Below are 85,139 nucleotides of genomic sequence, written 5' to 3'. Positions count from 1 at the left end.
AATCAGTCAAGTCGGAGGGGTACATCTTTGGTCGGATTAACCCTCAAGATAGGCTGATTTCCGCTTTTTCTAACCCCAGCGCTCCATTTTTAAACACGTTCTAAAACATAGAGTTCTAAGCCAGTAAAGATAAGGTAAATTGGAATAACCTATATAAGCGACTTGGTTTTCTCCCGCACCAATTCAAACCCAAGTTCCTCAAGTTTAATTGAATACTCAGTGCTTTTGTTAAAATTGGCTGTGATTATAAATAATCTGTCAGCCAATATAGTGTACTCGTTTTTCGACCCAAATGACTTTGCACTAACTTCATTTTTATTCAACATTAAAAAGATAATAAGGTCATCAACCTGAATCTAGGTACAGAAGCAAAAATCTGCCTAATAATGTGAGTCCTGTCGCCTGGAAACTGCCCCACGCGAAGCGGACAACAACGTGTAGGTCGCTAAACTACTTCTTTTCTGGTGGTAAGAAAAGTATACGAAGGTTATACAACATAGCAACAGACTTGTTACCTTTTTGAGCGGGTTGCCATCGAGGCATAGCTTTTACTAACCGAACAGCTTCTTCATCACAACCATTACCGATGCCTTTAATCGGTTTAACCTGGGTTATATTCCCAGTTTTGTCAATAGTTAATTCAACGAAAACGGAACCTTTGACATTATTTTGGATAGCTTCATTAGGATAGCGAAGGCTGTCTTGCAAAAAGGTGTACAAAGCCATTTCGCCACCTGGAAAACTGGCCGATTTGTCAACATCGTATTCTTTGTAAACCTGCCCACTTGCAGAGAAAGCGAGCGTTGTAGAAGCAAATATTAATAAAAGTTTTTTCATAGAATATGTCTGTAGTGACTCACTTTGTATTGAAATGTAAACTTATTGTAATGTTCCTCTTGTTGGACACAACCCGGAAATAGAGACTCAATAGCTCGCCTTGCGGGGCCTCTGGCTTGTCAGCCGGAATCTGCCCCGTACGCCCAAAGCCGCCATACTGGGGCGTTTGCTCTGTCGCACGGAGCCGGAAAAGCAAGCGACTTTTGGAATCGCACCCAACGCCCGCAGGTGCTGATGGCTGGCTCACAAACCAGACTAAACTGCTATACTTTCAGCCTTTACACACCTGTCGGGTTGGGCTGTCCGCTGTCCTGCGGGGGCGTGCTGCCTGTCGACTGGTAAGCTGCACAGGTGGAGCTAATCCAATACAAATGCAGTCGATTTCAACCCACTGCCCAGCCGGTCAGGCTCACCAGGACGTTTGACTTGTCGCAGGCGAGTTAAACGTGGAAGCTCAAGAGTTTCCCTCTTGAGACGTACAACTTCCCCGTGACTCTGGGAAACCCGTTGTTTTTCTCTGGTGTTTAACCCAACCACTATGAAGCTCTTTGAATTAATAATGGTGGGTTCTGAACTATGTTAAACACTTTTATATATTCATCGATTTGACTTTTATGTTCCTCATAAACTTTCCAATACTCTAACTTCACCTGCTTAATCTTTTCATCTTTGTGCTCAATTGAACTTAAAGCATATTCATTAGAATATCTCATATTAAAATCCCAAAAATCTTTTGGGATAAGAGTATTTACGGTATCTTTAGGTGAGGTAAAAATCGTCTGAATCGAACTCAGGCTATTGTTGAGTTCTTCTAATAGACGTTCTTTGAAATAATAGCGGTTATCAGGTCTTCTTGTTGACCATAATCTTGAAGTAATTAAAGTCCTGAATATTTCAGCTTCTTTTAAATTCTCAAAACACATTTCTTCCATTAGAAAGCTTCTCTCAAAAGTATCAATTGAATCATTAGCAAAATCTATATCTCTAGATTTAAACCAAAAATTATAATTATATATTAGATAGTAATTATGATGTAATTCATTGCCTATTTGTAAGGCGGATGCAAATCTTAACTTTAATTTATCTCTAAGTGCAATGAACAACTTATTGTCTAGTTTATTTGGCCAATACTTATAAAATTCTCGATAATTCTCAAGCGGAATATTTATCAAATCACCAATTAAACTAATCTGCTCAAAAGATAAAGAGAAATGCCTTGGCAAATTCTCATAGTACAACTTATCGTAAAAATCAAGTCTCTCTCTAAGCTCTGATTCACTATTTATAAAGTCTAAAACCAAAGAATAGTCTTCCACAAGACTAGAGGGTTCATTCCAGTCTCCTTGTGCTACTTTAGCCAAAATCAAGTATTTTTTTTTGTTCCATAAATCTTTCTACCTACCGATACTTTTCCGTTGTCGCTAAAATATGAGGAAAATAATCACTTTTTACCATCCACCCAACATGATATTGTACGCAACTTCGTATAACCATAAGATACTGTTAGTAAGCTGGTTATAGATTCTAAAACACAAAATTTAGACTTCAATGCGTTTCCATTCTTCAACATTAAGATAGCGATGGCCAGCGTCTTACGAAATACCAATAGAATTCAAATGTAAATAGAAAAAGCTCCGATCGATAAGCAGCGGAGCTTTTTCATGAAAATTTATTGATATATACGTAACCACGTATCCTCTATGCCTGTAAACCGCTAGAAGATACCAAAACCCGGCTTGTGCTGCGGTGGCTGATACTTTCGTCATGCGCGTCACAGACGCGAACCTCGCCCGTCTCGCGTTATAAACGCGGACGAGCAGCGAGCCGCGTGTCTCCTATGGGTTTGCACTAGCGCGTATACCGCCCAAAACAAAAAAGCCCCGGCGGGTGCCGGGGCCTGGTGACCCATAGGGGAATCGAACCCCTGTTTCATCCGTGAAAGGGACGTGTCCTAACCGCTAGACGAATGGGCCCTTTTTTGGAGTGTGCAGTAGGCAGAAAACTTTGCTACAAATAGTTGGCTGCCTACTGCACACCGCCAACTATTTTGGTGACCCATAGGGGAATCGAACCCCTGTTTCATCCGTGAAAGGGACGTGTCCTAACCGCTAGACGAATGGGCCCTTTAATTCCGGTTATGACCGTTTTTTCAAACGTGGTGCAAAGGTACAGTGATTTTCCTCAAATGCAAATACCTCCCTAAAAAAACTGCGTTAATGAGCCTTAAAAACTGCTTTTGTACTATTTTTGACGAACTAAAACTGATTGACTGTTAACAGGTTCATATTAACCCCCTGCATGAAAAAAAACGCCTTGTTTTTTCTTTTTTCCTTCATCACCTGCTCTGCCTGGGCGCAGTCTGGACTGCCTTCACCGGCTCAGTTTTTAGGCTACCCCGTCGGCAGTAAATTCACTCCCCACTACCGGGTTATTGCCTATGCCGAGCACATAGCCCGGCAGGCTCCCAACCAGGTTAAGTTCCTCCCCTACGGCACCACGTTCGAAGGCCGGCCGCTGGTGGCGGTGGTCGTGGCTTCCGAAGCGAACCTGAGCCGCGTGGAGGAAATCCGGACCAACAACCTGAAACGCATCGGCCTCCTGGACGGGCAACCGACTACGACTCCGCAGCCGCCTATTGCCTGGTTGAGCTACAATGTTCACGGTAACGAGGCTGTCAGTTCCGAAGCGTTCATGGAGGTGCTGTACGGCCTCCTGCAAAGCAGCGATCCGGTAGCGCAGAAGATTCTCAAGAACACCGTGGTGATTCTGGATCCTGGCCTTAACCCCGACGGTCACGACCGCTACGTGAACTGGTACAACCAGATGGTGGGCCGCAATCCTAACCCTACGCCGTTTGCCCGTGAGCATCAGGAGCCCTGGCCGGGAGGGCGCTTCACCCATTACATCTTCGACCCGAACCGCGACTGGGCCTGGCAAACGCAGGAGGTTACCCAGCAGCGCATGGCGCTGTACCACCAGTGGATGCCCCAGTTGCACGGCGATTTTCACGAAATGGGCCCGGAGAGTCCGTACTATTTTGCGCCATCGGCCAAGCCCTTCCACGAAGACATAACGCCCTGGCAGCGTCAGTTTCAGGACATCATCGGCCAGTACAACACCCGGTATTTCGACCGCAACAACTGGCTCTATTACACGCGGGAACGCTTCGACCTGTTCTACCCCAGCTACGGCGATACCTGGCCCACCTACAACGGAGCTATAGGCATGACGTTTGAGCAGGGCGGTGGTGGCCGGGCCGGTCTGGCTCTCGAAAAAAACGATGGTGACACCCTGACGCTTCGTGAACGTATCGACCACCATGTAGCTGCCAGTATGGCTACCCTGGAATCCGTAGCCGACCGGCCCGATCAGGTCGTGAAAGAGTTTGTAAGCTACTTTGAAAAATCCCGCTCCAATCCAATCGGGGCGTATAAATCGTACGTAATCAAAGCCAACGGCGACGAGGGACGCATGAAGGCCCTGCGCCAGTTGCTCGACCGGAACCAGATCCGGTACGGCTACGCCGGCAAATCGGTAACGGCACCGGGCTTCAACTATGCCAGCCAGAAAAACGAGAAGAACATTTCGGTAGCGCCGGCAGACCTGGTCATCAGCGCCTACCAGCCCAAGTCTACCCTGCTCAAGATCCTGTTTGAGCCTACTTCCAAACTGGAGGATTCGGTGACGTACGACATTACCGCCTGGTCGATTCCCTATGCCTTTGGGGTAGGCACCTATGGTCTTACTTCCCGGATTGATCCGGTCGCTAACCCGCCCAAAGCGGCAGTTACCGTTACGCCTTCGGTGAGTAAGCCGTACGCCTACGTGGCCCGGTGGCAGTCATTGCCCTCGGTTCAGTTACTGGCGGGTTTACTAAAGCAGAAGGTGCGGGTACGGGCAGCCGAAAAAGAGTTTGAGGTAAACGGCCAAACCTACCCGTCCGGTTCGCTGATCATTACCCGATCCGGCAACGAACGGCTGGGCGACCGTCTGGATGCTATTGTACAACAGGCAGCAACGGAGGCCGGTATTAGGGCAACTCCTATTGCGTCCGGTTTTGTTACCAAAGGTTCCGATCTGGGCTCGGGCTCGGTCCTGTCGCTAAAGAGTCCCCGCGTGGGCGTGGTCGTGGGTGATGGCACCTCACCAACCGATGCCGGTGAAGTCTGGTATTACTTCGACCAGGAGCTGAATTACCCCGTAACGCTGATCGACGGCCAGACGCTGGCCAATGTCGACTGGCGCAAACTGGATGTCCTGATTCTGCCGTCGGGCAGCTACTCCCGCATTCTCACGGATCGCACGCTGACTTCCATTAAGGATTGGGTGCGTTCCGGCGGCAAGCTGATTGCCCTGGAGCGGGCGGCCGCATTCCTGGCCGGCAAGCCCGATTTTGCCCTGAAAGAAAAGGAAGATGCCGACGATAAGAGCAAAGGAAGACTGGCGGGTACGACCGGTCGAAAAACTAACCCAGCCGATAGCCTTAAACTCTACGGCGATCGGGAACGTAGCGCCATTTCCGACGAAACGCCAGGCAGCATCTACCGCTTAAACCTGGATACCACCCACCCACTCGCGTTTGGCCTGACCAACGGCTACTACGCCTTAATACAGGATGCCTACAATTTCGACTTCCTGAAGTCGGGCTGGAACGTGGGCTACCTGAAAGACGACAACTATGTAGCGGGATTTGCCGGCCGGAACGCGAAGGAAAAGCTGAAGAACACCCTGATTATGGGTGAACAGACACTAGGTCGGGGTTCCATTATCTACCTGGCTAATGATCCGCTCTTCCGGGGATTCTGGTACAATGGCAAGCTGCTGTTCGGTAATGCTGTATTTATGACGGGTAACCAATAGCCATTGGGCGCAGTAAACCTATCTTTTGCGCAATAAGCTAAGTCTGTTTGTATAGGGGAAAAGTGGGGCGGTTACTACCGCTCCGCTTTTTTTGTAAACCACCGTTAACCAACATACCCGTTGGCTCCATCCAGGGTGCATTGCTGCTCTATGGCATCAATGCCAGTTACTCAGCCGGCAGCAGCACCCGGAAACAGGCACCTTCCCCTTCCTTACCTTCCGCCCAGATTGTTCCCCCGTGATTTAGAACTACCTTTCTGGCCAGGGACAGACCGATGCCCGTACCCGAATACACTTTGCGGGTATGCAGCCGCTGGAACATGACAAAGATCTTTTCGGCATTTTCCTCTGAGAAGCCAATGCCATTGTCGGCTACCGTAATCTGCCAATACCGCCGGCGGCTATCCAGCCCATCCCGTCGGTTTATCTGCTCCCAGGAAAGGTCCTGACTGGAGATGGTTACCACCGGTGGCAGGTCGGGCTTAGCAAATTTCAGCGCGTTGTTGAGCAGGTTGTAAAATAACTGGTGCATCTGTTGAGGGGCAGCCTCAATCGTGGGCAACCACCCGATGGATAGCGTGGCCCCTTTTTCGGCTATCAGCAACTCCAGATCCTGCTCAACGGCTTTCAGGACATCGTTGAGGTTTACCCTCGTGAACGATTCGGCTTTGGCCAGGCTGGCATAGTCCAGAATATCCTTCAGGGCCGTGCTCATCCGCTGAGACGCATCAATAACCCGGTCCAGCCGGTGGCGGGATGCTTCAGTCAGTTGCTCAAAGCTATCGTCCTTTATCATCTCAGTAAACAGCATGATTTTACGGATAGGCTCCTTTAGATCATGGTGCGATACATAGGCAAACTGTTCGAGTTCTTTGTTTTTTTGTTCCAGCGCCCGCGTGCGCTCATCCACTTTTTGCTCCAGCAGAAGCATAGCCTGCTTTTCCTTGCTTCGCAGGGCTTCCTCCATTCGTTTTTCTTCGGTCGTGTCCCTGACTTCGATCACCGTGCCAATTGGCACTCCATTTTCCACAATGGGGCTGGCCGTGAAGGCTACGGGGTAGAAATGACCGTCTTTGTGAACGAAAACCTCCTCCCCTTTGGTTTGGGCTTTTGTCGGCAGGGCCCGGTCTATCAGGCAGTCTTCAATCGGAAAGTGGCTTCCATCCGGGTGGGTGTGATGAATGTAATAATGGAGCGGCTTGTCCCGTACTTCTTCCATCCTGAAACCAGTCATCTGTTCGGCCGCCGGGTTCATGTAGGTGCAAACCTGCTTTTCATTCATCAGCAATAAAGCCTGCTGCGTATTGTTGGTAATGGTATTGATCAGCGTATTCTGGCTGGCCAGCTTCTGTTCAGCTGCTTTTCGTTCGGTGGTATCCGAAATTGACCCGGCATAGCCCCCAAATTTACCACCCTCATTATAATAGGGACTGCCGTTGGATAAACACCAGCGGATTTCACCATTCTTTCGCCGGATGCGGAACTCCATTGCAAACAGCCGGCGGTTCTGAAAGTCCTGTTCAAACGTCTGCTGCGTCCGTTCTTTGTCTTCAGGCAGTACCGCGCTCAACCAACCCTCTCCCAGGTGTGATTTCATACTCCCACCTACCCAGTCTACCCAGGTTTGATTGATGTAGATGATTTGCCCATCGCGGTCGGTCATCCAAAGGGTTACCGGTGAAACACTGGTGATGATGTGGGCCAGCGATTCAGCGTTTTGCATAGCTTCTTTGGTACGATCTTGCCGCAGTGCTTCTCTGGAAACGGAAAGTACATGAGGTTTGTCTTTGTAAATAAATCGTATCCCTTTGAACTCCACCCAAATCAGACTGCCATCCTGCCTTATCCGCTCATGCACCCCGGCATATTCTCGCCCTGATAGAGCAATCTCCTTTAAAGCCTGAAAATCGGTTGGTGTTTTGAAAAACAGGCTGGCATTCAGTCCGATCAACTCCTCGTACTGGTAGCCGTATAGCTGACTGGCCGTTGGGTTGGCCTCCACAATGGTGCCATCTTCGTCGTAGATAATAGCCGAATCAGTGATGGCATTGAAGATGCTTTTGTACTGCTCCCGCTGTTCTTTCAGTTTTGCTTCACTAAATCGTTGTTGCTCAAACAACCGGGCGTTCGTAATCGCAATGGCAGCCTGCACGGCAATACCCTCCACCAATTTTTCCGATTCTTCCGTAAACTGACCGGGTTGTGGATGCCCAAAAAACAGGCCCCCAATGGCTTCTTTGGTAAACGGCGATACAACCGGCACGGCCAGATAGCTCCTTACGGGTAAATGGCCCCTGGGCATACCATGATGCGGGGGATTTTTTCCGTAGTGGGGCTGTTGGGTTACATCATCGTACCGCACCGTACCGGTGGCTGTAAACGTAGGCTCAAAAATCTTAGTATTGCGAGGCATGGGAAACTTGGAAAAAGCTTCCTTAGCTACGCCTGAAATGGTATAAAGTACAAAGGACTCACCATTTTGGTTGGTAACATTATAGAAGAAAGCCCCAAACTGAGCACCAGTCAGTTCGGTAGCAATATCGGTGACTTTTTGAACAACGTTTTGCAGCTCAATTTCGGAGGTAATTACTTTACTGGCTTCGTAAAGCAATTCAAATACGGTTTTCGTGCGCAAAGCAAACTATTTTTTTTAACGGCAAATATGGCTTTCGTATTGATGACAGCATTAAAACTTGAGACTAATCAGTATGAAACCGATTTTTCTGCAACCTTACTGAGTCAGGTCGCTGTACACCCAACAATCCCAATAAACCGAGAGGAAAGTCTTATACGTTATCGTTCGCGATACGCACCAGGTTTCCGTCTCCGGTCTTCGAACGTACGTTGTCTACTGGGCAAAGAAACGTTGTTTTGGAATCCATTCAGAAACGAAACGTATATTCTTATACAGCGGTCTGCGCAGATCAGTCTTATGAAAAGGGCGACTACCATAGCCCCGGCTTATAATTTTTGCCTGTATACCGTAAAAACTCCCTTACCTTTGCTTTCCTAATAAAACCTAACCACATTACCCTGGTGAAATTTTTTCGCGTTCTGCTCGCTCTTCAACTGATTAGCGTGTCGCTGCTTGCCCAAAAGAAAAACGAATCCTTTCAATATCACATCCGTAAAGCCACCTCGCCCATTAAAATCGACGGCGTGCTGGATGAACAGGCCTGGCAGGATGCGGAGTCGGCGTCTGACTTCCACATGGTGCTGCCTATGGACACCAGTGCGGCTAAGGTACGCACCGATGTCCGGATGACTTACGATAACCAGAACGTGTACATCACCGCCATTTGTTACCATGCGCTGCCCGGCCCCTACATGGTCGAGTCGCTCCGGCGCGACTGGAACTTCGGCAAGAACGACAACTTTATCTTCTTTATTGATCCGTTCGATGACCAGACGAACGGCTTTACCTTCGGGACCAACGCGGCCGGGGCGCAGTGGGACGGCCTGCTGTACGAAGGCGGAGCAGCCAACCTGAACTGGGATAACAAGTGGACATCGGTGGTAAAGAACTACGAAGACAAATACATTTTTGAAGCAGCCATTCCATTCAAGACCATCCGGTACAAAAAAGGCATTACCCGCTGGGGCATCAACTTCAGCCGGCTCGATCTGAAAACCACGGAGAAGTCGAGCTGGGCACCGGTTCCCCGGCAGTTCCCCACAGCTTCACTGGCGTACACGGGTATTCTGGTCTGGGATCAGCCCCCGCCAAGCGCCGGCCCAAACGTCTCCATTATTCCATACGCCCTGGCCGGCGTATCGCGGGAGTACCGAACAGAGCGCCCTAATGAATTCCGCCGGGATGTGGGTGTCGATGCCAAGGTAGCCATTACCTCCTCGCTGAACCTGGATCTGACGGTAAATCCCGATTTTTCCCAGGTAGACGTTGACCGGCAGGTAACCAACCTCGACCGCTTTGAGCTGTTCTTCCCCGAACGGCGGCAGTTCTTTCTGGAAAACGGGGATATGTTCACCAACTTCGGCTACGCGTCAATCCGCCCGTTCTTCTCCCGGCGGATCGGTCTGGGGGTGCCCATTCACTTCGGTGCCAGGCTCAGCGGAAAGCTCAACAAAGATTGGCGCATTGGGCTGATGGACATGCAAACAGGCAGTGTGGCCGAAACCGGTCTGCCCGCTCAGAACTTCGCCGTGTTCTCGTTGCAACGGCGCATCTTCTCCCGGTCCAATATCGGCATCATCGCCATCAACAAAGAATCGCTGGATTACATCCCACAACCCGATAAGCCCCGTTATTCGCAATACAATCGCAATTTCGGGTTTGAATATAACCTGGCTTCGTCCAACAACCACTGGACCGGCAAAGCCCTGCTGCTGCGGTCGTTTAGCCCTGGCCGGTCAGGTAACGATTATGTTCACGCGGGCAATCTGCTGTATACAAGCCGGAAAATCATTCTGGGCTGGCAGCACGAGTATGTAGGCAGCAATTACACGGCTGAGGTAGGTTATGTCCCACGCCGGGGATACGTGAAGGTAAATCCGACGGCGGGTTATCTGATGTTTCCGAAAGGAGGCATTGTGCTCAGCCACGGCCCCCGGATCAGCTCTACGTACTTCTTTAACGAATCGATGCAGCAGACGGACAATGAAAGCTTTATCTCCTACAATGTTGGCTTCCGGAATCGCAGTTCGTTTACGGCGTGGGCGGCCCATGACTACGTTAAACTGCTGCAACCTTTTGACCCGACCAACATTGGCCTAGATACCCTGGCGCGTGGTACTGAACACCGCTGGAACGCCTGGGGCACCGAGTTTATCTCTAAACCCCAAAGCGTATTTACGTACGCGTTCTCTACCCGCTACGGCGGCTATTATGCCGGAGGCACCCGACTGAACCTGACAACGGAGGTTGGCTACCGGTTTCAGCCCTTTGTCAGTGTGGCGGTCAGTTCGAGCTACAACGACATCCGGTTGCCGCAGCCCTGGGGCAACCGGACCTTCTGGCTGGTGGGTCCACGGGTAGATGTTACCATGACCAACACCCTGTACTTTACGGCCTTTATGCAGTACAATGAGCAGGCCCGAAATGTAAACCTGAACACCCGGCTCCAGTGGCGCTACAAACCAGCTTCAGACCTGTTTATCGTTTATACCGACAACTACCTGCCCGGCACATTTGCCGTAAAGAACCGGGCGCTCGTGCTAAAATTCACGTATTGGTGGAATGTATAACCCCAATTGGGTAACGCCTTTCCCAATGTGTAACCTAACTAACCGGCAATCAGCCCGTTCTGAGTAAGGCTAAACCCTTCGTTTGAGTATTTTTTGAGTTTGGCACAGGCTTTGCTTATTAGTTAGCAGATGCCCGCCGATGCGCTAACCCTCTGGTTACTAATCCGGGCAGCGAAACAGGAACCAAACTTACCGGCCAATGCGTAAAATCAAGAGACCGGTAGAGAGTAATACAACAAATACTCAACGTTATGAAAAATTTTGCAAAATGCCTTATCCCCTATTTACTGTCGCTCATTCTCTTCTTTCTGATGAGCAGTTGTGAGGTTGTCGGCGGAATCTTCAAAGCAGGCGCATATACAGGAATCATTGTTGTTCTTCTGGTTGTATTTCTGGTCATCTGGGCGGGCTCCCGTCTGTTCGGTGGCCGCCGAAGACTTTAAGCAAACCCCTATAACAAGGAAGCCCCGCTCGACTGAGCGGGGCTTCCTTGTTATAGGGGTTATAGAGCGCAACGGGCGTTACGCCACCAGTTCAACCAGTTTGTCCTGCTGAATCACGGCTTTGATTCGTTCGCCCAAGTCGTCGGATGCCTTCATCAGCGGCAACCGAACGTCGGAACTGGCAATGCCCATAATCTCCAGAATCTTCTTGATGCCGACCGGATTACCTTCTTCGTACAGCAGCGGATCAATGCGGAGGAAATGCCCCAGTTCCTGGCGGGCAAAGGCAAAATCACCGCGCAGGGCAGCCTCAATCATTCCCGAGAACTTCGCCGGGAACGCATTGGCGATAACCGACATCACGCCTACTCCACCAATACTAATGATGGGTACGGCCTGCACATCGTCGCCCGAGATGAGCAGAAAATCGTCCGGTTTATCGCGGCCAATCTCCATGCACTGTTCAATGATGCAGGAAGCCTCTTTCACCCCCATAATGTTCGGATGCTCGGCCAGTGTGCAGATGGTCTCCGCCGACATGTTAATACCCGTCCGGGGCGGAATATTGTACAGGATCACCGGCACCGGGCTGGCATCGGCTACGCGGGTAAAGTGCTCGATCACCCCCCGCTTACCTGGTTTGTTGTAATAGGGACATACCGACAGAATAGCGTCGATACCGTCGAAGTTCGTATCCTTGATGGTGGCTACCACATCCGACGTAACGTTCCCGCCGATGCCGTACACGATAGGCAACCGTTTATAATTCTTTTCTTTGAGGAAATCCAGCAGCTGTTTCTTCTCCGACTTGGTCACCGTTGGAGATTCACCGGTTGTGCCCTGCAGCACAATGTATTTGACTCCGCCATCTGAGATGTGCTGCACCAGCCGGCCGAAACCGTCGAAGTCAATGGAATGGTCGGCATTGAACGGAGTAACAATAGCCACCCCGACGCCGTGGAAACGAGTATCCATGTAAATTGGATGAAAAATGAAAATTGGGTTATGTAAAGACAAAGTTACGAAATCATTGCTATAAACTCCTGCTCCCCAATCATATTCACCCCCAACTTCCGGGCTTTATCAACTTTCGACGGGCCAGCGTTTTCACCAACGATTAGGTAACTGAGTTTTTTGGATATGCCACTGAGCAACTTGCCGCCATTGGCCTGAATCCGGTCTTCGAGTTCGTCCCGGCTGAAGTTGGCGAACGTGCCGGTATATAAGAAGGTCTTACCGTCCAGCTTACTGCTCTCGGATGCTACAATTCGTCGCTCCGAAGCAAATTGCAGGCCGGCCTGCCGCAGCCGCTCCACAAAGCGCTGGTTGTCCGGATCGGCAAACCAGGCGGCAATGCTCTGTGCAATGCGGGGGCCCACCTCCGGCACATTCACCAGCGTTTCATAGGAGGCTGCCATCAACTCATCCATGTTGCCGAAGTAGTCAGCAATCTTTTCAGCGGTAGTATTACCCACATACCGGATACCCAGCCCAAACAGCACATTCGGAAATGGCTGCTGTTTGGAGCGATCAATGGCGGTCAGGATATTCTCCACCGTTTTCTCCCGGAAACTGACCACACGGATTTTGCCGGTCTCCTCATCTACATAGGCTTTCTCCAACCCCAAAAGCTTTTCGGTGGTGAGGTCGTATAAATCGGCGGGGTTCCCGATCAGCCCTTTGTCGATGAGCAATTCAATTTTACCCTCGCCCAGGCTTTCAATATTCATGGCCCGGCGCTGAATGAAGTGTTCCAACCGGGCCTGGCGCTGCGGAGGACAACCCTTTTCGTTGGGGCAGTAGAAGTGCGCTTCGCCTTCCTTCCTGGCCAGCGGAGTGCCACAGGCCGGGCACTGCGTCGGATACACAATGGGAACACTCGCTGGGGTACGTTTGGTAAGATCGACACCGGTTACCTTCGGGATAATTTCCCCGCCCTTCTCAATAAATACGGTATCGTGCATCATTACGCCCAGCCGCTGAATTTCGTTGGCGTTATGCAGCGATGCCCGCTTGACGACCGTTCCGGCCAGCAATACCGGCGTCAGATGAGCCACCGGCGTAACCGCGCCCGTACGGCCTACCTGGTACGAGATGGAATTGAGGGTGGTGCTGGCCGCCTGCGCCTTGTATTTATAAGCGATGGCCCAGCGGGGACTTTTGGCCGTAAAACCCAGTTCGCGCTGCTGGTCGTAGCGGTTTATCTTGATGACGATGCCGTCGGTAGCCAGCGGCAGCGAATACCGTTTGGTATCCCATTCCGCAATGTACGCCATCACCTCCTGTAGGGTGCTGCACTTACGCCAGGTTTGCGAGACGTTGAACCCCCATTGTTTCATCGCCATCAGGCTTTCCTCATGGGTTTGGAATACTTCCGGCTCCGACAGGAAGCTGTACAGGTAGCAATCGAGCCGGCGTTTGGCCACAATGGCCGAATCCTGTTGCTTAAAAGTACCCGAAGCCGCGTTGCGCGGGTTAGCCAGCAGGGGCTCGCCAATGTCTTCACGCTCTTTATTGATCCGCTCAAACTCGACCAGCGGCAGAAATCCCTCGCCACGCACCTCAAACAGCGGGGGGATAGTGTCGCCGTGAATACGTAAAGGCAATGTCCGGATGGTGCGGATGTTATGCGTAATATCGTCGCCCCGGACGCCGTCGCCCCGCGTGGCCCCCTGTACCAGCATGCCGTTTTCGTAGGTCATGCTCAAGGCCACGCCATCGAATTTAAGTTCGCAGATATATTCATACGGCTGGTCATTGAGCCCCCGTCTTATCCGATTATCAAACTCCACCAGTTCGGCTTCCGAGTAGGTGTTGCCCAGCGACAGCATTGGAAAGCGGTGGTAGACCGTCGGAAATTCCTTGCTGATGGTCCCTCCTACCCGTAGCGTCGGCGTGTCGGGCCGTCGGAACTCCGGATACTTGCGCTCCAGGCTGAGTAATTCTTCCAGCAGTTTATCGAAGGTATAGTCATCTACTTCCGACATACTGTTCTGATAGTATTGATAATTATAGTAGTTGATTTTGTCGGTTAACTCGTGAATGCGTTCCTGGGGAGACATAGAATCGGGTACTAAAATGTTATGCAAAACAGGGTGTAAAACGGTTTTATTTCAACTATCGGGCAAAAAAACTTAGTTTTACAGGATAGTATTAGTATAATGACCTGACCGCATCATGAGTAAACCCTTTATTGCTCCCTCCATTCTGGCCGCCGATTTTGCGAATCTTCAGCGGGATATTGAGATGATTAACCGGAGTGATGCCGGGTGGATTCACGTCGACATCATGGATGGGGTCTTTGTACCGAATATATCGTTTGGTCTGCCGGTGGTGGAAGCCGTCCGCCGGCACGCCCAAAAACCCCTCGACGTTCACCTGATGATTGTGCAGCCCGAGCGGTATCTGGAAGCATTTGCCAAAGCCGGGGCTGATACCATCACGGTGCATTACGAAGCCTGCACGCACCTGCACCGGACCCTGGCGCAGATCCGGGAACTGGGCTGCCGGGCCGGGGTTGCGCTGAACCCGCATACCCCGGTGCCGCTGCTGGAAGATGTCTTGGAGCAGATTGATCTGGTGCTGCTGATGTCGGTTAACCCCGGCTTCGGTGGCCAGGCGTTCATTGAGCATACTTACCGGAAAATTGCCCGGATGAAGCACCTGCTGGCGACGCACCGCCTGCCGGCCCTGATCGAAATAGACGGGGGCGTGGGGCCGGACAATGCCGGCCTGTTGCTGGATGCCGGGGCCGATGTACTGGTGGCCGGCACATCGGTTTTTAAAGCGGATGACCCAATTCAGGCCATTCGCGAACTGGGCGAGCATCCGAAACCGGCGCTGGCCTGAGCTGTTATTGACTTTTTAGCCCGTTGGGCTACCTGACTTTATGAAAACAATATATCTGGCCGTAGTGGCCGGGCTGAGCCTGGCACTATCGGCCTGCCGTAACGACCAAAACACCCAAACCGATGCCCTGGCGTCGACCTTACCCGGTCAGCAGGCACCCGCTGCTCCGCCGGCACCGGACTGGGCAAAAAATGCTACCATCTACGAAGTTAATGTCCGTCAGTTTTCGCCCAGAGGTACGTTTAAAGCTGTGGAAGAGCACCTGCCCCGGCTTAAAGAACTAGGCGTCGATATTGTGTGGCTGATGCCGATTCATCCCATCAGTCAGGAGAAACGGCAGGGAACCCTCGGCAACCCTTACGCCGTGGCCGATTACCTCACGGTCAACCCCGACTACGGCACTCCTGCCGATTTTAAAGCCCTGGTTCAGCGGGCGCACGATGTCGGTCTGCGCGTGATTATCGACTGGGTCCCTAACCATACCGGCTGGGACCATCCGTGGGTCAAAGCCCATCCTGACTGGTATACCTCGGTGAACGGCAAGATCATATCGCCCGTCACCAAAGAAGGCAAGCCGACCGGATGGACCGACGTGGCACAATTAAATTACGATAACCCCGATATGCGACAGGCCATGATTCAGGCCATGCAGTTCTGGATAAAAGAGTATGACATCGACGGCTTCCGCATTGAGGTGGCGGGCATGGTTCCCAACAATTTCTGGCAGGAAGTCCGTCCGGCGCTGGATAAGATAAAACCGGTGTTTCTGCTCTCCGAGTGGGAAGATGATCCCGAGCATTTCAAATGGTTCAACGCCAACTACGGCTGGAGCCTGTACCGGCTGCTGCAGGATATTGTGGCCGGTAACCGCCCGGCTTCGGCCATTGATACCCTGCTGGACTATAACCAGACTAATTTTCCGGGCTGGTACTACCAGATGCATTTCACCCACAACCATGACGAAAATGCCTACCGGGGCACCCTGCAGGAAACCTTCGGGCCAGCCGCCGACGTCTTCACCGTGCTGACGTGTACGATTGACGGGATGCCGCTGATCTACAACGGCATGGAGTCTAATCTGAACAAGCAGTTATCGTTCTACGACAAAGACACCATTCCCTGGGATACTTACTCTAAAAGCCGCTTCTTTAAAACCTTATTTACCCTGAAGCACCGCAACCAGGCCCTGTGGAATGGCCCGGCCGGCGGCCCCACCGTAAAAATCCCGACGAACCACGACGATAAGGTATACGCCTTTTACCGGCGCAGAGACAACGACTGGATAACTGTAATCCTGAACCTCAGCGAACAGCCCCTGACCGTCCGCCTGAACGGCGAAGGCTACGAGGGCCGCTACATGGAAATCTTTACCCGCCAGCCCGCCGAGTTAAAACCCCAAATGACGGTTTCGCTGAAGCCATGGGGGTATCAGGTGTATACGAATTAGTTTGAGGTTTGAAGTTTGAAGTTAAGCCTGCCATCAGACCTGAATAGGCGAAGCAACTTCAAACCTCAAACTCACTGTACGGGACGGGTTTTTCGTTTAGTTTATATATTTCTGCACCGTCATTTGAGAATGTCATTGCGTCATGCGGATGTTTTTGCTTTTACTGGGAGCGTGGTTGGTTAAGGCCGATCTCATCGGCCAGGCCCAGCCGGTTCACTGGGCCAGCCAGGTGGTGGGGTTTTCGTCGGAAGGCAAAGGGGAACCCTTCAGCCAGCAGTACCGCGCCACGCAGGTCCTGGGGCGACCCAACAAACTGCCAAACCTGGGCGAAAGCCCATGCGCCTGGTCGCCGGCCAACCCGGAGAACCTGAGCGACGAGTGGGTACGGGTACGGTTTGCCAAAGCGGTGCCCATCCGGCAGGTGGTGGTCGCCGAAAATGTCAACCCCGGCAGCATCACGCAGGTGGTGGTCTATGACCGTAACGGCCGCGAACATACCATTTACCAGAACGCCAATCCGGCACCGCGCAGTGAGCCTCTGCTGCGGATCATCCTGCCCGACTCGTCGCTGATTGGTCAGGAAATCAGGGTAACGATCAATCCCGGCCGGATAAAAGGCCCCAACCAGATCGACGGTATCGGCGTAACCAGTGCCGCCCAGCCGGTGGAAGTGGCAATCCCCCTGACCAAGAACCTGCCCAAAGACCTGAAGAAAGAAAACCTGGGCAAGACCGTCAACTCCGCCGGCGAAGAAGTGGCCCCGGTGATTACGCCCGACGGACGCACGCTGTACTTTACCCGGCGCTACCACCCAAAGAACATCGGCAGCGCCGAATTTCAGGACATCTGGTCGTCGAGACTGGTCTCCAAAGAAGAATGGGGAGAAGCCGTGAACATTGGGCCGCCCATCAATACACCCGATCACAACGCCATCAGCGGTATTTCACCCGACGGCCGGTCCATGTACCTGACCAACATCTACAAGCCCGACGGCTCGCTGGCGTTTGGCATCTCCCGGTCCATAAAAACCCGGAACGGCTGGTCGACGCCCCTGGAGTGCAAGATCAAGAACCACTATAACATCCATAAACGGGGCAATATGGAGTTCACCGTGGCCCCCAACGGCCGGGTCATGGTCATTGCCGTACAGCGGAAAGATTCGTACGGCGACAAAGATCTGTACGTCACCTTTCTGCTGCCTGACCAGACCTGGAGCGAACCCAAACACATGGGCCCGGTCCTGAACACGGCCGATTACGAAGGTACCCCGTTTATTGCGTCTGATGCCAAAACGCTGTACTTCTCCTCTTCGGGGCACCCCGAATACGGCGACGGCGACATCTTTGTCAGCCGCCGGCTCGACAGCACCTGGACGGACTGGTCATCGCCCGAAAACCTGGGCCCGCTGATCAACACCACCGAGTGGGACGGCTATTTTACCATTCCGGCTTCCGGCGATTTTGCCTACCTGAGTTCCAAACAAAACTCACTCGGCAACAATGACCTGTTCCGCCTGAAACTGTACCCGGAAATCATGCCCGAACCAGTAGCCATTGTATCGGGGCAGGTGCTGGATGCGCAAACCCAAAAGCCGGTATCGGCGGAGGTGATTGCCACCCTGGTGGGTAACAACACCGAAATAGCCAGGGTCGATTTCGACGCTGAAACCGGCGAGTATAAGATGATCCTGCCTGTTCAGAAGGCATATCAGCTGAATGCGCAGGCAGAAGGCTATTTTCCAACCCGGGAGGCCATTGACCTCAGCCGGGAAAAGCGCTTCCGCGACATCCGCCGGAATCTGTATGTCTCCAGGGTGAAGTCCGGGCAGAAGATGATCCTTAAAGAGGTGTTGTTTGAACAAAGCAAGTATGAGTTGCTGACCTCCTCCTATGCCGAGCTCGACCGGCTGGTCGAACTAATGAAAGAAAACCCCGATATGGAAGTTTTAGTGGAAGGGCATACCGATAACCAGGGGGAGTGGGATCTGAACATGAAACTGGCCGAAGACCGCGTTCGCGTTGTAAAAGCGTACCTGACCGATAAGGGGATAGCCGAAAAACGGGTACAGACCAAAGCCTGGGGACCCAGTAAACCCATTGCCAGCAACCAGAACGAAGAAAAGCGCAAACTGAACCGGAGAGTAGAATTTACGATCTTAAAAATGTGATAAAACAGAAATGCCAGTAACTTTGCCCGTCAGGTACTATAGCAGTATTCCATCCTTACCCTCGACAGCTTACAAACTAATCCGGGCCTGATCTGCTCATACGCCCCGGATTTTCGTATTAACGAGACGTAACGAATGCTTACACAATCTACACCATTGCAAGCCGAATTAAACAAGCCAATGGCGATTTCCAACCGGTCGGGCTTACTCATCCTCTTGATCCTGCTTCTGGCCTTTGGCCTGCGGCTGTATAAATCCGGAGCGTATGGGCTTTATCTGGACGAAAAATACACGATGGTCATTTCGCAGGGTATCGTCATGGAAGGCTCCAATCAGCACGATGTCTTTTTTACCCCCGGAAAGACCTACTTTACCCCCCGGGAGTTCTGGAAACCTAAAATGTTTTCGGACTTTATTGAAGCTAACATCCGGAATGACATCGGCAACAGCCCCGCCTATTATGCCGTGCTGTGGACCTGGATCAAGCTTTTTGGCATTACCGATTTCTCGGTCCGGTTCCCATCTGTGCTGTTCAGCACGCTGATCGCCGGCCTGGTGTACCTGTTTGTCCGCCACCATCTGCGGTCGGAAACGCTGGCCCTGATGAGCGCCTTTCTGGCGGCTGTGGAGCCCTTTTTTATTGCGTATAGCCACATGGCCCGTAATTACTCCATGAGCTTCTTTCTGACGCTGCTGGCTACACACCTGTTTCTGCTGATTCTGGAGAAAGACAAAAACCGGAAAAGTCCCACCCGGCTGCTGATCGCCTATGGGATCACCTTTGTGCTTTGCCTGCTGTCGCACTACCTGACGCTGACCGTCTTTTTAAGCCACGGCCTGTATTTTCTGCTTTACGTCCGGAAACCGAAACTGTGGCTTGCGTTTGCGCTGACGGCTCTGGCCGGCCTGGGGCTGGTTTCGTTATGGTTTATTTTCGGGGGCGGCTCGTATACGTTCCAGACGCTGGCGTATCAGGCGAAGTTTTACCGGAATATTGCGCTGACCAACCCGTATAACAGCGGCTTTGGCCTTGTGCTGCCGGCAACCCTGTTCAACGTTGCGGAACGATCGATGCCCATCTGGAGCGACCTGTTTATCCTGACCAACAGTCTCTTTCACAAAGCGGTCGGGTACAGAAATATCCTGGTGTCGCTGGTGCTGGGGCTGGGTGCCCTGGGGCTGTTCAGCCGGTACTATACCCGTCGTCATCTCCCCTGGTGGGTTCTGGGGGCGTTCACGGCCCTGATGGTAGCGGGCTTACCCTTTTATATTGCCCCCCGGCCGAATCATGTGGTCATTGTGGCCATCCCTACGTTTTGCTACCTGCTAGTGGTGTACATCCGGCAGTCGGTCAGGCCAGAGCAGCGCTCGTTGCTGGTGTTCCTGCTTCTGCTGGCTGTGGTGCCTACGCTTTTTCTCCTGCTGATGTCGTTCCGGAACGGGCACACCTACGGCATTACCCAACGCTACTCCGGCTTTTCGTTTCCGTATACGGTCATTCTGGTATCCATGATTCTGTATCAGGTATACCGATTACCAAACGCCTTTAAAGTTGTGCTGAGCCTTGTACTGCTGGTTCAGGCTTACCTGATCGGGAGCCTGCTGCATACTATTTACAGCGACCGTGATCCGAAATACACTTATTTTGCAAAGCCGAGAACGCCTAATCCGCACTATTTGTCGGCCCAGCGCATCCGCGAGGCCTATGCTCCGGGCGATACAGTGCTGTATCCATCCATCCGGTTATACGCCAGAGATGAGATTGAGAAGACCTTCTGGCCGTTTTCGATTCAGGACGCTCAGCTGACGAACCTGTACCTGCCGAAAGAAGCCGACTATATCCAGCGGATGGACACAACACAGTCTGACCGGATCATTCTGGTCAAAGGCCGCACCGGGCAGAAGATCACCATTTTTGATTTTGAAGGAACAACTTATCGCTATTAAGGCAGTGACTGATATAAGCAAAGCAGATAACGCCAGGGCGCTTAGCGGCCAACTGCGTCTGAAGGTTCTCGGCCTGTACAACCAGGCAAACGCCGGTCATATCGGCTGCTCACTGAGTTGCATCGACCTGATGATCGCCACGCTGATTGGCCGGAAGCGGGACCAGGATACATTCATTCTCTCTAAGGGCCACGCGGCTGCCGCTCTGTACGTCTGTCTGAATCATACCGGAGAAATTCCCGATGAGGAGCTGGAGACCTACTACAAAAACGGTACGACGCTCCCCGCTCACCCGGCTCCCAATCACCACGCGGGCATTCCCTTTGCTACCGGTTCACTGGGGCACGGCTTGCCGATTGCCGCCGGTATTGCCCACGCCAGCCGGTTACTCGGCCAGGATAGCCGCGTTTTTGTGTTATTATCCGACGGCGAAACCAACGAAGGCACTACCTGGGAGGCCGCTCATTTTGCCCTGCAGCGTAAACTGGACAACCTGATTATGCTGATCGACAGAAACGGGCTGCAAGGCTTCGGGCACACCGGCGACGTTTTGGGCGATACGGCTGCGGCCGAAAAATGGCAGGCCATCGGCTTCGACACCATCGAGGTGGACGGGCATAACGTAGACGCCCTTCTTCAGGCCATTGACCTGCTGACGGCCAATCCCGATGGCCGCCCCAAAGCTATTATTGCCCATACGATCAAGGGCAAAGGCGTGTCGTACATGGAAGATAAACTGGAATGGCATTATCTGCCCATGACACCGGCGCAGTACCAGCAAGCCTGCGCCGAAGTAGCCGACCGCTATCTAACCACCACCCGTTCGAATGCAACTGAAAACTCACCCGTATAACGATAAAATCCGCCGGCTTAACGGTCCTGTGTTTGTTTTTGGTGCCAGTGGTTTCATCGGTGCCAACCTGTTCAATGATCTCTTCCAGGCCCGTCCGGGTAAAGACGTCTATGCGGTAACGCACGACGCCACCAAAGCCTGGCGGTTGAAATTACTGAATGTTCCGCCCGAAAACATTGTTCATTGCGACATTCTGTCTGATAACTCGGTGCGGGAGGTGTTCGACAAATACAAGCCCCGTACGATCTTCAATCTGGCGGCCTATGGCGCGTACAGCAAGCAGAAGAATGTTAATCTGATCTACGAAACCAACGTTCTGGGCACCGTTAACATCCTCGAAAACTGCACCCCAGACATGGTCTATATCCATGCCGGCAGCAGTTCGGAGTACGGCTTTAACTGTACCGCCCCCAAAGAAACCGACCGGGTTGAACCCAACAGCCATTATTCCGTCTCCAAAGTGTCGGCCGCTTATGTGCTGGAGTACTACGCCCGGCTCCAGCACCTGAACACCCTGAACCTTCGGCTGTATTCCATCTATGGCGGCTGGGAAGAGCCCGACCGGCTTATACCCCGCCTGGTTGAAGAAGCCCGGAAAGGGGACTTCCCCCCGCTGGTGTCGCCCGATATTAGCCGCGACTTTGTGTATATCGACGACTGCGTAGAAGCCTTTGTGGATGCTGCCCTGAACGTAGGTCCTGCCAACCGGGGCCGGTCCTACAACATCGCCACAGGTCAGAAAACCACCATGCGGGAACTGGTCGACCTCACCGTGGCCGGATTCCAGATTCCAAAGACGCCCCAGTGGGGCAGCATGACCAATCGCAACTGGGACCTCAGCGACTGGTACGGCGACCCCTCGGCCGCCGAAGCCGATCTGGGCTGGAAGGCCCGCACCCCACTACAGGAAGGCCTGCGCCTGACCGCCGACTGGCAGGCCCGACACGATTACGAAAGCAAAGTCATTCCGGCCTTCAAAAACCCATCGCTCAACGCCGTTATATCGCCCATCATCGCCTGTTACAAAGATGCCCAGGCAATTCCGTACATGTATGAGCGGCTGGTGAAGACCTTCAATGAAATGAAGGTCCGGTACGAGATCATCTTCGTTAACGACAACTCACCCGACAATACCGACGAGGTACTGGAAGGTATCTGCGCCAAAGACCCCAATGTGATTGCTATCAAGCACTCCCGCAACTTTGGGTCACAATCGGCCTTTCTGAGCGGGATGGAAATTGCCACCGGCGACGCCGTGGTGCTTATGGATGGTGATCTGCAGGACCCGCCGGAGGTCATTCCGGACTTTTATAAGAAATGGATGGAGGGGTACGAGGTCGTATACGGAGTACGGGTACAACGGGAAATGGCCCCTCACGTCCACTTCTTCTACAAGACATTTTACCGGCTCTTCCGGCGCATGTCGTACGTCAACATTCCGGTCGATGCCGGCGATTTCTCGATGATCGACCGCAAAGTGGTCAAAGAGCTGGTCAGTCTGCCCGAAACCGAGCAGTTTCTGCGGGGGTTGCGGGCCTGGGTTGGTTTTCGACAAACCGGGGTCAACTACGTCAGACCGGAGCGGATGTTCGGGGTATCGACCAACAACTGGACCAAAAACATCTGGTGGGCGAAAAAAGCGATTTTCTCGTTCAGCTTCGCTCCGCTCGAAGCCATGTCATACGCCGGCTTTATCCTGACCTGCTTGTCGGTCCTGGGCATCATCTGGCAGATAGTAGCCAGGCTGATCAATTTTGACCCGAACACCCCGTACGGAACATCCACCATTATTGTCCTGATCATGTTCTTTGGAGGAATCAATCTGCTGGGCATCTCCTTTCTGGGCGAGTACGTCAGTAAGATTTTTGAAGAAACGAAGAAGCGGCCGAAGTATATTCGAACAATGGTACGGATCGGAGACCGCATTTATAATACATCAGATAAGATTTCCGCCCTGCTGTCGCAGCGGAAGCGTTAATCAAGTTAACACCCAATCGAACAGATATGGAATCAAAGGCAGAAGTCAAACAAAATGTGTCGGTGTTTAACCAGAACGTCCGGGAAAACGGCGGCTTTCTGTACACCACCAATGCATCTTTTTCCTCGTACGTAGCCAACAAACGTATTTCGGACGCTATTTACAAGCACATCAAACCGGAATACAAAACGCTGCTGGACATCGGCTGTGGCGATGGTGCCTACACCAATGAGATCAAACAGAACTTCCCTCACCTGAGCGTCGAAGGCTTCGATCCGGCAGCCAAGGCGGTTCAGGCGGCTTCGGAGAAATACCCCGACGTCAAATTTACCGTCAGTAACATTCTGGACGACACCCTGGCGGTTCCGGCCAAAAAATACGATGTGGCCGTGATTCGGGGGGTGCTCCACCACCTGACCGATCAGGAGAAAGCCATTCGTAACGCGTTTAAGCTGAGCGATAACATCATCATCATGGAGCCGAACGGCAATAACCCCATTCTGAAGGTGATCGAAAAAACATCTAAATACCATATCGAGCACGAAGAGCAGTCGTTTCTGTCGACCACGCTGAAGAAGTGGATCCGGAACGCCGGTGGCGAGGTGGTTGAGTTCAGCTATGTCGGTTACGTGCCCTTCTTCTTCCCGACCACGCCGGCAAAGATCATTTATTTCTTCCAGCCGTTCCTGGAAAAGGTACCGGTCGTGAAGCATATCTTTTCGGCCCAGTTTATTATCAGTTGTCGTAAACGGAAATGAGAAAGGAATTTTCGGCGGGTATCGAGCGGCTGGCGCGGGAAGACGACCGGATTGTGTTTATCACCGGCGACCTGGGCTATAATGCCCTGGAAAACCTGGTCGACACCATGGGACCGCGGTTCATCAACGCGGGCGTAGCCGAGCAGAACATGGTCGGGGTAGCCGCCGGTATGGCCTACAAGGGATTTAAAGTATTTGTTTATAGCATTGCCCCCTTTGCCGTGTACCGGTGTCTGGAGCAGTTCCGCAACGATGTCTGCCTGCACCGGATGCCGGTATTTCTGGTGGGCAACGGCGGGGGCTACGGCTACGGTATCATGGGCTCCACCCACCACGCCATCGAGGATCTGGCCTGCCTGAGCAGTCTTCAGAACGTAAAAACATACATCCCCGCCTTCGCCGATGAGATCGATCCGATGCTCGACGCGATTGTGACCGAAGCCCGTCCAACGTATCTGCGTCTGGGTGCCGGTCCTAAAACCCCCGAGGGTACCGAAGCCATCGGCTCTTTCCGGCACGTGGTCCGCAGCGACAAGGCCGAAGGAACCATTGTGGCGCTGGGACCGGTGGCCGCCAACGTATTGAAAGCACTCGAAGCCGAAAACCTCACCGAGCGGTTCGATGTGTACACAGCTACCAATCTCCCGCTGGAGTTACCTGCCGGGCTGGCCCGGCGCTGGAACGGCCGGCCTATGCTGGTGGTCGAAGAGCACGTATCCATTGGTGGTCTGGCGCAGCAACTGTCGGTGCAACTGCTGCAAAACGGTATTGTCCCCACGCAGTTTGTGAGTCTGTCGGCCCAGGGGTATCCCAACGGCCTCTACGGCGACCAGAAGTACCACCAGCAACTCTCGGGCCTTGATCCGGACAATATTGCCCGGCAGTTAGCCACGCTCGTCACGGCATAATGAAGCAGGCGCTCCATACCCAATCCCCCAGCGTTGGCAGACGCGCACCCGCTGACACACCGGCGACGGTACCGCTCCTGTCGCGGCCGTGGATGGGCTGGCTGCTGATGGCCCTGCCGGTGGTAGCGTTCGCCGGGCTGTGGAGCCGCTACGTAGTAAACGTTCCGAAATGGGACGACCATGCCCTGCGGGCCTTTCTGATAAAACTGGCGGAAGAAGATACGCTGACGGGAAAAACGTACCAGTTTTTTAAACAGCATAACGAGCACCGCATTGTATACGACCGGGTCATTAGCTGGCTGGACTACCAGTTATGGGGTGAACTGAACTTCACGCACCTGATGGCGGTGGGCAACCTAAGCCTGCTGGGGCTGCTGCTGGTCTTTGCGCTGGTGCTGCGCCGGGAACTGCCTGACCGACGGGGCAATACGTTGTGGTATGCAGCGCCGGTAGCGTTTATCCTGTTAAACCTGTCGCACTGGGAGAACATGTTCTGGGGCATGGCTGCGCTGCAGAACATGACCATCATGGCCTGGGTGGTTGGCTGCCTATACCTGCTGGCGTACACGCCCCATCGGCTGGCGGCTTTCGGGCTGGCGGTAGCGGCCACGCTGACCAGCGGCAACGGCTTGCTGATTTGGCCGGTGGGGCTGCTGGTGCTGGCCGTTCAGGCCGTTGAACACCGGAAAAACCGCCCGGCGCTGGCTGGCTGGCTGGCCGGTGCGGCCCTTTGCATCGGCTTGTACTTCTACGGCTACGAGAAATCAGTCAGCAACCCGCCTACCCGGTTTGATCCGGTACAGTTGCTGAAGGGGTGGTTGGCGTTTACCGGAGCCGCTGCGGAAGCGTTTCCCATGGGCCCACCATACGTAATGAGTATCCTGCTTGGCGGCCTGCTGACGCTGCTCGTTGTGGGTCTGGTTGCGGCAGCGCTGCGCCGGGGACTGATCCGCCGTTCTCTCCTTCCCCTCGATTATTTTTTTGGTGGTGGCGCGGCCTTTCTGCTCGGTACGGGTGCAATTGTTGCCTGGTCGCGGGTAGCCTTTGGGGCCGAACTGCTCATAACCAGCCGGTACAAAATCTATTCGCTGACGCTCCTGGGCCTCCTGTATGTCTACCTTGCCGGGCGGCTCCGGGGACGGTGGCGGCCCACAGTGGGTATCGCGGGCCTGGTCGTTGGCGTTGTCCTGGCTTGGGCGGCTTACCTGAGCTATCTCGACGAAACTATTTTCTGGCGACGTCATTTTCTGGCGAGTCAGTTCAACTGGTCATACGAGACCAACACCCCGCCGGCAGCACGTCCGGCCGGCATTTACCAGCCTGCCTTCTATGAACAGTGCCTGGATCAGATCCTGCAACCAGCTACGGCTTCGGTGGTACCTATCGACAGCGTCTTCCGCACCGGCAACTCGTATGTCGTGCAAAACAGAACGCTGCCCGCCAGCCGGAACCCGCACGATGAGCAATACATCCGGTTACGGTCGGCGCAGCGTACGTACCTGATGGCGGCCAGTCCGGTACAAAATCCAACATGGCGGGTTCTGTCTGGCCTGGCACCCGCCTTCTTACCCGGCTTTCAGGCTGTTTTTTCGGATACGGAGCCCATGCCAGGCTTGTATCAGCTGGACGTGGTGACTAGCCATTCAGACGGGACCTGTCAGGTATATGCGACCGGCCGCACCCTGGAGATTACCCCGCCGACGACCAAACCAATCGAAACTAATTGGTAATCCGCCATGGCAGCTGTCCGACGCATACCGGTTATTCTGCTGATCATGCTGCCCGTGGTACTGGTCGGTGCGGCCGTAGTGTATTATGCTGTAGACATCCCCTACCGTGCTGACTATTCCCTGCAGAACGACCTGCTGCAGCTCCGGCAGCAGAACTCGGCTGTGCACACAGCCCGGCAACTGTTTACCTCGCACGAGGGACAACCGATCTTCTGGACCCGGCTGGTGTTTCTGGTCTGTCTGGCCTTAAACGGCACGCTAAGCTATTACGCCCTGACCCTTACGGGCTTCGCTTTTCTGATTGTTCTGCTGGCGCTCCTATACGCGGCCTTCCGACGGGCGGGCTTAGCACTGGCCTACTTTATACCGGTGCCTTTCTGGCTATTTTCGCTGCAGAGTTACGAAACGCTGCTGTGGTCGACGGCTGCTCTGCAGGCCTATTCGCAGATGGCATTTGTGCTGGCTACGTTTTACCTGCTGGCCCGCAACCGGCATCGGGAGCGTTTTATCGCGCTCGTGCCGGCCGTTCTGGCCTTGTTTTCCGGCAACAGCGGCCTGCCGGCTCTCATTGCCGGATTGCTGATTCTGTTTCGGCAGCAACACTGGCGATCCATCATGATCTGGTCGGTAGTGCTCATTGGCTGTCTGAGTTTTTACGGCTATTCCGATCAACCGGCTACACCCCTTTCGCCGGTGCCGCTTATTCCCCTGCCGGAGCGGATAGAAAGCTTTTTCCATTCGGCAGGGCTTTTCGCCGATCTGACCGGAGCGATACCGGGGCGGGAAACGCCATCCGGCCTGCTGGTCGGGTTAGGCATCGTGCTGGTGCTGGGTACTGTTTATTTTCTGGTCCGGCTGGCGATCAAAGCCTTTAATCGCCAGACTTTTCCCTTCTGGGATGACTTTTTCCTGGCGTCGGGGCTCTTTCTGCTCATGCTGTTTTTGTCCGGCATACCCGCAGGAACAGAGCTGCCGGGTACCGGTCTGCCGGGCGCCGGGCTGCCGGACCAGAGCCGGTTGTACTCGGCCGTTCTGGTGAGTATCCTTTATCTGTACAGTGTGTTCCGCTGGCGCTTTTTTTCACTCCGCCGGTGGGAAGCCATTGTGGTGACGCTGAGTACGGTGGTACTCAGCCTGCTGTCCAGTTACTGGAGTATGGACGGTATCGTGTACCAGCACCGGCAAACCATTGTAGCGTATCTTAACTGGCTCCAGTTGACGCCGGCCGGGCACCAGCGGGCGATCCGGACCGTTTATGTCCCTACAGCCACCCCGTTTGTTAAGCGGATTGCCCGGCTAACGGGCCCGGCTTCGCTGACGATCGATGCCAGCACCCAGCTCGACAGCCTGCGCGAAGAACCGGATCAGTATGTGTTTGTGCAGGAAGGCCATGTTAATCCCACGCCGGCGAATCCCGACAACGGAGCTTACATCCTTTTGACCAGCCTGGAGCATCGGTACCTGTTTGCCGCGTGGCCGGCCAAACCGAACCGCGTTGCCCCGACAGCCAGCCATCCGCGGTATACCCCCAGGCAGTTCTACGCTCAGATTCCGAAAGAAGATCTCCGGCAGGGACGTTACCGGATCGGAATCCTCACCAGTGAGCCCGACAGGGCCAGCCTGGCGATGACCAACCAGTACTTGATTTTCACACCGTCAGACCAACAACCGGAAAAGGATTCAGCGCAGCCAATGGCGATAAAATAAATTGGTTTCCCTGATTCGTAATACTTTTGTGTATGCAACCAGCCTCCACCATCGTCGGTATAGATACCGTCAAAAAAGAGAATAATTACCTTGTCCAGCTCGATGGCCTGCGCTTCATTGCCGTTACCCTGGTGATGATCGACCATTGGCTGGGCGAAGCGGTGCCGCTGCCTTTCGGGTATTTTGGCGTCAATCTTTTTTTTGTGCTGAGTGGCTTTTTGATTACCCGCATCCTGATTACCAGCAAACAGCATGACGAACGGCAGGGCCGTTCACACAACCATTCGCTCAAGGCATTTTATATGCGACGCAGCATCCGGATCTTCCCGATCTATTACCTGACCATTCTGGCGCTGGCCGTGGTAGGCTTTCCGGCGGTACGCGAGAACCTTGGCTGGCTGCTGACCTACACCACCAATATCTGGATTGTAATCCACCAAACCTGGCTGGGGGCCATTGACCATCTGTGGTCGCTGGCGGTGGAGGAGCAGTATTATATTTTTTTCCCGTTCATGGTCTTTTTTATTCCGAACCGATACATTCTGCCTATGCTGTTTGGGCTGATCGGGTTTTCGTTTGTGCTACGGCTGGTGCTGTTTGTGACCAATGCGCCCTGGATGGCCCAGTTTGTGCTGATGCCCACCTGCCTGGATGCGTTCGGGATGGGCGGTATCCTGGCGTACCTGATGATTTACCAACGCGACCGCTTTAACCAACTCCTGGCCAGTAACGGCCTGCTGCTGGGCAGCTTGCTCCTGTATGCCCTGAACCTGTACCTGATGAAAACACTGGAACCGGCCCGTAACGTGGTCACCGACGTTACCGACCGGTTCTTCACCTCTCTGTTCTGCTTCTTCCTGATCGGCCGGGCCGTAATCGGCTTCGGACAACCGGTCAAATGGCTGCTGGAAAACCGGGTGAGCAATTACCTGGGCCAGATCAGCTACGGCCTCTATCTGTTCCATAACCTGGTCTTTAACTATTACCATACCCAACCCTCCTACCCCACGTTGCGGGTCTGGCGAAAAGTTGCCAGCTATGTTCCAGCGCTTCAGGATTCCCTCCCATTGCAGTTCCTTTACTTTTATCTCCTTACCGTTGGGGTGGCCGTATTATCGTGGCACCTGGTAGAGAAACCGATTAATAACCTGAAGAAGTTTTTTACTTATTAGTATAACTCCACTTTGTATATTTATCCTATGTACTTATCATTGGGGTTTTATTCACTATCCACGTCAACCCTCATCCTATGCTAACATCTATTGAGCAGGTCAAACCGGCTCTTCCCCGGCAATCATCAACTACTTATCTGCCTCAATTGGATGGATTACGATTTTTCGCCGTTGGCCTAGTGCTCTACGATCACTGGGCAATAGGCTACAACACCTTACCGCTTGGTCCGCTGGGCGTAGTGCTATTCTTTGTGCTGAGTGGCTTTCTCATCACCCGGATTCTTTTCGCGAGCCAGAGCGCTGACACCTATACCGATAAGCCGAACCTCCGCCGTTACCTGACTCGTTTTTACATCCGGCGGAGTCTGCGCATCTTCCCGGTGTATTACGCCTGTCTGCTGGTCATGTATCTGACCGATGTGCCTCCGGTGCGGGAAAAATTCTGGTGGTGTGCATTGTACGCGACTAACCTTTATGTAGCCTTCACGGGCCAATGGCTCGGGCTCCTGGATCACTCGTGGTCGCTGGCCGTCGAAGAACAGTATTACCTGATATTTCCCCTCCTGCTGTTCTGTATTCCCAAACGGCAGGCCCCTTTCTTTTTTCTTTTCCTGATCGCCGGCAGTGTTTACTTTCGCTTTTGGCTACACCAGAACGGGCACCCCTGGACGGTAGGGTATGTATCCATGCCGGGCTGTCTGGATGCCTTTGGCATTGGGGCCCTGATGGCCTATGGGTGGCTGTACAAACCGGCCCTCTTCAACCGCATTTTTTCCGGGTATTTCGCAATCGCAATGAGTATTGTTCTGTTCTTTACCGTTGTCCTGTACTCGCACACGTTTAGCGCTTATCATAATATTGTCAGCGATGTCTGGGAGCGTCTATTTGCTGCCATTCTGAGTGCCTTCCTGATCGGCAGGGCTATTCTGGGTTTCGGCCAACCGGTGAGATGGCTGCTGGAAAACCCGGTGAGCCGGTATCTTGGCCAGATCAGCTACGGAATTTATTTAATTCATAACCTGGTTTTCAATTACTACCACACAACAGCCACTTCGCTTACCCTGCGCATCTGGAACAAAGCCGGCAGCTATTTACCCGTACTGGAGGAGGTACCTCAATTGCAGGTTGTTTACTTTTTTGCGCTGACGGTCCTGCTGGCGGCTCTGTCGTGGCACCTGATGGAAAAGCCGATTAACTCGCTAAAAGATAAATTTGCCTATTAAAGAATTAATGCTTTTCACAATCCCGCTTAATAAAGTCCTGCTAAGTTAACCGGCCATCGGCTAACAATTGACTATATTTGTCCTGTTATTAGAGAAGACGAATACGTCACGGCTACTTTGACGTTCTTCGGCCCTGCGGACTTATTATTCCCGAATTTGCCATTTCATGAGCCTTTTGCTATCAATTGTTATGCCCGCTTATAACGAGGAAGACTGCATTGCCCTCGTTGTTGATCAATGGATCGAATTACTTAACCGGGAGTTCCCCGCCGATGCTACGCGCCTGATTGTGGTGAACGACGGCTCCAAAGACCGCACGGGCGACATCCTGAATCAATTGAAAGAACGCTACCCGAAGCTCATTGTGGTTCACCAGAAAAACGGCGGCCACGGCAATGCCGTTGTGAACGGGTACCGCCAGGCGGTAGCGCTGGATTCGGAATATGTTTTCCAGACCGACAGTGACGACCAGTTTGTCACCAACGATTTTAAGAAGTTGTGGGAAAAACGACGTCAGTCGCCGTTTATTCTGGGCTACCGCGAGATTCGTCACGATGCCCAAGCCCGGCTCTGGATTACGCGTATCCTGCGCGGCAGTATTGCCGCCATTTACGGCACGTATATCATGGACAGCAACATTCCGTTCCGGCTGATCCGGGGTGGCTTCCTGAAGCAACTGCTGGCCCAACTGCCCGATCCTACCCCATTTGCGCCGAACATCTTCCTGGCCGTGATGGCAAAAAAAGCGGGCTACGATACCTTCGATATTCCTATTACGCATAAAGAGCGGCAAACGGGTACCGTCTCCATTCTGAAGTGGAAACTGCTGAAAGTTTGCTTTCAGAGTTTCCGGGAACTGGCCATCTTCCGGCTGGAGCTGGGCCGAAAAGTGAAAGCCCTGCGGGCACCCGAACCGGTTGCCATCTAAACCAGCCAAAAAATATTCTCTGTTTTTGGTTTGATAACGGCCGGAGTTTGCTTAGTATTTGTCTTAAATGGTCAAAGACACAAACTGGTCAACTGCCCGGCGCATCGAACCTTTACGTTTTACCGTGACGCGAAAAGGGATCTGGCTTGGAATAGGTGGCCTGCTACTGCTGGGTGCCTGGTTTAGCTACCAGCTGATCTGGCGGTCGGGCCGTTCTGTCGAAAAGCTGATTCCCAGTGACGCCCTGCTGGTGCTGGAAAGTGCCGCGCTCCAGGACACGGTGCCGCTCAGGGTCCTCCGCACGGAGATGCCTCTCCGGCAGGCTCCCGTTTTTCAGGAGGCTGTGCAGAGGCTCGAACAGTTTATTTATGCCGCCGGCGATACGGCCGCTGTGCTAAAATTTCTGGCCGGCAAGCCGGTATACTATTCCCTGCATCCGGTCTCCCTCCACACCTTTGAGTTTATATTCTATATTCCCCTGCGGCCGCTCCAGGACCGGACCTTTCTGAACGACCTTAAAACGCCCGACCCCCGCTCGGTCCGGGTCCTCAGCCATAGTTACGACCAGGAAACGATCACCGAACTTCGTAACCTTAAAAATGAAGTGTATGGCTCATACCTGCTGGCCGGCGATTACCTGATCGGCAGTCCATCGGGTATCCTCGTCGAAAATGTGATCCGGCAACTCCACCAGCCGTTAGCCCTCCGGCGTTCCTTACCGTTCCGGCTCGACACCGATCATCTGGCAAGTTTTTCCGTTCGGTCGGAGGTGCTCCAGACCCTGGTTGGCAGCCCTGAAACCACGGGCTCGCTGGTGCGTTTGTTTCTGCCGGAGGTCCTCAATCTACAGTTCCGGTCCTCGTCCTCCCGAACCCACCTGATCGGCTACGCCACCGACAAAATCGGAGCGCGGCAGGACGTAGCGGGTCTTTTTGCGGATCAAACGCCCCTGCGCATCAGCAGCGCCGGCATGATCCCGCAGACTACGGCCTTGCTGTACCACATCGGCATCAGCGATGCCGCCCGCTTCGGCCAGCAGATGGCAACTATGCTCAGCTCTACTTCCAGTCCGTCGCTGCAGGAACGGCTGGACCGCATCCGGCAAAAGGCGGGTGACGTGTACCAGCACATCAGCCGGGATGTGGTACTGTGCCGCCTGGAGTCGCCAGCCGCTGAAAACCGGCAGATTCTGCTCCTGAAAGCAACCGATCTAAAAAAATTATCGGATGGGTTTCAGCGCACGGCCTATATGGCCGGGGCCGGTCCGCCCCTAACCTTAAAGACCTTTCTGGGTCATAGGACCCTCCTGCTCAACGTCCCTGAGCTGCCGGCCTCGCTGTTCAGCAGCCTCTTTACGGGATTCGGGCAGAGCTGGGTCACGCAGCATAACGATTACCTGGTAGTGGCCAACAGCGAAGAAGCCATGCAAGATTACCTCCAGCAACTGGAGCGCGGAGCCGTCTGGTCGGCCGACAGGAACAAGGAGACGCTACTGAACCTGACCCTGCGCCCCGCTAACTTCACCGCATTTGTGCTGGTCAATCACGCTGGCTCCGCAGCACTGCCCGCCGGGTGGCCGGCGGGCTGGCGTAACTTACTGGCCCACCCGGAGTCGTCGCTCAACAACCTCGAGAACATGGTATACCAGGCGAGTTACGGCAACGAACAGATCCTGTCGACGCTGGTACTCGGCCGCACCACCCGGCGGGCCAGCGATAAAGTGCTGAACCGGCTCCTGCTCACCAAAAAATTTGTGCTGAATATGCCCCTGACGGCTTCGCCGATGCTGGTGAGCAACACCGCCGACGGCCAGATGACGATCTGGGCGCAGGATCAGACAAACCAGCTGGCGCTGCTGACCACCGACGGCGAGAAACTCGAACAGGGCCGGACCGACGGACCGGTGCGCAGCAATATGCTGCCGGTCGATTACCTGAACAATGGCCGGCTCCAGTACCTGTTTATGACCGACCGGACGCTGTACGTAGCCGATCCGGGGTATCAATCCATTACACTGCGTCCGATTCCGTTACCGGCGGGTCTGAACCCGACGTTCCTGACCCTGCCCAGGGGTAGCCGCCGGCGTAACCTCGTGGCGCTGGCCGCACACCAGGACGGTAGCATTTACGCCTTTGACCGGCAGACCAGCCGCTTCCTTCGTATCTTTACGCCGGTGCGTCGTGAGCCGCTGCTGCTGCCGTTCCAGGTAATCAGTTCACCGGGTGGCATGGAGGTGCTTGGGCTGCAAGCGAGTGGTCTGCTCAACCGCTGGGTTGAACCGGGCCGGCAGGCTCCGCATTTTCCGGCCCGGCTCGACTCTGGTTTCGTCAGTCCGGCCCTGGAACCGGGTCCGGCCAGTGGTATCCGGCTTATTACCGAACAGGGCGAACTGCTGCGGCTGAACGACAAAGGACTAATCGCCAGCCGCTCGCAACTCTACCGGCCCGTGCGCAGTGGTTCTTTCCGGCTCTGCCCCGACGGGACCCAGACAGGCTATATCCTGCTCCGGACGAGCGATACGGAGGTAGCCGTGCTGGATCAGCAGGGCCAGCAGCGGTTTGAGATACGTGGCCTGAAACCAGGCTTGAATCCAATCCATTATCACCACCTTGGTGCCGGAGTAGACCTCATCAGTGTCAAATCCGGGCGTTTCACCACGCTCTATACCCTGGACGGCGATGTGGTCGGCGACCGGGCCATCCCGAGCGATTTCCCGGTAGCGTTGCAGTTCAATGCCGTAACCAACCAATTGTATGTAGTAAGCGGTACCGACAAAACGGTACAGTTGTTTTCGATTCGAATGCGTTAGCCTTATGGCCCAATTACTTCGTTACCTGATTTTAGGAATTGCTTTGTTATTATACGCCGGCGGTTGTTCGCGGGATGTGATGCACTGGTTTTACCAGACCGGCGTTATCACCGATGACTACCGCTACGGCGATCTGTACCGTTTATCGAACCTGCCCCAGTTCAAAGACCCGCAGGAACCATGCCCGCCCGGTACGGACCAGGCGCAACCGGTGGCCGATAGCGTTCATCTCTACCTCATCGGCGACAGCTTCACCGAACCCCAGCGAATTGGTCAGCGGGATTTTCCGGTTGGGTATTATCACTACACCCACTGGGAAAAACAGAGCCGGGTGCAGCCTGATCCGACCCGGCATAACGTACTGCTGCTGGAAACCGTTGAACGGCATTTTCGCGAACACTTCAGCCGCCCGGTATCCAATCTGACGGTAGTAACCGACAGCAACCGGGTGCCGGCTCCCCAGCCGCCGGCCCCGTCGAAGCTTCGGCAACTCTCCGAACAGATCAAATCGACGGGATTGGAAGAACGGCTGGAGACGGTGCTCTTCAGCCACGATCTGTTTATGTGGTTCAAAGAACGGAAAGCCAGCCTGAACTTTTGGTTCTTCGACCGGATCAACCCGAAGGTAGGCATCTCCGCCGACCGGCAGCATGTTTTCGCGGGACTGGATACCGATACCACCACCATCAGTTCATCCTTTACACCCCTGCCGGATGCGGAATTAAACGCCCTGGTCGATAGCCTGAACACCGTCTACGACCGATACCGGGCGTTGGGGTTCGACGCCGTCTATCTGTCAATTATTCCTAATAAAGCAAGTGTGCTGGACCCGGCGCAGGGCAATTACAACCGGCTGATTGAACGCTTTCAGCAGCACCCGAAACGTCGAATGCCGGTCATTGACATTTACGGTGTCTATACGCGGGCAAAAGAGCCCATCTATGCCGTAGGAGATTCCCACTGGAACTGCACCGGACGGGCGTTGTGGCTGCGGGAAGTTCACAAACGGCTGACAAAAACGGCGCTCACATTATAAGCATGAAATGGATAGAGCGGCTCAAGGCCAAAGCGAGGGAATTGAAACAGGGGACAGAAGCTCTGTACCACGCATTGAAGCATCCGGGCACCCCCTGGTACGCCAAACTGGTACTTGGCCTGATCGTTGCTTATATGGTAAGCCCTATTGATTTAATTCCTGATTTTATCCCGGTGTTAGGCCTGCTCGATGAAGTTATTCTGCTCCCCTTTTTTATCTCGCTGGCAATCCGGTTGATTCCCGGTAATGTCTGGCAGGAATCCCGGCTGCGGGCGTCAGTGGCGCCACTATTATCCGGCAAAAAAAGCTGGATAGGCGCGTTGCTTATTCTATTAATCTGGCTCGGGCTTGGCTGGCTGATCTGGCGACAAGTTGACAATATTCGACATTATTGGTAGACAGTTATTATATCCTGTAACCGACAATAATGTACTTATATTACCAGCAGCAGCAATGTTAAGCCCTCGTTTTTAATTGGAAAAATAGCTAACGCCCCTTCGCTGAAATCAGCCCTATAGAACCTGAAAGTTACCTGCCGCGCAACGGGTAATAAGCTATTGTTTCATCGATAAAGTTCCTATTGATAACCCTCCGGAAAGGACTGAAGTTATCAGGCATTTTCTGTTCACCGACGTCATAATGTGTCTTAAGTATGGTTGAAGGTATACAGAAAATACCTGTACCACCGAAAACAGAAAACATATTATCTTGTAATTCTTCCTGAGCAGACAATGTTTTCGTCTGTGTATTCACTTAATCAAACCCGGTAAAATCAATAACGGAGCTATTTATTTAAACAGCGCAGGCTCGGTTCATTCGGCTAAAACTTAGAAATAAATTAGATAAACAAGTAGGTAGCCACTGGAATTTAAGCAGAGGAAGTAAACTGGATTTAACAGGTATTTAAATTATTTTTTTAGATTTGTGCAATTCCAAAAAAAATACACAAATAACCTACTAAAATCATGAAGCAAAAAAAAATTCGTTATTTCTCTCCTCAGGAAATTCAGGGAAGAAAAACGAAAGAGGCACCTAAAGAAAATGTTCTGAAGTGTTCGGTTTCAAAAACGGGCCGGCTTTCTATTCCCCAGAATGTACAGGAAGAATTAGGAATGGACTCGTCTAGTACGAAGTTCAAAGTAGGCACTGAAGATCGGAAAAGACAATTTAAAACGTTGTTTCTCATACCGGCCGGTCAGGACGATCAGGATGCGTTTGACTTAGCAAAAACGGGCCGGGGTCAAACCATTTCGCTGGCTGGTGTTTTTGACAAAGTTGGCCTGGACTATGCCACTCAACAGCATGAGTTTACCATAAAACCATTTTCGCAGGAAGGTGTAAGCGGCTATGCACTTCAACTGGTTGATGAATCATCTCCCCGTCAGAAGCCCGAAGGTGGTGGCCGCCGGGGCCGGAAAAAAGCCAGCCAGACCGAAGGCAGCCAGGCCTGATTCAACAGGTAACTAACCCCCCTGGTTATCCCTAGTAATAGCTACCGGCAGTATCATTAAAAAAGCCTCACATCAGAACTGATGGAGGCTTTCCCTGTTTTATATGCTATCGCTTATTTTGCTTTCTGTGCTAAGCCAAAGTTCTTCAGGTTCGTTAAGGCGATTACGTTTATAATCTTCCACTCGCCGTTAATTTTTTCCAGCACCCGCGACTCTTTCGAGGTAGTTTTACCCTGGCTATCCAATAACGTCTGATCGTAGGAAACAAACGCCATATTGCCATTCTGGTGAATGGTATAATTGGCATTCTGAATCGTTACCTTATCCGTCAGCTTTTTACTCTTAAACTGATTAGCAAACTGCTTCTCCAGGTTGTCCCAGCCTTTGACCAGCAGAAAATCGCCACCGTACAAATTGGCCGCGAAATAGACATACGGTTTATGGACCCATGCATTGGCCCACTTCGCTTTATCCCGCGTAAAAAATCCTTCCGTTTCGTTGTACAACACTTTTTTAATCGCATCCTGATCCGACTGCGTCCAGCCCGGCACCGTTAAGCAACACCATAGAGCAACTACAACAACAAAATTTCTCATGGCTAGATTTGGCTTGGTGTTTGATTAAGTTACCGCACCACCTTGTAAATAGCAAATTTTTTATTGTACTATTTCAGCGTTGCCTTTGAAATTTTATTTAATAACCATTTGGTAACTGTCGGCTACGCGGAGGCTTTACCGGCCGTCTGAGGAACCAGTGTCGGGTTAAACGCCGGGTACAGCGCCAGCAGCACTTTCTCCGGCGTCAGTGGCGCCGAAAAGGAAAGTTCCGCATCAGGAACGAAGGCCCGGATGGCGTTCCGGAGCGCAAAGTACGCACCAATGCCATACATCAACGGCGGCTCCCCCACCGCCTTGGAACGCATGATGGCGTAATCGCTGCCGGGCGTATCCAGAAAATGCACATCAATTTCCTGCGGCACGGCGTAGATATCCGGAATCTTATACGTTGACAAAGCGTTGGACAACAATTTACCGGCGGCATTGTACTGCAAATCTTCCAAGGTCATCCAGCCGATTCCCTGCACAATGGCTCCCTCCGCCTGCCCCCGGTCTACCAGCGTGTTCATACTCTTACCGAAATCATGGCTCACTTTTACGTAATCAAATACATAGGTGCCCCGCAGGCAGTTGAGGGTAACGCCGACGATGGCCGTGCCGTAAACATGGTAAGCAAACGGATGGCCCTTTTCGGTCGTAGTGTCGAAATGAATATCCGGCGTTGCGTAGTGCGCGTGCTCCGACAGGTTAACCCGCTGCTGATAGGCCTCCTGAATGAGTTGGGGCCAGGTCAGCCCACCAGGCTGGCCGTCTACCCAGATCTGCTCGTCCTGCAGTTGCACAGTTTGATTTTCCTTAACGCCTAGCTTTATACGCGCAACGGCTATAAGCCGTTCGGTGAGCGTCTGGCAGGCGAGTTGCAGGGCTTTGCCGTTGAGGTCGGAGGTGGCGCTGGCAGCTGAGGGCGAGGTATTGGCGATGCGGGTGGTATTGGTCGTCTCCAGCCTGATCCGTTCCAGACCGACCGACAGACACTGGGCCGCCACCTGCATCATCTTCATATTGACCCCCTGCCCCATCTCGACCGCACCCGTGCTGACGCCAACACTCCCGTCGGTATAGATGTGAACGAGGGCGCTGGCCTGGTTCATCCATTTTTTGGTGAATGAGATGCCGAAGCAGATCGGCATCATAGCAATTCCTTTTTTGTTCAGGGCGTTGTGGGCGTTAAAGTCATCTGCCTCCTGGCGAAGTTGGGCCAGATCAAAACGTTCTTCGGCATCGGTCCAGCAGTGGAGCGCTTCGCAGCCTTCAGCCCGCTGACCATAGTGGAACTCGTCTCCCTCCTGGAGCAGATTGGCTCGCTGGATGTCGGTTGTCGCTACGCCCAATGCCTCAGCCGCTTTGGCAATGGCCGATTCAATCACAAACATGGCCTGTGGTCCGCCAAAACCCCGGAACGCCGTATTGGAAGGCAGATTGGTGCGGCAACTGTAGGCTGTAGCCGTCAGGTTCGGAATGAAATAGGTATTGTTGGCGTGAAACAGCGTCCGTTCCATTACCGCCGGCGACAGATCGGCCGACGCGCCGGCATTCTGGTAAAACGTAACCTGATAAGCTTGTATCTTCAGGTCTTTGGTAAGGCCAATCCTGAAGTCAGACGAGTAGGGATGCCGTTTGCCGCTCATGCGCAGGTCTTCCATCCGGTGCAGCACGTACTTGACCGGCCGGCGCAGCCGATGGGTAGCCAGCGATACCAGCGCGGCCCAGCTATTGGCCTGGTCCTCCTTACCGCCGAAACCGCCCCCCAGGCGCGTAACATCGACCTCGATCTGGTGCATGGGTACGCCTAACACCCGCGCTACCGTCCGCTGCACCGCCGTTGGGCCCTGCGTGGAGGAATAGAGTTTGATATGCCCGTTTTCGAGCGGGATGGCGTAGGCCCCGTGGGTCTCCAGATAAAGGTGCTCCTGTCCGCCCGAATCGGCGCGGCCTTCAATCACGAAATCACACGCCCCGAAAGCGGCTTCGGCATCGCCCAGCCGGAACGTGCGGGGCGGCACAATCAGGTGGCCCTGCGCACAGGCTTCACGCGGGTCGGTGATGACCGGCAGGGGCTCAATCTCTGCCTGAATCGCATGGACGGCCGCTCTTGCTGTCTCGTCCGATTCGGCAATCACCAGCGCAATGGGCATCCCCCAGAAGTCGACGGTGTCGGTGGCTAACAGGGGCTCGTCGGGCACAATACCGCCGATCTGGTTTTCGCCGGTAATGTCGGCGGCCGTCAGTACCCGAACGACACCGGGCATAGTCAGCGCTGCGGTATAATCCAGGCTCCGGATGCGGCCGTGCGCCACCGGAGACGAGTATACGCAGGCGTACAGGGTGCCGGTAACAACGGGCAGATCATCGAGGTACAGGGATTCGCCCCGGACATGGGTGTTGGCGTCGACAAAGCTCATACGAGTTGATGCAGGTCAGGCTGGTTTGTAAACAAAGTCAGGAAATGAGCGTAAAATAATTGCCGGAACAGTAACCGCTTGTACATAGCCGCCCCCCGCACATCGCTGATCGGGGTAATCTCCGTTTGGGCGACCTCATTCGCTTTCCGGATGGTATCGGCGGTCAGCGCTTTACCGACCAGAAAGGCCGAGGTCAGCGACAGATACAGCGGCACCGGCGCTACGCCCCCGGCCGACACATGAGCCAGGGTAATAATCCCTCCGCTGGTTTCGAGCAGCATCGCCGTGTTAACACTGGCGATATCCAGATGCGTCCGCTTGCTGACTTTTTCAAAATGGAATTTTGCAGATGCCCCCGGTGCTTTGAACATGATGGACTCCAGCACTTCCTCCGGCGCTTTATCAAGCGTTTTGTAGCCCCGGTACAGCTTCCGTAGGGGTAATGTACGGCGTTCGGTTCCTGTGCGCAACACCACTTGTGCGTCGAGGGCCAGCAGCCAGATGCTCAAGTCCCCAATGGGCGATGCATTGATCAGATTACCTCCTACCGTACCCATGTTGCGGATGGGCGTTGAGGAAACCAGTTTCAGATAGTCGGGCAACCTGGGAAAAAGCTGACTCAGCAATGGGGCGTGTAGCAGGTCATCGGCGGTGCAGGACGCGCCAATGTGAACCAAATCATCGGCCAGGTGAATGGAATTGAGTGCCGGCTTGCCGAACAGGTGCTGAATGGCTGTCTGGCGCATGACCTCGGGTCTCTGCACAAACAGATCGGTACCGCCACCGACCGGAACCGGTACATGTCCGTTTAGGTGCTCAGCGGGTTCGACCGGTAACTGCGCCTGAAGTGCCAGCAACCGCTCCGGTATCTGCGCAAAATAGGGAGGCAAAAACCGATGGCTAACTAACCAATCCATAGCCTGATCGGCAGGGCGCTCTGCCAGTTCCCGGCAGATGCGGGCGACGGCGCGTTCGATGGATTTATAGCCGGTACAGCGGCAGATATTACCGTCGATAGCCGTGATACCGTTCTGATATGTAGCGGGTTTGGTACTGAGGGCGTAGCCGGTCAGCGAGACGATAAAACCAACGGTGCAGAATCCGCACTGCGAGCCGCCTTCTTCCACCATTGCCTGCTGCACCGGGCTGAGGGTATTGGGGAGGTTTAGCCCTTCAACAGTAACGATATGTTTGCCGTGGGCGTTGCCAAGCGGCATCAGGCATGACGTCATGGACTGGTACCGGAGCCGTCCCTCGTGCCAGTCGCCGACCAGCACTGTACAGGCACCGCAGTCACCCTCCCGGCAACCTGTTTTGGTGCCGGTCAGGTGACGCGAATACCGAATAAAATCAAGAAGAACCTGGCCCGAAGGCTCCTGAGTTTCGATCAGTCGATCGTTGAGCAAAAAGCGAATCATACCCTGTCTGAGTCTTTACCTCAGAGCAAAATACAATTTTTTCTTCGTTTTATCGGAAATATTTTTCCAGTGCCTTGTCTTCGCCTTTCCACTGCGCAATTTTGGCCAGGCTATTGACCAGCGGTTCCTGAATAAACGAAGGTATATCAGCAAAATACGTTTGGCTGTAGGCTAACAGTAGGGGCATATGCCAGGGGTTTTTCGGCAGTTCACCTTCAAACTGACCATCGTTACCCAGCCCATACCCGATGCGTACTGATTTTTCCAAACCGCCGGACGGCGCGGTCTTCACCAGCAGGACGGCTTTGGTTGAGGTTCTGTTCTTAAAGAAGTGCACTTGCGTTCTGTAGGCCCAGGCACTCTGGCCTTTTTGGAGTTTGATTTCGTTTCCTTCCAGGCCGATGGTCATTTCGCCTTCGAGCACGGTAAACTGCTCGTCGAAGGTTTTGTGGTAATGCCACCCGTTGCCTCCCTGCGGTTGTACCTCAACCCGGACCAGTTCATAAGCCCCTTTGGTATCGTGGCTCGTTTTCAGGAACGTACTGGCATAGTGATCTTTCTGATTGACCACGGTACGGTCTTTCCGGTCACCGATGCTCATGTCCAGTTCCGGCAAAAACAGCGCGAAGGTGACAACCGCCAGGAAAGCAGAAACCAGCAAAAAGACGGGCAGCCCCACCAGCGTATAGGCCAACCGGAGCCAGAGCGGATACTTGTTTTTCCAGATCCGGTAGACGCCGGTTGGGTAAAAGAGCAGGGAGATGGCGCCGGTCCGGCGTTTTTCAAGGGGTGCGGATGTTACAAAAGCTTCCATGAATTTGTTGTTGTTTTGGTGTGAATTGATGTAAATTAGTTTCTGCAAAGTTGCAGCCCGCAGCGCTTTTCCTGTTTAGGCAAAACGGATATTGATTTAGGCAAGATGGATAAACTGGTCACGGACGACTGGGATAAACGGTTCAGCCGGATGGATCAGCGTCTGGTCCATAGCAGTGACCGGTATACCGAAGTTTCATTAACGTTTGAAGAGCCGGGTTTGGCGGCAGGAAGCCTTTCTCTTGTCAAGACACCCGGTATGGCTCTGAAGCAGATTGCCATTCGCTCCGAACGCCCCCTGCTGTTTTGTGATGTCAGTGATACCGAAGATGCTAACTCGGCGTTTATTCTGAGCGGAGGAATTGAATCACGCTTTTCAAACGTAAAAAAGCCGGTCGATTTCCGGCGTGAACGGCACGGCTTTCAGTATAATCCAAGCTTTCAGGCAGAGCACATCGTTCATTCGGGCCATTTCGATGCCTTCCAGATCACGTACGACTTACCGTTTTTCAGGGAGCTGATTCAATCTACAGAAACCAGTACGCTGGATAAAGTGGCAAATAGTATGGACCGCCGGGAGGTCTTTTTTGCCTCACCCGACCGGTTTGGCGTACAGCCGCGCATGGCCGACATTATTCAGGCGATCCGTACGTGTACGTTCCAGGGTTTCACCCGCTACCTGTTCATCGAAGCCAAGCTGCTGGAGTTGTTTGCGCTACAGGTCGAGCATATGGCACAGGCCAGCTTACAGCCGGCAACCGGTCAGTGGAGCCGGGTCGACCGGGAAAAGCTGGAGGCCGTCCGGGAGTTTATCGAAGCTAATTACCTGATGCCACTTACGCTGGCGCAGCTCACCCAGCAGTTCGGTCTCAACGAGTTCAAATTGAAAAAGGGCTATAAGGAGTTATTCAACACGACGGTCTTCGGCCACATCCATCACCTGCGGATGAAGAAAGCCCGCCAACTGCTGGCGGAGAAAGCTATGAATGTATCCGAAACCGCTTACTACATTGGCTACCAGAACGTCGGTAGTTTCTCCGCCGAGTTTAAAAAGCGGTTTGGCTACTCCCCCACCGGCAAGTGACGTTACACCCTGACCACAAACGTAAAAGCCGCATCTACTTTATCGGCTACCCGGTTTGTTTTCATGATAAGCGCCTGGTTGAAAATACCATCACGACGGTTACCGGACTCCTCAGGGAAATATAACTGGGTGGTCAGCACCGATTTGCCCGGAGCTTGAACTTTTACATGCAGGTGCCGGGTACGGCCGGGATATAAACCGGGCACAATGGTCTCCAGCCGGAAATTGCCCTTGGCGTCGGTATACTGGTGGCCGCGCAGTTGATACCCTTTGTTGTCGTAGTCACCGGCATCGTCGGCATGCCACCAGTCCAGCAGCGCCTTCCCGACAGCCTCACCCCTGGTGGTAAGAACCTTTCCGGTAATGATCAGGGCGGTGCCTTTCGTACCAGACTCCCGTAAACTGCTCCGCTCGGGCGAATTAGGTTTAAAATACGGGCCTTCGATCTGCGCGGGCGTTGGGTCTTCATCGTCACCGCAGGCCGGTGTAGGTTCCAGCATATGGGGAGTATGCCACGCAGCCTTTACCCGGCTGAAGAAGGGCAGCGTAGCCAGAAAGGTAAAAAATCGGCGTCTTGTGGTTTCCATGACTCAGGATTAACCGTTAGTTCAAAGCGTTCAGACTTGAACACTTGTCTAAGGTAGCAAAAAAATGGGGAATGATTTACAGGTACCCCACTTACTGAAGCTGACTGGTCAGCAGCGGCAGGCCTACAACAAATTGTCCGTTCTGTTCGTCAATCTGCACAGCCTCGTTGCCCAGCAATTGGTACTTCATGGCAATGTTGGTCAGCCCCACGCCATTGCTCAGTACGCGGGTTTGCCGGCGTTGCAGGTTGTTGCGCACCCGCAGGTACACGCTGTTTTCTTTCGCCGACGGGTGCTGGGTGAGCGTTACCGTTTCAATGGTAATGTGCAGGGGCTGATCGGCAGCTACTACATTATGTTTGATGGCGTTCTCCACCAGCAGCTGCAGGGTAAGCGGAGGTAACAGCGTGCTTTTGTGCGCTTCTTCGACGTTCAACTGCCAGGTCAGCCCCCTGCCGTACCGGGTACGCTGCAGGTGAAAATACGACTGGATAAACTGCAGCTCTGCCGCCAAGGTCGTCAGATTACCGTCGTTGGTCTGCAGCAGGTAGCGGTACACGCTCGATAATTCGCCGATGAACTGATCGGCCCGGTCAGCATCTTCGTCAATCAGCGACGACAGCGAGTTGAGGCTGTTGAACAGAAAGTGCGGATTTACCTGTTGTTTCAGGCTGTCGAGCTGGCTTTGCAGATTGGCCCGCCGGAGCCGGTCTGCCTCCGTCAGCGTCTGCGACCACCGCTCGAACGTATAAACACTTTCGTGTACGATGTTGACGATCAGGTTGCCCAGTACGCCCACCAGCAACGCGGCCTCCAGCCGCGAAGCATTGAATGTATAGCCGGGGAAATCCACCCAGTCATAGCCGTAGAAGAAAATCAGAATACCCAGTGACGACATAGTTACGTGGGCGGCCATCGCCAGCGCCAGCCGCAATCCGGTTTGCCGCACAGCCGGAAATCGCCGGCGGAGATAGATGGCGGGCAGAGCATGCAGGAAATATATTGGCGTCCAGAGTACGAGACTGCTCAGTGTCGCCCGCCCGAACAGACCAGGGTCCTGAAAGTAGCGGCTCCCAAACAGCAGGTAATTCAGCAGCAGATAGTACAGCGGCAGCACGCCAAGGGCGATCAGGTTGTCGTTCTGGGTGAACCGGGGTAGGCGCAAACGTTTCACAGGGGCAGGTTAGGCAATGGATTCGACCAGTTCAGATTTGACGGGGACCAGCGGCACCTCGACCGTAAAAAACTGCCCGTCGTCGCTGATGCGGGGTGGTCTGAGCCTTAGGGCGCTGAACCGGCTGGTCAGGTTAATGAGGCCGCCCCGCTGAACTTTTATAGGGCGCGTCTTTCGCTGAATTGAATTAGTCACCGTCAGCGAATCGGCCGAAACGGCTATGCGCATTTGCAACGGTTGCTGGCTGTCAATGATGTTATGCTGGAGCGCATTCTCAACCAGCACCTGTAACGTCAACGGCGGAAGCAGTCGTTCCGCATCGATTTGGTCTGTCTGCACCGTCCAGCGAATCGCCTGGCCGTACCGAATCTGGAGCAGATAGCCATACGACCGGATGAAGTCCAGTTCGGTCCGGAGCGGCACCAGCTGATTGGCATTCGCCTGGAGCAGGTAGCGGTACACCGTGGCCAGTTCATCGAGAAACGCACTGGCCACTTGCGGGTTCTCGTGTACAAGCGCCGACAGACAGTTCAGGCTGTTGAACAGAAAATGCGGGTTAACCTGACTCTTCACCCGATCGAGTTGCTGCTGCACCTGCGCTTTCATCAGGGCTTCGGCTTCGGTCATCGCGTGCCGGTAGAGGTGCAGGTAATACTGGATTTCGTAGTAGCCGCCGACGATGTTGGCGAACGCCAGCGCCATGCCCATTTGGATAATATACACGCGCGGAAATTCCGGTCTCCCTACCAGGCCGGTGGGATCAATTTGACTCACGCCAAAAGTTTCGAATGGCTGGAGGAGTATGGTCAGAAGGGTGTAGCCGCCAAAGGTCATCAGCACCCGTCGCCTGGTCTGTTCTTTCTGGGCGTAGCGCGCCCGCACCCGAAACACCCACCAGCGCAGCAGTTGCCAGGCCATAGTGGTGCTGCATAGCCCAAATCCGAACGTAAAAAAGACCAGCCGCCAGTCGAAGCCATATTCGCGGACATAAAAGTAAACGAATGGTACCACCGCCAGCGGTATACCGATGATGCGTAGCCAGGTATCGTCGGGGTTGGTGTGTAAAGGATTTGAGCTGTCGGCCTGTTGGTCGCGCACGGTAAGGTTAGATAAACGCTAATGAAGTAAAGATACAAAAATAGTAGGCTTACAGCGTTTTACGAAACGGAAAAACAGCTTCATGCCCGGTTCTGCACAGCGGCAACGCACCAATTCGGCTACTTATTAATGAGCGGTCGGTACCGATTTTTAAATCTGTAATTTTTTGCCATACTTAGCGATGCGCCAATCGTTTCGGGCCGCCGACAGCCATAAATAAAAGAACCTCAGTCTCGCATACTATGAAAGTGGTTGCTCTAAATTCACCGGTTAGTCAGGTGGTTCACCTGGTAGGCGATATTGTCCTGAAGCGGCTGACGGCCTATTTTGAACCGCATTCCTTTTCCCTTACCCAGTTTGAGAATGATCCCCGGTGGGCAGACGCAGACCGGTGGTTGCAATTGCCTCCGCTATTTTCCAACGATGAAAAGCTCATTCTGCTGCTCGCCGTGATGCCGCACCTCCAGCCGGGTTTTTACGAAAGCATAATGGCCGAAGCCCTGCCGCAGGGTGGCGAATTCGTAGAGTTCGGCGGAATGAAAGGAACGCAGCACCGGGGTATGCTCCCGACCGGCGAAACGGCCTTGTTCGTCCTGGCCGGCTCCGATCTGGAGCAGCGGATGCTGTGTCAGCAGTTGTTTACGGATGATAAGCGAATGGCCCGTTTCGGTTTACTCCGGCTGGAGTCGGTGAAGGAAGGGGAACCTCTCATGAGTGGCCGACTGCTGCTGGACCATGACTGGCTAAACAAGGTCCTGCTGGGCCGTGATGCCACACCCATTTTCGGAGCGGAATTTCCGGCCCGGCGCATCGAAACCCTCATGACCTGGGATGACCTGGTCCTGCACCCGCAAACGATGGAGCAGATTGCCGACATCCGGCTGTGGATGGAGCACAACGAACAGGTGATGCAGGACGCTAACCTGGCCCGAAAGATCAAACCCGGCTACCGGGTGCTGTTCTATGGCCCTGCCGGAACCGGAAAAACGCTCACCGCCAGCCTCATCGGCAAAGAGTTCGACTTGCCCGTGTACCGCATTGACTTATCGCAGGTAGTCTCAAAGTACATTGGCGAAACGGAAAAACACATAGAGTCGGTGTTCACACGTGCCAGTCGGAAGAAATGGATTCTGTTCTTCGACGAAGCCGACGCGCTATTCGGCAAACGCACCAATGTGCAAAGCGCGCACGACAAGTACGCCAATCAGGAAGTTTCGTACCTCCTCCAGCGCATCGAAGAGTACGAAGGGCTGCTCATTCTGGCGTCCAACTTTAAAAACAATATCGACGATGCCTTTCTGCGCCGGTTCCACAACATCATCCACTTCCCGGTGCCCAATGCCAATGAGCGGTACCGGCTCTGGACGCGCTGCCTGCCCGAATCGCTCAAGGCAGAAAACGAGCTAAACTGGGAGGCTATTGCCAGCCAGTACGAAATCACGGGTGCGGGTATTGTCAATGTCATGCAATATGCTTCACTCAAAGCGTTTTCCCGCCGGGCCAACACCCTGCAGCAGCGCGACATTCTGGAAGGCATTCGCAAGGAGTTCCGTAAAGAAGAAAAAGCGATCTGAGCCTGCACGCCCGGCTGCCCTGATCAGTTGTTAGGCTTATCCTCACAATCCAGGTCAATGGGCACTACAAACGGGTCGAGAGCCGCACTAAGCGCTTTAGCCACTTTCTGGCGGGCTTCGCTATCAGCATCGTGTATGGCCTGCACATGGGCCGCCAGGCCAGCTTTGCAACCCGTGTAATTAATGGGCAGCGTTACCGTACCTTTATAGGTGTTAAAGGCGGCTACGTGCTGGTCTTCGTGTGGCTTAATCTTACTATCGATGGTGTCCTTCACCCGTTGCTGCTGGCAGGGCGTTAATCCTTCGGGTACATCGGGTAGTGTTACATTCGTGGACACGTTGTAGGTGATCACCAGCTTACCCGTGACCGTCACGCATTCGGGTCCGCCACAGCCGTCGCAGTCTCTCGCCGGAATGGCTTTCAGGTTCTGGGTAGTACCCACGCCACCGTCAAAACTTGCCGTGGTCTCGCCCTGCACAGTAACGGATTTCCCGAAAACCGTAATCATCTCGGGGGCTTTCCCGAACGTGGAGAAGTCGGGTAAGGTTTCGGGCTCCCCAATTTTTTCTTCCTGCTGCTCAGCCTGTTGTTCCTGCGCAATTGCCTGTGGTCCGGGTGCTGCGGCTTCAGTGAGTTCCTCTTCGGAGGGGTTCATTACCTCGCCCTCGGTTTCCGGTGCCCGCTGAATGCCCCTATAGCCGTCCTGCCGCTGTTGCAGCACATGGGTCAGTTCGTGGGCCAGCAATTGCTTTCCTCCTGTGGTCTGTTCATTAAAGTAGTTCCGGTTGAAAACAATATGGTTCTGCCAGGTAAACGCTTTCGCATTCACGTCCCTGGCGGCCATGGTAGCCTCTTGGTCAGTATGGATGCGCACATCGGCGAAGCTACCGGGCAGTCGGCTCTCGAAAAAACTGCGGGTACCCTCCGGCAAGGGTTGGCCTTTGGCCCCGATGGTGTTCATGTAGCTGCTGAAAAAGGGCTTGACGGCCGCTACCGGCCCATGCTCCCCTTTTTTCTGGATCTTCTGCTTATCTTCATTCTCGCACTGCTCGCACTTGCGCTGAATCGCTGACTCGAAAAAGGGGGCATTAGCCTTACCGGGCGACGCTTTACGGCGGGCGGAGCGCTTTCGGTTGATTTTAGCGGGTATATTCATGGGCGTTTAGCGGATGCGGAGTTCGTTGAATAAGCGGGCGAATGCATCAAACGAAAAGTCGGGAAACAGCGTGGGCAAATGCGCCTTCATCCGTTGCGATACCGGGTTCTCTTCGCCTTCGATGAGTTCCCGTATCCCATACGGCCAGTACAGCATTCCTTTAGCCGCTACGCATAATTGTATGTAGCCATCCAGGTTGATTTCCAGTGGCATCGGGTCACTTTCAAAGTCGGAGTAGTACATCTGACCTTTTTGCTGCTCGGTAACGACAAGGCCAACCGCAGCTTCATCGGCGAAGAAGTCAACGGGGAAAAACCGGCGTCGTATGGAGTCAGCCGGGGTGGAGCTGAAAAAGGCAACTCCCTCCCAATTGGAAAATACTTTTTCGAACGGCAGCATATTGACGCTGCCCCGCACTTCCTCCGATTCGGGCGTTAACTCTCTGGGGGACCACTTGACCTCCCACCGGTTGCCCTGTGCGTAGAAATTCAGTACGTCCTCGGCCACGCGACCCGTTTTCCGAACCTGCGCCAAATCGGCTTTTTTAGCGGCAATATTGAAAAACAGGGCTTGCTGAACATTCAGGCGGCTGTTGGCCTGTAGCGCCCTGGAAAAATCATCAAGAAAAGGCTGGTATGTTTTCATAATTGTTTTTTGCTTAGGTCATCAGTCCCGGTGTAGCCGCCGACGTACCCCGGAATAGCTTCACATACTTTACATCGGCAAGGGCAATAATCTTGTTTTGCTCCGCTTCCGTCTTGAACACGCGGTGAAACGCATTGTTTTTGCGGGCATCGCTGAGTTCGTAATACGACGTAAACCTTGACTTACCGAATAGTTCACTGTTCTTTTCGTGCGCCAGCCTGATTTTATCGGCCAGTGAGCTGTCAAGCCCTTCAATGGTTGCCAGCACACTGGTAGACGCTTCGTTCAGGTAGATGGTCGGCCGGGCGGGTGTACCCTCCAGCACATAGGTGTTGGCCTCCTGTCCTACCGGATTCTCCACGGATGTATTCACAATGGCCTGTTTCCGCCCGAACGTACCGTTCTGGTTTTCCAGGATATACGCTTCACACTGAAGTTGCGTCGGCACGTTTACCTCTTCCTGGACAATCTTCAGTTTCTCGGCTGCCATCGGATCATCGGCTGGGATTTTGGACGCATTCTTCCCGTAGCCGTACACCGCCGTGACGTTATACTCGACCACGGCACCGGAGTTGACGGCCGCTTTCACCAGCGACTCAACTTCGCTTTCGTGATTTGAGTTACCCTCCCGCGACAGTGGTGTCAGGTTGGGCCATTTACCTTCCCCACCGATGTTTTCGTTCAGCAGGTGCCCTTTTACGTAATAGCTGGCCCCCCCGGCCTGCCGGCGGTTGTTTAGCGTCACATACGCCGGCAGCATCGACGCTGTAGGCGGTGACCCTTTCACCTTCTGCTGCTTATTGAGCCGCACAGCTTTCATGGTAATACCAAATCCGGCGCTCTGGACAGTGTTGTCAATCTGCGGCTCCCCGGCAGCTGCGGCATTTCCGAACAGCACGGCCGTTGGCACAGCCAGGTCGGCGAGCAGCTTCTCAACGTCGGCGAGTTTTGTCTCTTTACTCTTCTCTTTTTCCTCTTCGGTTTTGCCGTCCAGCGGTTCCTGGCGTTTGTCGTCAATCTGTTTCGCAATGCCTTTGGCCTCGCCTTTTGCCTTCACTTTTTTCTCATCGGTACCCACATCAACCAAATCGATGAAACTGGCATAGGCTGTTGGGTTACTGCGGACCATCAGCACCGGGCTGGTTTCGCTACCGGCAAAATACAGTTTATGCGGCTGCCCGTCGGCACCTTCAAACGGTTTTTCCAGGCCGAGCCAGCGTTTGATAGCGCTCAGGGCCTTCTTACCCAGGCTCACCAGACTCTCCAGAAACTGCAGGCCAAGACTAACGGCTTTGTCTACCAGCCAGTCAACCGCCTTATCTATTTTTTCGCGGAGCATTCCGATAACTTCTACCAGTTTATCGGCCACCTTATCCAGACCCACCTGGTTTGCGAGGAACCCAATCATGACGGGTATACCGCTCGCAGCGGTGCGCTCCAGGTAGTCGGCGGCTACTTTGATGTTGCCTGTGGCAATTTCGGCCACACCATTGACGAACGAGTTAATGATTTCAAGCAACTCCCTCAGGTACGCAATAAACGACTGCACGGCCCGGTAAATGGCAATGACACTGTTGATAACGGCCATGATACCCGTTGGGTCGAGCATACTGAGCAGCTTACCGATGACGGCATTCACAATCCGCTCCATAATCCAGTTTTTGGCCGCGTCCACAATCATCGACCACAGGTTGCTCAACTGCTCCTGAATGTACTCCCAAATGGCAACCGGTCCGCGTTCCATGACGTCTTTGATGAATTTCCAGATACCTTCGAGCCGGTCGATCCACAGCTTTATTTTGGCGACTTTCTCTTTGCCGATCTTCTCCTCCAGCTTCTTCCACACCTTATCCATAATCCGCTGCAGGCTGATGCCGAGGATCTCCATAACCAGTTTGAGAATACTCCTGAAGCTCAGGTCGGTTGGCCGCTGAATACCCAGCTCGCGCAACTGGTGGAAGAACCAGTCGGCCAGGCCGTTCAGCAGGTGCGTGATGATGTGATCGAAGAACTGAATAAAGCCCTGCTTGATGGCCCGCAGCAGGTTCATCAGGAAGCCAATCGGGTCGCGCTTGATGGTATCGAAAAGGGCAATAACCTTGCTGATGATGCTGCTGACAATGTCAATCGGGAAGTTCATGACGATCATCAGTATTTCGACCACAATCTTGATAATCTCGACCACGAAGGCCACGAGTCGCCGGACGGGCTGCAGGAACGTGCCCACAACCTTCCGGAATACGCCGATCGGGTTGAGGAAGTCGGTCCAGTCGAGCGACTCCCACAAGCCGGTAAACAGCCCGACGATATAATCCCAGGTGAAGTTTAGCCGCTTCACAGCCGCCGTGACCTTCTGCGTCATGCGGTCGATGGCACCGCTTTCCTTCATCTGCTGGAACTGCGCTTCGCCCCCTTCCATCAAGCTCAGGAAGCCGTGAATGAGATTCTCCGTATTGCGCTCCACCGTTTTACCCGTGAACGGGTCGCGTCCGAGAATAACCGTAATGAGGTAATACCCCCGCGTGTTCTGCGCAAAAGCACTCAGGCGTCCCAGCAGGGCATCTTTTAAAATGGTAAGCAGTTCAACAACGGTGTCGTAGATGAAGTCCGTAACGCGGGTAACCGGCCGCCGGAACGTATCCACAATCGTATTGAACGTATCAATGGGGTGGAAGAGCGAGTCGAACGTGAGTGTGTTCCAGAGCGTAATAAAGCCATTCTTGATCTCACTTACCGATTCGGTAACTACGCTGATACCCCGGTCTATCCAATCCGCACAACGCTTGAAGATACCGTTGGTAATCATCTGCTGCTTAATCTGCTCCCCACGCGCACCCAGCACTTTTAGTCCGGCGTTCAGAATATTGGTTCCGTCACGCTCCACGCGCTCGCCGTTGATTGGATTTTCGCCCAGCACCAGACAAAGTAATTCGAAGGCGTTCGGGAAATGATTCCGGACAAAATCGACCGCAAAGTTGATGGCAACGTCCTTCACCATGGTGAGGAAGGTAGTCGCGCATTCAGCCACAAAACTGAGGATGTCGAGAATGATGCCTTTGAACAGGTCGGCTACCCGGTCGATTACGCCACCGGGATCGCCCACATCGTCAAGGCTGAGGCTATCCCAGAATTGCTCGAATCTTGCACCAATACCCTTGATAAGTTCAATGAACCGTTCTACCGCTGACAGCAGCCAGTTAGCTACCGGGTCAGTGGCATTAAAGTAATCGAGCACGCGCCGGACCACGCCACCGCCACTACCACCGGGTAGTCGAATTAAATCAAGTACGGCATCCAGCAGGGTCCGGGCATTGCGAACAACCTCTTCGCCGGTAATTGGGTCGTAGCCGAGAATATAGCGCAATAGTTTGTAGCCGCGGATTTCCATGACGAAATCCCGGACTTTTTCCAGCACGAATTCCTTGGCTTTGTCGATTCCCTTTTCAATCCATCCGGCAATTTCATCGGCTATACCCGTAACGGCATCCCAGGCATCGCCGAGCCACGACGCCTGCACCAGTTGCAACCCGGCCGGGGTACTCCGTATGCGGGCGGCTAGTTCGGCGCGGGTCTGCACGATAAAGGCCTTCTGAGCAGCTTTACGTTGCACAGTCTCGTCTTCGTCGACCGGAGTTTCATCCGCAAGCTCGGCCTGCGGACTATCAGCCGAGCGCTGTAGTTCCTCCGACTCTTCCTCCTGCGGACCTTCTTCAGACCGCTGCAGGTGTCCGTCGGGCGTGACATGCCACGCGCTCAGGTCCGGCCTGGTCTGCACCAGTTCAGTTTCTGGGTCCTTACCCTCACTTTCTTTGCGCTGCACCCTGAATTTGTCCCTGCGCAGTTCTTTCAGCGAGCGAGCTTTGGTATCTTTTTCAGCCCCTTCGGCATCCCGCAGTTCTCCCTCCATGAGGGTTAAAGGATTAAAGAAGCCCGTCCACTGACTCAGCGGATGGGTGCGCGTCTGCACCTGAGCTCCGAGGTTATCCTCACCAGCCGTATTGCCGTTAAGGGTGACTACGTTGGCACTTGGGCCGGCCCCATCTGCTTTTTCGACCAGCGCATAGTGGGAATTCTGGTTGCGGTAGGCGATGTCGCCCGGCTTGGGTATATGGCCGGGCGGGTAGGCAGCTTCCGGGGTAACGGCGCGGCCACCAAGCGTCCATTTCGGCATGGGTACTCCTCCCTTATTGAGCGCCCAGAACACATAAATACCGCACCAGCTTGGCATGGCGTCGCGTTCGGCCCGCACGTCGGGCGGTTGGTTGGCTACCTGGCCGTTATACGTATCTTTTTTCTTGATGTACTGCTCACTGACCGTACCCTGCTCGTAGCCGCTGCTGCCGAAGCCGCTAACGACCTTATCCTCGCCCATTGCGGTTTTGAAGTATTCGAGCAACCGCTGCCAGCCCAGTCGGTAGCCGTCTGGCCCCTCGGCATTGGCGTTCACCTTTCCTTCTTCGGCTTTAGCGAAACGGAGGGCCTGGTTAAGCTGGGACACCGTTGATTCCTGCCGCTGAATGGACTTCGGCTGAATACTTGTGAACTGGTGTTTGGGGGTAACGGCCGGGGCTACGGGACTGGCTCCCTGCTGAATGGTATGGGTCAGTTCGTGGGCCAGCAGGGTTTTGCCGGTGGAGGAATCTGGGTTGAACTGCCCGCTATTAAAGTAGATATGATTGCTGTGGGTAAAGGCATGGGCATGAATATCCCGGCTCATCTGTTGCGCGGAAACGTCCGTGTGGATGCGCACCCCGGAGAAGTCAGCCCCGAAGCGGTCTTCCATGAAGCTCCGGGTTGACTGGGGTAAGGGGTTTCCGCCTGATGAGGTATTATGCAGGCTTTCCTCAAACTGTTGGCTGACGAGCGGGGAGCCCCGCCCACTGCGCTGCACAATGTCGGACGGATGAATAGCTATGTTTTTGCGCTGAATAGCCGGCTGGTTGAAGGTGTCCGGCCCTGCATCGTATAAAAAGCCAGCGTTTTGATCTTCATACCGCTGCAAAGTATTGATTCGCTTCGGCTGAACGGCTTCTTCCTCCCGATACTCGTCGGCCATACGGCTGATGGTCAGCGGTTCTGCCTTGGCCTGTACCTGTTCTTTCTCTTCTTCATTTATAGCCTGCCGGGCGAGTTCGGGCGCTTCAGCGGGGGAAGTGCCAATGAACGCAGTCTCCGGCATGCGCACTACCCGGTCGGCGGTGGTATCGGCTTCCTGTTCGTACACATCGCCGGGTGTGCTCACGCTCAATTTGGGTTGAACACGCACAGGTGCAAAAAAAGATTGGGTTGTGAGGGCAGGTTCCGTGGTATGGGTTTTGCCGAAAAAAGGCCCTCCTTCCGCTTTTCGGTGCAGCGTAGCAGTGGTCCTCGTTGTTTTTTCGGCCGTTGAAAACATAGCCTTCTGGGGCGCTTATGCCCATTCCGTTGCTAATAATTTCGGCATCCACGGCAGGCGTACGTACCGAAAGGACCAGGGAACAAATTGCAGTAGAACGTCCAGCGTCTCTTCCTTAATCGTCAATCGGTACACTGTATCTTCTACCGTCAACTGACCGGTGCGCTGCAGAAATGCCTCGCGTAAACCAGCGGGTGATGTGTTCCGGAGCCTGCCCCAGTGTTCAATAACGGAATGTAGCAGATTTTGTACTTCCTGCGCTACCTCTTGCGTCACCTTTATCCTATGGTCGCACGTATCGGCGGGTAGCAGGCCGCAGAGCAGCTTAGGGAACAGCAACTGCCATTCCGGTGCCTCCGTTTCGCCCGTGGCCAGGTAGTGCAGCAGCATGGGCATTCGCCCCGGGTGGCGCAATTGGTTATCGGATACTTCGTTCAGCCTTTCCAGAAACGTGGGCAGAAAATTAGCCAGCAACACCAGTCCGGCATTGGCGACGGTAATACCCTCCGCCAGGTGCGTGTCCAGCTCAGTAGCTCGCGCTTTACTACGCAAAGTCCCAGTTGGTTGGTCTTCTGGACTAAGTAGTCTTTCTTCTGAAAGCTGGTCAAAAAGCGACAAAACCTGCTGGCGCAAAGGATTGGGTAATGTACCTATCAGCAGCTCCACCGACTGAGGCCGAAAAACAGCGAAAGGTACCCTATTGAACCACTGCGCCAGGAACTGCGCCGAATCATGGCGAACCACCCAATTGTGATGCAGTACCAGAAACACGGATTGCAGCAGTTCAACCGTATTTGTAAACGAAAGCCTTTGAACCGCTGCAAGTTGCTCCGTAAAAAGCGCCCACGGCAAGCCCGTTATGGGTACCCACTGGTCGAGTAGCTGGTATTGAAATTCCTCACCCGTGAATTGCCACCACCGCCGGAAAGTGACTTCGCTGGTCAGTACAGCTGCGAGTCGCTGTTGAAACCAGGGGTCAGCCAACGCCTGTTGCTGTACGCCTTCCCGCCATTCGCTCCACCCTGCCTCGGTGAGCAGAGTCGGTAGCGTACCGTGCTGGAGATAATGCAGCAGCGTATTGGCACGATGTTCCGCCAGTGTTACTTTGTGCGTAAAAGACTGACCTGCCTGCTGCTCAACCTGCTCCCGAATCTGACGTTGGAGTGCCTCGCGGATTGCGGTCGATCGCTCCCCCTCCCACGCAGGCAGCGTTAACACCAGCGACAAACGGACTAATTGCATTACCTCGTTTGGGCCGCAGATAGTGGATAAGACGCCATCGAGGTCCTCCAGCAACACCGACACACACCATTCCCGTACCGTACTCACATCCGCCTGAGCGGTGTCGGGCAGTTGCAGTTCAATCCGGGCTTTGCCGATGGTGTGTCGGTTGGTCATGGTTACAGGCTATTCAGAATATCGATCAATCGTTTTAGCATCTCCAGATACCGGCGCTTGGCTACCTCCTGCTGCTCGGTTCGTTCAAACTCAGCCTTAGCATCGTCAATCATTCTAGCTACAATCTCCCGCTCGGCCGGGGTGAAGTTAGCAGCTGCATTCTGCCAGGAGCGTATAAAGCCGTCGGTCATTACAGCCCACAAGTCGAAGGTTGGTACTGGTTCTTTGTCAATATCATTCTTCTGCACGCAGGAGAAGAACATAACCACGCCAATCAGCACGCGGAACAACTCCAGCGCCAGCGGACGAACGGCTACCTGATCTGGATTGGTGATAACTGCCGTTAACTCGCGCATCCAGCGGGTGATCTCCGGTGGCGGCATAATTTGGGCGAGTTCGCGCTGCTGTTCGTCCTGCGGACGGGGGAGTAGCTGGTCTACCCGGCCAAAAGCGTCAGACACGGCGCCAAAGCCGGGGAAGGCGTTACGGAATCGAGCCAGCACGCGGGCCGGCTGGCTGTTCAGCTTTGCGAATGCATCGCGCCAAATGGTCAGGTCCGTACACTTCAGCGTTACCGGCTCCCGCACTGACACTTCCTTCTTCGTTTCATCGCTGCACGGACCATTGGTTACACTCAGCGTAACCGAGAAGGTTCCACCAGCGCTGTAGGTATGCGTCGGGTTGGCTGCTGTAGACGTGCCGCCATCACCGAAGTTCCACTCATTCGTTTGCCCGAACTGACTCCGGTTGATAAACCGCAAAGCCATCGGCGAAGTCGTAGCCGGCTGGCTGTCGAAATCGGCTTTTGGCATGAGAAACACCGTTACTGTTGTGGTGACCGATTGTCCACCCTGCTCATACGTCAGCGTCACCGCTTTTGAAGCATCGGCCCCCACGTTAACCGTTGCCGGCACAAACACAAACGCACCGTCTGCGTTCTTTTTGACGCCTTCACCTTTTACCTCACCACCCGCCGGACTGACGGTAATGGGATACTCCTTCCGGTCGATAACGCAGAACTGGTCTGGTTCCAGCGTGATGCGGAGCTGGACAGGTGGTTCCTGACCTTTATCTTCACCCAGCACAATGTAGCTCATTGGAGCACACTCCGATGCACAGACGTACGGCAGGTAAAAGTCAGCGATGACTACACCGTCTTGTATCTCGGCCACTACTTCAAGCAGTTCCTTATCCGTTAGTTCGTCCTCTTTGCTGCGGGCGGTAATCAGTTGCGTCAGCCAGAAAATACCCGTCTCCTTGACCGATTTAATGTCCGCAAATGCGGTACGGCTGGCGGCTGTTCGATTGGTGAGTTGTATCCGCTCCGGACCTTCTGCTACCCGATCTGAGTCGGCTCGGCCTGATGTTGTATCGCTGCCCCGAAAACTTGCGGTTAGCTCACCCCGTATATCCCGAATGTTGGTATTTCCATTCCGCTGCGGCAGCGCGTCGTGGTAAACCAGAATGAAAGTTCCGCCTACGGGAACACCAGCCTTGTGCTGAATGCCGCTGTTGAGGAAAGAAAACATGGCAAACGACTGGTTGGCCATGAACAGGTAGAACCGGAAGAGGAAATTACGGTACAGTTCCGCCATCACTGAACCTTTACACACGCGCACGACGGCGTTGAGGTGCAGCAGGAGTTCGGGGTTAGTGCGGGATTGACCCGTTGCATCCTGTTGCAGCAGTTGGTCAATGAGTCGCTCCGCGATGACGCACGCATCCTGCAGGCGGGCAGTCAGGTCGGTAATATTTAGCTGAATGATACCATCGGGCAGGGCTTCGTGAATTTTCTCCAGGTAGTACATGATACTGAGCGGACTTAGCACCGCGGCTGCACCCGTTATGACGCTGCTCTGCAGCATCACTGCCGACGTGATGTACGGCTGGTCTTTTACGGTTGGGTACCACTGGTCGAAGGCTTCGCCCAGCGTTTCGCGCTTGGTTTTATAATTCGGGTCGAACTTGCGCAGCAGTTGCGAAACCGGTGTATCGTTGTTATCGCCCTGTCGGTTGGCAAATGGCTGATCGTAAAGGAACCGTATTACTTTACCCAAGGTGCAGCGCAGTTCGGCGGCCTGCATATCGTACTGCATTTCGATGTCGTTGAAATAGCAGAGTATCTGTCGCCATTTTTCGGGCTGCTCCGCCAGCACCTTGCCCAGATTATTCAGGCTCTGCTGCAACAGGGCAATTAACGACCGAAAGTCACCGTTCAGCGCTACGACATCGAACGCCAGCCGGTGCTGCTGTTTAAGCTGGTAAATCTGCCGGAACGCCGTTTGCCACGGCAAACCGATATGTCCCTCAATTCTAAAAAAGTTATATGGCTCCAACTCATAGCGAAGCGGAAAGCGTACGTGGTCGTCGGTGGCATTGTACTGTTGCGCGTGGTAGCTCAGGTTGGTATTCCCCTTCCCGTTCTGTGTTTTGGTAAAGTTCCAGCCATCGAACAGGGCAGGGTCTTTCAGCACGTCGTAGTAGTACGGAATGGCCTTTTGCGACAGGGGAACATCGCCCAGTTTGCTGGGCGTAATCACAATCGGCACCTTCCGAATCTGCCCATTACCCGCACCCGCCGGAATATCGACCGACCGCACCAACTGCACCAGCCGGGCAAACAAAAATCGCAATTCGCCCACCAGCGTGTACGAATCACCCAGCGCCGGCGAGGGCAGAAAGTAATGCCGGTACGTCGTAGCGGAGTTGAACGCAGCGCCCAGCAGCAGGTGCCGGGGAAACAGGTTTTCGTCGGGGCAGCAGACAGCGCCGTGGCGCTGACAGGTCAGGCGCAGCTCGTCGTAGGCCTGAAGCAGGTCCGAGAAAAAGTCGTAGTAGTACTGCACGTTCAGTACCTGCGGCACCCCCAGACTACCATCGTAGAGAAACGCAAACCGATTCGTCAACCCAGTGAATGGATTCTGGTTAAAGTCGGCGGCTACCATCAGTTGCAGGGTCGCATAAGCGGCCGTCAGGGTATTCTCTATCTTCTGCAAAAAAGCTTCGTTCAGCAGCATGAGGTAGTTTTTCAAAATGCTGGCTGAGTCAGGCAGCGTGGTAGCCGGCACGTTGTAGCGGGGCATCTTCACCTCAGCCCAGCCCACGCAGGGTTTACCGGTTTTAAATGGGTCATCGCCGTTCAGGGCACCGATAAGACCCGCCACGTTGGCCTCTTCCACCAGCAGAGGCCGGAACACTACATCGACCGTGATGCCCTTATCGTCGCAGGAGTCCGGGTCGCAGTTCTTGTTGCCGATTTCAACCAGTTCCACAAAAATCAACACCACCTTATCCTTAAGAAAACTCTGATCTAAACCTGTTTTGGCCTCCGGTGTACCCGCCACCGCCAGTTCCCAGATCGGAATGCGCTGCTTCTTGGTAGTGGGGTCGACAAACCGATCGTAGTAGCGGTCTTTTTCCGCATTATACTCGCCGAAGAACGTGTAGGTGCGCTGCGGTACAGCCACCAGATACCCCGCCGACGTAACTCCCACGCCCTGCGTGATGGTTATGGCGTTGCCCGGTGACGAGACAAACACCTCCAGCCCGCACACGATACCAATGCCGATCAGGTTAGTGCGGGTCAGCCGTTCCTGCTCATCGAGGTAGTTAAACAGGTCCTGCAGGTTCTGGGCGGTCAGAATCTGGTCGGCCACGAACTCAGGAAACCGGGTAGGAATGGTGGCAAACATGGTAGTCAGCGGTTTAAATAACGGTCTGGTTCAGGTACACACGGTTTTCGTCATCACCATCCACGCAGTCGTGCAGGGTGGCTTTGGGGTACACACTCTTCAGGATTGTGAATTCGTCGAGCAGCGCCTTGAGCTTCTGGCTCAGCGGCAACGGTTTGGGCTCGGCTTTGCTCAGTTCGGCGAGCCAGTCGCACCACAGGCCGCCGAAGGTTTTGAGCTGTGCTTCAGATACCCAGCAAATTTTGACGCCCAGATGCGCTGGTACTTCCTGGCGGATGGTTTTCTCAGCAAACCGCCGGAAGGCAATTCCCCCGTTCGCCAGCCCTTGCTCGCCGTTCAGAACCAGGGTAATGCGGAACGAGTACGGGTCTTCTTCCCCGCAGAGGTGGCAATCGGGACCGATGCAAATGGGTAATAGCGGATCGCCGTCTTTGATGAGCGTCGAAGGCTGGTTATGCGGCCGGAGCAGGATATGCTCCACCACGTAAATCTGCTCGGCCCGCTGGATGCGCTCCACCAGGTTTCGGACCAGTTGCGCGTGCGCATCGGCATCAACCAGGGTACCAAAGGTGGCGGGTGTATGAGCCAGCGTATTTGTTCCCCTTTTAAGGTGCACGGCAAAAACGCCCGGCTCCGCTTCAACCACCACCACACTAGCCGGGTCAGCCAGCACCTCGGCCGCTTTACGGCTTAGTTGATAAAGTTTCTGTTGCAACGCATATTCGGTTGGCTGATCGGTTACCGGTGGGCTTTGCAGCAGGGTGTTGCCATCATTCAGTTCCCAATGTCCCTCCCACGTCCGGGTAGTGGCGTTCCCGGTGGTCACGTAGGAGAAAGACGATGCCAGCCCATTTAGCCCGAGCAGTACCCGGATACGCTCCTGCAAGCCGGCGATATTCCGACTATCACAAACGGTGGTCTCATCTTTGTAATTGAACGAGCGCGCCCGGTTGGTCGAGATAAAAGGCAAAGCTTCCAGAAAACTTATTTTTTCGCCGATTAACTCCGCCCCCGCCCGCGTGTGGGAACCCATCGCCGAGTAAAGCGTCAGGGTATAGTCGCTGAAGCTCTCGGCGAAACGACTCAGCAGATGGTCCAGAAAGCCATTCCGCCGACGCACAAAGCCGGATTCGTCTTCCAGTAAATTTACCAATGACTGTTCGGTAACGCTGTTGTAGAGGTTATCAACTCCTGCCAGTACATCCTCCCGAAACACGTAGGCAAAGTAGGTATGCTGCACCGCCGGGTTGATGCTGAGCAGATCGCGGAAGTGGTTCAGTTGCTGTACATACGTGGCCAGCAGGTGCTCAAACACCAGCAGATAGGCTTTTAGCTGCTTAGCCTGCGCCCGGCGCGCATCACTGACCGGATTAGGTAGCCCGTGCGGTCCCACGCCGTAGGTTTCGGGCAGCGCATACTGCACAGGATAGTAGGTTTCCAGGTCTACGTAGGCGCCTACGGGTACGGGTAAGTCGTTCTGGGGCTGAATAAGCTTGTTCTGCGCATTACGCCCTTTCCAGAGCAGTAATGTATCGTTTAATTCATCAGGGTCGGGCAGAAATGGCAGCCCGTTTTTGTACACCAGTACTTTCGACGCGTGAATGTAAAAGCGTGGCTGGTGACCGGGCGTTACAGCCAACTCCCACGGCTGTGATTCGACCAGTTTACCGACGGCGTTGTAGCGAGCCAGCGTAATATTCTTTACGGCCGTAATACCTGGTATATCCATCAGCAGGTTGATGATGTCCGACGTAAACAGTTTAGTCTTAAGCTGCGCCTTGTCCAGGTCGGCATCCAGAATAAAGCCGTGGTTCAGCTTCGGTCCATGAAAGATGTCTTCGGCAGGCGTATTTCGGTCGAGTAGCTGCTGCAGGGTATAGAACGGCACGATTGGACTCATATACTGATCAATGAGCCAATAAGCCTGTCCCAGTACGGCTTCAATATCAGCCTCGGCACTCATCTCAATGTCGGCGCAAACAGCAACGTCCTCCACCGGAACGGTGCTGATGGTGCAGTAGTCTTCGGCCAGGTTGCGGTGCTGGTGCAGAGCGACCGTAGCCGCTTCAACTACGCCGGCGGCTGCCTTTAACTGCGCCAGATAACGGTTCACCACGCTCAGCTTTGATGTATCGGCCAGCATGGCCCGGAGTTGCGCTACCGTAATGGCTTTGCGGTCTTCGTCGTTGCGGTACCATACCTTCAAGGGTACGTTTTTCAAGGTAGTGGTTTGCAGCGGTGCTCCGCCAATGGCGTGGAAGCTTATCTCTACCGTCGCGTAGAGCGGATTACGTAACGCCTTGTAGAGCTGTTCGTCCGGCACGTCGACGGTCTGGAGCGGATTACCCGAGATGGACACGATGGTAATGCCGTTTGGTTCCAGAAAGCTCTTTGGTTTAATAAACGATGAGAACTTGTCGATGCTCGCTGCGGCCTGGTGCCAGGGCGGAAAGCGCAGTTCCACCGTCGCGTTGGTGAATAGTCCCCCAGACACAAACGTCAGCCGGTTGAATACTTTTCCGCTGTTAAGGTCGCCGTTCACTGCATCGCTGTCCAGTTCCAGCAACACATCATAGAACCCTCTAATGCGCACCGGATGCTCCGTCTTTTCGTACTGCAATACGCTTTTGAGGCAATTGGCGTAAAGAGTAAAATCACAACTGCACTGTCTGCATTCCAGCCAGGCGTTTCGCACGCCCATCGGGTCGATGAGCTGCTTGCGAAAGTCATTCGTGGTCCACGGGTTAACCGTCAGCATGGTCCGGGCGGTGTAGAACGTCTGCTCATCGAAGTTAAGTTGCTGACCGGGGAACAGCGCCAGCAGGTCTTCAATGGAAAAGCCCAGTTGATAGCCAAGTTCGGTTTGGGCGTAGCAGAGCAGTTCTAGCAGTGTAATGCCGGGGTCGTGAATGTTGTAGTCGGTCCAGAGCGCGCTCCCTAATTGCTGAATCAGCTCAATACCCCGCTGGCGCAGGAGGGTATAGTCTTCTGCTTCGCTTAGCTTTGGGTGTTTGGGTATGGTGGGCGCGTTATTCATCAGGACAAGGGTCGGGCTGGGGTATAAGGGCTGCTTTTAACTGGACAGAAAACTGGTGCCGCACGGCAGCCGCCGATACCAGGATAGAGCGCGCCGTTGAGGCTACTGCCTCCTCTACATCACTGCTTTCTGTGGTGCCTTCGCCGGGTGTATGGAAGAGTTGAAAATTAGTCAGGTACTCCACGTAGGGGCGTTCCTCAATAAAGTCAATCAGTACCGATTTGTGAATGCGCCCGCCGAACTCAATATCTTTTGCTCCTCCGTAAGCCCACGGACTCAGAAACTGAGTGACCTCCTGCTGCAGGGTTTGCCCGTAATACAGCACATCCTCGTAGCCGTCGGTCAGCACCACCGTACAGGCCACGCGCACCTCCTCAAACTGTGGCTGGGCGGCTGCGAGCTTTACGTGACAGGACGTCCGCGCCCGCAGGAACTCTTCAATACGCCGGAGCAGGCTCTTTTTGGTATAGGGTTTCAGGGGGTCGATGTCGTTGCGGTGCTGGAGGCTTGGAATGGTGATGATGGTGATGTGACCCGGTGCCACCTCGTTGTACTCCAGGTTCCCCTCCGCCACGCTCCCCGCAATTCTGGCGTGGTTCAGGCATTTCACTTTGTAGATTTCCGGAAACGCCTGCAACACCAGGTGTTCGTAATCCCAGATGGTGATGGCCCGGTTTTTATGCCGAAGCCGCTCCGACACCCGCTGATAAAACGCGACTCCGCCTTCGACCGGCTTACCCCCAAAAGTCGCGTAGGGCTGTATGACCTTTTTCACAGCCACGTCGGGCGTCTGAAGCTTACTGATACTTCCCGCCGGTAACAGCGGCAGCTCGGTAGGCAGTACGGATTCCATCCGTCGAACCACCTCCACCGCGTTTGGATGAATACCGATGATTTTGGCTACGGCATCGGGCATATGCTCCACATTAGCCTTTAGCCAGATACACCCCGACGGCATAACTGTATTTGTGGTGTTCGCATCGGTCGGCAGGGTAATGTCAATCAGGCCCGACTGAACCAACTGACTTGTATTATCGCCCACCTGGTTGCTAGCAAGGGTTGTCCAGACATTATTTTTCAGATAGTACCACCTCAGATGCGGCTCGGGCTTTTCCTGAAGGGGATTTTCACTGCCCTCCATAAGCTGAAACAGCAGGGATACGGTATCTCCGCCTTGCCCGTTTTCCAGACCGATGTACAGTTCACCCTGCGCTTTAAAAGGAGGACTGGTCACCGCCAGTGGCGGAAGCAACCGCAGATTACCGGGTATTATTGACGCGTGTTGTTCGGCCTCGCCAAAGGGAGCAAGATGAAAGAACTGCAACGGGCGGTTATCAAAACCGGTAGCCGTGTTCAGGCTGGACCGACAACTGGCCGTGTAGCTCAGAAACAGGGACTGCAGCACCGGTTGATACGGCGGCACCGGCTCACTGAGGCTCGTGTTCCCCCTCGCTTTCTCGATCAGGTAGTACGTGAGCGCGCTCCGGTAATTGCGATGGCCGAAATCATTTTTTAACCTGAATTGCAGGTAGCCTTTCGTAGAGTTAGCCGAATAGCCGGGATAAGGCTCGTCTTTACCCAGGAAAGCGGCTTCTGTGCTTAACGCGACTGTTTCCGTATCGGTCGGCAACGGCTTCCCGGCGCTGTCGGCAAAAAGATAGCTGCTATTGCTTTTCTGAATCCATTGGCCTTTTTCAAGGGCCGCTATGGTGCAGGCTGGATAGTACGACGGGCCGTCGGTGGTACCGTAATCCAAACTGCCGCTGTAGTAATCAAAATCGATGGCTCCCGCATCGGCCGGCAAGTCTTTCCATTCCAGATTGAGCTGTATCGTTGCGCCGGGCTTGTAGAATACTTCATCGCTGCCGACAATAAACGAGTTACCAATGGTCGGTTCCGGTCCCCAGGGCTGGAAGGGCTTGGCAGGATTAAGCTGCCCAAAGTCGTTATGCAGTTCCAGATCTTTCAGACCACCCGTATCGTAAGTACCGTTTACCGACCCTACGGTTACCTCAATCTCTACTTGCGAAATCTGCACATCGGACAGACTGGCATACGCATAGGCCACGCTATCGGTATGCCGCAGCAGCATCTTTACGACCGGTTCCGTAGTCGTCAGCGAATAGCCGTGTACGCCTGGATTATACGGCGTTATAGCGGGTTGGTCGCCCGGCACGGTGAAACTCACCTGGGCGGCCGTGGTGGCGGTACTTTTCAGGTAGCTGGTCTGAATAGCTACGGTACTCGTGATCGGCAACCAGCCTTTTTCGGCAGTTACCCACAGGTCGAGTTCTTTACCGGTAAGTGCACTATCGGTGCTGAGGTCGAAGCGTAAGGTAATCTGCCGGTTGCCTTCCTTCAGGCGCAGATAGTGCGAGGCTACCGCAAAACCAATCTGCGCCCTGGGCATGTTAATGGCTTGAAGCGTTCCATTCTGGTAAGTTTTGTTATAGAAGGGATGCCATTCCTTAAGCGTGGTTGATAAGGGAGCACCAATACCATCGGCGGAGTTAGCTACGGGAGCCGCAAACAGACGGCCTTCGTTTATCACGCCCGACAAGTTATCGGTAACATCGGCTGCGTAAACGGCCATGAGATGCTTTACAACGGCTTTGTTCAGCACCGTTTCCCGCACCGACTCATACAGGATCGGATTACCCGCAGCGTCTTTTCCTCCCACAAAAGAAGTGCCTTGTTTCAGCACCCATTTCGTTACGGTCTTGCTCAGTTCCAGTGCCATGTAAGCCCGGTCGGCCTGTGCCGGTTGCCGGCGCATACGCAACACCCGCTCGTAGTAAAAGTCCAGGTGCCGGCCCGTCAGACCATTCATGGCCTTGCGGGTCGCTTCCAGCAGATGAACGTGGGTGAGAAACAGCGTGTAGTGCGGCTGATGGTTCGGCCAGTCGGTGATCATTCGGGTAATAGCCTGTTGCGCGAGGGCTACGACAAACGCTGATGAGGCACTGACCTGGTCGAGCAGGCCGGTGAAAAAGTTATGATGAGCGGCCTGCTGAATTTTCCCGGCCACCGTAACAGCTACCGTACCAAACAAGGTAGTGTCGGCCGCTACACTCGCCTGCCAGGTGGACCAGGTAGCGCCCAAAGCCCATCGGCCGGCGTCGAATTCCTGCCCCAAAACCAGGTCGGCCGTGGCTACAGGCTGGTGAAAAATCGTTAGACCAAGTCTTGAGCCGGCTTCGAGCAAACCTTCGGCTTTGGCACCTTTATAGTAAGCCAGTGCCCGTTCGGTGATGGAGCGCAGTTGCTGACGGGCGTGATTCTGTAATTGAAACGCAAAATCTTCGGCCTCGGTTGTGTAGCGCAACTGCTGGTCAACGGCATATACATACGAAAACACCACATCGAACAGACCCGTAAAAGTTTGCTTCAGAAGGGATTCGTTGGACGCGTTATCGTTTTCGTAAAGGATGTTCAACTGTTCCCGAAAAAAATGGGGCAGGGTATCGGGGGCATGAGTCGTCAAGTGAGCCAGCCGGGCGGCAATGTCCATTCCGAAGAAGGGCTGCATTGACCCACTCACCTCGTTGATCAGGTTATAATACTTTACCGACTGCGCCAGTTGCGCGGCCCACACCATCCAGTCGGCCGGGGTTTTATCGACCACCGGCGCCGACAGCGGATCAAGCGCCGGCAGACTACGCCCGCTCTGGCTGGTGCCACTGCGCTGTAGGGGATTTTTATGTTGACTGCAGTCGGCCATGGATTACTGGGCAAGCGGGTGGTTAGTGGTCAGGATATTCATTTCGGTGGCTTCATTCCGGTAGAACGGAAAGACAAAGTTGAACCGGCTGTTGGTGGCACTGACTAGGTACTCAATCCGGATAAAAATGACGCCTTCATTCTGTTGTGAATCGTCTACCTCAATCCTCTTAGCTTCAATACGCGGCTCGAAATACAGAATGGCGGTTTCAATCCGGTCTTTAATCAGCGTCTTTGCCCCCGTATTCAGACTTTCAAATAAGAGTTCTTCCATATGACAGCCGTACTTAGGCTGCATTACCCGCTCGCCAAGGCGCGTGGTAAGCAGGATCTCCAGACTTCGCTGGATATCCAGGTATTGTTCGGTCATTTCCACGCCGGGCAAGGCTGGATTAAAACTCGGTGGAAAGCTCCATCCTTTACCAATGAAGTCGTTCGCAGCCATTGTTTAGTATGAAGTTTAAGGCTGTTTGGAAACAGGTACAAGGCTAAACGTCCGATAAAACCTATCCGATCAGCACCGTTGGATGGCCCAACAGAATTGAGCCTCCGTGCGCGGTAGGATCCCCCATCCTGGCGGCTGGCATACCGCCAATGGTTACGGTTGCCGATCCGGCCACAATGCTGTCGGGTGGCCCGGCACAACTGACTAAATCACCCACTCTTGCTGCGGGTACACCCCCGATAGTCACCGTCGGGCAGCCCAGCATAATAGGTCCGCCCACGTGCGGTACCGTGCCCGTCACCATCGGGCAAACGTGCATATCCCCTTGCCGGGCAGCGGGTTGAGCCATAATTCTATAGGTTCCGGGTTTCAGGTTCCAGGTTTCAGGTTTGTGCATTCCGAACTTAAACCTGGAACCTGAACCTATCAATTGATTTGCACCATTGCCCCTTTTACGGCGGTGTTGGCTCCGGACGACAGTTCGGCCCCGGCACCACCGCTTACCTTCATTTGTGCCCCACCTTTCAACTCGGCATTGGCACCCGCTTCCAGCTTTGTGTTGCTGGCCGCTTTCAACGTCAGGTTTTTTATACTCTCTACCGTTATGCCGTCGGGGTCCATCACCAGCTTGTTGCCATTACTGTCTTTCAGCGTAATTCGCTGCTGGTCATCGTCCAGAATAAATTGGTGGCCGGCCGGGGTTGATAAGGTAATTGTCTTTTTTTCGTCGTTGAACAGTACCTTCAGTTCGCTGCGGGAAATAAAACCCTTTTCGTGATTGTCGTTGCTGGCCGGAATGGGCGCGGGATTTTTGCTGCTGTGCACCATACCCAGCACCACGCCATGCCGGGGGTCGTTCAGCAGAAACCCAACCATTACCTCATCGCCGATTTCGGGCCGAACCACCCACCCTCGTTCTTTACCGGCATCCAGACTCACCATACGCATCCAGGCACCATCGTCGGCCCCGTTTACCATAGGCAGGCGCACCCGGATGCGGTCTTCCCCCGCCGGGTCTTCCAGGTCCGTAACAATGCCGATTTGCAACCCCTGCACCGGCGGTATCAGGGCGCCCGAAAGTGGTTGGGGAACGTTGAAGGTCTGCGCGAACCATTTCGGATCTTCGCCGAATTGCATAATCGTTTCCCAATTGCCTTTTTCCAACTGATGGCGCACACCCGTAATCATCAGTTTGCCCTCAAAGCGCTCGCCCGCTCCGGATAGTTGAAAAACTTTGCCGGGTACCGGCTCAGGGGTACCGTCGATACGGACGCGCCCGCGAATTTTGCTCAGCCGCTGTTTCTGGAAAGCCGCATCGGCCCAGGCTTTCAGTTCGGGTTCGGGCAGGGCCGGGTGGCGCAACTGCCACGGCTCGCTACCGGTTACATTGGCCAATATATCGGCCGCCAGATTTCCGGCCGCCGGAACCGGCGGGATAGTAGCCTCTACGCCGTCGATCAGCGTTTGCTCGGCCGGGTCCCACCCTACTGCCTTGAGCTGCCTGTACTGCAACCGGCTGTCGATTTCCGCATCCAGTTCTTTCACCGTTGCCCCGAACTGCACCGACAGCACCGGCTCCTGCTCAAAATCGGGTGGCTTGATGCTTACTTTGTCGTCCTCGGTTACGACCCACAACCGGTTGGCTTCGGCCCGGCACAGCATATAATCCCAATCGGTGCAATTGAACTGCACCAGTTCTTTATGCGCCGGAGTATCCCCATCCACATCGGCGGTCAGGCCGTACTTCTGCACCAACTGTTCCGCTACGGCCAGATCGGTCTGGTCGTGGTAATAATCGTTACTAAGCTGGGTCGTCATCTTCACCGCTTCGTGCCGGCACTCCACCACCAGCAGGGACACGTTTTTTCGTACTTTAATGCTATGCCGGATGACCACGCCTTTGAAGATGGTTTCCTCGTCGCTGCGGTACCCGGCCTTTATTTCAATTTTCCTGCCGGGTATGAGCTGCTCACCATTGCTCACCGAGAAACGCTGCTGCGATGCCTGCCCATCCTGAATAATAAGCGTAGCCGAAGACAATCGGTTCACCTCCCGGTTCACAACCATGCTCAGCACATTCACACTATCGGGCAGGGGGTCGCCATCGCTCAGCACGGTGAACGTTGCTACCGACTTCGGCTGATTGCTGGGTATGACTTGCTGGTCGGTCATCGCACAGGGGTGTTTTTCTCAAGCGGTGGAAACTGTAGTTCCTGACCGGGTACCAGTTGTCGAAAGTTGGCCAGTTTATTCACCCGCGCTACCTGGAGGTAGTAGCCAGAGTGGCCGTAAATCTGGTAACAAAGCATGGGTAGTGTGTCGCCGGCTTTCACCAGTCGGTAATGGGTCAGGTCGGGCGAGCGCCGACGTTCAGTAGCCGTGCGGAGGTTATCCTCCACACTGCCTTTGAAACTAATTTTACATATGGCCCGAATGGGTTTGCCATCCGGGTTGAACAACTTGATGTTGATGTTCAACCCGGTGCACCGGCCTTTGAACAGCAGACTACCCCACACGACTTTGAAATGCTTGGGTTCGTGAATGTCGCCTTCGTACTTCAGCAGCAGGTCGCGCAGTTTGATAATGTCGTCTTCGATGGATTCACGCGGATTATTGTCGACAATACCGGTGCTGTCGATGAGCAGTTCAAACGAGAACTCTTCCGGTTTCTTGACGGTAAACCGTTGCTGTGCCGTACTGGCACCCTGCCCCTGCGCATCCTGGTACTCCACTTTATAGTCGAGCGTGTAGGATTCAGGGTTCAGCATCGCTTCAAAGGTCTCCATGCCCTCTGGCGGGTCATTGTAGGTGGAGTCTTTGAAACCAATTATTTTCAGCTTCTCGAGTTGTCCGGCGGGCATCAGCGTTCTTCTTTATATTTAAGGATTTCCAATACCTGCTCTACGGCATCAGCCACCACTTTATCAGACGACGGCTGGTTAGTAGCCCCCTCGTCGGCGGGCTGGCTGCTACTTCCCTCCCCACCGGTCTGGCGCGGCTGGTTAACGCTCACCTTAATGGTCAGTTCACGAATCTCAACGGGCATACTCAGGACGTTTCAACGTTGAAGTAGCTATAACACAGATCGAGCGTTTCGACCACGACGGCGTTTTCACCCGCGTTGAAATCGCTCACGCTCCACTTGCGCGGCCACGCGTTAAATACTTTCCAGGTTATCAGCGGATCGTGGTTCTCGTTCAGCAGGCTGACTTCCAGCGTAGCCGGTTCAATTTCCCGGTTCTTCAGCGCGTTGCGGCACCAGGCAATCACGCTGGAGTCTTTAAGCAGTCCGCGTTTCAACGACAAGTCAGGGTACTTGGCCCGGCCCGGCAGCTTGTGCTCAAACCGGTTTTCACCCCCTTCCTTAACCGTCTCCACGTCAAACTCCACGTTCAATCCGCTCACCGACTGAAACCGCTGGTCGTTGTCGTTGCCCAGCCCGAGAAACACCACCCGAAAGTGAAAGCCTACGGGCGGATAATACCCACCCGCTACGGGCTTGTTTGCTTCGGCCATACACTTTCAATTTTTTATCAATCCACGATTGTCAATCCTTCGTGGGCCAGCTCCAGCGTTTCAATGGCAACTTCGTTACCATCGGCTTTCAGGTCACTGGCCTGTACTTTGGCCGGGAAGGCATTACGCACCCGCCAGGTGATAACAGGCTCGTGGTTCTCATTCAGCAGGCTGATAGTTACATCCCGGCGCTCTACGGTGTTCAGGTTCACGGTGCGCATCCAGGCATAAAATTCCTTATCCCCGCTGAACGTACCGCGCTTGAGGGTAATGTTGCTGTATTTCTGCAAACCCGGCATCTTGATTTTGGAGTATTCGGGACTGCTGCCTTCCCGGTATTCAATGACCTCCACCTGCATATCGAGGCCGGTCACTTCGGTGAAGCCAACTTTGCTGCCGTTCCAGTCGACCAGGAAGTGAAATTTGGCTAAAGGGTAGGTTGCTGCCATGCTCAGTTAAGCGTTAGGAGTGATGAGTTAAAAGTGAATACGTTAAGACTCGGCCATTTTGTGGGAGAACTGAAGGATGATAAACTCGGCCGGACGCACTACGGCCATGCCGATTTCCACAATCATCCGCCCTTCCAGAATATCCAGCGCCGTCATGGTCTTGCCCAGGCCGATTGCTACGTAAAAGGCATGTTCGGGCTTGGCCCCCTGCAACGCCCCCTGCCGCCAGAGATTCGTCAGGAAGTTCTCAATCATGGCCTGCACCTTGATCCAGGTGTTGGCGTCGTTGGGTTCAAATACGAACGGCTCCGTCGCTTTTTTGCAGCTTTCCTCCACCATGTTGAAGAACCGTCTTACGCTCACGTAGCGCCACTCATTATCGTTACCAGCCAGCGTGCGGGCACCCCACACCAGCGTACCCTTACCCGTAAAGGCCCGGATTGCATTGATAGACTTGCCCGCTACGGCATCAACGTTCAGGTTAGCCTGCTCCTCGTGACTGATGTTCACCGACGGCCCCAGCACCGAATTCAGGCTTTCATTGGCCGGCGCTTTCCATACCCCGCGGGCGTTGTCGACGCGGGCGTATACCCCCACCACGGCTCCGCTGGGCGGAATCCTGCTCAGTTCTTTCTTGATGTTTTTGACGATGTTGCCGATGATGGTGTGCCGCTCGTAGAGATTATCCTGGGCCGTCTTTTTGTAGGTATTAACGGTATTGGTTATAGATTCGGCAAAGGCTGCCAGCTTATCAAATTCGGCCTGAACATCAAGCGCAATGAGCCGGCCCATAGCCGGGTGATTGGCCACCGTAGCCGAGTCACCATAGTCTTTGGTAGACGCGGCAACCGCGGCCGCATCGGCCAGACCTAGCCAGACCGCATTAACGGCGGGGTACAGTGCTGGTACATCGGCCTCCTCGGTCAGGGCCAGCACATCGGTATTCTTGTCAATGCCAATTAGTCCCACCGCACTGCCCCGCCAGAGTGTCGGCGAGGCCGCGTAGGCATTCAGGCTATTGAGCAACTCACCGGTAAACTGCGTACTCAACGCCTGGAACGCCAGCAACGATTTCCGGCTGAAGTTCATTAAAATATCCAGCGCTGCTTTAGCTCCGGCCGAGTCGGTAGCCGTATCCACGGCCCGCTTGAACTCGGCGAATTTATCCTTAATCGTCCTGACACTGTCGCTACCAGTACCATCGGGGTTACCCGTAGCCGGGTCAGCCCGACGAATGTTGTTGATAATGGTTTGCGAGTTGGTGATTTGAGTAAACGCCTGATTTGTTACCGATACCAGCTCATTCAACGTAGCGTCTGAAGTGACGGTACCTAAATCGACCGGACTACCACCCGAGGTCACATTCCCACTGAACGTGTTAAAGTCAACGTCCCGCGGGTAGGTTGTATAGATCCAGGGTGTGTAGGCTGCGCCATATTTCAGGTTGTTGATGCCAATGTTGTTGCGGAAGTTAGTCACCGCATTCTCCTGATTCGCGTCGGCATTTACCAGTGGGCCCGTCAGGTTCTCTTTCAGGTCGAATACGCCGAAGCGGTCCTGTAGTTTGGCGCACTGCTGCAAGGCTTGCTGTTGCAGTGAATACAGGTTGGGGTCATCGGCGTTCAGCACCATCCGGCAGGCGTCGGGGAACAGAATTAAGGTTGGCTCGTCTATTTTCTCCAACGCCCGTAAACCTCCCTGAAAACCGGTGGTATCGTCGCCGATGGCCGGTGCCGCACCAAACAATCCCACCGATATGATATAGCAGTCGCCCCCGCCATTGTCGAAGAACGTACGCAGGCCATCAAACATGAAATACCGCTCCGTGTTGGCTACCGTTACCTCGGTCACAGCGTAGTTGTTGGCAGCATCCACCACCACATCGATATCGCCGGGAATTTTGTCCCCCCCGAAATACTGCATAAACTCCAATAACGAACTCAGCCGCGTAGGTTTCATCAGCAGATTTTCGCCCAGTTTCTCGGCTTTGGCGGTGTAGCCGATAAAGGCCGGAATCGCCGTTTCGACCTGCGCCACCGAAGGCGGCAGTTTCGGAATTTCTTCCACGTACACCCCTGGTGTTTTGTAGACGGTAGCCATGGTGGTTTGTCAGCGTTAGTAGTTGAGATAGATTTCGGAAATGGGATAATCGGTATCATCTTTCCGGACGGTTCGCTTGTTGCGGTAGCCCGGCACACTCAGCTTTTTAATATCTATTTTCTGGGCCGGGTCCAGCGGGTCGGAGCTATTGAACTCCAGCGCAATTTTGTCGTATGGCTTCTCCTGTAAACGTACGGGTAGTTTGCTGCGGAAGGCAAACCTACCCGCCGGTTCAAACTCGATACCACCGGCCGCTTCGTCATACACTTTTTTTACCGCACCCGTGCGGGCCACATATTGCCAAAGTGGGCTGACGGGTGCCATACGGATGGTAAATACCGGGCTCCGAAATTGCCCCGTCGCGTCCAGCAGCCGGTAATCGGCCGGTACGGTATCATTCGTAAAAATCTGAATTAGTCCGATGTTATCAGCCGAGAGCCGGTCAGCGGTATAATAGCGCAGGTGGTCGACGCCGTTTATCCGCAGTTTATACAGTCCTTCGGGTAAGCCGGCAAAGGATACAGCCTGTGTCGATACGGGTGCCTCGTAAACCCACGTTTGACTATGCCGAAGCTGGTTAAGTTGCAGGTCGGTATCGTTTCGCCCAAACACCTCAACCGTTACCTGGGCCGCGGCCGGACTTACAGGCACGTTGGTTACGGTTCCCGTAAACGTTTGACTATGGGCTTGATCGACATAGGCGACCTTTCCCACCTGGTGCCAGTGCGCAGCATTACCCAGCGACGACGTGCCAGGTGCCAGATTGACCAGGCACTCGTGGCACTCTCCAGCGGGACTCATCACAAACTGTCCGACGGTATAAGCCTTTGAGTTATCAAATACCGGGTGTAGCCCGTGCAGGTACTTTATGCCATCCACTACGGCCGCTTCGGTATTCTGAAAATAGAACCGGCTACCAGATGCCCCGTTGAGCGGCAGATTACTATACTGAAAAAAGTCACCATCACCCGACTGCATGTAGAAGCTCAGCAAACCTGGCTGCGGGAGCGGCTGAAACGGTTCCAGATCATCTTCCGTGCGGACGATCACGTAAAGCTTATTGCCGAACGACTTGATTCTCAACCCAGCCCCGGTCATTACCTTTTCACAGTCAGGAGTGGGCGTAAACAGGATGCTCCTGGCTTTGTGGTCGGCAAAGTAGTCGTGCAGCACCTCGACGGTAAATAGCTCCCGGTAGCGCATGGCCTTACTGAATTAGTTTCTCGGTTAGCACGATTTCCCGAATCAGGTCACCTCCCACCTGTTTATCCAGATCTTCTATACCCACCATGCGCACTTTATACAAAACCGAGGGCAGGTATTTGCCGCCGAGCGTGCTCCAAAGGTGATTTACCTGTTCAAAATTCAGGGTGTATAAATCAAGGGTAAGCTTTTCAAGCGACGGGTCGAGCAGCGGATAAGTGGCCGATTCGAACACGCGGTTGCTCTGAAAACACTGGATAATAAACGATAAGGTTTGCAGCCCCTGTACGTAATTACTGATCGTCACCGAAAACAGCACGTACAGGTTCAGCAGAATTCTGGGGTTACGGTAGGCGATACCATCGGCGGTACGGAAGAAGTTCTCCGGATTTTTGGCAATGCGGTCTTCTTCGAGATTCACCAGGCTTAGCATGGCGCGGGCGTTGTTGTCGTTGCCTCCTCCTCCGCCATTACTGCCATCGTCCAGTTTGGCAATATTACCCAGCGTAACCCATTTCTGGGTACTGGGACCAAACCGGGCATCGAAGTAATTGTTTACCTCCTTTTCCAGGAAAACCAATGCTTTATCTATCATTAGGTTACGCTTGGCAATGGGGTGATAACCAACTGAAAACGCGTACCGAATAAAAGCGCATCAGGTTAAGGATGCGTTCACACAGATAAGTAAGCGGGCAAAACACTTATAAGCTGCGTTATCCGACAGACAAGGACGCAGGCCGAAAAGGTAGAATTTTAATGAGTTTTCAAAAGCTTGGAAAAAGTATACTGTAGAATAAATAAACACAAATTAAACTGTATGTTATTATTTAACGGTAAATAATTTAAGCAGATTTCACAGAAACAGGTCACAACCGGCGAGGGGATACAAGCAAGTTTTCTTAAAGCGTTTAGGCTACTATTGCCTACCCTGAGGTCGGGACTAACCTGGTCAACCATACGTTCGATGTGTGTAAAGGCGATAAACCGTTTTACGCAGTTGGCTCTTTAATGATACACCTGAACCGGTAATAGCGCAGCCCGGCCCGATTTCAACATCAGGGCCCCGTAACGCAATAAGCATCCTACTTAACCCGGTCAATTGTTGCCTTCACCGGCTTTTTTATCGTCATTATTAATCCGCTTCTTCTGCCGTGGAGTGCCGTTCATTTTCCCGAATTCATATTTGAGGTTCAGCCGCCAGCCCCGACGGTACATGGCCATGTCCTAGACTTGCAAAAAATTGGGGCCGACAAACTGGTTACTCCACCGGATGGTCTCGTTGAACGGATTGTCGTATCCAAAACCGATGCTTCCCTTTTTCTTCAGGATTTCTTTCTGAACAACGATGTTGTAAAAGCCAAAAGCGCCATACTTACCCTGCAACGTAACCCTGGCCGAATTATAGAAACCGAAGAGCTGGGCCTTAAAGCCTTTGCCGAAATCGACGCTCGAATTCAGGTTGAAGCGGTACATCCAGTCGGCGTTCCGGGTCTTCAGTTCGGCGCTTTGATGTTGATGATGCCCGCCGTCCCTTCGGCATCGTATTTGGCGGAGGGCGAGGTAATCACTTCGACCTGCTTGATGATGTCGGCCGGGATTTGTTTCAGGGCCTCCGAGATGCTGCGGGCCATGACGCTGGAGGGCTTATTGTTGATGAGTACTTTGATATTGGCGCTGCCCCGAAGCTGCACATTACCTTCAATATCGACGGCGACCGACGGAATTTTCCGGAGCACATCGGTGGCGTCTCCCCCTTGATGCTGATGTCTTTTTCGGCATTGTACACCATCCGGTCCGACTTTTCCTCAAACAGCATCTTCTGTTCCGTCACGGTCACCTCCGCTAAATTCTTAACGGCCTGGTTGAGTTTGATCACGCCCAGTTCGACCACCTGGCCGCTTACGACGCGGAAAGGTGCCAGCGTTTTCGGCATATAGCCCATAAACGACACCTGTTTTGCGGGAGCGTTGCATGGAACACCTTAAAAATCAACCGCTTTTATGAGACCCTTACTACTAACCGGCTATCGATTTATTTACACCAGATTCCTATATTGACCATACCTTACAAAAATCCATCAATGCCCATGCGTCCGCTCCATCACTCCGCCCTGCTCTTTTTCCTATTTCTGTTCATCCCTCCGGTTCAGGCCGATGATCTGGATGAGTTTATCCGGCAACAGCTCCGCAAGCGAAACATACCGGGCCTGTCGCTGGCCATTATTCAGGATGGGAAAATTGTAAAAGCCAAAGCCTACGGATTCACCGACAAAAGCGGTACAACGCCCCTCACGACGGCTACCCTGTTCCAGGCCGGCTCCATCAGCAAGTCGGTGGCGGCTATGGGGGCGCTGCATCTGGTCGAAGCCGGTCACCTGTCGCTGGATGAAGACGTGAATACCAAACTGCGCAGTTGGAAAGTCCCCAACAATGAGTTTACCAGAGACAAAAAGGTAACCCTGCGGGGGTTGCTCAGCCACACCACCGGCCTGACTGTACACGGATTTCCAGGGTATGAAGCAGGTAGTCCACTTCCAACGCTGGTGCAGATTCTCGACGGTACGCCCCCGGCCAACACGGCTCCCGTCCGGGTGAATTTTGAGCCCGGCACACAATGGCGTTATTCGGGCGGTGGGTATACGGTGATGCAGTTGCTGATGGAAGACGTGACGGGCCGGCCGTTTCCGGCCTTCATGCAGGAGGCCGTACTGGAACCACTGGGCATGACCGGGAGCACCTATGCGCAGCCGCTACCGGCGGATAAAGCCGCTATAACGGCAACCGGGCACCTGCGGGACCGGCAGTTGGTCAACGGACGCTGGCATATTTACCCCGAGATGGCTGCGGCCGGCTTATGGACCACGCCGACCGATCTGGCGCGTTTTGCCATCAGTATTCAGAACAGCTTTGCCGGTAAGCCGGTTGGGGTCATTACGCAGCAAATGACGCAGCAGATGCTCACCGACCAGAAGAATAACGATGGGCTGGGGGTATTTCTGGAAGGCGAAGGTGCTTCGATGCGATTTGGGCACAACGGACGGGACGAAGGGTTCGATGCCCTGATGACCGCTGGCGTTGAGTCCGGACAAGGGGCCGTAATCATGATCAATGCCAATGATAACTCCCGAATGCTGAGCCGGATTCAGGACGCTATCGCTAAAGAATACCACTGGGCCGGTTACGCAGACCCGGCTCCGGCGAAGCCGACGGCGATCCGGATTAATCCCAGCGAACTCCTCGCTTTTGAGGGCCGCTACGAATTATTTAACAACCAGATGATCACCTTCGTGGCTGGAAAAGACCGGTTGGTTACGCTGTCCGATGGTTTTCCCGATGAAGAGTTTGTGCCGGAAACCCCCACCCAATTTGTCTCTACAGACCGGAATGTGCAGGTAACATTTATTCCCGGAGAGAAAGGTGAAATGCGGGAAGTCATCTGGAAAAACGGCCGGGGAGAACGCAAAGCGCCCCGCATTGGCCCGTTGCTCCATACCCTGAAGCCGGGCGCCGACCCTGACCCGGCCCGCACCCGCCAGATTGAAACGGCGCTGAAGGCTATTTCTCAGGGCGGAACGACGCTGGAGAAAACCTCCGGCATCACGCCCGGTGCCCGAAAAGATTTTGCGGGCGGTACCCGTGAACTCACGGGCCTGAAATCGCTTACCTATATCCATGCGGAAAACACAACCGGGCGCGGTATTGAACGCCACCAGAGCCCGGTGGATCAGGTAATCGCCTACAAACTACAAACGGGTACGGGTCAGCGGTATGCCATTGTCCACCTGACCCCCGACGGACAGGTCACCGATTATGATGTGGTAGACAAGTAGGCGGTTAGCGCTTACAGGGTAATCTCGATGCGGTTCCGCTCCGGGTCCAGCACGACGCTCTCGTAGTAGCCATCACCGGTCCAGCGGGGTTCACCAACAACGGTATACCCGTCGGCCCGCAGTCGCTCCGTCAGCGTATCGACGGTAGTTTCGCTTCCTACCGAGATGGCAAAATGGATCAGGCCGGAGAACTGGGCAAGGGCGTCGTCTTTGGTAGGCGGAATCCCCGACATCGTCATTAGTTCCAGCCGAACGGTCTCCTCTCCGTCGAACGACAGAAAATACGAGTAGAAGTCCTTTTTGGGATTGTAGTACCGCTCGTTGGACCGGGCACCAAAGTAGGTTTCGTAGAAGGTCCGCATTCCTTCCAGATCGCGGACCCATATGGCAAGATGATCGATACGCATCGGGCAAATTTCGTTCATTCAGCCATTTAACAGCGGTACCTTGTTAGCCTGTATACGTGCTGAATTAACCCACTACCTACCATGAGGCATTTATAAAGGGTCCAGCGACTTAGCCACCGCTTGTATACGCGGGTTAGCGGCCGACAGCAGCGGCAGCGTGACGGTAAACTCACCGCCATCCTCGGCAATCATCGGTTCCGATAAAGCAGGATTAGACAGGGATAAGATGCGGTACTTGGCCGTAATATTGTTCAATCCGACGCCGTTACTCAGCACCCGGCTGTTCTTTCGCTGCAGGTTGTTACGCACCCGCAGGTATCCATTGGCCGTGGTGTGGATACCGATTTGCAAAGGTGAGCTCGCCTGTACACTATTGTGCTTTACCGCATTCTCAACCAGCAGTTGCAGCGTCAGCGGGGGCAGCAGATGCGTGCGGCAGTCGGGGGCGACATCAACGTGCAGGTGAATGCCTTCATTATACCGGGTTTTCAGCAGGTAATAATATGCCTCAATAAAGCCAAGTTCCTGTTCCAGGGTGGCCAGTTCGCCTTCGTTGGTCTGGAGCAGGTAGCGGTAAACTTTCGAGAGTTCGTCGACAAACTGCTCTGCCTGCCGGGGCGATTCGCTGATTAGGCAGGAGAGCGAATTCAGGCTGTTGAACAGAAAGTGAGGATTTACCTGATTCTTAAGTACCTCCAGCTGATTGAGCAGCGATTCGCGCCGGAAGGCCTCCGCCTGCAGACTTTTTTCCTTCCACTTGTTGAGCGTATAGTAACACTCGTACAAACCCACCGACACGAAATTGGTAATCAGCCCCATGGCCAGAATTGTCAGCATCTTGTCGCGACTGATGCTAAAGCCGTCAAAGACCGCCATGTACGTATAGCGCACCGCTTGCTCTACCGCCAGGGCTACAAAGGCCGTCACCATCAATTCGAGGCCGACTCGAATAAACGTCTGCTCAAAGTTGGGAAACCGGTTACCAATGAGCCTTACAGCGGCTGTCTGCAATCCCAGGAATGGCAGGCAGATGGCAAACCCCAGCAACGTAGCTACCAGCAGCACCCGCCAATCCTGGTAATAACGTGGGCCAAGCCAGAAATAGTTGAAGAGTGGAATACCCCACGAAAACAAGCCGATGATAATCCACTTGCTCTGAGGTGACAAATTCAGATCGGGTAAGGTAAAAAGCTGACGAAGCAGTCTCATGAAGTTAGCGCCCGCAACGGGCAGATGCTAATTTCTCTATTTTGCCTATAGAAAACAAATCTTCTTCATACTTTACCGCCTTTACCGCCGGGGCCCATAACACGCAAAACAAAGCCGGGCTGCTTACGAAAGCCGGGCCGGTTTTCCCTTCCGCTTCGTAGTGACAGCAGCAGGTTCAGTCACCGGCTTTGGTGCGGTTTTGGCAAAGCTTAGCCGGAGAAACAGCAGTATATAAAACAGGTCAATATAAACGGGAATAACCGAAGCCGGCCCCTGGTACAGCGCATTGCCGAAATAGTTATCGGAGGACTGGATGTCAAAATAAGCATAAACAGCATGCACCACCACCAGTACCCGTGCCACCCAGACTTTTTTTGCCGGGTCTTCGGCCAGCACACCGATCAGGATGATCAGGATGCCGATCATGAACATGTGCAGAAACACGAAAAACATGGCATCGATGTAGTGCGGAGCGGTCAGCACACCGGACGGCACCTTAAACTGCGCCATGCCGTTCACAATGCCCTGCGCAAACATACTGCCGGCAAAGAGCATATCGAGTACACCAACCAGGATGCAGGTGGCTTTAAAGCCGGGTAGACGTTGCTGTAATGATCGCATAGGTAACCGTGTTTAGGTGTTAGCGTAGATCAGGCGGTTTTCGGCTACAGACTTTTCTGCCTGAAACAGCAGTTCGTTATAGCGACTTTGCAGAGTGAGCCATCGCTTCCACCGAACCCAATCTTTTCGCCAACCCGTTGCCTGCGCCAGATCCTCTTTAAATTCAGCAACTACCTGCCGCCTTAACCGGCGATAGACGGTCAGGTCCTTCGAGAAATTTCTGACGAATCCTGTTTTCATGGCTATGTAGTTTTAGTCAACCACGGGCCAAAAGTTACAAATTTTCGAGTATATCCCGATACCCCCGGCCGATGGGGATCGACACACCATTCACTTCAACGTACTCAGCGGTGTAGGAATCAATTTTACGGACGGCCACGATAAACGACCGGTGAATACGCTTGAAAAGCGCAGGCGGTAACAGCGCTTCAATTTCGTGGGTACTCATCTTCGGGAGGTAGGTCGCTTTGGTGGTAACGAGTTTGATATATTCCCGCTGGCTTTCGACGTACAAAATCTCCGAGAACAAGATCTTTACCTTCTTCTTTTGGACCGTCAGAAACAGGTAATCTTTAAGATCCGGGCTCTCGTGGGGTTTCGGTACTTCCCAGCCTGCTTTCTTAACCTTGTTGACGGCAACCAGAAAACGCTCAAACTCAAATGGCTTGAGCAGGTAATCGGTCACGTTCAGGTCAAAACCCTCTACGGCGTACTGGTGGTAAGCGGTGGTAATGATCACCGCCGGCGGGTGGGCCAGCGTCTTCAGAAATGCCATGCCTTTCAGTTTCGGCAGATGAATGTCCAGAAACATCAGATCGACGGTATGATGCCGCAGGTAATCTGTAGCCAGAATGGCATCTTTAAACGTTCCCTGTAACTCCAGAAACGGCACCTGCGAAATATAGTCGACCAACACCTTTACGGCCAGTGGCTCGTCTTCAATGATCATGCAGGTTAGTTTAGACATGGCTCGCCAGATTGATTTTTAACGTGGCGGTAAACACCGATTCGCCCGGCTGCACCGACAGATTGTAATCGGTGTAGAGTAATTCCAGTTGTCGTCGCAGGTTCGACAGGCCGATGTTTTCGTTGATACTCCGCTCCTCCGGAAATGCCTCGGTTGAGTTCTTCACGATAAAGGCCAGCTTCCGCTGGTTTACAGACAGGTGAATATCGACAAACGGCTGGCTGCGGGTTTCCGAAACTCCGTGTTTGAAGGCATTTTCTACCAGGGGCATTAGCAACAGGGGTGGTAATGCCTGTCTCATCTCCTCAACATCATAGTTAAAGTTAACCCGCAGGGACTCATCATACCGCAATTGCTCCAGGGCAATATAGTCACTGATGATCTTTAGCTCCTGTTCGATAGCCACATAGGCCCCGCTGGTTTCGTAGAGCATGTACCGCAGTATTTTAGACAGGCGCAGAATGGACTCGGGGGCCAGATCTGATTTAATTCGGGCTAATGAATAGATGTTGTTTAACGTATTGAATAAGAAGTGTGGGTTGGTCTGCGACTTGAGGTAGTTCAGTTCGGCGGCCTGTTTTTCGATGCGCAATTGCTGCGCGGTCTGTCTAAGTTTGGTATAGCCGTAAAGGAGCCGGATAGCCCCGAAGAAAAAAATAGAACCGGCGCTGTACGACATTTGAGATTCTACTGCCTTGTCGGTGTCGGCAAATGTTACCAGTGGCGTATAAATGTGCAACGCAATGCCGATCAGCCGCCAGGCATACAGGCCAAACGAGTACAACATCAGGTGCACCCACAGCAGGAAAAGCCCCAACAGTATTCGCTTCCAGGTAAACCTGATAAACGGCAGGGTGTATTCAAACAGGATAAAATTAAGCACCAGCACATACGCCCACCGCCAGATATTGTTCCAGACTCTGGGATAAAAGGTATCGGGATGACTGACCAGATCGCCAAACAGCCACAGCAGCAGGAAAGCAGCGCCGACCCGGCTGTAAAACGTAAACTGCTCTTTCGTTACGGATAGGTTCATTCCGCTAAATAAAAGATATTTTTCAGAAAGCTGCTCCTCCCTGAACAGGTCGGCTACGGAAATGCCATTTGCGTCAACAAACGGCTTTATTGTCCTGGTTCTGTTGTTCGTATACCCAAAACGGTTGTCTGTGGATGAGGGCTTTTATCACTCTTTTGAAATAAATAATCTTGACTTAAAATCTCAGTCTATCTATGAAAAAGAGCTTACTAACCCTGACGGCTGTGCTAAGCATGGCCGCGCACCTGCAGGCTCAGGTGGAACCTACGGCCGGTACCTGGAAGACCTGGTTTATCGCATCGGGCAAAGACTATCGCTTACCCAAACCAGCCTCCCACAAAGACGAAGTGGCGCAGGTGCTGGCGGCCCAGCAAAACCTGGACGCAGCCGGCCGGCAACAAATTCAGTTCTGGAACGCCGGCGCACCCGGTTACCGCTGGAACAACATGATCGGCAGATTATGGATGACGGATACCAGTTCCAACGGCGTGCTGTCGAACCTGCTGTTGCACGTTGCTACCTACGATGCCACCATTGCGGCCTGGGACACCAAGTATGCGTATAACCGCCCCCGTCCGTATGCGGCCGACAGCCGTATAAAAGTGCAGGGAATAAAGCCAGACAGTCCGTCATATCCCTGCGAAGTCTCGGTAGCGGCCGGGGTGGCGTCTACCATCATCGCGCATTTCTATCCGCACCTGGCCGATTCGGTCAGGCGCATGGCCCAGCAGGCTATGGCATCGCGCATTGCAGCCGGCATGGCATTCCCGAGCGACACCCGCGCCGGCTTTGAGCTGGGCAAGCGCATTGCTGAGGCCGAACTGGCGCAAACAAAAGACTACGTGTATGCAAAGCCCTGGGATGGGAAGCGCCCCGACAGCCCCGGCATCTGGAACGGCAAAAAGCCGATGTTCCCGACGGGTGGTCTGAACAAAACGGTGGTGCTGACCAATGCCAGCCAGTTTCGGCCCGGTCCACCGTCCGATTTTGCTAAAGACATGGCCGAGTTGAAGGCGTTCAAACAAACGTTCCGGTCGAAAGCCAATGCGTTTTATTACGCCAGTCAGTTTTCGTCCGATGATCTGCTAAACAAAAAGATGTTCGAGCAGAACCTGCACCTGAATGCGCCCCGGGCCGCCCGGATCTATGCAGCCGTGGCCATTGCCTCGTACGATAGCTTTGTCTCCTGCTGGGACGCCAAATATGCTTACTGGGGCATCCGTCCGGATCAATACGATCCCACCTACCAATCGCTGGTACCGACGCCCCCCTTCCCCGGCTATCCATCGGGCCACGCGGTCATGACCGGCATGATCGGCGAACTGTACGCCCATTTCTTCCCGGCCGACAGGGTTCAGTTCCAGAAAATCGCCAAAGACGGTGCCGAGTCCCGCTTCCAAGCCGGTATCCACTTCCGCACCGATAATGACACCGGGCTGGATTTGGGTAGAAAGGTGGCCAACGCGGTTATTCAGCGCATCATGACCGATGGTGCCGACGAAGACCTGACGCTGGCTAAGCGAAAATAGAGGCTGGCCGCTCAGTAATCCTGGACGGCCCTTAGTCACAATCAATTAAATTGAAGGTGTTTAGTACCATTGCCAAAAAGCCTGCTGATGCTGTCAGCAGGCTTTTTTTAAGACGTTCTTTTTGCGCCTACCCGTTCTTAACCTCTCCGCGATTTATCTCCTGTTTTTCCAGGTTGTTAGACGTACAAACTACCGGCGTTGGTTAGTAAGGACGCCGTGGTCAGGCCGGTAATTTCTGCACCCACTACGGGCCGGTGATAAAAATCAGTTCTTATTTTGATCGCTCTCATGGCTTCGGACCTCTCCTGCCTGCCATCTTTACCAATCATTTCCAGTACCATCATCTGCACGATTTACCCGTCAACCCATGGAAAAGCACTTACAGCTCATCATCGAAAATGCCATAAAAGCACCATCGGGCCACAATACACAGCCCTGGAAGTTCAAGGTAGACGAAGACCACATAACCATACGCCCTGACTTTACGCGGTCATTACCGGTAACAGATCCGGATAACCACGAGCTTTTTATCAGCCTGGGCTGTGCCCTGGAGAATCTGGTAATTGCGGCCGATCATTACGGCTATGAAGCCTTCGCTATGGCTCACGAAGGAGATGACGCGTCTATTGATGTTTCGCTGTGGCCGGCATCGCGCCGGAAGTACGCTACCCTGTTTAGCCAGATCAATATCCGCCAGAGTACCCGCAAC

General features: G+C 53.8%; 63 protein-coding genes, 2 tRNA genes and 1 pseudogene (1 of these 66 running past the window's edge). 25 read left to right on the top strand and 41 right to left on the bottom strand.

Going from position 1 to position 85,139, the window contains the following annotated elements; genetic code table 11:
- Positions 1-450 precede the first annotated feature (450 nt).
- The 4 genes from ABD949_RS18165 to ABD949_RS18150 all read right to left on the bottom strand — a co-directional run bounded on the left by ABD949_RS18165 (position 451) and on the right by ABD949_RS18150 (position 2,960).
- Positions 451-837, bottom strand: coding sequence for an energy transducer TonB (locus ABD949_RS18165; RefSeq protein ID WP_345245539.1), 387 nt, complete (start codon positions 835-837; stop codon positions 451-453).
- A gap of 536 nt (positions 838-1,373) precedes the next feature.
- Positions 1,374-2,198, bottom strand: coding sequence for a hypothetical protein (locus ABD949_RS18160; RefSeq protein WP_345245537.1), 825 nt, complete (start codon positions 2,196-2,198; stop codon positions 1,374-1,376).
- Positions 2,199-2,735: 537 nt separating this feature from the next.
- Positions 2,736-2,810: transfer RNA gene (locus ABD949_RS18155), tRNA-Glu, on the bottom strand.
- Between the two features lie 75 nt (positions 2,811-2,885).
- Positions 2,886-2,960, bottom strand: a tRNA-Glu gene (locus ABD949_RS18150).
- A gap of 175 nt (positions 2,961-3,135) precedes the next feature.
- Between ABD949_RS18150 and ABD949_RS18145 the strand changes: the two genes are divergently transcribed.
- The gene (locus ABD949_RS18145; protein WP_345245535.1) at positions 3,136-5,697 is read left to right on the top strand and encodes a M14 family metallopeptidase; all 2,562 of its coding nucleotides are present in this window, start codon (positions 3,136-3,138) and stop codon (positions 5,695-5,697) included.
- Between the two features lie 166 nt (positions 5,698-5,863).
- Here the strand turns inward: ABD949_RS18145 and ABD949_RS18140 are convergent, their stop codons facing one another.
- Positions 5,864-8,332: a GAF domain-containing sensor histidine kinase gene (locus ABD949_RS18140; protein WP_345245533.1), complete on the bottom strand. Its 2,469-nt coding sequence runs from the start codon at positions 8,330-8,332 to the stop codon at positions 5,864-5,866.
- Positions 8,333-8,733: 401 nt separating this feature from the next.
- Here ABD949_RS18140 and ABD949_RS18135 point away from each other — a divergent pair, with 401 nt between their 5' ends.
- Together ABD949_RS18135 and ABD949_RS18130 are read left to right on the top strand one after the other, a co-directional pair.
- Entirely contained in the window at positions 8,734-10,902 is a 2,169-nt protein-coding gene (locus ABD949_RS18135; RefSeq protein ID WP_345245531.1) for a carbohydrate binding family 9 domain-containing protein, read from the top strand.
- Between the two features lie 251 nt (positions 10,903-11,153).
- Positions 11,154-11,345: a hypothetical protein gene (locus tag ABD949_RS18130; protein ID WP_345245529.1), complete on the top strand. Its 192-nt coding sequence runs from the start codon at positions 11,154-11,156 to the stop codon at positions 11,343-11,345.
- Between the two features lie 78 nt (positions 11,346-11,423).
- Here the strand turns inward: ABD949_RS18130 and dapA are convergent, their stop codons facing one another.
- Together dapA and ligA are read right to left on the bottom strand one after the other, a co-directional pair.
- On the bottom strand, positions 11,424-12,320 hold the full coding sequence (dapA, locus tag ABD949_RS18125; RefSeq protein ID WP_345245527.1) for a 4-hydroxy-tetrahydrodipicolinate synthase: 897 nt from the start codon (positions 12,318-12,320) through the stop codon (positions 11,424-11,426).
- Positions 12,321-12,364: 44 nt separating this feature from the next.
- Positions 12,365-14,407 (bottom strand): NAD-dependent DNA ligase LigA, encoded by a 2,043-nt coding sequence (gene ligA, locus ABD949_RS18120; RefSeq protein WP_345245525.1) that lies wholly within the window; start codon positions 14,405-14,407, stop codon positions 12,365-12,367.
- Positions 14,408-14,522: 115 nt separating this feature from the next.
- On the opposite strand from ligA, the gene rpe reads away from it, so the two are divergent.
- The 17 genes from rpe (at position 14,523) to ABD949_RS18035 (ending at position 37,308) form a co-directional block, all read left to right on the top strand.
- Complete coding sequence (gene rpe, locus ABD949_RS18115; protein ID WP_345245523.1) at positions 14,523-15,194, top strand: ribulose-phosphate 3-epimerase; 672 nt, start codon at positions 14,523-14,525, stop codon at positions 15,192-15,194.
- 40 nt (positions 15,195-15,234) lie between these two features.
- Positions 15,235-16,641 (top strand): alpha-amylase family glycosyl hydrolase, encoded by a 1,407-nt coding sequence (locus tag ABD949_RS18110; RefSeq protein WP_345245521.1) that lies wholly within the window; start codon positions 15,235-15,237, stop codon positions 16,639-16,641.
- 148 nt (positions 16,642-16,789) lie between these two features.
- Positions 16,790-18,808 carry an OmpA family protein gene (locus ABD949_RS18105; RefSeq protein WP_345245519.1) on the top strand — a complete coding sequence of 673 codons (2,019 nt, stop codon included), beginning with the start codon at positions 16,790-16,792 and terminating at the stop codon, positions 18,806-18,808.
- Between the two features lie 135 nt (positions 18,809-18,943).
- Positions 18,944-20,755 (top strand): glycosyltransferase family 39 protein, encoded by a 1,812-nt coding sequence (locus ABD949_RS18100; RefSeq protein WP_345245516.1) that lies wholly within the window; start codon positions 18,944-18,946, stop codon positions 20,753-20,755.
- On the top strand, positions 20,751-21,608 hold the full coding sequence (locus ABD949_RS18095; protein ID WP_345245553.1) for a transketolase: 858 nt from the start codon (positions 20,751-20,753) through the stop codon (positions 21,606-21,608). Before ABD949_RS18100 ends, ABD949_RS18095 begins: the two co-directional genes overlap by 5 nt.
- On the top strand, positions 21,583-23,586 hold the full coding sequence (locus ABD949_RS18090; RefSeq protein ID WP_345245514.1) for an NAD-dependent epimerase/dehydratase family protein: 2,004 nt from the start codon (positions 21,583-21,585) through the stop codon (positions 23,584-23,586). The genes ABD949_RS18095 and ABD949_RS18090 overlap by 26 nt, the downstream gene beginning before the upstream one ends.
- A 26-nt stretch (positions 23,587-23,612) precedes the next feature.
- Positions 23,613-24,344, top strand: coding sequence for a class I SAM-dependent methyltransferase (locus tag ABD949_RS18085; RefSeq protein ID WP_345245512.1), 732 nt, complete (start codon positions 23,613-23,615; stop codon positions 24,342-24,344).
- Entirely contained in the window at positions 24,341-25,252 is a 912-nt protein-coding gene (locus tag ABD949_RS18080; RefSeq protein ID WP_345245510.1) for a transketolase family protein, read from the top strand. The genes ABD949_RS18085 and ABD949_RS18080 overlap by 4 nt, the downstream gene beginning before the upstream one ends.
- On the top strand, positions 25,252-26,982 hold the full coding sequence (locus tag ABD949_RS18075; protein ID WP_345245508.1) for a hypothetical protein: 1,731 nt from the start codon (positions 25,252-25,254) through the stop codon (positions 26,980-26,982). Before ABD949_RS18080 ends, ABD949_RS18075 begins: the two co-directional genes overlap by 1 nt.
- A 6-nt stretch (positions 26,983-26,988) precedes the next feature.
- Positions 26,989-28,689 carry a hypothetical protein gene (locus ABD949_RS18070; RefSeq protein ID WP_345245506.1) on the top strand — a complete coding sequence of 567 codons (1,701 nt, stop codon included), beginning with the start codon at positions 26,989-26,991 and terminating at the stop codon, positions 28,687-28,689.
- Between the two features lie 32 nt (positions 28,690-28,721).
- Complete coding sequence (locus tag ABD949_RS18065; protein ID WP_345245504.1) at positions 28,722-29,861, top strand: acyltransferase family protein; 1,140 nt, start codon at positions 28,722-28,724, stop codon at positions 29,859-29,861.
- A 77-nt stretch (positions 29,862-29,938) separates the two neighbouring features.
- A complete protein-coding gene (locus tag ABD949_RS18060; protein ID WP_345245502.1) occupies positions 29,939-31,084 on the top strand; it encodes an acyltransferase family protein in 1,146 nt (381 codons plus the stop codon).
- Between the two features lie 166 nt (positions 31,085-31,250).
- Positions 31,251-32,012 carry a glycosyltransferase family 2 protein gene (locus ABD949_RS18055; RefSeq protein WP_345245500.1) on the top strand — a complete coding sequence of 254 codons (762 nt, stop codon included), beginning with the start codon at positions 31,251-31,253 and terminating at the stop codon, positions 32,010-32,012.
- 124 nt (positions 32,013-32,136) lie between these two features.
- Positions 32,137-34,821 carry a hypothetical protein gene (locus ABD949_RS18050; protein ID WP_345245498.1) on the top strand — a complete coding sequence of 895 codons (2,685 nt, stop codon included), beginning with the start codon at positions 32,137-32,139 and terminating at the stop codon, positions 34,819-34,821.
- Between the two features lie 4 nt (positions 34,822-34,825).
- A complete protein-coding gene (locus ABD949_RS18045; protein ID WP_345245496.1) occupies positions 34,826-35,857 on the top strand; it encodes a hypothetical protein in 1,032 nt (343 codons plus the stop codon).
- A gap of 2 nt (positions 35,858-35,859) precedes the next feature.
- Positions 35,860-36,255, top strand: coding sequence for a YkvA family protein (locus tag ABD949_RS18040; protein ID WP_345245494.1), 396 nt, complete (start codon positions 35,860-35,862; stop codon positions 36,253-36,255).
- Positions 36,256-36,822: 567 nt separating this feature from the next.
- A complete protein-coding gene (locus ABD949_RS18035; protein ID WP_345245492.1) occupies positions 36,823-37,308 on the top strand; it encodes a hypothetical protein in 486 nt (161 codons plus the stop codon).
- Between the two features lie 113 nt (positions 37,309-37,421).
- On the opposite strand, the gene ABD949_RS18030 is transcribed toward ABD949_RS18035, so the two are convergent.
- The 4 genes from ABD949_RS18030 to ABD949_RS18015 all read right to left on the bottom strand — a co-directional run bounded on the left by ABD949_RS18030 (position 37,422) and on the right by ABD949_RS18015 (position 42,559).
- Positions 37,422-37,904, bottom strand: coding sequence for a nuclear transport factor 2 family protein (locus ABD949_RS18030; RefSeq protein ID WP_345245490.1), 483 nt, complete (start codon positions 37,902-37,904; stop codon positions 37,422-37,424).
- Between the two features lie 122 nt (positions 37,905-38,026).
- Positions 38,027-40,327: a xanthine dehydrogenase molybdopterin binding subunit gene (locus ABD949_RS18025; RefSeq protein ID WP_345245488.1), complete on the bottom strand. Its 2,301-nt coding sequence runs from the start codon at positions 40,325-40,327 to the stop codon at positions 38,027-38,029.
- On the bottom strand, positions 40,324-41,745 hold the full coding sequence (locus ABD949_RS18020; protein WP_345245486.1) for an FAD binding domain-containing protein: 1,422 nt from the start codon (positions 41,743-41,745) through the stop codon (positions 40,324-40,326). The genes ABD949_RS18025 and ABD949_RS18020 overlap by 4 nt, the downstream gene beginning before the upstream one ends.
- A 49-nt stretch (positions 41,746-41,794) precedes the next feature.
- A complete protein-coding gene (locus ABD949_RS18015; protein ID WP_345245484.1) occupies positions 41,795-42,559 on the bottom strand; it encodes a cupin domain-containing protein in 765 nt (254 codons plus the stop codon).
- A gap of 105 nt (positions 42,560-42,664) precedes the next feature.
- On the opposite strand from ABD949_RS18015, the gene ABD949_RS18010 reads away from it, so the two are divergent.
- Entirely contained in the window at positions 42,665-43,642 is a 978-nt protein-coding gene (locus ABD949_RS18010; RefSeq protein ID WP_345245482.1) for a helix-turn-helix transcriptional regulator, read from the top strand.
- 2 nt (positions 43,643-43,644) lie between these two features.
- On the opposite strand, the gene ABD949_RS18005 is transcribed toward ABD949_RS18010, so the two are convergent.
- From ABD949_RS18005 to ABD949_RS17995, 3 genes are all read right to left on the bottom strand, one after another.
- Complete coding sequence (locus ABD949_RS18005) at positions 43,645-44,229, bottom strand: dioxygenase family protein (protein WP_345245480.1); 585 nt, start codon at positions 44,227-44,229, stop codon at positions 43,645-43,647.
- 91 nt (positions 44,230-44,320) lie between these two features.
- Complete coding sequence (locus tag ABD949_RS18000; protein ID WP_345245478.1) at positions 44,321-45,403, bottom strand: sensor histidine kinase; 1,083 nt, start codon at positions 45,401-45,403, stop codon at positions 44,321-44,323.
- Positions 45,404-45,412: 9 nt separating this feature from the next.
- A complete protein-coding gene (locus ABD949_RS17995) occupies positions 45,413-46,501 on the bottom strand; it encodes a sensor histidine kinase (RefSeq protein ID WP_345245476.1) in 1,089 nt (362 codons plus the stop codon).
- Between the two features lie 242 nt (positions 46,502-46,743).
- Here ABD949_RS17995 and ABD949_RS17990 point away from each other — a divergent pair, with 242 nt between their 5' ends.
- Positions 46,744-48,075, top strand: a complete 1,332-nt coding sequence (locus ABD949_RS17990; RefSeq protein ID WP_345245474.1) for an ATP-binding protein — start codon at positions 46,744-46,746, stop codon at positions 48,073-48,075.
- Positions 48,076-48,098: 23 nt separating this feature from the next.
- Here ABD949_RS17990 and ABD949_RS17985 read toward each other — a convergent pair whose 3' ends face one another.
- The 20 genes and pseudogenes from ABD949_RS17985 to ABD949_RS17890 form a co-directional block, all read right to left on the bottom strand.
- Positions 48,099-49,232, bottom strand: a complete 1,134-nt coding sequence (locus ABD949_RS17985; protein WP_345245472.1) for an eCIS core domain-containing protein — start codon at positions 49,230-49,232, stop codon at positions 48,099-48,101.
- A gap of 6 nt (positions 49,233-49,238) precedes the next feature.
- Positions 49,239-49,877, bottom strand: coding sequence for a hypothetical protein (locus ABD949_RS17980; protein ID WP_345245470.1), 639 nt, complete (start codon positions 49,875-49,877; stop codon positions 49,239-49,241).
- A gap of 13 nt (positions 49,878-49,890) precedes the next feature.
- Positions 49,891-55,143, bottom strand: a complete 5,253-nt coding sequence (locus ABD949_RS17975; protein ID WP_345245468.1) for an eCIS core domain-containing protein — start codon at positions 55,141-55,143, stop codon at positions 49,891-49,893.
- A gap of 144 nt (positions 55,144-55,287) precedes the next feature.
- A complete protein-coding gene (locus ABD949_RS17970; RefSeq protein ID WP_345245466.1) occupies positions 55,288-56,670 on the bottom strand; it encodes a contractile injection system tape measure protein in 1,383 nt (460 codons plus the stop codon).
- Positions 56,671-56,672: 2 nt separating this feature from the next.
- Positions 56,673-60,362, bottom strand: coding sequence for a PKD domain-containing protein (locus ABD949_RS17965; RefSeq protein ID WP_345245464.1), 3,690 nt, complete (start codon positions 60,360-60,362; stop codon positions 56,673-56,675).
- 13 nt (positions 60,363-60,375) lie between these two features.
- Positions 60,376-63,399: a hypothetical protein gene (locus ABD949_RS17960; RefSeq protein WP_345245462.1), complete on the bottom strand. Its 3,024-nt coding sequence runs from the start codon at positions 63,397-63,399 to the stop codon at positions 60,376-60,378.
- Complete coding sequence (locus ABD949_RS17955) at positions 63,392-67,120, bottom strand: baseplate J/gp47 family protein (protein ID WP_345245460.1); 3,729 nt, start codon at positions 67,118-67,120, stop codon at positions 63,392-63,394. Before ABD949_RS17955 ends, ABD949_RS17960 begins: the two co-directional genes overlap by 8 nt.
- Before the next feature lie 3 nt (positions 67,121-67,123).
- On the bottom strand, positions 67,124-67,564 hold the full coding sequence (locus ABD949_RS17950; RefSeq protein ID WP_345245458.1) for a GPW/gp25 family protein: 441 nt from the start codon (positions 67,562-67,564) through the stop codon (positions 67,124-67,126).
- A gap of 61 nt (positions 67,565-67,625) precedes the next feature.
- Positions 67,626-67,913: a PAAR domain-containing protein gene (locus ABD949_RS17945; protein WP_345245456.1), complete on the bottom strand. Its 288-nt coding sequence runs from the start codon at positions 67,911-67,913 to the stop codon at positions 67,626-67,628.
- Between the two features lie 77 nt (positions 67,914-67,990).
- Entirely contained in the window at positions 67,991-69,736 is a 1,746-nt protein-coding gene (gene vgrG, locus ABD949_RS17940; protein WP_345245454.1) for a type VI secretion system tip protein VgrG, read from the bottom strand.
- Positions 69,733-70,425: a CIS tube protein gene (locus tag ABD949_RS17935; RefSeq protein WP_345245452.1), complete on the bottom strand. Its 693-nt coding sequence runs from the start codon at positions 70,423-70,425 to the stop codon at positions 69,733-69,735. The genes vgrG and ABD949_RS17935 overlap by 4 nt, the downstream gene beginning before the upstream one ends.
- Entirely contained in the window at positions 70,425-70,610 is a 186-nt protein-coding gene (locus ABD949_RS17930) for a DUF5908 family protein (RefSeq protein WP_345245450.1), read from the bottom strand. The genes ABD949_RS17935 and ABD949_RS17930 overlap by 1 nt, the downstream gene beginning before the upstream one ends.
- Before the next feature lie 2 nt (positions 70,611-70,612).
- Positions 70,613-71,080, bottom strand: a complete 468-nt coding sequence (locus ABD949_RS17925; protein WP_345245448.1) for a phage tail protein — start codon at positions 71,078-71,080, stop codon at positions 70,613-70,615.
- Positions 71,081-71,097: 17 nt separating this feature from the next.
- Positions 71,098-71,529: a phage tail protein gene (locus ABD949_RS17920; protein WP_345245446.1), complete on the bottom strand. Its 432-nt coding sequence runs from the start codon at positions 71,527-71,529 to the stop codon at positions 71,098-71,100.
- A gap of 42 nt (positions 71,530-71,571) precedes the next feature.
- Positions 71,572-73,629 (bottom strand): phage tail sheath family protein, encoded by a 2,058-nt coding sequence (locus ABD949_RS17915; protein WP_345245444.1) that lies wholly within the window; start codon positions 73,627-73,629, stop codon positions 71,572-71,574.
- A 15-nt stretch (positions 73,630-73,644) separates the two neighbouring features.
- Entirely contained in the window at positions 73,645-74,832 is a 1,188-nt protein-coding gene (locus ABD949_RS17910) for a hypothetical protein (RefSeq protein WP_345245442.1), read from the bottom strand.
- 4 nt (positions 74,833-74,836) lie between these two features.
- Complete coding sequence (locus ABD949_RS17905) at positions 74,837-75,427, bottom strand: Pvc16 family protein (RefSeq protein WP_345245440.1); 591 nt, start codon at positions 75,425-75,427, stop codon at positions 74,837-74,839.
- A 500-nt stretch (positions 75,428-75,927) separates the two neighbouring features.
- A complete protein-coding gene (locus tag ABD949_RS17900) occupies positions 75,928-76,053 on the bottom strand; it encodes a hypothetical protein (protein WP_345245438.1) in 126 nt (41 codons plus the stop codon).
- Between the two features lie 3 nt (positions 76,054-76,056).
- The gene (locus ABD949_RS17895) at positions 76,057-76,305 is read right to left on the bottom strand and encodes an outer membrane beta-barrel protein (protein WP_345245436.1); all 249 of its coding nucleotides are present in this window, start codon (positions 76,303-76,305) and stop codon (positions 76,057-76,059) included.
- 35 nt (positions 76,306-76,340) lie between these two features.
- Positions 76,341-76,783 (bottom strand): annotated as a pseudogene (locus tag ABD949_RS17890) (TonB-dependent receptor plug domain-containing protein); the annotation flags it as partial.
- A gap of 135 nt (positions 76,784-76,918) precedes the next feature.
- Between ABD949_RS17890 and ABD949_RS17885 the strand changes: the two are divergent.
- The gene (locus ABD949_RS17885; RefSeq protein ID WP_345245434.1) at positions 76,919-78,661 is read left to right on the top strand and encodes a serine hydrolase domain-containing protein; all 1,743 of its coding nucleotides are present in this window, start codon (positions 76,919-76,921) and stop codon (positions 78,659-78,661) included.
- A gap of 11 nt (positions 78,662-78,672) precedes the next feature.
- On the opposite strand, the gene ABD949_RS17880 is transcribed toward ABD949_RS17885, so the two are convergent.
- The 6 genes from ABD949_RS17880 to ABD949_RS17855 form a co-directional block, all read right to left on the bottom strand.
- Positions 78,673-79,068 (bottom strand): VOC family protein, encoded by a 396-nt coding sequence (locus tag ABD949_RS17880; protein ID WP_345245551.1) that lies wholly within the window; start codon positions 79,066-79,068, stop codon positions 78,673-78,675.
- A 90-nt stretch (positions 79,069-79,158) separates the two neighbouring features.
- On the bottom strand, positions 79,159-80,277 hold the full coding sequence (locus tag ABD949_RS17875; RefSeq protein ID WP_345245432.1) for a sensor histidine kinase: 1,119 nt from the start codon (positions 80,275-80,277) through the stop codon (positions 79,159-79,161).
- A gap of 123 nt (positions 80,278-80,400) precedes the next feature.
- A complete protein-coding gene (locus ABD949_RS17870) occupies positions 80,401-80,898 on the bottom strand; it encodes a hypothetical protein (RefSeq protein WP_345245430.1) in 498 nt (165 codons plus the stop codon).
- 12 nt (positions 80,899-80,910) lie between these two features.
- The gene (locus ABD949_RS17865) at positions 80,911-81,138 is read right to left on the bottom strand and encodes a hypothetical protein (RefSeq protein WP_345245428.1); all 228 of its coding nucleotides are present in this window, start codon (positions 81,136-81,138) and stop codon (positions 80,911-80,913) included.
- A 34-nt stretch (positions 81,139-81,172) separates the two neighbouring features.
- Positions 81,173-81,865: a LytR/AlgR family response regulator transcription factor gene (locus ABD949_RS17860; protein WP_345245426.1), complete on the bottom strand. Its 693-nt coding sequence runs from the start codon at positions 81,863-81,865 to the stop codon at positions 81,173-81,175.
- The gene (locus tag ABD949_RS17855) at positions 81,858-82,901 is read right to left on the bottom strand and encodes a sensor histidine kinase (RefSeq protein WP_345245424.1); all 1,044 of its coding nucleotides are present in this window, start codon (positions 82,899-82,901) and stop codon (positions 81,858-81,860) included. Before ABD949_RS17855 ends, ABD949_RS17860 begins: the two co-directional genes overlap by 8 nt.
- A gap of 194 nt (positions 82,902-83,095) precedes the next feature.
- Between ABD949_RS17855 and ABD949_RS17850 the strand changes: the two genes are divergently transcribed.
- Entirely contained in the window at positions 83,096-84,430 is a 1,335-nt protein-coding gene (locus ABD949_RS17850) for a phosphatase PAP2 family protein (protein ID WP_345245422.1), read from the top strand.
- A gap of 176 nt (positions 84,431-84,606) precedes the next feature.
- On the opposite strand, the gene ABD949_RS17845 is transcribed toward ABD949_RS17850, so the two are convergent.
- Positions 84,607-84,774, bottom strand: a complete 168-nt coding sequence (locus ABD949_RS17845; protein WP_345245420.1) for a hypothetical protein — start codon at positions 84,772-84,774, stop codon at positions 84,607-84,609.
- 23 nt (positions 84,775-84,797) lie between these two features.
- Between ABD949_RS17845 and ABD949_RS17840 the strand changes: the two genes are divergently transcribed.
- Positions 84,798-85,139 carry the beginning of an Acg family FMN-binding oxidoreductase gene (locus ABD949_RS17840; RefSeq protein WP_345245418.1) on the top strand. 666 nt of this gene lie beyond the right edge of the window, so only the first 342 of its 1,008 coding nucleotides appear in the window; the start codon lies at positions 84,798-84,800; the stop codon falls past the right edge of the window.

Source organism: Nibrella saemangeumensis (assembly GCF_039541915.1).
GTDB classification, from domain to species: Bacteria; Bacteroidota; Bacteroidia; order Cytophagales; family Spirosomataceae; genus Nibrella; species Nibrella saemangeumensis.
Note: the sequence above shows the minus strand (reverse complement) of the source record. Positions and strands in the feature narration are given on the sequence as shown.

Coding starts and splice junctions, on each gene's coding strand:
- ABD949_RS18165 (WP_345245539.1), bottom strand. CDS start 837: ATGAAAAAACTTTTATTAATATTTGCTTCTACAACGCTCGCTTTCTCT.
- ABD949_RS18145 (WP_345245535.1), top strand. CDS start 3,136: ATGAAAAAAAACGCCTTGTTTTTTCTTTTTTCCTTCATCACCTGCTCT.
- ABD949_RS18130 (WP_345245529.1), top strand. CDS start 11,154: ATGAAAAATTTTGCAAAATGCCTTATCCCCTATTTACTGTCGCTCATT.
- dapA (WP_345245527.1), bottom strand. CDS start 12,320: ATGGATACTCGTTTCCACGGCGTCGGGGTGGCTATTGTTACTCCGTTC.
- ligA (WP_345245525.1), bottom strand. CDS start 14,407: ATGTCTCCCCAGGAACGCATTCACGAGTTAACCGACAAAATCAACTAC.
- rpe (WP_345245523.1), top strand. CDS start 14,523: ATGAGTAAACCCTTTATTGCTCCCTCCATTCTGGCCGCCGATTTTGCG.
- ABD949_RS18110 (WP_345245521.1), top strand. CDS start 15,235: ATGAAAACAATATATCTGGCCGTAGTGGCCGGGCTGAGCCTGGCACTA.
- ABD949_RS18105 (WP_345245519.1), top strand. CDS start 16,790: ATGTTTTTGCTTTTACTGGGAGCGTGGTTGGTTAAGGCCGATCTCATC.
- ABD949_RS18100 (WP_345245516.1), top strand. CDS start 18,944: ATGCTTACACAATCTACACCATTGCAAGCCGAATTAAACAAGCCAATG.
- ABD949_RS18090 (WP_345245514.1), top strand. CDS start 21,583: ATGCAACTGAAAACTCACCCGTATAACGATAAAATCCGCCGGCTTAAC.
- ABD949_RS18085 (WP_345245512.1), top strand. CDS start 23,613: ATGGAATCAAAGGCAGAAGTCAAACAAAATGTGTCGGTGTTTAACCAG.
- ABD949_RS18080 (WP_345245510.1), top strand. CDS start 24,341: ATGAGAAAGGAATTTTCGGCGGGTATCGAGCGGCTGGCGCGGGAAGAC.
- ABD949_RS18075 (WP_345245508.1), top strand. CDS start 25,252: ATGAAGCAGGCGCTCCATACCCAATCCCCCAGCGTTGGCAGACGCGCA.
- ABD949_RS18070 (WP_345245506.1), top strand. CDS start 26,989: ATGGCAGCTGTCCGACGCATACCGGTTATTCTGCTGATCATGCTGCCC.
- ABD949_RS18065 (WP_345245504.1), top strand. CDS start 28,722: ATGCAACCAGCCTCCACCATCGTCGGTATAGATACCGTCAAAAAAGAG.
- ABD949_RS18060 (WP_345245502.1), top strand. CDS start 29,939: ATGCTAACATCTATTGAGCAGGTCAAACCGGCTCTTCCCCGGCAATCA.
- ABD949_RS18055 (WP_345245500.1), top strand. CDS start 31,251: ATGAGCCTTTTGCTATCAATTGTTATGCCCGCTTATAACGAGGAAGAC.
- ABD949_RS18045 (WP_345245496.1), top strand. CDS start 34,826: ATGGCCCAATTACTTCGTTACCTGATTTTAGGAATTGCTTTGTTATTA.
- ABD949_RS18040 (WP_345245494.1), top strand. CDS start 35,860: ATGAAATGGATAGAGCGGCTCAAGGCCAAAGCGAGGGAATTGAAACAG.
- ABD949_RS18035 (WP_345245492.1), top strand. CDS start 36,823: ATGAAGCAAAAAAAAATTCGTTATTTCTCTCCTCAGGAAATTCAGGGA.
- ABD949_RS18030 (WP_345245490.1), bottom strand. CDS start 37,904: ATGAGAAATTTTGTTGTTGTAGTTGCTCTATGGTGTTGCTTAACGGTG.
- ABD949_RS18025 (WP_345245488.1), bottom strand. CDS start 40,327: ATGAGCTTTGTCGACGCCAACACCCATGTCCGGGGCGAATCCCTGTAC.
- ABD949_RS18020 (WP_345245486.1), bottom strand. CDS start 41,745: ATGATTCGCTTTTTGCTCAACGATCGACTGATCGAAACTCAGGAGCCT.
- ABD949_RS18015 (WP_345245484.1), bottom strand. CDS start 42,559: ATGGAAGCTTTTGTAACATCCGCACCCCTTGAAAAACGCCGGACCGGC.
- ABD949_RS18010 (WP_345245482.1), top strand. CDS start 42,665: ATGGATAAACTGGTCACGGACGACTGGGATAAACGGTTCAGCCGGATG.
- ABD949_RS18005 (WP_345245480.1), bottom strand. CDS start 44,229: ATGGAAACCACAAGACGCCGATTTTTTACCTTTCTGGCTACGCTGCCC.
- ABD949_RS17990 (WP_345245474.1), top strand. CDS start 46,744: ATGAAAGTGGTTGCTCTAAATTCACCGGTTAGTCAGGTGGTTCACCTG.
- ABD949_RS17985 (WP_345245472.1), bottom strand. CDS start 49,232: ATGAATATACCCGCTAAAATCAACCGAAAGCGCTCCGCCCGCCGTAAA.
- ABD949_RS17980 (WP_345245470.1), bottom strand. CDS start 49,877: ATGAAAACATACCAGCCTTTTCTTGATGATTTTTCCAGGGCGCTACAG.
- ABD949_RS17970 (WP_345245466.1), bottom strand. CDS start 56,670: ATGACCAACCGACACACCATCGGCAAAGCCCGGATTGAACTGCAACTG.
- ABD949_RS17965 (WP_345245464.1), bottom strand. CDS start 60,362: ATGTTTGCCACCATTCCTACCCGGTTTCCTGAGTTCGTGGCCGACCAG.
- ABD949_RS17960 (WP_345245462.1), bottom strand. CDS start 63,399: ATGAATAACGCGCCCACCATACCCAAACACCCAAAGCTAAGCGAAGCA.
- ABD949_RS17955 (WP_345245460.1), bottom strand. CDS start 67,120: ATGGCCGACTGCAGTCAACATAAAAATCCCCTACAGCGCAGTGGCACC.
- ABD949_RS17950 (WP_345245458.1), bottom strand. CDS start 67,564: ATGGCTGCGAACGACTTCATTGGTAAAGGATGGAGCTTTCCACCGAGT.
- ABD949_RS17945 (WP_345245456.1), bottom strand. CDS start 67,913: ATGGCTCAACCCGCTGCCCGGCAAGGGGATATGCACGTTTGCCCGATG.
- vgrG (WP_345245454.1), bottom strand. CDS start 69,736: ATGACCGACCAGCAAGTCATACCCAGCAATCAGCCGAAGTCGGTAGCA.
- ABD949_RS17935 (WP_345245452.1), bottom strand. CDS start 70,425: ATGCCCGCCGGACAACTCGAGAAGCTGAAAATAATTGGTTTCAAAGAC.
- ABD949_RS17930 (WP_345245450.1), bottom strand. CDS start 70,610: ATGCCCGTTGAGATTCGTGAACTGACCATTAAGGTGAGCGTTAACCAG.
- ABD949_RS17925 (WP_345245448.1), bottom strand. CDS start 71,080: ATGGCCGAAGCAAACAAGCCCGTAGCGGGTGGGTATTATCCGCCCGTA.
- ABD949_RS17920 (WP_345245446.1), bottom strand. CDS start 71,529: ATGGCAGCAACCTACCCTTTAGCCAAATTTCACTTCCTGGTCGACTGG.
- ABD949_RS17915 (WP_345245444.1), bottom strand. CDS start 73,629: ATGGCTACCGTCTACAAAACACCAGGGGTGTACGTGGAAGAAATTCCG.
- ABD949_RS17910 (WP_345245442.1), bottom strand. CDS start 74,832: ATGCGCTACCGGGAGCTATTTACCGTCGAGGTGCTGCACGACTACTTT.
- ABD949_RS17905 (WP_345245440.1), bottom strand. CDS start 75,427: ATGATAGATAAAGCATTGGTTTTCCTGGAAAAGGAGGTAAACAATTAC.
- ABD949_RS17900 (WP_345245438.1), bottom strand. CDS start 76,053: ATGGCCATGTACCGTCGGGGCTGGCGGCTGAACCTCAAATATGAATTC.
- ABD949_RS17895 (WP_345245436.1), bottom strand. CDS start 76,305: ATGTACCGCTTCAACCTGAATTCGAGCGTCGATTTCGGCAAAGGCTTT.
- ABD949_RS17885 (WP_345245434.1), top strand. CDS start 76,919: ATGCGTCCGCTCCATCACTCCGCCCTGCTCTTTTTCCTATTTCTGTTC.
- ABD949_RS17880 (WP_345245551.1), bottom strand. CDS start 79,068: ATGCGTATCGATCATCTTGCCATATGGGTCCGCGATCTGGAAGGAATG.
- ABD949_RS17875 (WP_345245432.1), bottom strand. CDS start 80,277: ATGAGACTGCTTCGTCAGCTTTTTACCTTACCCGATCTGAATTTGTCA.
- ABD949_RS17870 (WP_345245430.1), bottom strand. CDS start 80,898: ATGCGATCATTACAGCAACGTCTACCCGGCTTTAAAGCCACCTGCATC.
- ABD949_RS17865 (WP_345245428.1), bottom strand. CDS start 81,138: ATGAAAACAGGATTCGTCAGAAATTTCTCGAAGGACCTGACCGTCTAT.
- ABD949_RS17860 (WP_345245426.1), bottom strand. CDS start 81,865: ATGTCTAAACTAACCTGCATGATCATTGAAGACGAGCCACTGGCCGTA.
- ABD949_RS17855 (WP_345245424.1), bottom strand. CDS start 82,901: ATGAACCTATCCGTAACGAAAGAGCAGTTTACGTTTTACAGCCGGGTC.
- ABD949_RS17850 (WP_345245422.1), top strand. CDS start 83,096: ATGAAAAAGAGCTTACTAACCCTGACGGCTGTGCTAAGCATGGCCGCG.
- ABD949_RS17845 (WP_345245420.1), bottom strand. CDS start 84,774: ATGATGGTACTGGAAATGATTGGTAAAGATGGCAGGCAGGAGAGGTCC.